The sequence below is a fragment of the Amycolatopsis sp. NPDC089917 genome (assembly GCF_040684635.1).
Taxonomy (GTDB): Bacteria; Actinomycetota; Actinomycetes; order Mycobacteriales; family Pseudonocardiaceae; genus Amycolatopsis.
The window spans coordinates 1-104,373 of the sequence record NZ_JBFBGL010000030.1 but is presented as its reverse complement, the minus strand read 5'-3'; the positions used below and the strand labels follow the sequence as shown (position 1 = coordinate 104,373).

General features: G+C 67.8%; 108 protein-coding genes and 1 tRNA gene. 57 read left to right on the top strand and 52 right to left on the bottom strand.

What is annotated here, in order from left to right:
• Window positions 1-172: 172 nt before the first annotated feature.
• Window positions 173-1,789: an alpha/beta hydrolase gene (locus AB0N89_RS22630; RefSeq protein ID WP_364207414.1), complete on the bottom strand. Its 1,617-nt coding sequence runs from the start codon at window positions 1,787-1,789 to the stop codon at window positions 173-175.
• A 203-nt stretch (window positions 1,790-1,992) separates the two neighbouring features.
• On the opposite strand from AB0N89_RS22630, the gene AB0N89_RS22625 reads away from it, so the two are divergent.
• A complete protein-coding gene (locus tag AB0N89_RS22625; protein WP_364207412.1) occupies window positions 1,993-2,271 on the top strand; it encodes a DUF3311 domain-containing protein in 279 nt (92 codons plus the stop codon).
• Window positions 2,268-3,911, top strand: a complete 1,644-nt coding sequence (gene mctP, locus AB0N89_RS22620) for a monocarboxylate uptake permease MctP (RefSeq protein WP_364207410.1) — start codon at window positions 2,268-2,270, stop codon at window positions 3,909-3,911. The genes AB0N89_RS22625 and mctP overlap by 4 nt, the downstream gene beginning before the upstream one ends.
• Before the next feature lie 81 nt (window positions 3,912-3,992).
• Here the strand turns inward: mctP and AB0N89_RS22615 are convergent, their stop codons facing one another.
• The 4 genes from AB0N89_RS22615 to AB0N89_RS22600 form a co-directional block, all read right to left on the bottom strand.
• Window positions 3,993-4,916: a helix-turn-helix domain-containing GNAT family N-acetyltransferase gene (locus AB0N89_RS22615; protein WP_364207409.1), complete on the bottom strand. Its 924-nt coding sequence runs from the start codon at window positions 4,914-4,916 to the stop codon at window positions 3,993-3,995.
• Between the two features lie 237 nt (window positions 4,917-5,153).
• Window positions 5,154-5,303: a hypothetical protein gene (locus tag AB0N89_RS22610; protein ID WP_005155873.1), complete on the bottom strand. Its 150-nt coding sequence runs from the start codon at window positions 5,301-5,303 to the stop codon at window positions 5,154-5,156.
• Between the two features lie 358 nt (window positions 5,304-5,661).
• The gene (locus AB0N89_RS22605) at window positions 5,662-6,852 is read right to left on the bottom strand and encodes an ATP-binding protein (RefSeq protein WP_364207407.1); all 1,191 of its coding nucleotides are present in this window, start codon (window positions 6,850-6,852) and stop codon (window positions 5,662-5,664) included.
• A gap of 103 nt (window positions 6,853-6,955) precedes the next feature.
• On the bottom strand, window positions 6,956-7,717 hold the full coding sequence (locus AB0N89_RS22600; RefSeq protein WP_364207405.1) for a MerR family transcriptional regulator: 762 nt from the start codon (window positions 7,715-7,717) through the stop codon (window positions 6,956-6,958).
• A 71-nt stretch (window positions 7,718-7,788) separates the two neighbouring features.
• On the opposite strand from AB0N89_RS22600, the gene AB0N89_RS22595 reads away from it, so the two are divergent.
• Window positions 7,789-8,820 carry a glycerophosphodiester phosphodiesterase family protein gene (locus AB0N89_RS22595; RefSeq protein WP_364207403.1) on the top strand — a complete coding sequence of 344 codons (1,032 nt, stop codon included), beginning with the start codon at window positions 7,789-7,791 and terminating at the stop codon, window positions 8,818-8,820.
• Window positions 8,821-8,950: 130 nt separating this feature from the next.
• Window positions 8,951-9,457, top strand: a complete 507-nt coding sequence (locus tag AB0N89_RS22590) for a DoxX family membrane protein (RefSeq protein ID WP_364207402.1) — start codon at window positions 8,951-8,953, stop codon at window positions 9,455-9,457.
• 90 nt (window positions 9,458-9,547) lie between these two features.
• Here AB0N89_RS22590 and AB0N89_RS22585 read toward each other — a convergent pair whose 3' ends face one another.
• The 4 genes from AB0N89_RS22585 to AB0N89_RS22570 all read right to left on the bottom strand — a co-directional run bounded on the left by AB0N89_RS22585 (window position 9,548) and on the right by AB0N89_RS22570 (window position 13,131).
• A complete protein-coding gene (locus AB0N89_RS22585) occupies window positions 9,548-9,919 on the bottom strand; it encodes a YciI family protein (RefSeq protein ID WP_364207401.1) in 372 nt (123 codons plus the stop codon).
• 98 nt (window positions 9,920-10,017) lie between these two features.
• Window positions 10,018-10,821 (bottom strand): ABC transporter permease, encoded by an 804-nt coding sequence (locus AB0N89_RS22580; RefSeq protein ID WP_093935018.1) that lies wholly within the window; start codon window positions 10,819-10,821, stop codon window positions 10,018-10,020.
• Window positions 10,818-11,771, bottom strand: a complete 954-nt coding sequence (locus tag AB0N89_RS22575; protein WP_364207398.1) for an ATP-binding cassette domain-containing protein — start codon at window positions 11,769-11,771, stop codon at window positions 10,818-10,820. The genes AB0N89_RS22580 and AB0N89_RS22575 overlap by 4 nt, the downstream gene beginning before the upstream one ends.
• 70 nt (window positions 11,772-11,841) lie before the next feature.
• Window positions 11,842-13,131, bottom strand: a complete 1,290-nt coding sequence (locus AB0N89_RS22570; protein ID WP_364207396.1) for an acetyl-CoA C-acetyltransferase — start codon at window positions 13,129-13,131, stop codon at window positions 11,842-11,844.
• A gap of 92 nt (window positions 13,132-13,223) precedes the next feature.
• Here AB0N89_RS22570 and AB0N89_RS22565 point away from each other — a divergent pair, with 92 nt between their 5' ends.
• Complete coding sequence (locus AB0N89_RS22565; protein ID WP_364207394.1) at window positions 13,224-14,558, top strand: 3-oxoacyl-ACP reductase; 1,335 nt, start codon at window positions 13,224-13,226, stop codon at window positions 14,556-14,558.
• Between the two features lie 2 nt (window positions 14,559-14,560).
• Entirely contained in the window at window positions 14,561-15,406 is an 846-nt protein-coding gene (locus tag AB0N89_RS22560; protein ID WP_364207392.1) for a MaoC/PaaZ C-terminal domain-containing protein, read from the top strand.
• On the opposite strand, the gene AB0N89_RS22555 is transcribed toward AB0N89_RS22560, so the two are convergent.
• The gene (locus AB0N89_RS22555; RefSeq protein ID WP_005155885.1) at window positions 15,389-16,054 is read right to left on the bottom strand and encodes a TetR/AcrR family transcriptional regulator; all 666 of its coding nucleotides are present in this window, start codon (window positions 16,052-16,054) and stop codon (window positions 15,389-15,391) included. The genes AB0N89_RS22560 and AB0N89_RS22555 overlap by 18 nt on opposite strands.
• A gap of 127 nt (window positions 16,055-16,181) precedes the next feature.
• Between AB0N89_RS22555 and AB0N89_RS22550 the strand changes: the two genes are divergently transcribed.
• Both AB0N89_RS22550 and AB0N89_RS22545 read left to right on the top strand, forming a co-directional pair.
• On the top strand, window positions 16,182-16,826 hold the full coding sequence (locus AB0N89_RS22550; RefSeq protein WP_364207389.1) for an SCP2 sterol-binding domain-containing protein: 645 nt from the start codon (window positions 16,182-16,184) through the stop codon (window positions 16,824-16,826).
• Window positions 16,827-16,912: 86 nt separating this feature from the next.
• Window positions 16,913-17,503, top strand: coding sequence for an SCP2 sterol-binding domain-containing protein (locus AB0N89_RS22545; protein WP_364207433.1), 591 nt, complete (start codon window positions 16,913-16,915; stop codon window positions 17,501-17,503).
• Here AB0N89_RS22545 and AB0N89_RS22540 read toward each other — a convergent pair.
• From AB0N89_RS22540 to pdhA, 8 genes are all read right to left on the bottom strand, one after another.
• A complete protein-coding gene (locus AB0N89_RS22540; protein ID WP_364207387.1) occupies window positions 17,500-19,233 on the bottom strand; it encodes an ATP-binding protein in 1,734 nt (577 codons plus the stop codon). The two genes, AB0N89_RS22545 and AB0N89_RS22540, sit on opposite strands and share 4 nt — an antisense overlap.
• A gap of 88 nt (window positions 19,234-19,321) precedes the next feature.
• Window positions 19,322-19,804, bottom strand: coding sequence for an FxsA family protein (locus AB0N89_RS22535; protein WP_364207385.1), 483 nt, complete (start codon window positions 19,802-19,804; stop codon window positions 19,322-19,324).
• 59 nt (window positions 19,805-19,863) lie between these two features.
• Complete coding sequence (locus AB0N89_RS22530) at window positions 19,864-20,364, bottom strand: DNA topology modulation protein FlaR (protein ID WP_364207383.1); 501 nt, start codon at window positions 20,362-20,364, stop codon at window positions 19,864-19,866.
• A gap of 2 nt (window positions 20,365-20,366) precedes the next feature.
• Window positions 20,367-22,316, bottom strand: coding sequence for an ABC transporter ATP-binding protein (locus tag AB0N89_RS22525; protein ID WP_364207381.1), 1,950 nt, complete (start codon window positions 22,314-22,316; stop codon window positions 20,367-20,369).
• 26 nt (window positions 22,317-22,342) lie between these two features.
• Window positions 22,343-22,918, bottom strand: a complete 576-nt coding sequence (locus AB0N89_RS22520) for a TetR/AcrR family transcriptional regulator (RefSeq protein WP_364207432.1) — start codon at window positions 22,916-22,918, stop codon at window positions 22,343-22,345.
• A 149-nt stretch (window positions 22,919-23,067) separates the two neighbouring features.
• Window positions 23,068-24,408, bottom strand: a complete 1,341-nt coding sequence (locus AB0N89_RS22515; RefSeq protein WP_364207379.1) for a dihydrolipoamide acetyltransferase family protein — start codon at window positions 24,406-24,408, stop codon at window positions 23,068-23,070.
• Between the two features lie 16 nt (window positions 24,409-24,424).
• Complete coding sequence (locus tag AB0N89_RS22510) at window positions 24,425-25,417, bottom strand: alpha-ketoacid dehydrogenase subunit beta (protein ID WP_364207430.1); 993 nt, start codon at window positions 25,415-25,417, stop codon at window positions 24,425-24,427.
• Between the two features lies 1 nt (window position 25,418).
• Complete coding sequence (pdhA, locus tag AB0N89_RS22505) at window positions 25,419-26,624, bottom strand: pyruvate dehydrogenase (acetyl-transferring) E1 component subunit alpha (protein WP_364207377.1); 1,206 nt, start codon at window positions 26,622-26,624, stop codon at window positions 25,419-25,421.
• A 373-nt stretch (window positions 26,625-26,997) separates the two neighbouring features.
• On the opposite strand from pdhA, the gene AB0N89_RS22500 reads away from it, so the two are divergent.
• Window positions 26,998-28,410, top strand: coding sequence for a M20/M25/M40 family metallo-hydrolase (locus AB0N89_RS22500; protein WP_364207375.1), 1,413 nt, complete (start codon window positions 26,998-27,000; stop codon window positions 28,408-28,410).
• 57 nt (window positions 28,411-28,467) lie between these two features.
• Here the strand turns inward: AB0N89_RS22500 and AB0N89_RS22495 are convergent, their stop codons facing one another.
• Window positions 28,468-29,466, bottom strand: a complete 999-nt coding sequence (locus AB0N89_RS22495; protein ID WP_364207373.1) for an ABC transporter substrate-binding protein — start codon at window positions 29,464-29,466, stop codon at window positions 28,468-28,470.
• A gap of 115 nt (window positions 29,467-29,581) precedes the next feature.
• Between AB0N89_RS22495 and AB0N89_RS22490 the strand changes: the two genes are divergently transcribed.
• Complete coding sequence (locus AB0N89_RS22490) at window positions 29,582-30,565, top strand: iron ABC transporter permease (RefSeq protein WP_364207371.1); 984 nt, start codon at window positions 29,582-29,584, stop codon at window positions 30,563-30,565.
• Window positions 30,562-31,566 carry an iron chelate uptake ABC transporter family permease subunit gene (locus AB0N89_RS22485; protein ID WP_364207369.1) on the top strand — a complete coding sequence of 335 codons (1,005 nt, stop codon included), beginning with the start codon at window positions 30,562-30,564 and terminating at the stop codon, window positions 31,564-31,566. The genes AB0N89_RS22490 and AB0N89_RS22485 overlap by 4 nt, the downstream gene beginning before the upstream one ends.
• Here AB0N89_RS22485 and AB0N89_RS22480 read toward each other — a convergent pair.
• Genes AB0N89_RS22480 through AB0N89_RS22470 form a run of 3 tightly spaced genes read right to left on the bottom strand, consistent with a single transcriptional unit; the run spans window position 31,563 to window position 35,021 of the window.
• Window positions 31,563-32,405 (bottom strand): transglutaminase family protein, encoded by an 843-nt coding sequence (locus AB0N89_RS22480; RefSeq protein ID WP_364207367.1) that lies wholly within the window; start codon window positions 32,403-32,405, stop codon window positions 31,563-31,565. The two genes, AB0N89_RS22485 and AB0N89_RS22480, sit on opposite strands and share 4 nt — an antisense overlap.
• Window positions 32,402-33,349, bottom strand: a complete 948-nt coding sequence (locus AB0N89_RS22475; RefSeq protein WP_005160255.1) for an alpha-E domain-containing protein — start codon at window positions 33,347-33,349, stop codon at window positions 32,402-32,404. Before AB0N89_RS22475 ends, AB0N89_RS22480 begins: the two co-directional genes overlap by 4 nt.
• Before the next feature lie 10 nt (window positions 33,350-33,359).
• The gene (locus tag AB0N89_RS22470; RefSeq protein ID WP_364207364.1) at window positions 33,360-35,021 is read right to left on the bottom strand and encodes a circularly permuted type 2 ATP-grasp protein; all 1,662 of its coding nucleotides are present in this window, start codon (window positions 35,019-35,021) and stop codon (window positions 33,360-33,362) included.
• Between the two features lie 148 nt (window positions 35,022-35,169).
• On the opposite strand from AB0N89_RS22470, the gene AB0N89_RS22465 reads away from it, so the two are divergent.
• The 3 genes from AB0N89_RS22465 (at window position 35,170) to AB0N89_RS22455 (ending at window position 37,607) form a co-directional block, all read left to right on the top strand.
• A complete protein-coding gene (locus AB0N89_RS22465) occupies window positions 35,170-35,982 on the top strand; it encodes a basic amino acid ABC transporter substrate-binding protein (RefSeq protein WP_364207362.1) in 813 nt (270 codons plus the stop codon).
• A gap of 69 nt (window positions 35,983-36,051) precedes the next feature.
• The gene (locus tag AB0N89_RS22460) at window positions 36,052-36,855 is read left to right on the top strand and encodes an amino acid ABC transporter permease (protein WP_364207360.1); all 804 of its coding nucleotides are present in this window, start codon (window positions 36,052-36,054) and stop codon (window positions 36,853-36,855) included.
• Window positions 36,852-37,607 (top strand): amino acid ABC transporter ATP-binding protein, encoded by a 756-nt coding sequence (locus tag AB0N89_RS22455; protein ID WP_364207358.1) that lies wholly within the window; start codon window positions 36,852-36,854, stop codon window positions 37,605-37,607. The genes AB0N89_RS22460 and AB0N89_RS22455 overlap by 4 nt, the downstream gene beginning before the upstream one ends.
• Here AB0N89_RS22455 and AB0N89_RS22450 read toward each other — a convergent pair.
• The 4 genes from AB0N89_RS22450 to AB0N89_RS22435 are packed head-to-tail and all read right to left on the bottom strand — an operon-like array spanning window position 37,604 to window position 40,696.
• A complete protein-coding gene (locus AB0N89_RS22450) occupies window positions 37,604-38,347 on the bottom strand; it encodes an ESX secretion-associated protein EspG (RefSeq protein ID WP_364207356.1) in 744 nt (247 codons plus the stop codon). The genes AB0N89_RS22455 and AB0N89_RS22450 overlap by 4 nt on opposite strands.
• Window position 38,348: 1 nt before the next feature.
• Entirely contained in the window at window positions 38,349-39,575 is a 1,227-nt protein-coding gene (locus tag AB0N89_RS22445; RefSeq protein WP_364207354.1) for a hypothetical protein, read from the bottom strand.
• Window positions 39,576-39,578: 3 nt separating this feature from the next.
• Window positions 39,579-40,190: a DUF3558 domain-containing protein gene (locus AB0N89_RS22440; protein WP_364207352.1), complete on the bottom strand. Its 612-nt coding sequence runs from the start codon at window positions 40,188-40,190 to the stop codon at window positions 39,579-39,581.
• The gene (locus tag AB0N89_RS22435; protein WP_364207351.1) at window positions 40,190-40,696 is read right to left on the bottom strand and encodes a hypothetical protein; all 507 of its coding nucleotides are present in this window, start codon (window positions 40,694-40,696) and stop codon (window positions 40,190-40,192) included. Before AB0N89_RS22435 ends, AB0N89_RS22440 begins: the two co-directional genes overlap by 1 nt.
• Before the next feature lie 710 nt (window positions 40,697-41,406).
• Here AB0N89_RS22435 and AB0N89_RS22430 point away from each other — a divergent pair.
• Together AB0N89_RS22430 and AB0N89_RS22425 are read left to right on the top strand one after the other, a co-directional pair.
• A complete protein-coding gene (locus tag AB0N89_RS22430) occupies window positions 41,407-43,752 on the top strand; it encodes an oxidoreductase (protein ID WP_364207349.1) in 2,346 nt (781 codons plus the stop codon).
• A 35-nt stretch (window positions 43,753-43,787) separates the two neighbouring features.
• Complete coding sequence (locus AB0N89_RS22425) at window positions 43,788-44,252, top strand: SRPBCC family protein (protein ID WP_364207347.1); 465 nt, start codon at window positions 43,788-43,790, stop codon at window positions 44,250-44,252.
• A 139-nt stretch (window positions 44,253-44,391) separates the two neighbouring features.
• On the opposite strand, the gene AB0N89_RS22420 is transcribed toward AB0N89_RS22425, so the two are convergent.
• Window positions 44,392-44,961, bottom strand: a complete 570-nt coding sequence (locus tag AB0N89_RS22420; protein ID WP_364207345.1) for a hypothetical protein — start codon at window positions 44,959-44,961, stop codon at window positions 44,392-44,394.
• 113 nt (window positions 44,962-45,074) lie between these two features.
• Here AB0N89_RS22420 and AB0N89_RS22415 point away from each other — a divergent pair, with 113 nt between their 5' ends.
• The 4 genes from AB0N89_RS22415 to AB0N89_RS22400 all read left to right on the top strand — a co-directional run bounded on the left by AB0N89_RS22415 (window position 45,075) and on the right by AB0N89_RS22400 (window position 49,979).
• Window positions 45,075-45,857 (top strand): class I SAM-dependent methyltransferase, encoded by a 783-nt coding sequence (locus AB0N89_RS22415; RefSeq protein WP_364207343.1) that lies wholly within the window; start codon window positions 45,075-45,077, stop codon window positions 45,855-45,857.
• A gap of 89 nt (window positions 45,858-45,946) precedes the next feature.
• A complete protein-coding gene (locus tag AB0N89_RS22410; protein ID WP_364207428.1) occupies window positions 45,947-47,755 on the top strand; it encodes an NHL domain-containing thioredoxin family protein in 1,809 nt (602 codons plus the stop codon).
• A 40-nt stretch (window positions 47,756-47,795) separates the two neighbouring features.
• The gene (locus tag AB0N89_RS22405; RefSeq protein ID WP_364207426.1) at window positions 47,796-48,089 is read left to right on the top strand and encodes a co-chaperone GroES; all 294 of its coding nucleotides are present in this window, start codon (window positions 47,796-47,798) and stop codon (window positions 48,087-48,089) included.
• A gap of 30 nt (window positions 48,090-48,119) precedes the next feature.
• Complete coding sequence (locus AB0N89_RS22400) at window positions 48,120-49,979, top strand: VanW family protein (protein ID WP_364207341.1); 1,860 nt, start codon at window positions 48,120-48,122, stop codon at window positions 49,977-49,979.
• A gap of 3 nt (window positions 49,980-49,982) precedes the next feature.
• Here the strand turns inward: AB0N89_RS22400 and AB0N89_RS22395 are convergent, their stop codons facing one another.
• From AB0N89_RS22395 to mug, 6 genes are all read right to left on the bottom strand, one after another.
• Window positions 49,983-50,699: a leucine-rich repeat domain-containing protein gene (locus tag AB0N89_RS22395; protein WP_364207339.1), complete on the bottom strand. Its 717-nt coding sequence runs from the start codon at window positions 50,697-50,699 to the stop codon at window positions 49,983-49,985.
• A 23-nt stretch (window positions 50,700-50,722) separates the two neighbouring features.
• Entirely contained in the window at window positions 50,723-51,016 is a 294-nt protein-coding gene (locus AB0N89_RS22390; RefSeq protein WP_364207337.1) for a GlsB/YeaQ/YmgE family stress response membrane protein, read from the bottom strand.
• 74 nt (window positions 51,017-51,090) lie between these two features.
• A complete protein-coding gene (locus AB0N89_RS22385; protein WP_364207335.1) occupies window positions 51,091-51,366 on the bottom strand; it encodes a GlsB/YeaQ/YmgE family stress response membrane protein in 276 nt (91 codons plus the stop codon).
• A gap of 126 nt (window positions 51,367-51,492) precedes the next feature.
• Complete coding sequence (locus tag AB0N89_RS22380; RefSeq protein ID WP_364207333.1) at window positions 51,493-53,337, bottom strand: acyl-CoA dehydrogenase; 1,845 nt, start codon at window positions 53,335-53,337, stop codon at window positions 51,493-51,495.
• 149 nt (window positions 53,338-53,486) lie between these two features.
• Window positions 53,487-54,287 carry a response regulator transcription factor gene (locus AB0N89_RS22375; RefSeq protein WP_364207424.1) on the bottom strand — a complete coding sequence of 267 codons (801 nt, stop codon included), beginning with the start codon at window positions 54,285-54,287 and terminating at the stop codon, window positions 53,487-53,489.
• A 281-nt stretch (window positions 54,288-54,568) separates the two neighbouring features.
• Window positions 54,569-55,120, bottom strand: coding sequence for a G/U mismatch-specific DNA glycosylase (mug, locus tag AB0N89_RS22370; RefSeq protein WP_364207331.1), 552 nt, complete (start codon window positions 55,118-55,120; stop codon window positions 54,569-54,571).
• A gap of 28 nt (window positions 55,121-55,148) precedes the next feature.
• Between mug and AB0N89_RS22365 the strand changes: the two genes are divergently transcribed.
• Together AB0N89_RS22365 and AB0N89_RS22360 are read left to right on the top strand one after the other, a co-directional pair.
• Window positions 55,149-55,802, top strand: coding sequence for a class I SAM-dependent methyltransferase (locus tag AB0N89_RS22365; protein WP_364207329.1), 654 nt, complete (start codon window positions 55,149-55,151; stop codon window positions 55,800-55,802).
• A 97-nt stretch (window positions 55,803-55,899) separates the two neighbouring features.
• Window positions 55,900-56,076, top strand: a complete 177-nt coding sequence (locus tag AB0N89_RS22360; protein WP_364207327.1) for a hypothetical protein — start codon at window positions 55,900-55,902, stop codon at window positions 56,074-56,076.
• Here the strand turns inward: AB0N89_RS22360 and AB0N89_RS22355 are convergent.
• Window positions 56,017-56,664 (bottom strand): VanZ family protein, encoded by a 648-nt coding sequence (locus tag AB0N89_RS22355; RefSeq protein ID WP_364207325.1) that lies wholly within the window; start codon window positions 56,662-56,664, stop codon window positions 56,017-56,019. The genes AB0N89_RS22360 and AB0N89_RS22355 overlap by 60 nt on opposite strands.
• Before the next feature lie 150 nt (window positions 56,665-56,814).
• Here AB0N89_RS22355 and AB0N89_RS22350 point away from each other — a divergent pair, with 150 nt between their 5' ends.
• The 3 genes from AB0N89_RS22350 (at window position 56,815) to AB0N89_RS22340 (ending at window position 59,564) form a co-directional block, all read left to right on the top strand.
• Complete coding sequence (locus AB0N89_RS22350) at window positions 56,815-57,300, top strand: GNAT family N-acetyltransferase (RefSeq protein WP_364207323.1); 486 nt, start codon at window positions 56,815-56,817, stop codon at window positions 57,298-57,300.
• Window positions 57,301-57,429: 129 nt separating this feature from the next.
• Window positions 57,430-59,115: a bifunctional metallophosphatase/5'-nucleotidase gene (locus AB0N89_RS22345; protein WP_364207321.1), complete on the top strand. Its 1,686-nt coding sequence runs from the start codon at window positions 57,430-57,432 to the stop codon at window positions 59,113-59,115.
• Window positions 59,116-59,225: 110 nt separating this feature from the next.
• Entirely contained in the window at window positions 59,226-59,564 is a 339-nt protein-coding gene (locus AB0N89_RS22340) for an MmcQ/YjbR family DNA-binding protein (RefSeq protein ID WP_364207319.1), read from the top strand.
• Here the strand turns inward: AB0N89_RS22340 and AB0N89_RS22335 are convergent.
• Together AB0N89_RS22335 and AB0N89_RS22330 are read right to left on the bottom strand one after the other, a co-directional pair.
• The gene (locus AB0N89_RS22335; RefSeq protein WP_364207317.1) at window positions 59,561-60,088 is read right to left on the bottom strand and encodes a GNAT family N-acetyltransferase; all 528 of its coding nucleotides are present in this window, start codon (window positions 60,086-60,088) and stop codon (window positions 59,561-59,563) included. The genes AB0N89_RS22340 and AB0N89_RS22335 overlap by 4 nt on opposite strands.
• Before the next feature lie 34 nt (window positions 60,089-60,122).
• Window positions 60,123-60,515 carry a pyridoxamine 5'-phosphate oxidase family protein gene (locus AB0N89_RS22330; RefSeq protein ID WP_364207315.1) on the bottom strand — a complete coding sequence of 131 codons (393 nt, stop codon included), beginning with the start codon at window positions 60,513-60,515 and terminating at the stop codon, window positions 60,123-60,125.
• Window positions 60,516-60,551: 36 nt separating this feature from the next.
• On the opposite strand from AB0N89_RS22330, the gene AB0N89_RS22325 reads away from it, so the two are divergent.
• Both AB0N89_RS22325 and AB0N89_RS22320 read left to right on the top strand, forming a co-directional pair.
• Complete coding sequence (locus AB0N89_RS22325; RefSeq protein ID WP_364207313.1) at window positions 60,552-60,953, top strand: DUF4279 domain-containing protein; 402 nt, start codon at window positions 60,552-60,554, stop codon at window positions 60,951-60,953.
• An 86-nt stretch (window positions 60,954-61,039) separates the two neighbouring features.
• Entirely contained in the window at window positions 61,040-61,693 is a 654-nt protein-coding gene (locus AB0N89_RS22320) for a hypothetical protein (RefSeq protein WP_364207311.1), read from the top strand.
• A gap of 3 nt (window positions 61,694-61,696) precedes the next feature.
• On the opposite strand, the gene AB0N89_RS22315 is transcribed toward AB0N89_RS22320, so the two are convergent.
• The 3 genes from AB0N89_RS22315 to AB0N89_RS22305 form a co-directional block, all read right to left on the bottom strand.
• Window positions 61,697-62,191 (bottom strand): GNAT family N-acetyltransferase, encoded by a 495-nt coding sequence (locus AB0N89_RS22315; protein ID WP_364207309.1) that lies wholly within the window; start codon window positions 62,189-62,191, stop codon window positions 61,697-61,699.
• 27 nt (window positions 62,192-62,218) lie between these two features.
• A complete protein-coding gene (locus AB0N89_RS22310; protein ID WP_364207307.1) occupies window positions 62,219-62,743 on the bottom strand; it encodes a hypothetical protein in 525 nt (174 codons plus the stop codon).
• Between the two features lie 61 nt (window positions 62,744-62,804).
• Entirely contained in the window at window positions 62,805-63,455 is a 651-nt protein-coding gene (locus tag AB0N89_RS22305; protein ID WP_364207305.1) for a YdcF family protein, read from the bottom strand.
• Between the two features lie 897 nt (window positions 63,456-64,352).
• On the opposite strand from AB0N89_RS22305, the gene AB0N89_RS22300 reads away from it, so the two are divergent.
• The 3 genes from AB0N89_RS22300 to AB0N89_RS22290 all read left to right on the top strand — a co-directional run bounded on the left by AB0N89_RS22300 (window position 64,353) and on the right by AB0N89_RS22290 (window position 65,387).
• Entirely contained in the window at window positions 64,353-64,700 is a 348-nt protein-coding gene (locus tag AB0N89_RS22300) for a hypothetical protein (RefSeq protein ID WP_364207303.1), read from the top strand.
• A 125-nt stretch (window positions 64,701-64,825) separates the two neighbouring features.
• Complete coding sequence (locus AB0N89_RS22295) at window positions 64,826-65,026, top strand: hypothetical protein (RefSeq protein WP_364207435.1); 201 nt, start codon at window positions 64,826-64,828, stop codon at window positions 65,024-65,026.
• Window positions 64,941-65,387 carry a type II toxin-antitoxin system PemK/MazF family toxin gene (locus tag AB0N89_RS22290; RefSeq protein ID WP_364207301.1) on the top strand — a complete coding sequence of 149 codons (447 nt, stop codon included), beginning with the start codon at window positions 64,941-64,943 and terminating at the stop codon, window positions 65,385-65,387. The genes AB0N89_RS22295 and AB0N89_RS22290 overlap by 86 nt, the downstream gene beginning before the upstream one ends.
• Before the next feature lie 59 nt (window positions 65,388-65,446).
• On the opposite strand, the gene AB0N89_RS22285 is transcribed toward AB0N89_RS22290, so the two are convergent.
• The gene (locus AB0N89_RS22285; RefSeq protein ID WP_364207299.1) at window positions 65,447-66,109 is read right to left on the bottom strand and encodes a YdcF family protein; all 663 of its coding nucleotides are present in this window, start codon (window positions 66,107-66,109) and stop codon (window positions 65,447-65,449) included.
• A gap of 13 nt (window positions 66,110-66,122) precedes the next feature.
• Window positions 66,123-66,890, bottom strand: coding sequence for a GntR family transcriptional regulator (locus AB0N89_RS22280; RefSeq protein ID WP_364207297.1), 768 nt, complete (start codon window positions 66,888-66,890; stop codon window positions 66,123-66,125).
• A gap of 168 nt (window positions 66,891-67,058) precedes the next feature.
• On the opposite strand from AB0N89_RS22280, the gene AB0N89_RS22275 reads away from it, so the two are divergent.
• The 8 genes from AB0N89_RS22275 (at window position 67,059) to AB0N89_RS22240 (ending at window position 73,609) form a co-directional block, all read left to right on the top strand.
• A complete protein-coding gene (locus AB0N89_RS22275; protein ID WP_101611406.1) occupies window positions 67,059-67,520 on the top strand; it encodes a hypothetical protein in 462 nt (153 codons plus the stop codon).
• Between the two features lie 303 nt (window positions 67,521-67,823).
• A complete protein-coding gene (locus AB0N89_RS22270) occupies window positions 67,824-68,072 on the top strand; it encodes a hypothetical protein (RefSeq protein ID WP_364207295.1) in 249 nt (82 codons plus the stop codon).
• Window positions 68,050-68,304: an AMED_5909 family protein gene (locus AB0N89_RS22265; RefSeq protein WP_364207293.1), complete on the top strand. Its 255-nt coding sequence runs from the start codon at window positions 68,050-68,052 to the stop codon at window positions 68,302-68,304. The genes AB0N89_RS22270 and AB0N89_RS22265 overlap by 23 nt, the downstream gene beginning before the upstream one ends.
• Before the next feature lie 309 nt (window positions 68,305-68,613).
• Entirely contained in the window at window positions 68,614-70,191 is a 1,578-nt protein-coding gene (locus AB0N89_RS22260) for an FtsK/SpoIIIE domain-containing protein (RefSeq protein ID WP_364207291.1), read from the top strand.
• Window positions 70,188-70,574, top strand: coding sequence for a hypothetical protein (locus AB0N89_RS22255; RefSeq protein WP_364207289.1), 387 nt, complete (start codon window positions 70,188-70,190; stop codon window positions 70,572-70,574). The genes AB0N89_RS22260 and AB0N89_RS22255 overlap by 4 nt, the downstream gene beginning before the upstream one ends.
• A 53-nt stretch (window positions 70,575-70,627) precedes the next feature.
• Complete coding sequence (locus AB0N89_RS22250) at window positions 70,628-72,193, top strand: replication initiator (RefSeq protein ID WP_364207422.1); 1,566 nt, start codon at window positions 70,628-70,630, stop codon at window positions 72,191-72,193.
• 17 nt (window positions 72,194-72,210) lie between these two features.
• Window positions 72,211-72,429, top strand: a complete 219-nt coding sequence (locus AB0N89_RS22245; RefSeq protein ID WP_364207287.1) for a helix-turn-helix domain-containing protein — start codon at window positions 72,211-72,213, stop codon at window positions 72,427-72,429.
• A gap of 94 nt (window positions 72,430-72,523) precedes the next feature.
• The gene (locus AB0N89_RS22240; protein ID WP_364207285.1) at window positions 72,524-73,609 is read left to right on the top strand and encodes a tyrosine-type recombinase/integrase; all 1,086 of its coding nucleotides are present in this window, start codon (window positions 72,524-72,526) and stop codon (window positions 73,607-73,609) included.
• Window positions 73,610-73,703: 94 nt separating this feature from the next.
• Here AB0N89_RS22240 and AB0N89_RS22235 read toward each other — a convergent pair.
• Window positions 73,704-73,774, bottom strand: a tRNA-Gly gene (locus AB0N89_RS22235).
• Between the two features lie 110 nt (window positions 73,775-73,884).
• Here AB0N89_RS22235 and AB0N89_RS22230 point away from each other — a divergent pair.
• Window positions 73,885-75,090, top strand: coding sequence for an oxygenase MpaB family protein (locus AB0N89_RS22230; RefSeq protein ID WP_364207283.1), 1,206 nt, complete (start codon window positions 73,885-73,887; stop codon window positions 75,088-75,090).
• A gap of 13 nt (window positions 75,091-75,103) precedes the next feature.
• Window positions 75,104-75,685, top strand: coding sequence for a dCTP deaminase (gene dcd / locus AB0N89_RS22225; RefSeq protein WP_016338162.1), 582 nt, complete (start codon window positions 75,104-75,106; stop codon window positions 75,683-75,685).
• Between the two features lie 109 nt (window positions 75,686-75,794).
• Here dcd and AB0N89_RS22220 read toward each other — a convergent pair whose 3' ends face one another.
• Window positions 75,795-76,985 carry an NAD(P)/FAD-dependent oxidoreductase gene (locus AB0N89_RS22220; RefSeq protein ID WP_364207281.1) on the bottom strand — a complete coding sequence of 397 codons (1,191 nt, stop codon included), beginning with the start codon at window positions 76,983-76,985 and terminating at the stop codon, window positions 75,795-75,797.
• A 73-nt stretch (window positions 76,986-77,058) separates the two neighbouring features.
• Between AB0N89_RS22220 and AB0N89_RS22215 the strand changes: the two genes are divergently transcribed.
• Window positions 77,059-77,526 carry a MarR family transcriptional regulator gene (locus AB0N89_RS22215; protein WP_364207279.1) on the top strand — a complete coding sequence of 156 codons (468 nt, stop codon included), beginning with the start codon at window positions 77,059-77,061 and terminating at the stop codon, window positions 77,524-77,526.
• A 121-nt stretch (window positions 77,527-77,647) separates the two neighbouring features.
• Complete coding sequence (locus tag AB0N89_RS22210) at window positions 77,648-78,340, top strand: CAP domain-containing protein (protein ID WP_364207420.1); 693 nt, start codon at window positions 77,648-77,650, stop codon at window positions 78,338-78,340.
• Here AB0N89_RS22210 and AB0N89_RS22205 read toward each other — a convergent pair.
• The 3 genes from AB0N89_RS22205 to AB0N89_RS22195 form a co-directional block, all read right to left on the bottom strand.
• Complete coding sequence (locus tag AB0N89_RS22205; RefSeq protein ID WP_364207277.1) at window positions 78,334-79,329, bottom strand: cation diffusion facilitator family transporter; 996 nt, start codon at window positions 79,327-79,329, stop codon at window positions 78,334-78,336. The two genes, AB0N89_RS22210 and AB0N89_RS22205, sit on opposite strands and share 7 nt — an antisense overlap.
• 30 nt (window positions 79,330-79,359) lie before the next feature.
• On the bottom strand, window positions 79,360-79,761 hold the full coding sequence (locus AB0N89_RS22200) for a DUF742 domain-containing protein (protein WP_364207275.1): 402 nt from the start codon (window positions 79,759-79,761) through the stop codon (window positions 79,360-79,362).
• A gap of 270 nt (window positions 79,762-80,031) precedes the next feature.
• Window positions 80,032-82,326, bottom strand: a complete 2,295-nt coding sequence (locus AB0N89_RS22195) for a (Fe-S)-binding protein (RefSeq protein ID WP_364207273.1) — start codon at window positions 82,324-82,326, stop codon at window positions 80,032-80,034.
• A 153-nt stretch (window positions 82,327-82,479) separates the two neighbouring features.
• On the opposite strand from AB0N89_RS22195, the gene AB0N89_RS22190 reads away from it, so the two are divergent.
• From AB0N89_RS22190 to AB0N89_RS22180, 3 genes are read left to right on the top strand one after another with little or no spacing between them, the layout of a single operon-like run.
• Complete coding sequence (locus AB0N89_RS22190; RefSeq protein ID WP_364207271.1) at window positions 82,480-82,806, top strand: SMR family transporter; 327 nt, start codon at window positions 82,480-82,482, stop codon at window positions 82,804-82,806.
• Window positions 82,807-83,367 (top strand): TetR family transcriptional regulator, encoded by a 561-nt coding sequence (locus tag AB0N89_RS22185; protein ID WP_020632424.1) that lies wholly within the window; start codon window positions 82,807-82,809, stop codon window positions 83,365-83,367.
• 22 nt (window positions 83,368-83,389) lie between these two features.
• Window positions 83,390-83,824 carry a GNAT family N-acetyltransferase gene (locus AB0N89_RS22180; protein ID WP_364207269.1) on the top strand — a complete coding sequence of 145 codons (435 nt, stop codon included), beginning with the start codon at window positions 83,390-83,392 and terminating at the stop codon, window positions 83,822-83,824.
• A gap of 425 nt (window positions 83,825-84,249) precedes the next feature.
• On the opposite strand, the gene AB0N89_RS22175 is transcribed toward AB0N89_RS22180, so the two are convergent.
• A complete protein-coding gene (locus AB0N89_RS22175; RefSeq protein WP_364207267.1) occupies window positions 84,250-84,789 on the bottom strand; it encodes a YbhB/YbcL family Raf kinase inhibitor-like protein in 540 nt (179 codons plus the stop codon).
• Window positions 84,790-84,949: 160 nt separating this feature from the next.
• On the opposite strand from AB0N89_RS22175, the gene AB0N89_RS22170 reads away from it, so the two are divergent.
• From AB0N89_RS22170 to AB0N89_RS22140, 7 genes are all read left to right on the top strand, one after another.
• Entirely contained in the window at window positions 84,950-85,717 is a 768-nt protein-coding gene (locus AB0N89_RS22170; RefSeq protein ID WP_364207265.1) for a DUF4097 family beta strand repeat-containing protein, read from the top strand.
• 26 nt (window positions 85,718-85,743) lie between these two features.
• The gene (locus AB0N89_RS22165; protein WP_364207263.1) at window positions 85,744-86,415 is read left to right on the top strand and encodes a DUF4097 family beta strand repeat-containing protein; all 672 of its coding nucleotides are present in this window, start codon (window positions 85,744-85,746) and stop codon (window positions 86,413-86,415) included.
• Window positions 86,412-87,818: an alpha/beta hydrolase gene (locus AB0N89_RS22160; RefSeq protein ID WP_364207261.1), complete on the top strand. Its 1,407-nt coding sequence runs from the start codon at window positions 86,412-86,414 to the stop codon at window positions 87,816-87,818. The genes AB0N89_RS22165 and AB0N89_RS22160 overlap by 4 nt, the downstream gene beginning before the upstream one ends.
• A gap of 166 nt (window positions 87,819-87,984) precedes the next feature.
• Complete coding sequence (dnaK, locus tag AB0N89_RS22155) at window positions 87,985-89,856, top strand: molecular chaperone DnaK (protein WP_364207259.1); 1,872 nt, start codon at window positions 87,985-87,987, stop codon at window positions 89,854-89,856.
• Window positions 89,853-90,626, top strand: a complete 774-nt coding sequence (grpE, locus tag AB0N89_RS22150) for a nucleotide exchange factor GrpE (protein ID WP_364207257.1) — start codon at window positions 89,853-89,855, stop codon at window positions 90,624-90,626. Before dnaK ends, grpE begins: the two co-directional genes overlap by 4 nt.
• A 33-nt stretch (window positions 90,627-90,659) precedes the next feature.
• A complete protein-coding gene (gene dnaJ, locus AB0N89_RS22145; RefSeq protein WP_364207255.1) occupies window positions 90,660-91,835 on the top strand; it encodes a molecular chaperone DnaJ in 1,176 nt (391 codons plus the stop codon).
• A gap of 5 nt (window positions 91,836-91,840) precedes the next feature.
• Window positions 91,841-92,275 (top strand): helix-turn-helix transcriptional regulator, encoded by a 435-nt coding sequence (locus AB0N89_RS22140; RefSeq protein ID WP_364207418.1) that lies wholly within the window; start codon window positions 91,841-91,843, stop codon window positions 92,273-92,275.
• Between the two features lie 75 nt (window positions 92,276-92,350).
• On the opposite strand, the gene AB0N89_RS22135 is transcribed toward AB0N89_RS22140, so the two are convergent.
• The 4 genes from AB0N89_RS22135 to AB0N89_RS22120 form a co-directional block, all read right to left on the bottom strand.
• Window positions 92,351-92,950, bottom strand: a complete 600-nt coding sequence (locus tag AB0N89_RS22135) for a DUF305 domain-containing protein (protein ID WP_364207253.1) — start codon at window positions 92,948-92,950, stop codon at window positions 92,351-92,353.
• A complete protein-coding gene (locus AB0N89_RS22130) occupies window positions 92,947-93,696 on the bottom strand; it encodes a lytic polysaccharide monooxygenase (RefSeq protein WP_364207251.1) in 750 nt (249 codons plus the stop codon). The genes AB0N89_RS22135 and AB0N89_RS22130 overlap by 4 nt, the downstream gene beginning before the upstream one ends.
• 161 nt (window positions 93,697-93,857) lie before the next feature.
• On the bottom strand, window positions 93,858-94,958 hold the full coding sequence (locus AB0N89_RS22125) for a globin domain-containing protein (protein WP_364207416.1): 1,101 nt from the start codon (window positions 94,956-94,958) through the stop codon (window positions 93,858-93,860).
• A 462-nt stretch (window positions 94,959-95,420) separates the two neighbouring features.
• The gene (locus AB0N89_RS22120; protein ID WP_364207249.1) at window positions 95,421-96,626 is read right to left on the bottom strand and encodes a globin domain-containing protein; all 1,206 of its coding nucleotides are present in this window, start codon (window positions 96,624-96,626) and stop codon (window positions 95,421-95,423) included.
• Window positions 96,627-96,896: 270 nt separating this feature from the next.
• On the opposite strand from AB0N89_RS22120, the gene AB0N89_RS22115 reads away from it, so the two are divergent.
• The 4 genes from AB0N89_RS22115 (at window position 96,897) to AB0N89_RS22100 (ending at window position 102,226) form a co-directional block, all read left to right on the top strand.
• On the top strand, window positions 96,897-97,361 hold the full coding sequence (locus AB0N89_RS22115; RefSeq protein ID WP_364207247.1) for a MarR family winged helix-turn-helix transcriptional regulator: 465 nt from the start codon (window positions 96,897-96,899) through the stop codon (window positions 97,359-97,361).
• Between the two features lie 75 nt (window positions 97,362-97,436).
• Window positions 97,437-98,621, top strand: a complete 1,185-nt coding sequence (locus AB0N89_RS22110; RefSeq protein ID WP_364207245.1) for an MFS transporter — start codon at window positions 97,437-97,439, stop codon at window positions 98,619-98,621.
• Between the two features lie 88 nt (window positions 98,622-98,709).
• Complete coding sequence (gene clpB, locus AB0N89_RS22105; protein WP_364207243.1) at window positions 98,710-101,307, top strand: ATP-dependent chaperone ClpB; 2,598 nt, start codon at window positions 98,710-98,712, stop codon at window positions 101,305-101,307.
• A 208-nt stretch (window positions 101,308-101,515) separates the two neighbouring features.
• On the top strand, window positions 101,516-102,226 hold the full coding sequence (locus AB0N89_RS22100; protein ID WP_364207241.1) for a hypothetical protein: 711 nt from the start codon (window positions 101,516-101,518) through the stop codon (window positions 102,224-102,226).
• Here the strand turns inward: AB0N89_RS22100 and AB0N89_RS22095 are convergent.
• The gene (locus AB0N89_RS22095; RefSeq protein ID WP_364207239.1) at window positions 102,223-103,344 is read right to left on the bottom strand and encodes a hypothetical protein; all 1,122 of its coding nucleotides are present in this window, start codon (window positions 103,342-103,344) and stop codon (window positions 102,223-102,225) included. The two genes, AB0N89_RS22100 and AB0N89_RS22095, sit on opposite strands and share 4 nt — an antisense overlap.
• Window positions 103,345-103,462: 118 nt before the next feature.
• On the opposite strand from AB0N89_RS22095, the gene AB0N89_RS22090 reads away from it, so the two are divergent.
• The gene (locus AB0N89_RS22090; protein WP_364207237.1) at window positions 103,463-104,230 is read left to right on the top strand and encodes an SDR family oxidoreductase; all 768 of its coding nucleotides are present in this window, start codon (window positions 103,463-103,465) and stop codon (window positions 104,228-104,230) included.
• Window positions 104,231-104,373 lie beyond the last annotated feature (143 nt).

Genomic DNA, 104,373 nt, shown 5'->3' with positions numbered 1-104,373 from the left:
GGTTTGGTTTTTTTTTTTTTTTTCCTTGACACCCTAGACCTCCGCCCCACCACCCACCAGCCCCACCGAGTTACCCCCAGCCTGTGGACAACTCTGTGCACAGGTCTGTGGACCGTTCAAAAGAAGGGCCCCGCCGAGCCGAAACTCGACGGGGCCACAATCCCTAGGGGCTTCAGCCGCCCGCGGGCACCGGAAGTGGGAGTCCGGGGAGGCTCTGGTCGTTCGGCACCTTGCCGTCGACGAGGTAGTCCTCCACGACCTTGTCCACACCCGTGTTGCCGCCGGCGTAGATGCCGTGGTCACCCTCGCCGGTCACGGTGATCATCCGCGAGTTGGCGAACGCGCGGTGCGCACGGGTCGCGCCCTCGATCGGGGTCGCCGGGTCGTGCACCGACTGGACGATCAGCACCGGCGGGACGCCGCGGCCGTCGAGCTTCGGCAGGTCGACCGGCTTGTTCTTCCAGAAGATGCACGGCTGGATCAGCCAGCCGGCGCCGAGCAGCGGCAGATCGCGGTCGATCAGCTTCTGCGACTGACGGATGACGCTCTGCCGGTTGCCGGTCCACGGGCCCTCGTTGCAGGGGATGGACCAGAAGCTGGCGTTGTAGGCGTCGCCGTCGCTCGGGACGAACAGCGGCTGCGGGCCGATGACGCCGTCGGCGTCCACGGTCTCCGCCTTGACCTTCTGCGCGGCCGTGGCCTTCTGCTGCTGCGAGCCGGAGCCCTCGGTCAGCGTCTTCAGGTTGACCAGGTAGTCGGCCAGCGCGGTGAAGTTGCGCTTCGAGTACAGGTACGAGGCGATGGTCGAGTCGAGCGCGTTGGCTGACACCGGGACGCCGTCCACCTCGACCGGGTTCTGGGTCAGCGCGAAGCGGACCTTCTCGTAGCTCTGGCGCGCGGCTTCACCGTTCTTGCCGAAGCCGTAGACCTTGTCGTACTTGCCCATCCACGGCAGGAAGTCCTGACGCCAGCGGCGCTCGAAGCCGAGCGGCTGCCCGTCGAACGAGTTCTGCCAGGTCGTGGTGAACTCGGTCGACGAGTCCAGCAGGAAGCGGCCGGTGCGGGTGGGGAACTGCTGCGCGTAGTGCGCGCCCAGCCAGGTGCCCGCCGAGTAGCCGACCCAGTTGATCTTGTCGCGGCCCAGGAGGGCGCGCAGCAGGTCGATGTCGCGGACGGTCTGGGCGGTGTTGATGAGCGGGCCCAGCTCGCCGGACTTCACCTGGCACGAGTCCGCCGCGTACTTGGTGGCGTCCAGGATCAGGTTGAGGTTCGCCCGGCTGCGGTCACGCGGGTCCAGGTCGGAGCCGGTGCCGATCGCGTTGCCGCAGGTGATGTTGGTGCTCTTGCCGGTGCCGCGCGGGTCGAGACCGATGATCTCCTGGTTCGCGCGGAGCTTCGTCTGGTTACGCAGACGGGCCGGGAAGTTACGGCCCGGAGCGCCGGGCCCACCCGGGTTCGTGATGACGCTGGCCGTCGCGGTGCCGCTGGTGGCGGCGAGGCGGCTGACGGCGATCGTCAGGTCGATGCCCTCGTTCGTCTTGTACCAGTTGCGCGGCGAGCGGTAGGTCGCGCATTCGATGTTCTCGGCCCCGGGAGGCGGCGCGGACGGCAGCTCGTTCGCCGTGCACTTGTGCCAGTCAAGCTTCTGGTTCGCGTACTGCGCCGGAATGTTGGTGGAGTTCAGAGGCTGCTGTTTGGCAGCCTCCGGTCCTGCGAACGCAGGAGTGAACCCGGCCAGCATGGTGCCGGCGACAGCCGGGATCACCACCGCATAGCGGAGTTTCTTCATCCGATGCCCCTTTGATCTTGCGTGCGAAGTTCCTGTTCGCGACTGCGGCTATTGATATCCGGCGAGGAGCGGGACGGCAACCGCCCTTCGTCGGATGGGGCGTCGCTGATCAAATCGATATCCGGCAGACGTGACCCAGGTGGGCGGGAGGTTCTAGGGTCATCGGGTCCATCCGGGGTTACGGGAATGTTAGGTGAGGGCCGATGGCGTCAGGTAAGGCAGACGGGAAGGTGAGGGGCTTTCAGTTCAGCCCCTGGAACCTCCTGCTGATCATCCCGTTGCTGGTGCTGATCACGTCGCTGTTCAATTCGGACGGCCCTCGGCTGTTCGGGATGCCGTTCTTCTACTGGTTCCAATTCGTGTTCGTGGCGGTCGGCGTCCTGTGCACGTGGATCGTCTTCGTGATGACGAAGGACAAGCCGACCAGTGACCGTCCCGACCGGCTGTCCGTGGACAAGCTCGACGAAGGGGACGTCAAGTGACCAACATCCAGTGGCCCGAGCTGATCATCTTCACGGTCCTCTTCGCGGTGGTCACCGTGCTCGGCTTCGTCGCGTCACGCTGGAAGGCCGGCAACACCCTCGACCACCTGGACGAATGGGGTCTCGGCGGCCGCAAGTTCGGCTCGTGGATCACGTGGTTCCTGCTCGGCGGTGACCTCTACACGGCGTACACGTTCGTCGCCGTCCCGGCGCTGATGTTCAGCGCCGGCGCGATGGGCATGTTCGCGCTGCCGTACACGATCATCGTCTACCCGATCGTGTTGATGCCGGCGCTGCGCATGTGGTCGGTCTCGCGGGTCCGCGGGTACGTCACGCCCGCCGACTTCGTCCGCGGCCGGTTCGGTTCGCCGACGCTGGCGCTGCTGGTCGCGATCACCGGCATCATCGCGACGATGCCGTACATCGCGCTGCAGCTGGTCGGCCTCGAAGCGGTGCTGCGGACCATGGGCATCAACGGTTCCGGCATCGTCGGTCACCTGCCGCTGCTGGTCGCCTTCATCATCCTGGCGGTCTACACCTACCAGTCCGGGCTGCGCGCGCCCGCGCTGATCGCGTTCGTCAAGGACATCCTGATCTACATCGTGATCCTCGTGGCGATCATCTACCTGCCCTCGAAACTCGGCGGGTGGTCGGCGATCTTCGACTCGGCGCAGGCGAAGTTCGACAAGACGCCGTCGAAGGCGGACGGAATCCTGCTCAACGCGAACAACCAGTTGCAGTACGCGACGTTGGCGCTCGGTTCGGCGCTCGCGCTGTTCCTGTACCCGCACTCGCTCACCAGCGTGCTCGCCTCACGCGGCCGCAGCGTGATCAAGCGGAACATGGTCGCGCTCCCGGCGTATTCGCTGGTGCTGGGTCTGCTGGCGCTGCTCGGCTACGTCGCGATCAGCGCGTCGGTCTCGCCGATCACCAACAACGCCACCGGCAAGCCCGACACGAACACCGTCGTCCCGGTGCTGTTCGACTCGCAGTTCTCGTCGTGGTTCGCCGGGATCGCGTTCGCCGCGATCGGCATCGGCGCCCTGGTGCCCGCGGCGATCATGTCGATCGCGGCGGCCAACCTGTGGACGCGCAACATCTACAAGGAGTACATCAAGAAGAACGCGACGCCGGGCCAGGAGGCGAAGCAGGCCAAGCTCGCCTCGCTGATCGTGAAGTTCGGCGCGGTGGCGTTCATCCTGTTCATCGACCCGCAGTTCTCGATCGACCTGCAGCTCATCGGCGGTGTGCTGATCCTGCAGACGCTGCCCGCGGTCGCGATCTCGCTCTACACGCGGTGGTTCCACCGCTGGGGCCTGATCGCCGGCTGGGTGGTCGGCATCGGCTGGGGCCTGATCATGCTTTACAACATCCCGAACCTGGCCACCAAGAAGGCGCATTTCGGTGGCTCCGCGTTGGCGCTGGACCAGCTGTCGATCTTCGGCTGGCATCCGTTCAGCGGTTCGCAGCTGCAGATCTACGTCGGGTTCGTGGCGTTGGTGGCGAACCTGCTGATCGCCGTGATCTTCACGGTGATCGCGCGGCAGCTGAAGGTCTTCAACGGCACGGACGACACCGCGCCCGAGGACTACCACGCCGACGAGCACGACAAGGATCTCCGCGAGATCGGCGTCCACTAGCCGGCTCCGGGAAGAGGCCGCGTCCTGCCGGGACGCGGCCCCTAGCTGCCGGACGAAGTCCGTCCCGGCGGTGAAGGACGGTCAGAATTCCAGTCGCCAGGTCTCCCCGGTCAGCTCGTGACCGAAGCCCGGGATCGTCTCTTCGCTCACCAGCCGGAAGCCGGCCTTCTGGTAGATCGACCTCGCCGCGTCCAGCATCGAGACCGTCCAGAGCTCCATCGCCGGGTAACCCGACGCCTTCGCGAACTCGACACACTCGGTGACCAGGCGTTTCCCGACGCCGCGTCCCCGCGCGGCCGGTTCGAGGAGCAGCATCCGCAACTTCGCGGTGACACCGTCCTCGGCGGGCATGCAGAAGACGCTGCCGACGCGCTCCCCGTCGAGTTCGGCGATCCAGCCCGCCTGCCGGGGCTCGTCGCGCTTGTCGACGTATTCCGCGACGACCCGGGCGACGAGGGCTTCGAAGCGCTCGTCCCAGCCGTACTCGCGGGAGTACAGGGCGCCGTGCCGGTGGACCACCCACCCGAAGTCGCCCGGCCGGGGCGGACGCAGGACCAGCGTGGGATCCGAAGCGCGCTCGCCGACCAGCGACGTGATCGTGTCCATCGCGCCGAGCAGCCGCTTCTGCTCGTCGTCGCCGAACCGGCCGAGCAACGAGCCGATCCGGCCCACCGACCGCGCGTCGAGGACGGCGAAGGCCTGGTGACCGTTCTCGGTCAGCCTGACGACCTGACGGCGAGCGTCCTCGTCGCTGCGTTCCCGCGTGAGAAGACCGCGGTCTTCGAGCCTCGCGAGCAGCCTGCTCGCGTACCCGGCGTCGAGGTCGAGACGTTTGCGCAGGTCGGTGACCTGGGTCGGATCCTGCTGCGCGAGTTCGAAGAGGACCCGGGCCTCGCTCAGGGAGTACTCGGCGTCGGCCGGTCCTTCGTCGAGGATGCCGATCACGCCGGTGTACAGGCGGTTGAAGGCCCGGACGGTCGCGACCCGATCCGCGGTGCGATTCATTTGACCACCTCAACAGATTCGTTGACTGAGTCAAACATTACCCCGCGAAGCGGTGAAGGCAAGAAATTTCCGAAGGGGTCCGGACATATGGAAACCCCGTGATGCTGCCAGGTCGGGGGTCCGCCAGCATCACGGGGTCGTAGTGGGTATCGACGCCGCGTTCCACGGCGTTACACTTCACGCACTATGTGTCGTAGGTCACTCGAATGGGCGACACCTACAACGGTTGTTGTCGGGTCAGCGCATGTGCGTGTGATGCGCCTGGGAGATAGCGATGAGCTCCTGACGAACGGTCGCGGTGGCCGCGGTGTCGATCGCCCGGTTCAGGGCCCGGCGAGTGCGAGCCTCGGCGCGACGGGCACGGAGCTTGGCGGCGATGTTGTTCATCGGTTTAAGTCATCCCCTTGAGGGTCTTGTGTCTCGGTGGCTGTGCTTCTAGTATGCACCCTTTTTCACAAGGAAGCCAACGATTATCCGGTGATGTGGCACACCTGCCGATGAATCATCGGTGACAAGAGCTCAAATCCGGAGAGATTTGGTGTTGCCGGTCACTTCTTGATAACGCTGAGCGTCTTTGGTGGCGTCCCTGGAGGGCTTCGTACACCCGTATGGAGCAGCTCAGGGCTGTCGGCCGAAGGTTTGGAGCACTCCAGACTCGCGCGCCGACGTTTCATCGGCGCGCGAAAAGGCCGCGTAGCACTCTCTATGGCTTTCTAGGTTTGACGCTATAAATCTTGAGAGAGGCTTAGTCCCGGCCGAGCAAGTAGTGGCCGAAATGCGGCACGGTGAAGGCGATGTGCCCGCGCTCGGCGGAGTAGACCAGGCCCTTCTTCATCAGGCTGTCCCGCGCCGGCGAGAGCGACGAAGGCTTCCGCCCCAGGTAGACGGCCACATCGGCGGTGCCGGCGGACTCGTCCCGGCCCTGGGTCAGCTCGGCCATCGCGATCAGGTACTCGCGTTCGGCGGGCGTCGCGCGCTCGTAACGGGAGCCGAAGAAGCCGACCGCGAGCTCCGATTCGGCCTCCGGGGCGGCGACCTGGACGTCCTTCACGGTGATCGGATCCGCGGGCGCGGCGTCCCAGGCGGCCTTGCCGTACGCCTGGATGAAGTACGGATAGCCGCCGGACGCGTCGAACAGGGCGTCCAATGCCTCCGGTTCGATACCGGCGTCCTCGCGTTCGATGGGCGCCATCACCGCGAGATCGGCGTCTTCGCGTTCGAGCCTGTCGATGCGCGCGTAGCGGAAGAGGCGCTCCGAGTACGACTTCGACGCCGAAAGGACCGCGGGCACGTGCGGCAGTCCCGCGCCGACCACGACCAGTGGCGCCCCGGACTGCGAGAGTTCGTGGCAGGCGGCGCAGAGCGCGGAAACGTCCTCGGGCAGCAGATCCTGGATCTCGTCGATCAGCAGCGCGACCCCGGTGCCGACGTCGGCGGCCAGTTCCGCGACCTCGGTGAACAGTTCGACCAGGTCGATCTCGATGTCGCCCGAATCGGCGCGGCCCTGCGCGGCGGGCACGTCGATGCCGGGCTGCCAGCGGTCACGGAGCTTGGCGTCCGGTTTGTTGGCGCGCAGCGCGAACGCCTTGAGCACGCCGAGCACCTGCTCGACGCGATCCGGCGCACGATGGCGCACGGCGAGGTCGCGGATCGCGCGATGCAACGCGGCCGAGAGCGGCCGCCTGAGTTCGGTGTCCGGGCGGGCTTCGATCTTGCCCGCGCCCCAGCCGTGCTTGATCGCCTTCGAGCGCAGTTCACCCAGCAGCACGGTCTTCCCCACGCCGCGCAGGCCGGTCAGCATCAGGCTGCGTTCCGGTCTTCCGCGCGCGACCCGTTCGAGCACGACCTCGAAGGCCTGGAGTTCGCGTACGCGACCTGCCAGCTCGGGCGGCCGTTGACCGGCGCCCGGGGCGAAGGGGTTGCGGATGGGATCCACTCTCACACGCTATCGGCGTTTCTAGCGTGGACCCGATATTCCGCCATAGAACGATAGGCGTGTCGCGCTGACGGAAAGACGGGTCTGCAGCCCCGTCTTCCGTTTACTCGCTCAGGTTGCGCTCGGCGTAGACCGCCATCGCGTCACGGATGTACTCCGCGGTGCCGGCGCCGTGCTTCTCGTCGTACTGCCCGTAGCGCGGGTCGTCGACGTACAGCTGTCCGAGACCGGCGAAGTAACCCTTCGAGACAGCCCGCACGGCCGGCCGGAGCCACTCGTACAGCCGTCGCGTGATCGCTTGAGCCTCATCGCCGTCGGCGGGCAGGCCCTGAGCGCGGGCCTCGCCGAACGCGGCCGCGATGTCCTGCTGCTCCTGCTGGTGCGCCTTCTTGTCCTCGGCGCTCAGCGACTTCCACCACCGGTCGCCCTGCTTGTAGGCGTCGGCGCCCCAGCGTTCGGTGACCTCCTTCTCGTACTTCGTGTGGTCGAAGCCGTCGAACACTTCCGTTGCCATCAGTCGTTCACCTCTCTCCGTCTTCTCCAAGGTCGTCCTGACCGATTCGATCTGCCGTCCGAGCCGCTGTCGCTCCTGCTCCAGCCACTTCAGGTGCGTGCGCAGCGCCGCCGTCGTGTCCTGCTCCCCTTCGAGGACTTCGCCGATCGCGGGCAGGCTCAGCCCGAGTTCGCGAAGCAGCAGGATCCGTTGCAGCCGCACCAGCGCGTCCTGGTCGTAGTAGCGGTATCCGTTGTTCCCCACCCGGCTCGGTTCGAGCAGCCCGATGTCGCCGTAGTGGCGCAGCGTGCGGCTCGTGGTCCCGGCCGAGCGGGCGATGTCCTGGATCGACCACTCCTTCTCGTTCGGCATGTCCACGAAGGTAGAGGTTGACGTTGCGTCAAAGTCAATCGAAGTTCACCCGTCCGTGGGATGGTGCCCGGATGAAGACATTCGCGCTGGTCATGGCCGCTGCGCTGACCCTCGGCACGGCCGGGGTCGCCGACGCGCATCCGCGTCGCTCCTTCGACATCCAGGCCCACCGCGGCGGGCTCGGCCTCACGGTCGAGAGCACGCTCGCGTCGTTCGGCAAGGCGATGGAGCTGGGGGTGACCACGCTCGAACTCGACCTCCAGATCACCAAGGACGGTCGCGAGGTGATCACCCACGACCGCAAGACGACACCCGCGAAGTGCCGCGACACCGCGCCCGCGACGCCCGGCGACCCGGCGTACCCGTATGTCGGCAAATACGTGAAGGACCTGACGTTCGCGCAGGTCCGCACGCTGGACTGCGGTTCGATCCGGCAACCCGCCCACCCCGGCCAGACACTCTCCCCCGGCGCCAAGATGCCGACGCTCGCCGAGCTGTTCCAGCTCGCGCGCGACCACCGCGCCTGGGGCATCAGGTTCAACATCGAGACCAAGGTCGAGGCCGCCGCTCCGCAGGAGACCGCGCCGCGTGAGCAGTTCGTCCAGCGGGCGGTGCGCGAGATCCAGCGCGGCGGTTTCGCGCACAACGTCACCGTCCAGAGCTTCGACTGGGGCTCGCTGATGCTCCTGCGGAAGGTCGCACCGTGGATCCCGACGGTCGCGCTGACCCAGCCGGAGTTCCTGCAGGCCGGGCAGCCGGGCAAGTCGCCGTGGCTCGGCGGGCTCGACATCGACGACTTCGGCGGCAGCCCCGTCCGCGCGGTGAAGTCGTTCGGCGCGAGCGCCCTTTCGCCGGTGCACGGCAACCCGCAGGGCGGGAAGGTCGGCGACCCCGATTACCGGCCGTTCACGACGAAGGCGCTGGTCACCGAGGCGCACCGCGCCGGGATCAAGGTCGTGCCGTGGACGATCGACGACCCGGCGACCATGAACAAGCTCGTCGACGACGGCGTCGACGGGATCATCACCGACTATCCGGACCGGTTGCGGCAGGTCGCGGCCGACCGCGGCTTCAAACTGCCGAGGGCGTATCCGGCCCGCTAGCGGAATCTAGCGCTGTCTAGTGCCAGAGAAATATTTCGGGATACTTCGTTAGCGCGGTTCGGCGGCGTGGCGGGCGGGAAGACTGGGGTTAGGTTTGTTTCCCGGGCCCGGATCCAGAAAGGTTACGACCGTGATTCTCCGTCGCGTCGCACGTCCGCTCCTCGCCGCGATCTTCATCACCGGCGGGATCGGCGCGCTGAGGGATACCCAGGGGCACGCCAAGGCCGTGGAGCCGTTCCTCACCGAGTCCTTCGACAAGCTGGAGGGCGTGGTGCCGGAATCGGTGCCGCGAGACCCCGCCACCCTCGTCCGGATCGACGCCGCGGTGAAGGTCGGCGCCGGGGTCGCGCTCGCCGCGGGCAAGGCGCCGCGCCTGGCCTCGCTGCTGCTGCTCGGCAGCCTCGTCCCGACGACGCTGGCCGCGCACCGGTTCTGGGAGATCAAGGAACCGGCCGAACGTCAGCAGCAGCAGATCCAATTCGTCAAGAACGCCGGTCTCGCCGGTGGCCTGCTGCTGGCAGCCGCCGACACCGCCGGCAAGCCTTCGCTCGGCTGGCGCGCCAAGCGGGCCGCGTCGAAGACGGAGAAGCGCGCCGAGAAGCTGGCGAAGAAGGCTGAGAAGGCCATCACGAAGTAGCTCGGCTCCCAGCGGAAATGTCATGAACGACCCTTTCCTGACGAAAAACGTCAGGAAAGGGTCGTTCATGACATTCGCGGGACCGCGGCGTCACTCGGTGAAAGCGGCGATGTCCTCCGCCTCGACGACCGTGCGGACCTCGACCTCGATCTCGTCGAACAGCGCCGCGTAGGTCTCCGCGAAGGCGACGGCCTCCGCCAGGTCCTTGGCGTTGATCAGCGCGAACCCGCCGATGACCTCCTTGGTCTCGGTGAAGGGGCCGTCGGTCGCGGTGATCTTGCCGCCGCGTCCCTTGCGGACCTTCGCGCCCCGCTCCGACGGGTGCACGCCCTCCGCCGTGATGAGGATGCCCTTCTTGAACGAGTCCTCGATGAAGGCGCCCATCGTCTCGATGAACTCCTTGCTGGGGTTCCAGGCTTCCGGGGCGCTCTCGTCCAGCCGGTGCATCATCAGAAACCGCATCGCTGCTCCTCAGTGTCTTGGCGAGGCTGTTTCTACCTCGCCTTCACCGACGCGTCGAGCGGCTCGACGGCGCTTCGACATTTCGTTCAAAAGTTTTTCTAGCGGCTCGCGACCTTCTTGTACTGGGCCGTCGCGAGCGGCGCGAAGATCGCGATGATGGCGATGCAGCACAGGATCGCGTACAGCGAAGCGTGCTCGGCCGGCCAGCCCGTCGGCGCCACTCCGAAGCGGTTCCCGAACAGGTCACGCGCCGAGTTGATCACCGCGGTGAACGGGTTCCAGTCGGCGATCGCCTTCAGCACGCCCGGCAGCTTGTCCGCCGGGACGAACGCCGTCGAGATGAAGCTCAGCGGGAACATCCACATCAACCCGGCGCTCTGCGCCACCTCGACACTGCGCGCGACGAGCCCGATCCAGGCGCCGACCCAGGACAGCGCCCAGGCGAACATCAGCATCACCAGGTAACCGAGCACCGCGTCGAGGAAACTGCCGCGGATCCGCCAGCCGACGAGCAGCCCGCACAGCGACATGACGACCAGCGCCACGACGCTGATCACCAGGTCGGACGTCGTCCGCCCGAAGATCACCGCGAGACGGGAGATCGGCAGCGACCGGAACCTGTCGATGATGCCCTTCTGCAGGTCGTTCGCGAACCCGATCACGGTGAACGCCGAGTTGAACGCGACCGTCTGCGCGAAGATGCCGGCGATCAGGAACTCGCGATACGCCAGGCCGCCCGCTTCCCCGCCGATCGCGTCGCCGAAGACGTACGCGAACAACAGCACGAACATGATCGGCTGCAGCGTCGCCGCCATCAGCCAGTCCGGGTTGCGCTGGACGTTCTTCAGGTTCCGCCAGGTGATCACGCCACCGTCGGAAAAGGCCTTCGCGACCGCGCTCACTTCTTGTCCCCCTCGTCCGTGGCGTGCCCTGTCAGCGAAAGGAAGACGTCGTCGAGCGTCGGCCGGTGCAGCGCGACGTCCTGGACGGCGACGCCCTGCGCGTCCAGCCGCCGCAGCGCCTCGATCAGCGCCTTCGGCCCGCCCTCGACCAGGACGTCGACCTTGCGGGTGTGCTCGTCGACCGACGGTGTCCCCGAGCCGACCTCGGCGAGCACCTGGGTGGTCGTCGCGAGGTCGTCGGCGGAGGCCACGACCAGTTCCAGCCGTTCGCCGCCGATCTCCTGCTTGAGCTCGTCGGCCGTGCCGCGCGCGATGACCTTCCCCTTGTCGATCACGACGATCGAGTCGGCGAGCTGATCGGCCTCTTCCAGGTATTGCGTGGTCAACAGGACCGTGGTGCCGTCGGCGACGAGCTCCTTGATGACCTCCCAGGTGTCGATCCGGCCGCGTGGGTCGAGCCCGGTGGTCGGTTCGTCGAGGATCACCACGGTCGGCTCGGCGACCAGCGCCCCCGCGAGGTCGAGCCGTCGCCGCATCCCGCCGGAATACGTCTTGGCGGGCCGATCCGCCGCGTCCTCCAGGCGAAACCGCGCGAGCAGCTCACGCGCCCGGGACTTCGCCGCGGCCTTCTTGCTGCCGTACAGCCTGCCGACCATGTACAGGTTCTCGAACCCGGTGAGGTTCTCGTCCACGGCCGCGTACTGCCCGGACAGCCCGATCGACCGCCGGACGGCGTCGGGCTGGGCCAGCACGTCGTGCCCGGCCACCTCCGCCTCGCCCGAATCCGGGCGGAGCAGCGTGGTCAGGATGCGGACGGTCGTCGTCTTGCCGGCGCCGTTCGGCCCCAGCAGGCCCAGCACCTTGCCCGTCGGGATCGACAGATCGACCCCGTCGAGGGCCCGGGTGGAGCCGTAGGTCTTGACCAGGGCTTTCGCCTGAACTGCGAACATGCGGACAAAATAGACCCCGGCACCGACAAAGGCACCGGGGTTTTCCCCGGATCCGCTCCGGGCGAACGGTCTACTTCTCGAGGATCGCGGTGACGCCCTGGCCGCCCGCCGCGCAGATCGAGATGAGTCCGCGGCCGGATCCCTTCTCGTTCACCAGCTTCGCGAGGGTGGCGACGATACGGCCGCCGGTCGCGGCGAACGGGTGCCCGGCCGCCAGCGACGAACCGTTGACGTTCAGTTTCGCCCGATCGATGGAGCCGAGCGGCTCGTCGAGACCCAGCTTCTCCTTGGCGAACGCCGGGTCCTCCCACGCCTTGAGGGTGGCGAGCACCTGCGAAGCGAAGGCCTCGTGGATCTCGTAGAAGTCGAAGTCCTGCAGGGTGAGCCCGGCGCGCGTGAGCATCTGCGGGACGGCGTACGCGGGCGCCATCAGCAGGCCCTCGTCACCGTGGACGTAGTCGACGGCCGCGGTCTGCGAGAACGTCAGGTACGCCAGCACGGGCAGCTTCCGCGCCTTCGCCCACTGCTCGGTCGCGAGGAGGACCGTCGACGCGCCGTCGGACAGCGGCGTCGAGTTGCCCGCGGTCATCGTGCCCTCGGGGCCACCGAAGGCGGGCTTCAGCTTCGCGAGCTTCTCGACGCTGGAGTCCGGGCGCAGGTTCTGGTCGCGCGCCAGCTTGAGGTACGGCGTGACCAGGTCGTCGAAGAAGCCCTTGTCGTACGCGGCGCCGAGACGCTGGTGGCTGGTGGCGGCGAGTTCGTCCTGCGCCTCGCGCGTGATCTCCCAGACCTTCGCGGTCAGCGCGGCGTGCTCGCCCATGGACAGGCCGGTGCGCGGCTCGGAGTTGCGCGGGATCTCGGGGACGATGTGGCCGGGACGCAGCTTCGCGGCGAGCTTCAGCCGTTCGGGGAGCGTCTTCGCGGCGTTGAGCTGCACGAGGATCTGGCGCAGGTCGTCGTTGACCGCCAGCGGCGCGTCGGACGTGGTGTCGACGCCACCCGCGATGGCCGAGTCGATCTGGCCGAGGGCGATCTTGTTGGCGACGTTGACGATCGCCTGGAGGCCGGTGCCGCAGGCCATCTGCACGTCGGAGGCGGGGGTGGCGGGGTTCAGTCTGCTGCCGAGGACGCTTTCGCGGGCGAGGTTGAAGTCGCGGGCGTGCTTGAGCACGGCGCCGGCGGCGACCTCGCCGATCACCTCGTCCTGCAGGGAGAAGCGGCTGACCAGGCCGTCGAGGGCGGCGGTGAACATGTCCTGGTTCGACGCCTTCGAGTACGGACCGTTCGAACGGGCGAAGGGGATCCGGTTGCCGCCGATGATCGCGACCTTGCGCACGGGTGCCGTCCTTTTCGTGGCCATTTTTTCCACTCCTCCGTAGGCTCTCTCACACTGTAACCTACTAGCGAGTAGGTTAGAATGCGACGTGACGCAAACTGCACGGGAGGCACGTAATGGCTGACAGGTACCAGCAGTTCACGAAATCCCCGGTGGGGAAATTCGTGGTGCCGAAGCTCGGCCTGCCGAACCCCGCGACGCTCCGCCGGTACAAGCCCGGCCAGCCCGCTCTGGAGGGTCCCGCACTTCTCGGCGCCGCGCCGGGCGGTCGCCTCGAAAAGGTGATCGAGGCTCAGCTGCACCGCGCGGGCATCGAGGTCATCTCGGCGTCGACCGACAGGCACGCCGCGCTCGTCTTCGACGCGACAGGCGTGAAGGACCCGAAGCAGCTTCGCGAGGTCTACGACTTCTTCCACCCGGTGATCCGGAGCGTCGGGCCGTCGGGCCGCGTCGTCATCCTCGGAACGCCGCCGGAGCTGGCCGAAGGGCACGAGCGGATCGCTCAGCGCGCGCTCGAAGGCTTCGTCCGTTCCGTCGGTAAGGAACTGAAGCGCGGCGCGACCGCTCAGCTCGTGTACGTCGCCGAAGGCGCCGAAGAGGCCACCGAGTCCACACTCCGCTTCCTGCTGTCGTCGAAGTCCGCCTTCGTCGACGCCCAGGTCATCCGCGTCGGCACCGAGACCAAGACCGCCTCCGCGCCCGCCGACTGGGCAAAGCCTCTGGACGGCAAGGTCGCCCTGGTCACCGGCGCCTCCCGCGGTATCGGCGCCGCCATCGCCGAGGTGCTGGGCCGCGACGGCGCCCACGTCGTCGCCCTCGACATCCCCGCCCAGGGCGCGGACCTGTCGAAGGTGGCCAACAAGGTCGGCGGTTCGGCGCTGCAGCTGGACATCACCGCCGCCGACGCGCCGGAGAAGCTCGCCGAGTACCTGACCACGCGCCACGGCGGCGTCGACGTCGTCGTGCACAACGCGGGCATCACACGGGACAAGACGCTGGGCAACATGACCGAAGGCGGCTGGGACTCGGTCATCTCGGTCAACCTCGCGTCGCAGCTCGCGGTGAACGAGAAGCTGCTGTCGGACAAGGTGCTGCACGACAACGGCCGGATCATCGGCGTCTCCTCGATCGCCGGGATCGCGGGCAACGTCGGCCAGACCAACTACGCCACCAGCAAGGCGGGCGTCATCGGCATGGTGAACGTCGGCGCGCCGACGCTGGCCGAGTACGGCGGCACGATCAACGCCGTCGCGCCCGGGTTCATCGAGACCAAGATGACCGCCGCGGTGCCGCTGTTCATCCGCGAGGCCGGACGGCGGCTGTCCAGCCTCGGCCAGGGCGGGCTCCCGGTCGACGTCGCCGAGACGATCGCCTGGTACGCGAACCCCGCTTCGGCCGCGGTCAACGGCAACGTGGTCCGCGTCTGCGGCCAGGCACTGCTGGGGGCGTGAGCATGGCCGTCAAGGAACTCCACGCGTCGCCGAGCCTGTCTTCGTTGTATCCCAAGGCGTTGCTCGGTTCGCTGTGCAAGGGCGGCGGGAGCACGCTGCCGTCGACCGAGTTCGTCCGCGAGGGCGTCGTCGTCGACCCGGCGCACCTCGCCGCGTACAACCAGGTGTGCGGGTTCCGGCTGGACGACGTGCTGCCGGCGACGTATCCGCACATCCTCGCGTTCCCGCTGCAGATGGCGCTGATGACCGAGGCCGACTTCCCGTTCCCGTTGCTGGGCATGGTGCACGTCGCCAACCGGATCACCCAGCACCGTCAGCTGCGGCTCGACGAGTCGTTCACCCTGCGCGTGCGCGCGGAGGACCTGCGCCCGCACGAAAAGGGCAAGCAGTTCGACGTCGTCAGCGAATTGCTCGTCAACGACAGTCCCGTGTGGACGGACATCAGCACGTACCTGCGGCGCGGTGGCGGCAGCGGCGAGAAGACCTCGCGAGGTCAGCTCTCGCAGCCGTCGCCCAACGCGATCTGGCACGTGCCCGGCGACATCGGCCGTCGCTACGCCGAGGTCTCCGGCGACCGCAACCCGATCCACCTGCACCCGGTCACCGCGAAGGCGTTCGGGTTCCCGGCCGCGATCGCGCACGGCATGTGGACGAAGGCGCACGCGCTCGCGGCTTTCGAGGGCAGGCTTCCGGAGGCCTTCACCGTCGACGTCAAGTTCAAGCAGCCGGTGCTGCTGCCCGCCAAGGCGGCTTTCACCTCGTGGAGCGAGGGTGACGGCTGGGCTTTCGAGCTGTGGAACGCGCGCAAGCCGAAGCCGCATTTGGAGGGCTCAGTCGTCGCTCTCTGACGGCTTCCAGATCTCGCCCTCGACGAGGTCGTTGAACCCGAGCCAGACCAGGTTCATCAGCCACGAGGCGAGCACGCCGTCGGAGACATCGGGGTGGTCGAGCGCCCAGTCAGCCAGCGACTCGGCCGCCCCGACCAGGGCGGCGGACAGCCCGGCGCCGGAGAACTCGGCCTGCTCGCCGAGGCCCTTGCGGGTGCCGGCGGAGACGACCAGCGCGGCGACCAGCTCGATCGCGCGGGTGCGCATGTCGGTGATCTCCGCGGCGAAGGCGCCGCCGACGGTCATGGCCTGGCGGTGCAGCACCGTCCAGGACTCGCGGTACTCGGCGACGAACCGGTAGAACGCGCGGAGCCCGTGCCAAAGCTGCATGTCAGGCGGCAGATCGGGTTTGATCCCGTCCTGCACCGCCTCCAGCAGGCGGGTGGCTTCGCGGCGGATGCACGCGCCGAAGAGGTCTTCCTTGGAGCCGAGGTAGGTGTAGATCATCGGCTTCGAGACGCCGGCGACCTCGGAGATCTCGTCCATCGACGCGGAGTGATAGCCGTAGCGCGAGAACACCGAGACCGCTGCGTCCAGGATCTGGCGTTCCCGCACCGCTCTCGGCAGCCTTTTGGCGCGTTCGGCGGGACGCGGTACTTCCTCGGACAACTCAGGACCTCCCATTAGTCGCGTGAGACGCTACCGGGCCCCTTCGGGCAAAGGTGCTTTCGGCACGCTTGCCCGCCTACCTACTGGCGGGTAGCCTTACGCCTTGGTAGCTGGAGCTGGAGGGAAAATGACCGAGATCGTGGGGCTGACCGGCCGCGCGCTGGTCGACGCGCTGGAACGGATCGAGCCGGATTCGGCCGAGGCGCACTCTCTCGACGTCAACGAGGTCGCGGGCGCCATCGACCCGAAGGACCTCGGCAAGGACGACGTCCGGCGGCTGCTGACCGCGCTGGGACGGCTCGCGGAATCCGCGCCCGCGTTCGACCTCCGCAAGGTCGACCCGGTCCGGTTCGCGAACCTCGTCGCGCGCGCCTCGCGCACGCAACTCGAAAGCGTCGTCGCCGAACGGCCGCTCCGCGATTGGGTGCTGCGCGAGATCTTCGACCGCATGGGCGCCCACATCCGCCAGGACCGGGCGAAGTCGCTGCACGCCGTCGTCCACTGGCGGCTCTCCGGCGGCGTCGGTGCCGGCGGCTACGACCGCTACGAGACGGTGATCTCGCACGGCGAGTGCACGGTCGACCGGGACATGCGGGAGAAGTCGAGGGTGACGATCACGATCGCGCCCGTCGATTTCTTCCGGCTCATCACCCATCAGGCGACCCCGGCTGTGCTATTCGTCACCGGAAAGATCAAAGTAAAAGGTGACCTGGCATTCGCGGCGGGCCTGATCGGTTTCTTCGACCTTCCGAGAACGCACGAGCCGTCCTGAACCCGGCCGAGCAGATACACTTCCGTGCCGTGCCCCGAAATTCTCCGAACCGGCGCTGGCGGGACAAGGTGCGCCTTTCCCGCCCGTTGCGGCTGCACAAGACACGCACCGCGGGCGAGCACGTCATCAACGCTTTCGCGGAGAAGCTCGAACTCGCCAAACTGACCCCGGAGCAGTTCACGCAGGTGCTGGAAACCCTGCACATGCTGGGCGAAACCGGTGCGGGCATCGAGCTGAGCTCACTGGAGACCGAGGTGCTCGTCGACGTCGTGCAACGCGCGTCGCGAGAACAACTCAAGGCGATCGCGGATCACCGGGAACTGCGTTCTGCGTTCCTCGACGAGATTTTCCGCAGAATGTCGGACCATTTCGCTCCCGAACGTGCACGGCATGTCGACTTCGTCGTCGCCTGGCGTTTCACCGATGGTGACGGGGAAGACGGTTTCGATCGTTTTCAGACGGTCATCGAAGACGGCGTCTGCGTTTCGAGTACCGATCTCGCGCGCACTCCGGACACCACCATCACCTTGTCCGTCGACGACTTCATCCGGATGGCGACCGGCAACGCGGCGGTGGCGGCGATGTTCGTGACCGGCAAGGTGAAGGTCAAGGGCGAGTACGCGCCGGCGGTGCGGTTCAGCGGGTACTTCGACATTCCGAAGCCGAGCGTGGGCTAGCCACCTGGCTCGTCGAGCGTTCGCTTGGACGTACGGCGATAACGGACGTTGGGGCTCCGCAGATTCCGCTCGGTCGCTTCGATCAGCCCTTGCCGGAGCAGGACGGTCAGCCATCGCGTCATCGTGCGGTCGTGCAGTCCGGTCGCCGCCACCAGGTCGGCGCGTGTCGCCTCGTCGTCGCCTAGCGCGTCGAGGATCTCTTCACGCCGGTCGGCACGACGTTTCGGAGGTGTCGGACCGTCCGTGGGAGCGGGAGCCGCGTCTTCGGCGAGGGAGTAGTGCGCGTACCGGCGACCGCCGGCCGGGACCAGAAGTCCCCGTGCGACAAGATCACCGAGTTCTTCGGTCGCCACCCGCGAATCGAGGTCGTTGGCGTTTCGATAGGCCTGGTTGTTGAGCGTCTCCCCGTGGAACAGCATCGCGAGGCCGTGGCATTGGCTGTCGGTGAGGCCGTGCTCGTCCAGTGAAGCGATCCAACGGACCGCGTCATCGCCCATCAATGTGTGGTTCGGGAAGGTCGCCGTGAAGGTGGAAATGTCATCGGCGAACCGAGGCGGACTGAGCTTGGCGTCGCGCATCGCGGCCAGCATCGCCGGGATCCCGGAGCCGCGGTTTTCGCAGATAGGACGATCCGAACCGGGCAACGGGGTGTCTTCGAGGATCTTCAGCAGCGTCGCGTTGCGCGCCGAGGAGGTGCCTTCGACGCCGAGGTTCTCTTCGCGGACCGACCCGTAGAGGCCGCCGGGGTTACGGATGAGCAGGCGATCGGGGTACATCTCGACCTGCACCTGTGTCCCGTGGGAAGGGCCCGAGTAGTCGCGGTGCACCAGCGCGTTCACGACTGCTTCTCGTAGCGCGGTCTCGGGGTACTCGTACGTTTCGGCCCGTCCGGCGCCGCGAACGGTGGAACGCCGTTTCATGTTGCGACGGAGAGCGATGAGCGCTTCGTCCACCATCGCCGGAATCGGCCCCTCGGCCGCGACGTTGTCGATGAACCGCGTCCCGTTTCGTGGATCAGGTCCCGATTTCGTCGGGTAGTGCACGAAAGTCAGCATGAGCTGCGGGAAGAATTCCTGAGGGTAGGCGCCCAGTGCCAGCAGCCCCGCGAGGGAAAGCTCGGTGCCGACGAGAACCTTCGCGCGCCGCAGTGCCGCGGTGGTGTCCAAGTTCGCGAATGCCCTGCTCCGGTGGCGGCGGAGGCGGCTCAGAAAAGTTTCGACCAGCGCGTCGTCGAGGTTCGCGATGCTCGTACCCGCGACGGGTTGCTCGTCATCCCGCGGTTGACCGCGGTTCGCCATCATCAGTTGTACTTCGTACGGGCTCAGCTTCCGATCCCCGTCGGCGACCCTGACGAAGCTCATGCCTGTGCCGCGGTTGTACGAAGGTTTGCTTCCCGGCGGTAGTTCAGGGATCTCCGCGACCACCAGGGCCGCGCCTTCGAAACGGTGAGTCCCGATGAGCGGGCGTAGCGGCGGCTCCAGGTTTTCCGAGCACAACGCCGCCAGATCGGCTTCCATCTTCGCCGGGTCGCGAACTCCGGTCGCCTCGAACCCTTGGGATTCGTCGAGGCCCAGGATCAGGACTCCGCCGGTGGTGTTGGCGAAAGCCGAGAGCGTTTCGCGGACGCTCCTCGGAAGCTTGGATTCGGCTCGTTTGGCCTCGACAAAGGCATGGTCACCGCCGAGGTCGCGAAGGCTCGCGATGATCTCGGCGAGTTCGTCGTAGAGCATGCCGCCATCCCAGCTTAGACACTAGCTTAGACACTAGCTTAGACATTGGGGTTTAGTGGCGAAGCTAGTGTCTAAGCTGGGATTGCGCCTAGCCCTCGACGATGCGGCCCTCGATCACCGGCGGCTGCTTCCTGGCGGCCTCGGCGGGCGGCGTGTCCGTGACGACCTCGCTGTCCACCACCATCACCGGCCCGCGGGCGCGGTTGGCGAACTTGACCGCCCGGCGCTGCATCCGCTTCTGCCAGACCTTGCGCGCGACACTGCGGGTCGGCGGGAGGATGAACAGCAGGCCGATGACGTCGCTGACGAAACCGGGCAGCAGGATCAGCAGGCCGCCGAGCCCGATCAGCATGCCGTCGGTGAGTTCCTTCTCCGCGTCGGCGGGGCGGCCGAGCCGCGCGGACTCGGCGAACGCCCGGAAGGCACGGCCGCCTTCGCGGCGCGCGAGCCAGGACCCGATGAACGCACCGGCGAAGAGCAGCGCGATCGTGCCGAGCACACCGATGGCCGAGCCCACCGCCCACACGGCGGCGATCTCGGCGACGACATAGAGCAGGAACGCGACAGCCATACCCGGACAACGTACGGCTTGCCCGTTTTGCTCCCGAACCCCCGATACGGTGACCTGGGTCAACCGAATCGGCGCAGGAACTCCTCCGCCTCGCCCGGCCTGGTCAGCACGATCCGCCGTGCGTGCGCCCCTTGTTCCGCGAGTCGCCGCACCGTCCGCTCCCGGTGGTGCTTCGGCCAGCGCCAGACGTAGAGGCCGAACTCCGGATCCAGTCTTTCGGGGCAGCCGGGCGCCTGGTTGTCCTGGCCGAATTCGCGCAGGGTCCGCATCAGCACCCGCCGGAGGCAGACGCGGCGCGGGTAGTCGAGGAAGACGATCGTGTCCGCTCGCGGGAGCCGGAGATGCATCGACGACCCGTAGTTCCCGTCGATCACCCAGGAATCGGACGCGACGATCTCCTGTTGCGCGGCGTGGAACTCGGCGTCCGGCGCCGGCGTCCACCCCGGTCGCCAGTAGAGCCGGTCGAGATGGGTGACGGGGAGGCCGAGCGCGGCGCCGAGTCGTCGCGAGAACGTCGACTTCCCGGCGCCACTGCAGCCGACGACCATGACCCGCCGCATCGTCAGCCGACGGCTTCGTCGAGGTACGCGGCGGCCTGCAGGGTGAACAGGTCGGCGTAGCCCGCCTTCGCCGCCATCAGCTCGTCGTGCGTCCCGTATTCGGCGACCTTTCCGTGCTCCAGCAACAAGATCCGCTCCGCTTGCCGGACGGTGGAGAACCGGTGCGAGATGTACAGCGTCGTCCGTCCCTCCGAAAGCTCCCGCAGGCGCGAGAAGAGGTCGTGCTCGGCCTGGGCGTCCAGCGCGGACGTCGGTTCGTCGAGGATCAGGATCGGCGCCTCCCGCAGGAACGCCCTCGCGAGTGCGATCTTCTGCCATTCGCCGCCGGAGAGACTCACACCCTGGTCGAACCATCGGCCGAGGGGGCTGTCGTATCCGCTGGGCAGGCGCTCGATCCGCTCGTCGGCGCCGGCCCGCTTCGCCGACGCCTCGATCCGTTTGCGGTCGACGAGGTGCGTGAGGTCGCCGAGCCCGATGTTCTCGGCCGCGGTGCCCTGGTAGGTGACGTAGTCCTGGAACATCGCGCTGATCTGCCGTCGCAGAGCCACCGGGTCGTACTCGCGGATGTCGACGTCGTCGAGCAGGATCCGCCCGCCGGTCGGGTCGTACAGCCGGCAGAGCAGTTTGAACAGCGTCGACTTCCCGGCGCCGTTCCGGCCGACGACGGCGACCGTCTCACCGGGCCGGATCTCGAAACTCACACCGTCGAGCGCGGGTTCGGCCGCCCCGGGATAGGTGAAGGACACTTCCTCGAACCTGATGTGTCCCTCCACAGTGGACGGAAGAGGGCGCGGTTCCGGCGGCGCGACTATCTCCGGTTTCGTGCCGAGGAAGCGATACAGCGTGTCGAGGTAGAGATTGTTCTCGTACATCCCGGAAAACGCGGTGAACAGACCCTGGACGGACGTCTGCACCGAAGCCGCGGCGGCCGTATACAGCGCGAGATCGCCGAGGGTGAGCCTGCCGCCGACGGCCTCCAGCGCGATGTACAGCGCGATCGCGGATCCGGCGGCGGTGCTCAGCAGTCCCCACGACGTCGAGCTGACGCTGCGCTTGCGGGTCAGTTTCCGCTGACGGTCGTAGGAGACCTGGCCGAGCCGCTGGAATCGGTCGACGAAGTACGGGCCGAGCCCGAAGAGCTTGGTCTCCTTGGCATAGGTGTCCGTGGTGACCAAAGAGGACAGATAGTCCATCCGCCGTTTCAGCGGCGACATCATCAAGTTCAGCCAGAAAGCGCGGGCGCCGTACTTCGACTGCGAGATGAACGCGGGGATCGGGGCCAGCAGCGCGACGAGCGCCAGCAGCGGGCTGATCGAGACGAGCAGCGCGATCATGCTGCCGAAGGTGATCGCCGTCCGGACCAGGCCCAGCGCCGAGTTCATCATCGACAGCGGCCGGGTCGGCGCCTCCTGCGCGGCCTGGCGCAGCATGTCGTAGGACGCGGATCCTTCGAAGTACGACAGGTGCAGCTTGCTCGAATGCTCCATCACCTGGTGGCGGATGGTCAGTGTCATGCGTTCCTGCAGCAGGGACTGGCCGTAGGTGGTCAGCGCCTGGGAGAGCGCGGTGAGCACGAGGACACCGAACTGGAACAGCGCGACCCCCACGATCGCGCCCTTGGTGCCGTGGCCCTGGATCGCCGCGACCACCGAGTCGATCAGCAGTTTCGCGACGTACGCGGTCGCCGTCGGCAACAGCCCGGAAAGCAGCGTCACCAAGGTGATCGTGATGGTCAGGAACGGGCTCGCCTGCCAGGTCAGTTTCGCGACCTTGGGCAGGCCGCGGACCGTGCCCGCGACGTTGACCCACATGCGGCCGAGCCGGGACTTCAGGTCCTTCGGAACGGCTTCGGGCTCGGGTTCCGGGATGTCGACGGGGCCGGTCAGCCCGCTGTCGGGCACCGTCGACGGCGGACGGCGTCGCCTGCCACCCCTGGCCAGCAGCAGTTCCATGCCGCCGCCCCCACCGGGCGGGCCGATCACGTGGCCGCCAAAGCGCCGTTGAGGAACACGTCGACGAGTTCCATCGTGGTGGGCTCGTCGCCGTTGGCGTCGAACCGCATCCGGCCGCTGAACAGCAGCGAAAGGAAGAGCGCGGCCAACTGGGTCGCGGGCAGCCGGAGGCGGTCCTTCTCCGGTTCGAACAGCTCGGCCATGGCGTCGCGCATCGCGGTCATCGACTCCTTGCGCCGGTCCCGGCCGTCGCCGGGACCGTGGCGATGCTCGGGCCGCCTGCCGGAGCCGTGCATGACCGCCATCAGCGCGCCCATCCGCTGGAGATGCGCGCTGAGCGCGTCAGCCGCCTCGACGAGCCTGTCGTCGAGGGGCTGTTCGAGGTCGATCACCGCGATGGCGTCGAGTACCTGGTCGGGCTTCAGCGCTTCGGCGAAGCAGGTGGCGAAGAGCTCGTCCTTGTCCTTGAAGACCCGGAAGACCGTGCCCTCGCCGATGCCGGCCGCGCGGGCGATCTGGCTGGTGGTGACGCCGGCGCCGTGCTCCACCATCAGGGGCAGCACGGACTGGACGATCATCCTCCGTCGCTCTTCGGGGCTCATTCCCGGCGCTCTCCGCCGGGTCGGGGTTTCCGTCATGCCGTCTAGTGTGCGGAGTGAGTGCTCACTCCGTCAACCGATTAAGGCTGAAGTCCGTGAAGGCCTCCTTCACTACCCTCAAGGTAGTGAAGGAGGCCTTCACGGACTTTGGGTCAGTAGGTGATCGCGACCGCGGGGTCGGCCAGCAGGGCGCCGACGTCGGCCAGGAACTCCGAACCCTGCTGCCCGTCGACCACGCGGTGGTCGAAGCTCAGCGAAAGCTGGAGCACCTTGCGCACCTTGATCTCGCCGTCGACCACCCACGGGGTGTCCTTGATCGCGCCGAGGCACAGGATCGCGGACTCGCCGGGGTTGATGATCGGCGTACCGGTGTCGACGCCGAAGACGCCGACGTTGGTGATGGTGATCGTGCCGCCGAGCATGGCCGCCGGGGTGGTCTTGCCCTCGCGGGCGACGTCGGTCAGCTCGGTGAGCGCGATCGCGAGTTCCTTGAGGGACATCGCGTCCGCGTCGCGGACCTTGGGCACGACGAGCCCGCGCGGAGTGGCCGCGGCGATCCCGAGGTGCACGTAGTCCTTGTAGACGATCTCCTGCGCCGCCTCGTCCCACACCGCGTTGACGTCCGGAGTGCGCTTGGCCGCCAGGCAGACCGCCTTCGCCGCGAAGGTCAGCGGGGTGACCTTGACCCCGGCGAACTCGCGCGACTTCTTGAGCTTCTCCCGGAATTCCATCATCGGCGTGACGTCGATGGTGAGGAACTCCGTGACGTGCGGGGCGGTGTAGGCGCTCTGCACCATCGCGGCGGCGGTGGCCTTGCGGACGCCCTTGATCGGCACGCGGCGTTCCCGCGTCGCCGGGTCGTAGCCGCTGTCCACAGTGGACGGCGAAACCGCGGGTGCGGCGGAACCGTTGGCGGCCGCGTGGACGTCGTCACGGGTGATGACGCCGCCGTCGGCGGTGCCGGTGAGCGCGTGCAGGTCGACGCCGAGATCCTTGGCGAGCTTCCGCACCGGCGGCTTCGCGAGCGGGACGTACCCGCCCTTCGGCTTGGCGGGCGCGGGCGCCACAGCCACCGGAGCAGGAGCGGCGGCCACGGGAGCAGGAGCGGCAGCGCCCTTGCGTGCCCGCCGCTGCGTGACGACGGCCTTGGAGCCGTAGCCGACCAGCGGCTTCATCTCCTCTTCCGCCGGCTCTTCCGCGGCCGGGGCGGTAGTGGCGGTAGTGGGTGCCGGGGCCGCCTTGCCGCCCGGGTCGACGTCGATGGTGAGGATCGGCGCGCCGACCTCCACCGTCTGACCCGGTTCGACGAGCAGTTCGGTGACCACACCCGCCCACGGGATGGGCAGTTCGACGGCGGCCTTCGCGGTCTCGACCTCGACGACGATCTGGTTCACCGTCACGGTGTCACCCGGCTTGACCTGCCAGGCGATGATGTCGGCCTCGGTCAGCCCCTCCGCCGTGTCGGCGAGGGGGAAGTGTTTGTACTCGGGCATTTCAGGAACTTCCCCCTTACCAGGCGAGCGAACGGTCGACGGTGTGCAGCACCCGGTCCAGGTCGGGGAGGTAGTGCTCCTCGAGCTTGGCAGGCGGGTACGGCGTGTCGAATCCGGTCACCCGCAGCACGGGGGCTTCCAGCGAGTAGAAGCATTCCTGCTGCACGCGCGCGGCGATCTCCGAGGTCAGCGACGACTCCGACGGCGCCTCGCTCAGCGCGATGAGCCGTCCGGTCTTGCGCACCGACTCGAACACCGGCTCCAGGTCGAGCGGGGACAGCGTCCGCAGGTCGATGACCTCCAGCGACTTGCCCTCGTCCTCGGCGGCGGCCGCCGCGTCGAGCGCGACCTTCACCGAAGGGCCGTACGCGACGACGGTGGCCGTCGTGCCTTCGCGGACGACGCGGGACTTGAACAGCTGGTCCGGCGTGGCCTCGACGTCGACCTCGGACTTCATCGCGCCCGAGTGGTACAGCTTCTTGGGCTCGAAGAACAGGATCGGGTCGTCGGACTTGATCGCCTGCTGGATGCCCCAGTAGGCGTCGACGGCGTTCGAAACCGACACGACCTTGAGACCGGGGATGTGCGCGAACAGCGATTCCGGCGACTCCGAGTGGTGCTCGACCGCGCCGATGCCGCCGCCGAACGGCACCCGGATGACGATGGGCATCTTGATCTTGCCCTGCGTCCGGTAGTGCAGCTTCGCGACCTGGCTGGAGATCTGGTCGAAGCCCGGGAAGATGAAGCCCTCGAACTGGATCTCGCACACCGGGCGGAATCCGCGGACGGCCAGGCCGACCGCGGTGCCGATGATGCCCGATTCCGCGAGCGGCGTGTCCAGGACGCGTTGCTCGCCGAAGTCCTTCTGGAGGCCGTCGGTGATGCGGAAGACGCCGCCGAGCTTGCCGACGTCCTCACCCATGATCAGGACCTTCGGGTCCTCTTCCATGGCGCGCCGGAGGCCGAGGTTGAGGGCCTTGCCGATGGTGAGTTTCTGGAGATCCGCCATTTCAGTGCTCACCCGCCCCGACGAAACCGTCCATGTAGGACAGGAACTCTTCGCGCTGCGCGTCCAGCAGCGGCGTGGACTCCGCGTACACGTTGGAGAAGATCCGGTCCGGCGGCGGTTCGGGCATGTTGAAGCAGTACTCGCGCAGCTCGGCCGCGAAGGCGTCCGAATCGGCCTGCACCTGGTCGAAGAACGCCTGGTCGGCGCCGCCACCGCGGGCGAGGTACGCCCGGACGCGCTCGATCGGGTCCTTCAGCTTCCACTCCTCCAGCTCGTCCGAGAGCCGGTAGCGGGTGGGGTCGTCGGTGGTGGTGTGCGCGTCCATCCGGTAGGTGAACGCCTCGATCAGCACCGGGCCGTTGCCGTGACGGCACTCCTCCAGCGCCCAGCGGGAGACCGCGAGGCAGGCGAGGACGTCGTTGCCGTCCACGCGGATGCCGGGGAAGCCGTAGCCGCGGGCGCGCTGGTACAGCGGCAGCCGGGACTGGCGTTCGGTGGGCTCCGAGATCGCCCACTGGTTGTTCTGGCAGAAGAACACGAGCGGCGCGTCGTAGACGGCGGCCCAGACGAAGCCTTCGTGCACGTCGCCCTGCGAAGTCGCTCCGTCACCGAAGTAACAAATGGTCGCTTCGCTGTCGTCGTCGCCGACCTTGCCTTCGAACTTCTGGCCCATCGCGTACCCGGCGGCGTTGAGCACCTGGTTGCCGATCACGATGGTGTACGGGTGGAAGCCGTGGGCCTTGTAGTCCCAGCCGCTGTGGTCGGTGCAGCGGAAGATGCCGAGCACCTCTTTGAGGTCGACGCCGCGGGCGTACGCGACACCGTGCTCGCGGTAGCTGGGGAACGCCATGTCCCCCTTCCGCAGCGCGCGGCCGGAGCCGATCTGCGCGGCTTCCTGCCCGAGCAGCGGCACCCAGATGCCGAGCTGGCCCTGGCGCTGCATCGCGTTGGCCTCACGGTCCGCGCGGCGGACCAGGACCATGTCGCGGTACAGGCCCTTGAGGGCTTCGGCGTCGATGTCGTCGACGTAGCGGTCGAATTGCGGCGAGGAGACCCGTTCGCCTTCGGGGGTGAGCAGCTGAGTCAGCTCAGCGCCACCTTCGCTCGTTGCTCGCAAACCGGCGATCACCTGTTCGGGAGAAGGTTGCGCCGCTACGGCGGCGGGACCGTCTCCAGGTTCCGGGTGCGTCCAGTGTTCGGACGGCATGCGCTGCTCTCCTTGATGTCGGCGCCTCTGGCGGCCACTTGTGGCGGCCACAGTGACTGCGCCGGCGGGGACCAGCGCGTCGGATCTGAAGCGCTGGGTCACCATCGGCGTTGACGGTTCGTGCGCACATCCTGGCATGCCGGACGCCGTTTTGGTCAGGGCAGGATGCTGATTTGTTGCTGAGAAACGGTGTCTGATCAGGGAAAATGCTAGGAAGCCCGAGTGTGGGGCCGCCGAAAGTAGGGGTTTCACTCGCGGGCCGACCAGCGGACGGCGGACCCGGACGGGTGTCCTGTCCGGCTTGATCGATGACGATCCGTGCCCGCCGTTGTGATCCATCACACGCCGCCGGCGTCGTGGCAGGATGGCGGACGTGGAGCAGAAATCCGTACGCGAAACCGTGGTTTCGAACTGGACCGACGAAGTCCTTCCCAGCCTGTCCGGCCTGGTGGCGATCCCCGCCTTGTCGCCGGCGTTCGACCCCGAGTGGGCGAAGACCGGGCACCTGGCCGCCGCCGTCGAGCACGTCCGCTCCTGGATCGCCGCCCGGGAGATCCCCGGCGCGACGCTCGAGGTCGTGGAACTCGAAGGCCGCAGCCCGCTGCTGGTCGTCGACATCCCGGCGACATCCGAAGCGGCCGAGAAGGGCACCGTGCTGATGTACGGGCACCTCGACAAGCAGCCTCCGGTCGGTGGCTGGTCCGAGGGGCTCGACCCGTGGATGCCGGTGATCCGCGACGGCAGGCTGTACGGCCGCGGCGCGGTCGACGACGGCTACTCGGGTTACGCGGCGACGACGGCGATCGAGGCCGTGCGCGCCTCCGGTGGCGAGCACTCCCGCGCGGTCGTGCTGCTGGAGACCGGTGAGGAGTCCGGCAGCCCGGACCTTCCCGCTTACGTCGAGCACTTGAAGGAGAAGCTCGGCGAGGTCACGCTGGTCGTCTGCCTCGACGCAGGCGGCACCGACTACAAGCGCCTGTGGCTGACCACCAGCCTGCGCGGCATGTTGCACGTCAACGTCACCGTGAAGGTGCTCGAATCCGCGCAGCACTCCGGTATGGCCAGCGGCATCGTGGCGAGTTCGTTCCGCGTCCTGCGCGCGCTGATCGACCGGATCGAGAACGCCGAGACCGGCGAGATCAAGCTCGCCGAGCTGAGCGTCGACATCCCGGAGAACCGCGTCGACGAGGCCCGCGGTGTCGTCGAGATCGCGCCCGGCGCGGCGAAGACGCTGTTCCCGGTGGTCGGCCGGCCGGTGTCCGACGACGACCTCGAACTGCTGCTCAACAACTCGTGGCGGCCGACGCTTTCGGTGATCGGCGCGGAGGGCTTCCCGCTCCCGGCCGACGCGGGCAACGTGCTGCGCGACAGCACCACGCTCACCCTGAGCTTCCGTCTCCCGCCGACCGCGAACGCGAAGGCCGCGATGGAGGCCGTCCGCCGCGTGCTCACCACCGACGTGCCTTACGACGCTTCGGTCGAGCTCGGCGGGTTCCAGGCCGAGAACGGCTGGAACGCCCCGGACACCGCGCCGTGGCTCGACGAGGTCCTGCACCACGTGAGCGGCGAGGTCTTCGGTGAGCCGCACAAGAGCTTCGGCATGGGCGGGTCGATCCCGTTCATGGGGCTGCTCGGCGAGAAGTACCCGGACGCGCAGTTCGTGGTCACCGGCGCCTGCGGGCCGGACTCGAACATCCACGTGCCGGACGAGTGGCTGAACATCGACTTCGCGCAGCGGGTCACCGAGGCGGTCGCGCACATCCTGGACGCGCACGCCCGGAGCTGACGACCGGAGCTGAAGGGGACTTTCCCCGCATCGCATGCGGAAAAGTCCCCTTCAGCCTCACGCGAACTTGTTCAGCGCCGCGGTCAGCTCGGTCAGCTGCGGCGTGAAGCGCTGATACGAGAACGGCGTCTCGTTGTTCCAGGGGATCAGCTTCCCGGCCTTCACCGCCGGCAGCTGGGCCCAGGTCGGCACGCCGCCGAGCCCGTCCGGGCCGAGCGAAAGTGAACCGCCGCGGTTGTCGTACATGATCACGTCGGCGGGGTACTTGCCGATGTTCTCCCAGCTGATCTGCTGGTAGTAGCCGCCCTGGCTCTCGTCCGGCGCCTCCGGCGTGACGAAGTTCAGCCCCTTGCTCTGGTAGTGCTTCGAGGTCGCGAACTTCGGCGCGTTCGAGACGTAGACGGCGTCCTTCTGCGCGGACACCAGGAGGATCTTCAGCCCGGCAGCCTTCTTGGCCGCTTCGCCGAGCGCGGCGTCGGCCTTCTCGTATTCCTCCTTCGCCGCCTTGATCGCCGGAGTCTCGGTGTCGGCGCCGAGCGCCTTCGCGAGCGAGATGAACTTCGCGATCCCCTCGGGCATCGAGATGTCCTGCAGCCGGATCCCGACGCTCGGCGCGGCCTTGTCAATCTTCTCCGTCTGCGTGTCCGGGACGTACCACATCTGTTCCTTGAGGTACATCACGCTGATCAGCAGCTGCGGGTTCAGTGAGACGAACTTGTCGAAGTTGAACTCGTTCCACACGTTCCCGAGCGAGGTCACCGTGTTCAGGTCGACGCCGCCCGCCTGCGGGTCCGGCTTGCCGTCGGCGAACTTCGACGGCCCGAAGATCCCGACCGACTTCACGCCGAGGTCCCACAACGCCGCCGCGGCGGTCACCTGCGCGACGATCCGGGTCGGCCGCTCGCCTTCGAGTTTGCGGCCGCGGTCGTCGGTGAAGGACCAGGTCGCGCCCGCTCCCTGCGTGGGCGCTTCGTCCTGGTAGCCGCAGGCCGTCAGGAGGCCGGTGGCGCCGAGCGCCGCGGTGCCGGCGAGGAAGCCGCGTCGGGAGAGGTGCATCGGTGATCTTCTTTCGCCGTCGAACCGGATTTCGTCGTTAGGCTAGCCTTCGCTTACTGTGAAGGCCATGGTCCAGGTCACGGAGCGCGTCAGATCACCCCGGGCCAGCGTCTCCGTGAGAACGCTGGTCCTGGCCGGGGCGCTCATCGCGCTCGTCGCGGTCATCCTGCTTTCGATCGGCTTCGGGTCGAACAAGCTCTCCCTCGGCGAAGTCCTCCACGCCCTCTTCGCGTACGACGGCAGCTACAACGACGTCGTCGTCCGTGACGACCGGCTGCCGCGCACGGTGCTCGGCGTCCTGGTCGGGATGGCGCTCGCGCTGGCGGGCTCGCTGATGCAGGCGATCACCCGCAACCCCGTCGCGGAACCCGGTCTGCTCGGCATCAACCACGGCGCCGCCGTCGCGATCGTGCTCGGTTCCACGCTGTTCTCGGTGACTTCGCCCGGCGAGTACGTCTGGTTCGCCTTCGCCGGAGCGCTTGCGGGAACCGCGCTGGTCTCGGTGATCGGCGGGACGCGGGGCGTCACGAGCCCGCTGAGGCTGGTGCTGGCCGGCGTCGCGGTCCAGGCGGTGTTCGTCGGGATCAACCAGGGCATGCAGATGATCAACACGCACAACCTGCAGGCGATGCGGTTCTGGCTGGTCGGCTCGCTGGTCAACCGGAGCCTGGACCAGCTTTCCGTGCTGCTGCCGTTCTTCGTCGCGGGCGTGGTGATCGCGATCGTGCTGGCCCGCGCGCTGAACGCGCTGGCGCTGGGCGAGGACACCGCCCGCGGGCTCGGCGCGAATCCGGCGCTCGTCCGCGTCGCCGGGATGGTCGCCGTCGGGCTGCTGTCGGCGTCGGCGACCGCGGCCTGCGGGCCGATCGCCTTCGTCGGCCTGACGATCCCGCACGTCGTCCGGTCCCTGATCGGCCAGGACGAGCGCTGGGTGATGCTGATTTCGGCGCTGCTCGGACCGGTGCTGCTGCTCGGCTGCGACGTCCTCGGCCGTCTGCTCGGCTCGCCGGGCGAGATCCAGGTCGGCGTGATGACCGACGTCGTCGGAGGCATCGCGTTCGTGATCGTGGCCCGCCGCCTGAAGGCGGTGCGCCGATGACCGCGTCCGTTCGTCGTGAGTCCGGTTTGGACAGACGATCCGCCGTTGTCGTCGCCGCGCTGGCCTTGGTGACGCTGGCCCTCGTAGTGCTCTCGGTCGGCACGGGCGACTACGAGATGAGCCCCGGCGAAGTGCTCACGACGCTGGCCGGTTCGGGCACGAAGGCGCAGTACCTGGTCGTCATGGGACGGCTGCCGCGCGTGCTGGTCGCGATCCTCGTCGGCGCCGCGCTGGCACTGGCCGGGACGATCTTCCAGACGATCACCCGGAATCCGCTGGGCAGCCCGGACATCATCGGGTTCACCACCGGTTCGGCGACCGGCGGGATCCTCGCCCTGCTGTTCGTCGGCTCCGCTCCCGGTGTCGTCTCGCTCGGCGCGCTGGCGGGCGGCCTGTTGACGGCGCTGCTCGTGATGGCGTTGTGCGCGCCGCACGGTCTCCTGAGTTCACGGCTGGTGCTGCTCGGAATCGCGGTCAGCGCGGTGCTGGCGGGCGTGAACTCGTACCTGCTGGTCAAGGCGAACCTCGAAGCCGCCGCGCAGGCGGTCGGCTGGCTGGTCGGCGACCTTTCCGGCCGTGACTGGACCTTCTTCGTGCCGCTGGCGATCGCGATGGCGGTGTTCGTGCCGATCGTGTTCGCGAACGGCCGCGCGCTGCGCATGCTGGAAATGGGCGACGACACCGCGACCGGCATCGGCGTCGACGTCCCCCGCGTGCGGCTGACCCTGGTGCTGGTCGCCGTCGCGCTGGTCGCCGCCGCCACCGCGGCGACCGGGCCGCTCCCGTTCATCGCCCTCGCCGCCCCGCAGCTGGCCCGCCGGATGACGCGCCTGCCGGGACCCAACCTGGTGGCGTCGGCCTTCGTCGGGGCGACCCTGGTCGTCGCGGCCGACTACCTCGGCCAGCGGCTGCTGGAGTCTTCGCTGCTCCCGGCGGGCGTCGTCGCGGCGGCCCTCGGCGGCGCGTACCTGCTCTGGCTGTTGCTGCGGCGCCGGGCCTAGGTCAGCCGGGTCAGCTGCACCGAGACGTCCAAAGTGGACTGACCGCCGCCGGTGAAGATGCCCTTGAGCGGCGGCACGTCCGCGTAGTCGCGGCCGTACGCGACCCAGACGTGCCGCGGTCCGACCGGGATCGCGTTCGTCGGGTCGTAGGCCCACCAGCCGCCGGTCCAGACGTCGACCCAGGCGTGGCTTTCGCCTTCGACCGTCTCGCCGAGCTTCGCCTCCGGTTTCGTGTGCAGGTAGCCGGAGACGTACCGCGCCGGGACGCCGATCGCGCGCAGCATCACCAGCGTCACATGGGCGAAGTCCTGGCAAACCCCTTCGCGCGCCTGCCAGGCGTCGGTCGCCGTGCTGTGCACGCCGGTGGTTCCCGGCTGGTACTTGAGCTGCTGGTTGACCCATTCGCAGACCGCCAGCACGGCCTCCGCCGGGTCGAGCCCCTTCCGCAGTTCCCGCGCGACCTTCGTCAGCTCGGGATCGCGCGGCGTGTACGGCGTCGGTGTCAGGTACTCGGTGCGGTGGTCGACCACGGTGTCGCCGCGCAGGTCCTTCCACGACGCGGACCGGATCGGCTCGCCTTCGTCGGCGGTCTCGACCACCGACGTCGCGAGCACGGTGAACTCGGTGTGCGGCGCGTGAAGGTCGAACGAGGTCACGACGGTGCCCCAGTAATCGGTGTACCGGTACGCACGGGTCGCCGGTGTCGTCTCGACGCGGTTCACGACCGTGGTCTGCCGCCGGTCCGAACGCGGGGTCAGCCGCGCCTCGTTGTACGACTGCGTGGCCGGCGTCGCGTACCGGTATCCGGTGCGGTGAGCCACCCGAAGCTGCCAGGTCACAGCGAAACCTCCGCACCGCTCCAGGCCACCCACGGCGACGAATGGAAGTACTGCACCGAAACCGCGTCGCCGATGTCCTTGATCGACGTCTGCAGGGTGACGAGCCGTTTCGGCAGGTCCTCCAGCAGATCCGACTGCCGCAGGAACTCCAGTTCACTGCGGGCGCGGCCGAGTTGCCGCAGCGCCTCGGACTTCTCGTTGGCCCGCGAGTTGACGCCGGGGTCCAGTCGCTCCAGGCACTCCTCGGCTTGGCGCAGCGCGTGGAACACCGATCGCGGGAAGAGCGTGTCCCGCATCAGGAACTGCACGACCCGGGCCGCGTCGAGCGCGCCGCGATAGGTCCGCAGGTAGGTGTCCTGCGCGCCCGCCGAGCGGAGCACGGTGATCCAGCCGGGTGAGGACGCGCTGTCCTGGACCCGCGAAAGCAGCAGGCGCACTACCATGTCCGCGCGTTCGACCGAGCGGCCGAGCACCATGAACAGCCAGCCGTCGTCGCGGCTCATCGTCGAATCGGCGAGCCCGGCGAACATCGCCGCGCGTTCCTCGACGAAGGAAAGGAAGGCGTGCGGCCCGGCACGGCGCGCGTACCGCTGCCTGTCCGGTACCGCGTTCCAGGTCGCGTTCAGGCATTCCCACAGCTCGGTCGAGACGACCTCGCGGGCGCCGCGGGTGTTCTCGCGGGCGGAGTTGATCGAACCGACGATCGACGCCGGGTTGTCCTTGGCGTAGGCGACCAGTTCCGTCAGCTTCCACACGTCGAGCGAGTCCATGCCCTCCGGCGAGATGCCGAGGACGGCGAGCAGCTGGCGGCTCGCGTGGTCCGGGTCGACGCTGGCGTCTTCGAGCAGTTGGTGCACGGAGACGTTGAGAATGCGGGAGGTGTCGTCGGCACGTTCGACGTACCGGCCGATCCAGTACAGCGATTCCGCGTTACGGGCTAGCACGTGACCTCCCTTATGCCTGTTGTTGCTGTTGCTGCTGGGTGGTGGTCAGCTCGGGACCCTGTTCGGCGATCAGACCGTCTACATGGGACAGTGCGCCGAGCGCGGGCCGCTCCAGCTCCCGTTCCGCCGTGGAGGATCGTGGTGCCAGCACCCACGTGTCCTTCGAACCGCCGCCCTGCGACGAGTTGACCACCAGGCTGCCCTCCGGGAGCGCGACCCTGGTCAGCCCGCCCGGCAGGACGAAGATGTCCTTGCCGTCGTTGACCGCGAACGGCCGGAGGTCGACGTGCCGTGGCGCCAGTCGTTCGTCCACTTTGGACGGGACGGTGGAGAGCTGGACGACGGGCTGCGCGATCCAGCCGCGTTTGTTCGCCCGGACCTTGCGTTTGAGCGCGGTCAGCTCGGCAGGCGTCGCCTCGGGCCCGAACACGATGCCGTAGCCGCCGGAGCCCTCGACCGGTTTGATCACCAGCTCGTCCATATGCTGCATGACGTGGTCGAACTCGTCCGGCAGCCAGCACCGGAAGGTGTCCACGTTGGGCAGCAGCGGCTTCTCGTCGAGGTAGTACTTCACCATCTCGGGCACGTAGGTGTAGACGAGTTTGTCGTCGCCGACGCCGTTGCCGACCGCGTTCGCGATCACCACGTTGCCCGCGCGGGCCGCGTTGAGGACCCCGGCGACGCCGAGCACGGAGTCCGGCCGGTAGTGCACCGGATCGAGGAACTCGTCGTCGATCCGCCGGTAGATGACGTCGACCTGTCGTTCGCCCTCGGTGGTGCGCAGGTAGACGACGTTGTCCCGGCAGAACATGTCGCGGCCTTCGACCAGTTCGACGCCCATCAGCCGGGCCAGCAGCGAATGCTCGAAGTACGCGGAGTTGTGCACGCCGGGGGTGAGCACGACGACCATCGGATCGGCGACGTTCGCCGCGGCCGCCGCCCGCAGCGCGCGCAGCAGATGTGAGGCGTAGTCGCCGACCGGGCGCACCCGGTGCTGGGCGAACAGGTCCGGGAACACGCGCGCCATCGTGCGGCGGTTCTCCATCACGTACGAAACACCCGAGGGGTTGCGAAGATTGTCCTCCAGTACCCGGAACGTGCCCTCTTCGTCGCGCACCAGGTCCACACCGGACACGTGGATGCGGACGCCGTTGGGCGGGTTGATCCCGAACGCCTCGCGCTGGAAATGCTCGCACGAAGTGATCAGCCGTCGCGGGAGAACGCCTTCGCGCAGGATCTGCCGATCGCCGTACACGTCGGCGAGGAAGGCTTCGAGCGCGCGGACCCGTTGGGCCACACCACGTTCGAGTTTGCTCCATTCGGCCGAAGTGATCACCCTCGGTACGAGATCGAGCGGGAACGGGCGTTCCTGGCCGGACAGCGAGAACGTGATTCCCTGATCCACCATGGCCCGGTCGATCGCCGCCGATCGGGACGTCAGGTCCGTCGAGGTCAGCGCGGAAATCGATTCGTAGAGCGCGCGGTACGGCTGGCGGACGGTGCCGTCGGCGGTGAACATCTCGTCGTACGCGCCCGCATGCGGCCTGGACGGCGAAAGATAGCCGTCGAACTGCGCTCCCGGTTTCGCCGCGCGCCTCGCCGAAGTGGTCACGCGAGGGCGGCGGCCCGCAGGTGGGAGCCGCGGCGCCGAGTTGTTGTTCATGGTCGCCATACTCGCTCACCCTGCCATGTCGGCGCGATACTTCATGCAACGCCCGTGACGGCCGAAACGTCGCTGTAACGTCGTAGTGCTGTGCTTGCCGCCGGATGAGTGGCAATATGCGTGCTCTCGACACATGGGAACTACAAGGAGTGACGACGTGGCCCGATTCAAAGCGCTCGCCCTGATTCCGGCGCTCGCCCTAGCCGCGGGCGCGCTGTCCGCGTGCGGTGAGGAAGGCGGAACCGCGGCCGGTGGCGTCCAGCTCGTCGCTTCCGGCAAGGTCACCACCTGCACGCACCTGCCCTACCAGCCGTTCCAGGTCAAGCAGGGCGACAAGATCGTCGGCTTCGACGTCGACCTGGTCGACCTGGTCGGCAAGAAGCTGGGTGTCGAGCAGAGCATCGTCGACATCGCCTTCGAGAACATCGAGTCCGGCGAAGCGATGAACAGCGGCCAGTGCGACCTCGCCGCCGCCGGGATGACGATCACCGACAAGCGCAAGGAGAAGTTCGACTTCTCCGACCCGTACTTCGAGGCGACCCAGGCACTGCTGGTCAAGGCCGGTTCGCCGATCAAGGACCTCTCCAACGTCGCGGGCAAGAAGATCGGTGTCCAGTCGGCCACCACCGGCGCCGAGTACACGCAGAAGGAAGCCAAGGGCGCGGAGATCGTCACCTTCGACGACCTCGCGCTGCTGGAGCAGGCCGTCAAGAACGGCACGGTCGACGCGGGCGTCAACGACAACGGCGTGCTCTACGACTTCGCGAAGACGAACCCGGACACGACGGTCGTCACCGAATTCAAGACCAACGAGTTCTACGGAATCGGCGTGAAGAAGGGCAGCACCGCCCTCCTCGGCCAGATCAACGAGGTGCTCAAGGCGTCCGTGGCGGACGGTTCCTACGCGAAGATCTACGAGAAGTGGTTCGGCAAGGCGCCGACCTGGCAGCCTGGATCCGCAACGAACTAGTCAAGCCGCCTTGTGGCCGGTGCCCAGCGCACCGGCCACAGGTTTGTCGCCACCTGTTTGAGGAGAGAAATGGCTTTGAGCCGCCGCCAGCGACGTTCGGCGTTCCGGACCGGGCAATACGTCCTGCTGCTGGTGATCGTCATCGTGCTCGCGCTGCTGGCCGACTGGAGCAAGATCGGCAAGGCGTTCTTCGATCTCGACGTCGCCGCCAAGCAGTTCCCGGACGTGATCACGGTCGCGCTGAAGAACACCGTCATCTTCACCGCGCTGGGCTTCGCGCTCGGCCTGGGGCTGGGCCTCCTGCTCGCCCTGATGAGACTGTCCTCGGTCGGCCCGTACCGCTGGTTCGCGCGCGGGTACATCGAGTTCTTCCGCGGCCTGCCCGCGCTGCTGATCTTCCTCGCCGTCGGCATCGGCGTGCCCACGGCGTTCAACACCCAGCTGCCGCGCAACGTCGCGATCATGCTGGCGCTGGGCATCGTGTCCTCGGCCTACATGGCGGAGACCATCCGCGCCGGCATCCAGGCGGTGCCGCGCGGGCAGATCGAGGCCGCGCGTTCGCTCGGCATGTCGCCCGCCCGCACGATGATCACCGTCGTGATCCCGCAGGCGTTCCGGATCATCCTGCCGCCGCTGGCCAACGAACTGATCATGCTGACGAAGGATTCTTCGCTGGCGTTCCTGCTCGGCACCACACCCGCGCAGCAGGAACTGGCGCAGTTCAGCCGTCAGGCGCTGCTGGAGGCCAAGGGCCTGACGCCGATCGTCGTCGCCGGTCTCTGCTACCTGGTCATCACCATCCCGCTGTCGATCCTGCAGCAGCGGCTAGAGAAGAAATACGGGGCCGGAGTGCCCGGCGGAGGAACGGTATGAGCACCCAGACGATCGTCGAGGTTTCGGGACTCCACAAGGCGTTCGGCGAACTCGAAGTGCTCAAGGGCATCGACCTGGAGGTCCAGCGCGGCCAGGTCGTCTGCATCATCGGTCCGTCGGGTTCGGGCAAGTCGACGCTGCTGCGCTGCGTCAACCTCCTCGAAGAACCGCAGCAGGGCAAGATCGTCGTCAACGGCAGCGAGATCACCGACCCGGACGTCGACATCGACGGCGCCCGCACGAAGATCGGCATGGTCTTCCAGTCGTTCAACCTCTTCTCGCACCTGAGCGTGCTCGACAACCTCACCGTCGCGCAGCGCAAGGTGCTCAAGCGCGACAAGGACGAGGCTGAGCGCATCGCGCGGGAGAACCTCGCGAAGGTCGGCCTTGCGGAGAAGGAGTCTTCGCTGCCGACACAGCTGTCCGGTGGACAGCAGCAGCGTGTCGCGATCGCCAGGGCGCTGTCGATGAACCCGGACGTCATGCTGTTCGACGAACCGACGTCGGCGCTCGACCCGGAACTCGTCGGTGACGTGCTCGCGGTCATGCGGCAGCTCGCGCAGGAGGGCATGACGATGCTCGTCGTCACGCACGAGATGCAGTTCGCCCGCGAGGTGGCCGACATCGTGCTGTTCATGGACGGCGGCGTCGTCGTCGAACAGGGCGCGCCGGACCAGGTCATCGGCGACCCGCAAGAGGAACGCACGAAGACGTTCCTCTCACGGGTGCTCAACCCGAACCACCAGGACTAACGTCCCCGGAGCTGCGACTCCAGCTGGACCACCTTCGAAGCGATTTCGTGCGGCCCGGCGCCCATGAGGCTCACCCAGCCCTTGGCGTCCGGGCCGAACACGACGCGGCCCTGCTCGGTGTCCATCCAGCCCGGCGGCCGCTCGACGCGTTTCCGGTTGCCGCCGCCGTCACGGATGGCGACGTACAGCCTGCCGAAGAAGGTGTGCGGCGACCGGATCCACTGGAGGACCTTCTTGGCGTCACGGATGCTGGGGCCGGCGCCCGTCAGCATTTCGCCCTTCATGAGGATTTGCAGGTCGGCTTCCGAGCAGTTCAACGACGGCGTGCGCGCGCCGGGAGCCTCGGGGAGCAGACCGGTGAAATCCTGCGGGAGCGTGTCCGGCCGGGTCGGCTTCAGGTAGACGACCTGGTCGACCAGGACGACAGTGAGCGCCTCGCGGCCACTGCCCGCGGCGCGAACGGTCCGCTCGCGCCCCTCCGACTTCACCCACGAGTAGTACTCGACCGCCGGCCGCTGCAGAAAGCGCAGGGTGTCGAGGAATTCGTCGTCGATCCGGCCGCGCCTGAGCAGTCCTTGTCTGTCCAATTCGGACTGAGCGGTGGCGGCCAGCGCGCGACGTTCCTCGGGCAGGTACCACTGCGCGCCCCGGACGAGCGTCGGGTGGATGTCGCCGAGATTATGGTGGTCCAGAAGGGTTTCGTAGGTCTGGAGCGTCAGTTCGACGGGTTTCTGGAGCACGTCACGCGCCGATCACCGGCGGAACCGGCTTGTCGCCGTCGTAGCCGCCGAAAATCGAGTCGCCGTCCTCTTCCTGGAGCAGGATCTTGCGCTTGTGCTCCTCGTCCTCGCCACCCTTGCCGCCTTTGCCTCCGCCCATGCCGCCGCCACCCATGCCGGGCGAGCCGGGACGTCCCGCCGCCGCACCGCCTGCCGGCGTCCCACCGGGACCGCGCATCGCGCCCTCGCCGGTCATCCCGCCGGCGCCGACGCCGCGACCGGGTCCCATGCTGTTGCCCGGCCCGCCCGTCGACCCACCCGGCCCGAAGCCGCCACCAGGCCCGAATCCGCCGCTGAACCCGCCCGTACCCGGGCCGAATCCACCGCCGCCTCCGCCACCCGGACCCCCTCCGGGGCCGCCGCTTCCGGGGCCGAACGCGGGCGGCCGGAAGTCGCCCGGCCGCATCCCGGGCGGGGTCTTCACCGAGGAGAGATCGGTCCCGTCATTCGGTCGCCGGACCGGTTGCTGCGGGGGTTGCGGCATCCTCGGCGGCTGCGGCGGCATTTGCGGCGGTCGCGGCGCCTGGTAGCCCTCGGCCCCCGGAGGCGCCGTGTACGAACTCGGCCCGCCGGTGTAGCCACCGGGCCCACCGTGCCGCCCGCCGGAGTCGCCGTGCCCGCCGCTGAACCCGCTGACCTTCGTCCCGGGATCGATCGGATCCGCCGTGATCGGCCCCGACGAGACGTTCGGATCGTGCGCGGCCGGGTAGGCCGGCGCGAGCGACTGCTGCCGCGGCTGGGTGCTCTGGTAGTACGGCTCGTAGATCTCGACGTTGTGCTTGGTGTCCGAATCGAACTTCGCGGCCGCGATCTCGTCGTCACTCGCGCCGATGGACAGGATGTCCTCGGGCCCGCTGTCCCCCGCGCGCTCCTTCTCGACCGGGCGGACGTTTCCGCGCGTGTAGTGGAAGGAGGCGTTCTGGTCGTACATCGACTGACGGGCGCGGTCCATGTTCTCGCCCGCGATCTTGGAGGTCGCGATGAGCGGGGCGAGACCTGCTGCTCCGCTGTCGGCGGCTTTGCCCTTCCAGAACGAACTGAGCGCGGTCTGGCTGTTCTCCATCGCGGTGCTGATGTCCCCGTGGATCACCAGCAGCTTGTGGGATGACACCTGGGCCCTGTCGAGGGTCTCCGTCGTCGCGGGATTGGCGTTGAGCTTGGTGAAGATCTCCCAACCGCTGTAGGTCATCGGCTACGCCCCCTTGAGATGCTTGATCGCCGCAGCCGCGACCTTCGTCGCCATACCGCACGGGTCGGAGAACGACGGATGGTTGGTGACCAGACGGGGAATCACGGTGTAGACGAGGTCGTTGCGAACGCCCACAGCCAGAGTGCAGGTACCTTGCCCTTCGCCACCGTTGGCGTAGACCACGGCGGGATATCCGCCGACAGGGTCCACCGGTTTGAAGGTGGTCAGCCCGCCCGTCGCGTGTTGCGAGTACAGAGAGCTCAGGCCCTCCTTGTTGCCGGTGACCAGCCCTGCGTTGACGTTGCTGGGGCCGTCCGCGAACGACCAGGTGCAACTGTTTCCCGCGCTCATCGGGTCGAGTCGCGAGCCGTCGGTCTTTCCGCCGATCGTCTCGATCTGCGCGACGGGCACGGCACTGCAAGGGTCGCTCTCGACCGCCGAGGTGTTGGTGATCGGGTCCGAGACCGCGGGAGCTCCATCAGACGGGAGGGCCGCCGACGACGAGGCGGGTTTCTCCGTCGGAACGGGATTTCCGTTCTTCTGATCACTGCAACCGGCGCACAAGGCCAGCGTGCTCACGATCGCGACGGTCGCGAACTTGGCTGTGTGTCGCATCAGGCGGTCTTTCCAATCTGGCGGAGTGCGTCCAGTGCTGCTTGGTCTTGCTCTTGGTAAGCCTTGCGGATCGCTATCAGCGTCTCGAGATAGGACCACGTGTATTCCCGGGCGCCTTGCAGGAATGCCTGGTAAGCCGCTCCGGAGGAGTTTGCGGCAGCCGCGTATCCCTCACTGCCGACTTCGGTGCCGGGCGGCTTGATCTGATTCAACCAGGTGGCCTCGTTCTGGGCGCGGCTGAAGTCCTTGTCGATGCAGGCCTCAAGAGACTTGATCACTTTGTCCATGGCTTCGGGGTCGAACTCCCAGCCACCGTTCGCCGAGGCCGCCGCGAAGTCGGCCTTCGCCTGCCCCTTGCCCAGTTCGCCGTAGTTCGGCGGCGGCCCCGGCGGGGGCGGTGCCGAGGTGGCCCCCTGGATCAACCCCGAGCCCGGGGGCGGTGCCTGCGGCGGCGTCGTGTTCAGCTGGTTGTAGATCCCCTGAAGGCCGCTTCCCGGTCCTGTCATGTCGTGCCTCCCCGCACGGGCCGCGATGGGGCACGGCCTACCCGTAGTTCACTACTGACTCCGACCGGTGACGATAGCAGCAGGAAGATCGCTGATCAGCCCTTTCGCCGAAGATCACCATCGAAAGGTAGGACCGCCCTGCCTGATCGGGTGCACTTCGTCCTTGGTAGCCCTTTTGTACTACCCAGGGCGCCGGTGGATCGACCGAACGGCGTAGTGGCGTGCACGCACGTCCTTGAGACTTTCGGGGTGCTGGATCATCCAGCGCGGCGGTCTTGAGGAGAAGTGAGAAGGACGCGCGCCGAAGACGCCATTCCGGAAAAGAAACACTGCGTTACCTGTTTCTCGGAAACGGGGCGTCGACGGCTTACTCGCTCTTGAGTTGCTTTGTCGCAATTCCGGAGGGGCCGGGAAAAGAACGTGGTCGCTGGGTCGATCGCCTCGGTTCGTGCCTCCCCGCACGGGCCGCGAAGGGTGCTGCCTACCCGTAGTCCACATCCGATTCCGCTGCGTGACCGCAGCAGCGGTCAGGCGCCCAGGCGGCGAGTTCGGTCAAGATCACCGAAGCGGACGTGAACGTCCTGGTCCGGAACCCGAGGTGGTCGCGGTCCGGTGGCAGGTTCCGGTCTGCCGCCCCGGGCCACTTGCGGATCCCGTGGGTGATCGGCTTCGCTGGTGGCCGGGGAACGACGGGGGAGGGAAGCGAGACGATGCCGGGCTTTCGGCGCAACAACGGGCCGCGCGATCCGGGGGAAGGCGAAACGAACGGCGACGCGTCCTTGCCGCCCCTCGACCCGTTCGACCCGAATCCCGACAAGCGGTACGAGGTCCCGGCGTCGGAGTTGATGAAGCCGGGGACGACCGGGCTGCTGCGGTGGCGCCGCCAGGCGACCAACGCGCCGATCGTGCAGGTCGAGGACGCCTACATCACCGGCACGCTCGATCTGCGCGCGGCCGACATCAAGTATCTGTTCCGGTTCGAGCGGTGCCGGTTCGAGCATCCGCCGGACGTCCGCGAGGCGCATCTGCTCGGGCTCGTGTTCCGCAAGTGCTGGCTGCCCGGGCTCAAGGCGCGCAACCTCCGCACCCGCAACGACGTCCGCCTCATCCGCAGCGTCGTGCACGTCGACGGCGAGCACGAGATCGAGGAGACCACGGTCCAGCGCGGCGACGATCGCGAGCGCGGGATGCCGAACGCGGCGGTCAACCTCACCGACGCGGTCATCGAGGGCTCGGTCGTGCTGACCCGCACGGTGATCACCCATCCGCGCGGCAAGGCGATCCAGGCCGACCGGGTCAACATCGTCGGCGCGCTGCTGGCGTATCGGCTGGTGGCCAACGGAGAAGTCCGCATCCCGGGGATGCGGGCCGGCGGTAACGTCAACTTCTCCGGCGCGACGCTGAACAACCGGGACGGCTTCGCGCTCAACGGGAACGGGATCCACATCGGCGGCAGCCTGCTGTGCGAAGTGGACAACTACGGGCCCGCCTCACAACGGAAACGCTTCTCCGCCAGCGGGATCATGTTCCTGCCGAGCGCCACTGTGGACAGTGACGTCATTTTCCGCGAGGCCAAGCTGTCGGTGAACCAGGCCGGGCCGATCGTCGTCGACGCGTGGAAATCGAACGATCCGTACATCGACCCGCGGCCGGCGCTCGTCGCTGATCGTTCGACGGTCAACGGGAACCTCGAACTGTGCGACGGCATGCAGGCGACCGGGACGCTGCGGATGGTCAACGCCCAGATCGGCGGTTCGCTGCGGCTGGCGGGCGCCGAGGTCCAGGTCGCCCGCGGGCAGAGCATTCCCTACTACGACCGCGCGATCCATCTCGACGGGACGACGATCGGCGGCGACCTGGAGGCGACGAGCCTGCGGGTGCCGTCCGGGCAGTTGCGCATGGCCGACATCACCGTCGGCGGCAACGTGCTCGCGTGGAACTCGATGTTCCTGCACCCGCGCCGCGACGTCTTTTCCGCGCGGCGCGCGAAGATCGCGGGCAACTTCCAGCTCACCGACGCGACCGTCCAAGGCACCCTGCGATTGCAGGGCGCCGAGGTCGGCGGCAGCGTGAACCTCTTCGGCACGAGCCTGACCGAGCCCGGCACGCGCACGCGCACCAGCTACTCGCTGGACGTCCGCACCGCGCGGATCGGCCGGGACCTGATCCTCACCGAGAACAAGGAACGGCCATTCGTCGCCCAAGGCGGGGTCAACCTCGACGGCGCCCAGGTCGCGCGGCGCGTCGACTTCCGCGGCGCACGGCTCGGTTCCTTGCCGCAGCACGGGATCGCGCTCGACGGCAGCGACGTCACGGCCGACGAATTCCTGCTCACACCCGCCGGTCCCCCGGACGGCCGGATCGTCCTGCGGCGCGCGCATTGCGGGACGCTGGGCGACAACGAGGCGTTCTGGGCGTCGACGACGGGGATCGAGCTGGAGGATTTCCGGTACGACGCGCTGCAAGAGGACATCGCGCTCGACGACGACCGGGCGATCGACCATCGGATCGTGTTGCTGCGCAAGGCGATGGACGGCTATCGCCCGGGACCTTACGACCAGCTGGCTGCGACGCTGCGCGCGTCCGGTAATGAAGAGCACGCGTCCACGGTGCTGCTGAAGAAACAGCAATTCCGGTACGTGGCGCTCGCGAAGGGCTTCAAGTTCTTCGGGCCCGGCGTGCACGTGTGGAGCTGGTTGCAGCGGTCGATGGTCGGCTACGGGTTCCGTCCGGTGCGCGCGCTCGGCTGGCTGCTGACCTTGCTCGTGCTGGGCAGCCTGTGGTTCGGGCTCGGTGTCGACGACTGCGTCACCAACCCGAACCTCACGGTGAGCGGGCCGCGGTGCCTGGTCAACCAGGACGACACCGGCCTGCAGTGGAACCCGGTGCTGTACACGATCGACCTCCTGGTCCCGATCGTCGACTTCGGCAACAAGTCGCGCTGGTACATGCACGGCATGGACAACTGGGTGGCGGCCGGGTTCACCGCGTCGGGCTGGGTGCTGGCGACGACGGTGGCGGCCGGGATAAGCCGCATGCTCCGGCGGGACAACTAGGGGTATTTCACATACCCTCAGTACGGAGGTATGCCATGACTCAGCCCAGCGCCACCGGTAAGATCGCGATCGCCGCCCCGCCCGAGAAGGTGTACGCCCTGGTCAGCGACCCGGGAGAGCTCGCGGGCATGGCCGAGGAGTACGAGGGGCACCGCTGGGTCGGCGCCGCGAAGAGCCCCGCTGTCGGCGCCAAGTTCCGCGGCCGCAACCGCAACGGGATCCGGCGCTGGAGCACCCTTTCGACGATCACCGACGCCGACGAGGGCAGGCGGTTCGCGTTCGAGGTGACCACGGTCGCCGGGTTGCCCGTCGCGCGCTGGCAGTACGACATCGAGGCGTCCGGTGACGGGTGTGTGGCCGTGGAGAGCACGTGGGACCGGCGGCCGGGCTGGCTGCGCGGGCCGACGTCGCTGTTCACCGGGATCTGGAAGCGGGACGACGCCAACCGGGCGAACATCGCCGCGACGCTGGCCCGGCTGAAGGCCGCCGCCGAATCCTGACCCTTACCACCACTTTCCCGGATCGCGAAAAGAGCAAGGGACCTTTGCTCTCGCCGGGGGCGCATTTGGTGACGCCCGATGCGCAAATCGGCCATATGTAGTGGCACCGAACCGCGAACTCAAGGCATGAACGGTCCGTTCATTCCACGAACCGCGACCAGAACCCGACCTGCCGCGGCCCGCCTGCCGGTGGCGGGCCGAGCGGCTCGTCGCAGAAGTCGTGCCGCAGGTAGCCGCGCAGGTCGTAGCCGTAATAGACGATGTCGGTCTGGTACACCGAAAGCACCGGATATCCCGAGCTCCCGGCGATCCCGGGCAGATACCGATGTCCGCAGACGGGAACCAGCTGAGGCGCGAGCGCCAGCTGTGAGCGGGCCCGCGAAAGCGCGTCGGCGAGGTCGATCGGGCGCAGGCCCCAGTCCGGCAGCCAGAAACCGTTGTGTTCGACGTCGTAAAGCACCCCGTCGACCGGCCAATCCAGCCGTTTCCGCAGCTGGTCGGGGTTGCCGCAGCGCCAGTCCGGCCAGCGGTCGCCGATCGGCACCCCGGCGGACAGGAAGGTCCGGTGGTCGGCGGCGAACCGGAAGCCGAAGCGTGCTTCGACGTCGTCGAGCTCGGCCTCGCTCAACCCGGGACGCACGGGTTCGGCCAAGCTCGCCTGGAGGTCGTGTGCCTCCTCGATGGTGAAGGCGTGCTCAACAGTGGACATGTGTTCGAGCCTAAATTGCACAACGCGAAGGCGCCTTCTCTTTTAACGCCGGTTGAGCGCCACCGCGAAAACGGGATGAGAAGCGCCCGGGCCCGGCGGTAACGTCCGCGATCGTGAGCTTCGAAGACGACCCGGCGGACGGCTGGTTCCCCGAGAGCGTGGCCACGGACTACGACGACCCGGGCGGTGCGAACGCGCCGGAACTGGTGACGTCCGTCGTGGACATCCTCGAAGACCTGGCCGACGGCCCGGTGCTCGAGTTCGCCGTCGGGACCGGGCGGATCGCCGCGCCGCTGGCCGCGCGCGGAGTGCCTGTCAGCGGCATCGAGCTGAGCCGGGCGATGGCGGCGCGGATCGCGGACAAGCCGGGCGGCGAAGCGGTCGAAGTCACGATCGGCGACATGACGAGCACGCGGGTGGCAGGCGAGTTTTCGCTGGTCTACCTGGTGTTCAACACGATCGGCAACGTGACCGCCCAGGACGGCCAGGTCGACGTCTTCCGCAACGCGGCGGCGCATCTGCGGCCGGGCGGGCTGTTCGTCGTCGAGGTGGGCCTGCCGGACCTGCGCCGCATGCCACCGGGGCAGGACGTCGTCCCGTTCGCGATGGACCACGACGCCGGCTACGTCGGGTTCGACCAGTACGACGTGGTCACGCAGCGGTTCACGTCGAACCACGTGACCGTGTCACCGGACGGGACGGGGCGGTTCCGCCGCATCCCGTTCCGCTACGTCTGGCCCGCCGAGCTGGACCTCATGGCACGCATCGCCGGGATGCGCCCGAAGCACCGCTGGGCGGATTGGGACCGTTCGGAACTCACCGCCGCGAGCACCGGGCACGTGTCGGTCTGGGAGAAGGCCCCTCATCACCCACATGAGGCTCCTCCCCCGGGGTGAGCTCGCCCTCTCAACGCCTGGACGTCGGAACAGAGCGGCGACACGTGTAGTTCACTCTTGGCGTGACTTCTCCACGAACGCAGTCCCGCGTGCGGGCGCCCGAGCTCGCCGGTGACGGGTGGCTCAACACCGGCGGCGAGCGGCTCACGCTCGCCGGGTTGCGCGGCCGTATCGTCCTGCTGGACTTCTGGACCAGCGGCTGCGTCAACTGCCTGCACGTGCTCGACGAGCTGCGCCCGCTGGAGGCCGAGTTCGCCGACGTCCTGGTGACCATCGGCGTGCATTCGCCCAAGTTCCTGCACGAGGGCGAGGCGGCCGCGATCGAGGCGGCCGTGCGGCGGTACGAGGTGCACCACCCTGTCCTCAACGACCCGAAGATGACCACCTGGTCGCAGTACGCGGTCAAGGCGTGGCCGACGCTGGTCGTCGTCGACCCCGAGGGGTACGTCGTCCACGTCGCCGCGGGTGAGGGGCACGCCGAGGCACTGCGCCGGGTGATCGCCGACCTCGTCGCGACCCACGAGGCCAAGGGCACGCTCCGCCGCGGCGGCAGCCCGTACGTCCCGGCCGAGGAGCAGCGAGCCGAACTGCGGTTCCCGAGCAAGGCCGTCACCACCGCCGAAGGCCGGATCCTGGTCGCCGACACCGGCAACCACTCCATCGTCGAGTTCGCGTCCGACGGCGAGACGATCATCCGCCGCTTCGGCAGCGGCGCCCGCGGCGCGCAGGACGGGCCGTTCGACCTGGCGAGCTTCACCGAGCCGTCCGGGATCACCCTGTTGCCGTACGAGGTCGCGGAGCGCGCGGGCTACCACGCCGTCGTCGCCGACACCGCCGGTCACCGGCTGCGCGGCATCGACCTGATCACCGGCGAGGTCTCCACGGTCGCCGGCACCGGCCGCCAGTGGCGCGACGGCGTCGACACCGGCAAGGCGCTCGACATCGACCTCACGAGCCCCTGGGACGTCGCCTGGTGGGGTCCCGCGGGCGGCGTCGTGGTCGCCATGGCGGGCAACCACACGCTGAGCGTGTTCGAGCCGGTCTCGGGCACCATCCGCCGCTTCGCCGGCACAACGGTCGAAGGCCTGCGAGACGGCGACGTCCACGAAGCGTTCTTCGCGCAGACATCGGGTCTCACGCCCGACGGACGACGCCTGTGGCTCGCGGACGCCGAGACGTCGGCGCTGCGCTGGATCCAGCCCGAGGGCGAGACGTTCACCGTGCACACCGCGGTCGGCGTCGACCTGTTCTCCTTCGGCCACGTCGACGGCCCGGCCGATCAGGCGCTCCTGCAGCATCCGCTCGGCCTCGCCGTGCTGCCCGGCGAGACCATCGCGATCGCCGACACCTACAACGGCGCCGTCCGCCGCTACGACCCGCTCACCCGCCGGGTGACCACGCTCGCGACCGGTCTCGCGGAGCCATCCGGCCTGCTGGTGCACGACGGCGAACTGCTGGTCGTCGAGTCGGCGGGCAACCGGATCGGGCCGGTGCCGCTCGGCGAGCAGGCCGTGGCCGGGGACGCGCACGCGGTCCGCCGCCCGCCGACCGTGCTGGCGCCGGGCGAGCTGGAGTTCTCCGTCGTCTTCACCCCGCCGCCCGGCGAGAAGCTCGACGACCGATACGGCCCGTCGACGCGGCTGGAAATCAGCGCCTCGCCGCCGGAACTCCTCGCCGAGGGCGCGGGGGTCGGCACGGACCTGTTCCGCAAGCTCCGCTTCGCCGAGGGAGTCACCGGAGGTGTCCTGCAGGTCGTCGCGCAGGCCGCGAGCTGTGACGACGGGGGCGAGCACCCCGCGTGCCGCATCACCCGGCAGGACTGGGGCGTGCCGTTGCGGTTCGAAAACGGTGGAGAAAGCGCGCTGAGCCTGGTCATGGCGGGGGACCCGGGAAAGTAGAGTCTCACCTGTGTCAGACCGGCCGAAACTCGAAATTCAGATGCTGCAGGACAGGGTGCTCGTGAAGCTGTCCCCCGAGGACGGGGAGCGCCGGAGCACCGGCGGCATCGTCATCCCCGCCACCGCGCAAGTGGCGCGGCGGCTCGCGTGGGGTGATGTACTGGGTGTGGGCAACAGTGTGCGGAACGTCAAGACCGGCGACCGCGTGCTGTTCAACCCGGAGGACCAGCACGAGGTCGAGATCCAGGGTGAGGGGCACCTGGTCATGCGGGAGCGGGACATCCACGCCGTGGCGACCGAGCGGACCGAACACGGCACGGGGCTGTACCTGTAGCTCGGTGCCCGTGACGAGGGGTGGTGAGAGTTGGTACGCGATGACCACGACGAACCGGGTACCGATCTGTTCACCGACGAACTCCTCCCGGACCCGGACGACGAACCGGAAAACGACGAAGGCCTGGTAGACGAGCTCTTCCAGGGCGACAGGGTGGTGCATCCACCGCCGACGCCCGCGTCGAAGTTCCGCAAGGGGCTCGGCAAGGCCCTCATGGCCGCCGGGGTGCTCATGGGTCTCTTCGTGCTCGCGTACGCGGTCGACCTGATCGTCAGCGCCGGGGACGTCCCGCGCGGCGTCACCGTCGCGGGGATCGACGTCGGCGGCCTCACGCACAAGGAGGCCGAGTCGAAGCTTCGCCGTGAGCTGGAACCGAGGCTGATCGAGCCGGTGCGCGTCCGGGCGGGAGACGTCCACACCGTCCTGTACCCGACGTCGTCCGGCCTCGGCCTCGACTGGCCGCAGACGCTGGGCCGCGCCGGGCATCAGCCGCTGAGCCCGTACACGCGCCTGATGTCGTTCTTCACCAGCCGCGAGGTCGGCGTCGTCACCTGGACGGACGTGCCGAAGCTCGAAAAGGCCGTGTCCGACCTCGCCGCCGGGCAGCTGAACCGGCCGCCGATCGAAGGGAACATCACCTTCCGGCCCGTCGCGGGCGGCGACGGCGCGGTCGCCGCGGCCGCGGTCGAACCGCGGGCGGGCCAGACGCTCGCCGACGTCAAGGCCGCGGTCACCACGGTCACCGACGGCTGGCTGAGCGACGGCGGTGTCGAGCTGAAGGTGAACGTCGCGCCGGTGAAGGCGAACTCGCAAGGCGTGCACGCGGCGCTCGACAAGATCGTCACCCCGGCGGTCGCGAAGCCGCTCGTCATCCGAGGCGAGGGCAAGGACGCGACGCTGAAACCGGACACGATCGCGGGCTCCTTCCAGTTCGCCGCGCGCGACGACGGCAACCTCGAAGTCCGTATCGACCAGGGCAAACTCCGGGCCGCGGCGCAGCCGCAGCTCAAGGAGACCGAGACCGACGGCGCGGACGCGCAGATCGTCTTCGTCGGCGACAGGCCGGCGGTGCAGCCGTCGAAGGACGCGAGGAAGGTCAACTGGGACATCACGTTCTCCGCGCTGACCACGACACTCGCCAAGAGCGAGGACCGGGAGCTGAAGGCGGTCTACGACGCCAGCAGCCCGGCCGTCAGCACCGAGGCGGCGAACGTCCTCGGCATCAACGAGGTCATCGGCGAGTTCACCACCTCCGGTCTGAGCGGCCCGGCGATGACCAACGCGCAGGCGCTGGCCACCCGCGTCTCGGGCGCGATCGTGAAGCCGAACGAGACGTTCAGCCTCGGCGCGCGGTCCGGGGCGCGGACGGCGGACGCGGGCTACGTCCCCGCGCCCGCGAACGAGGACGGCACCGGGCCGGTCGTGGTCGGCGGCGGCGTCTCGCAGCTCGCGACGACGCTCTACAACGCCGCGTACCTGGCCGGGCTGGCCGACGGCGGACACCTGGAGCACGACCACTACCTGGACCGCTATCCGGTCGCGCGCGACGTGAAGGCGATCAACGACGACGGTTCGCCCGTCGAGATGCAGATCGTCAACGACGCCCCGACCGGCATCGCGATCCAGGTGATCCCCGCCAACGGCTCGGTGACCGTGCGGATCTGGGGCACGAAACGCTTTTCGGTCCAGAGCGTCGGCGGGGACAGGCATTCCTACGTCGCCCAGCCGGTGCGGATCGGTTCGGGGCCCGGCTGCGTGCCGGATCCGGGCGCGGCCGGGTTCAGCACCTCGGACACCCGCGTGCTCGTCGACGTCGTCACCGGCACGGAGGTCCGCCGGGAAACCCGCAACGCGACCTACTCGCCGCGTACCGCGGTCATCTGCGCCTGAGCTTCACCGCAGCACCATGCAGCCTCGGGCCTCGAAGTCCGCGAGCCACGACGGCTCCCGGAAGTCCTTGTTCCACCGCAGATCCAGCTTGTCCAATTTGGACAGCCGGGCGAGGGAGGACGGCAGCGAGGTGAGCCGGTTCTCGCGCAGGTCCAGCTGGCGTAGTTCGCTCAAGTCACCGAGTGAGGACGGCAAGGACGTCAGCCGGTTCTTCCGCAAATGCAGCTCGCGCAGCGTGGAAAGCGTCCCGAGCGATTCCGGGATTTCGGTCAACCCGTTGCCGTACAGGCGAAGTTCGCGCAGGGAGGCCAGCCCGGAAAGGTCGTCCGGCAGGATGGAGATGCGATTGTCCGTACATCCCAGGTACTTCAGCCGTCCGAGTGAGCACAGCGCGACCGGGAACTCGGTCAGCCTGTTGTCGCTCACGTAGAGGTATTCCGTCAGGCCGGAGAGCTCGCCGAGCTCGTCCGGGAGAGTCTCGAACTCGTTGTGCCCCAGGTCCAGCGTGTGCAGCCTCCGCAGCGCGCCGATCGAAGGAGAGAGGGAGGCCAGCCGGTTGGTGGCCAGGTTCAGCACCCGGAGCCCCGAAAGCGACCAGAGGTCGTCGGGAACGGAAGTCAACCGGTTGTCGTACAGGTCCAGATGTTCGAGCGACGCCGGAAGGGCGACGCCGGACAGGGAAGTCAGCCCCTGGCCACTGAGTTCGAGTCGAGTGGTCACAGGGGCCGACCGTAGCCCTGTCCTCAGGTGGCGGCGTGGTGCCCGCCCTTGACCTTCGCGTAGATCGCGGACGCGGCGATCACGCCGACGACCGCCGCGCCGACCTGGAAAGCGTGCCGGATCCAGTCGATGCCCGGGGTGTCGCGGACGCCGAACACGCCTGCCAGCCAGTTGCCGATGAAGGCGGCGACGATGCCGACGACGATCGTCAGCCACATCGGGATCTTCTGATCGCCGGACGCGAGCATCCGGCCGATGACACCGAGGATCAGGCCCACCACGATCGTGGTGATGATGCCCCAAAGGCCACCCAGCATGGTTCCTCCTTCGCTGGAGAATCAGTTGGTTCCCACGGTGACACCGAAAGCGGTTAGTCGCGCTTCAAGACCCCTTACCGGGTGACACCACGCCGTCCGTAGAGGTTCGCGGCCAGGGTGACCCCGATGGCGGCGATGACGATCTGGGTGATCAGTTCGAGCCAGTCGAAGCCGTCGGTGTCCGCGTAGCCGAGTCCGCGGGCGATCGCCGTGCCGATGAAGGCGGCGATGACGCCGACGACGATGGTCAGCCAAATCGGGATGGACTGCTTGCCGGGGGCGAAGAACCTGCCGAGTACCCCGAGGATCAGCCCGACCACGATCGCCATGATGATGCCGGTGACTGTCATTGAAGAACTCCTTTGCCGAGGTGTCCGCCGACGGGCGGACTCAGCACGGAAATGCCCCCGGCAAACACCCTCGAAACCACGAAGAGCCCTCTCCGCATCGGAGAGGGCTCTTCGTCACTAAACCGTTTAGAACGCGGCCTCGGGGATGTCCATGAGGCTGTTGTCCGCGGCCTCGACGATCGCGCGGCGCGACGTCAGCTCCGGCAGCACGCTCTTCGCGAAGAACGACGCCACGGCGAGCTTGCCCTCGTAGAACGGGGTGTCCTTCGCCGACGCGCCCGCGTCGAGCTTGCCGATGGCGACCTCGGCGTGCTTGATGAGCTGCCAGCCGATGAGCAGGTCGCCGACCGACATCAGCAGGCGGACCGTGTGCTGGCCGACCTTGTTGATGTTCTGCGGGTCTTCCTGCGACGAGGTCAGGTAGCCGATCAGCGAGCCGAGCATGCCCTGGGTGTCTTCGAGCGCCTGCTTGAGCAGTCCGCGCTCGTTCTTGAGCCGCCCGTTGCCGATCTCCGACTCGATGGTCTTCGTGATCTCGCCGGCGACGTAGGCCAGCGAAGCGCCCTTGTCGCGGACGATCTTGCGGAAGAAGAAGTCCAGCGACTGGATGGCCGTGGTGCCTTCGTACAGCGAGTCGATCTTCGCGTCACGGATGTACTGCTCGATCGGGTAGTCCTGCAGGAAGCCCGACCCGCCGAGAGTCTGCAGCGACTGCACGAGCTGCTCGGTCGCGCGCTCGGAGCCGACGCCCTTGACGATCGGCAGCAGCAGGTCGTTGACGCCGTGCGCGACCTTCTGCGAAGCCTCGTCGCCCTCGCCGGTCCACACCTGGTCCTGGAAGGTCGCGGTGTAGAGGTACACCGCGCGGAGGCCCTCGGCGTACGCCTTCTGCAGCATCAGCGAGCGGCGGACGTCCGGGTGGTGGGTGATCGTGACGCGCGGCGCCGCCTTGTTCAGCATGTTCGGCAGGTCGGAACCCTGGACGCGCTCCTTGGCGTACTCGAGCGCGTTGAGGTAACCGGTCGACAGCGTCGCGATGGCCTTCGTGCCGACCATCATGCGGGCGTACTCGATGACCTGGAACATCTGCGCGATGCCGTCGTGCACCTCGCCCAGCAGCCAGCCCTTGGCGGGGGTGCCGTGCTGGCCGAAGGTCAGCTCGCAGGTGGTGGAGGCCTTGATGCCCATCTTGTGCTCGACGTTGGTGACGAAGGCGCCGTTGCGCTCGCCCAGCTCACCGGTCTCGCCGTCGAAGTGGAACTTCGGCACGAGGAAGAGCGAAAGGCCCTTGGTGCCGGGCTTGGTCTCGACGCCGGGGCCCTCGGGACGGGCCAGCACCAGGTGCATGATGTTCTCGACCATGTCGTTCTCGGCCGAGGTGATGAACCGCTTCACGCCGTCGATGTGCCAGGAGCCGTCCTCCTGCTTGACGGCCTTGGCGCGACCGGCGCCGACGTCGGAACCGGCGTCGGGCTCGGTGAGCACCATGGTGGCGCCCCAGCCGCGGTCGATCATGACCTGCGCCCAGCGCTTCTGCTCGTCGGTGCCGTTCTTGTCGACGATGCCGGCGAAGTTCGGGCCCGCCATGTACATGAACAGCGGCGCGTTGGCGCCGAGGATCAGCTCGGCCGCGGCCCACTGCACGGTCGGGGGCAGGCCGAAGCCGCCCAGCTCGTTCGGCAGGCCCAGCCGCCACCATTCGCCGTCCATCAGCGCCTGGTAGCTCTTCTTGAACGACTCGGGGATCTTCACCGAGAAGGTCTTCGGGTCGTACACCGGCGGGTTGCGGTCCGCGTCGGCGTACGAGTCGGCGAGGGGACCGGAAGCGAGCTTGTTCAGCTCCGTCAGCACGCCGCGGGCGGTCTCCTCGTCGGATTCCGCGAGGACGCCCTTGCCGAGGCGGTCCTGCACGCCGAGGACCTCGAAGAGGTTGAACTCCAGGTCTCGGACGTTGCTCTTGTAGTGGCCCATTTCGTCACTCCAATGTGTTCGGCTCCCCGGCCGGGCACACGTCCCCTACTCGCCGGTAACTTCAGGATATTACCTGTGGGTAACCGGCGGCAAGTGAATGGCCACTGTTGTGATGTGTAAATCAGCAATACGGGGGTCCCGGTGCCGGTTCAGCGGGGTGACGGCGCGATCGAAGAGGCCGAAGGCGCCTCGGCCGGGCTGTGCGCGTCGTCGGGGTTCGTGACCAGTATCCCGGAGCGGAACGCGATGGTCACCGCGTGTGTCCGGTCGCGGGCCGAAAGCTTGCGCAAGATGCTTTTGACGTGGGTCCGCACGGTTTCGACGGACAGGAACAGGATCTTCGCGATCCCGGAGTTCTCCAGCCCCTCGGCGACCAGTTGCAGGACCTGGTACTCGCGGCGGGACAGCGGCATCAGGCCGCGCGCGGTCGCCGGCTTGGGGGCGTCGCCCGGCTTCGGGAGCACGGGCTGGCGCTTCGGCCTCGCCGTGAGCGCCGCCAGCGTCGGGTCGATGTAGCGGCGGTCGCTGTGCGCGCGCCGGATCGCCTCGGTGAGATGACGGCCGTCCGTCGCCCGCGGCACGATCGCGTGCACGCCCGCCGCGATGGCCGCGGCGAGGTACTGCTGCGTGCGGTTGGTGTCCCGGATCATCGTGATGATGACCAGCGCCGGGTCGCCGCCGCTGAGCAACCGGGACAGATGGCAGTTCGGGTCCAGCGCCGAATCCAGCACGATCACGTCCGGTTTGAGCTGTTCGCACAGCTGGAGCGCGGCGTGATGGCTCGCCGCGTGCCCGAGCCAGTGCAGTCCCGGCGTGCGATGGACCAGTGAGCTCAGGCCCTCGCAGAAGATCGGGATCGGATCGACGGCGGCCACTCCGAGGCCGCGGCCGCCAGGTGACAGTCCGCCAGGCCTGCCGGCCTGCGTTCGGTTCGGCTCGATCCCTCGCATCACGGACCCCTCCGTTTTGTTGCCCGTCATCTCCGGACGAGAGGACAGAAGTCCATTCGGCGACCACGGCCCCTCCGGCGTGGTCGCCCTCGTCAACCGGTCCCCCCTGCGGGACCGGACAGAGATGACACCTCGTAACTATTACGAGTCAGTAGGTCGGCAGGCGTGACGCGATATCCCCCTCATAGATGTATCGCATCGTCGCAGCAAACTCTGCGTATCGACTGGTTGTGGATCACTGGCTCTATCGAGCGCGCCAACGGGAGATCTTGGCGCGTTCGCTACTCAGAGTGGACCTCGGCGCGGAAGCGGCCGAATTCGTCCCCGAGCGCCGCGGGCGTCCAATGCGCGTTCAACCCGCTCGGATTCGGCAGGACCCAGACACGCGCGTGGGCGATCTCGCCGTCCTGCGGGCCGATCTTCGCCTTCGGCAGGCCGAACGCGGTCCGGAACGCCGTGATCCCGACGACGGCGAGCCAGCGCGGCCGGTACTCGGCGACCCTCGCCGTGAGAAGCCGTCCGCCCTCGCGGAACTCGTCCGGCGTCAGCTCGTCGGCCCGCGCCGTCGTCCGCGCGACGACGTTGGTGATGCCGAGGCCGAGTCCGGGCAGCTCGTCCTGCTCGCTCGGGTCGAACAGGCGCGGGGTGAAGCCGCCGCGATGCAGCGCGGGCCAGAACCGGTTCCCCGGCCTGGCGAAGTGCAGGCCGAGGGCGCCGGAGTAGAGACCGGGGTTGATCCCGCAGAACAGCACGTCCAGGCCAGGCGCGATGACGTCGGGGATGGTCTTTCCGTACGCGGCGGCCAGCTCGTCCTTGGTCGGTTTCGTCCTCACCGGTTCAGTTTCCGGCACGCTGGCGGGTATGGATCAGGGGGCGTTCACGGCCGACGGCTGTCCGGTGGAGGTGTACCGGCTGCTGCCGCCCGACGGCGAGGCCGGGATCGTGCACGCCGCGGTCCCGGAGGGCGCGTCGATCCTGGAGCTCGGCAGCGGCGTCGGCCGGGTCACCCACGCGCTGCTGGCCCTGGGGCATCCCGTGGTCGCCGTGGACGATTCGCCGGAGATGCTCGCCCACGTCCGCGCCGAGAAGGTGTGCTCGAAGATCGAGGAGCTGCGGCTCGGCCGGGTCTTCGACGCGGTGCTGCTCGGCAGCCACCTGATCAACACCACTCTCGACGCCGACCGGGCGGCCTTCCTGGCCACCGCCCGCGCGCATGTGGCGCCCGGTGGGCGCGTGCTCGTCGAATGGCATCCGCCCGAGTGGTTCGAGTCGGTCCAGGACGGCCAAGGCGGCCGGATCGGCGAGGTCGACGTCCGGCTCGGCCAGGTCGTCCGACACGGGGAACTGCTGTCGGCCGTCGTCCGCTACTCGGCGGACGACCGAAGGTGGACCCAGGCGTTCACCTGCCGCCGGCTGGGTTCGGCGGCGCTCGACACCGCTCTGACCAGGGCGGGGCTGGTCTTCGAACGCTGGTGCGCAGACGACCGGACGTGGTTCTCGGCGAACCCCGCGTGACCTGCGACACCCACTTTCGTCTCAAGGGGTGGTCAATTCACCACGATTTGCGTACTGTTTGTGATCTCGCACACAAGGTCGTATTCGAGGAGGCGTTTTGCAGCTCTCGCTCATCCTCGGCCTGGTCGCGTTGATCTTCGTCGTGGCCACCGTGCTGGTGATCGCGGAAGACCGGCGGGCCGCGCGGCGCGCGGCCCAGCGGCGGCGGGCGCGGCTAGCGGACCTGGGCGAGGTCGATCCGCTCGCGGCGCAGCGGCTGCATCTCGACCGTTGAAGGAACGGGCTTCCGGACGAGGCTGAGCAGCAGGGCTCCGGCGATCCAGCCGAGCATCGCGCCGCCGGTGTTGTTGAGCAGGTCGTCGACGTCGAAGATCCGGTAGACGTAGGGCGCGGTGCCGAAGTTCGCGGTCAGCTGCGTGATCTCGATCAGCAGCGAAGCGGTGAAACCGATCAGCGTCGTGCCGATGAGGCCGCGCTTCCAGAGCGTCCTGGCGAAGAAACCGAGCGGGACGAACAGCAGCACGTTCATGGTGGCCTGCTGGAAGGTCTGGGTGGTGAACCAGTCGGCCATCGGCAGCCCGTGCTTGAGCAGTTCGGTGTGGATGTCGGTGATCCACTGGAACGGGTGCAGCTGCACCGTCTGGCTCAGCCGTTCGACGCCGGGCCCGGGCAGCGGCAGGAAGGTCACCGCCAGGGTCATGGTGGCGTAGAGCAGCACGGCGGCCATGGTCAGGACGGGACGGAGACGCACCCGGCCGTGCCGCGCGTGCAGGACGATCAGCTGCGGGATCAGCACCGTCGCCCACAGCGCGAAGAAGCCGATCAAGCCGTACTGCAGGGCGGTGACCTGTGCGTTCGTCATGACAAGGACGTTATGGATCCCGGGGGGCCCGCCACTTCGGTCGAAGGGCCGCGGCGGACGGGGCCGGATCGGCCAAGTGGCTGATCCCGATCTTGGCCGATCGGCGATATTCGCTCCCACGTCCACCGGCGGACGTGGGATTCTGCCCCGATGCTGATCGTGCGACGGCTGGCCCCCGAAGACCTCGACGCCTTCCGTGACGTCCGCTTGCGTGCCCTGACGGACACCCCCGAGAACTACGGCTCGATCGCGGCCGCCGAACGGGCTCAGTCCGACGAGGAGTGGCTCGCGAAACTGGCCGGGGACGCCTGGTTCGCCGCCTTCGACGACGGCCGCGCGGTGGGCCTCGTCGCCGGCCGGGCCCGCGACGGCGACTGGATCCTGTACTCGATGTGGGTCGCGGCCGAAGCCCGCGGCCAGGGGCTGGGCGCGAAGTTGGTGGGCGAGGTGCGGTCGGCCGCCGAGGCCGACGGCGCGCGTGAGGTGTGGCTGCACGTCGCGGAGGACAACGACCGGGCGCGGCGGCTGTACCTGAGGCTCGGGTTCATCGCGACGGGTGACCTGGAGCCGATGCCGAACGACGTCACCCGGCGGCGTGAGCGTCTTCATCTCCCCGTCGCCGCCGGCGGTGCCTAGACCGCAGCTCACATGCCATGTGACGTTTGCCTATCGTCCTGCTTTTTCCTCTGGTGAAGGTCAATTCCGCCAGGCAGACTCCTCCGCCGTGCACCCGATGGGGACTCCCGCGTGCGAATCGGAGGAAGAATGAAGCTCTCTACCCGGCTGGCCGTCGCCGTCGGCGCCGCGCTGACCGCGCTGGGTGCCGTGGCCGTGCCCGCGTCCGCCGCGCCGGCCACCACCGACGTCCGGATCATCACGTTCAACGACCTGCACGGCAACCTCGAACCGCCGTCCGGTTCGAGCGGCCGTGTCACGCTGCCCGGCGGCGGGACGGTCAACGCGGGTGGTGCCGCGTACCTCGCGACGCATCTGAAGAAGCTCCGGAGTGAAGCGCGCAACTCGGTCGTCTTGTCGGCCGGTGACAGCATCGGCGCGTCGCCTGTGATCTCGGCGCTGTTCCACGACGAGCCCACCGTCGAGCTGCTGAACCAGCTCGGCGTCCGGGCTTCCGTGGTGGGCAACCACGAATTCGACGAGGGCCTCAAGGAACTCCGCCGGATCCAGAACGGCGGCTGCCACCCGACCGACGGCTGCCAGTTCCGGAAGTCCTTCAAGGGCGCGAACTTCCCGTTCCTCGGGTCCAACGTGTACTACGAGAACGGCTTCCCGGCGTTGCTGCCGTTCAGCATCGAGTTCTCCGGCGGCGTCCCCATCGGCGTCATCGGCGCGACGCTGAAGGACCTGCCGCAGGTCGTCACCCCGGAGGCGATCAAGGGCCTGAAGTTCGGCGATGAGGTCCAGGCGATCGACCGCACCGCCAAGCTGCTCGACCTCTTCGGCGTCAAGGCGCAGGTCGTGCTGCTGCACCAGGGCGACAACTCCGAGACCGCCGGTCCGGACGAATGCAAGGTCAAGCCGGGCGCGGCGACCGCCATCGCGCAGAAGGTGACGTCCAAAGTGGACGCGATCTTCACCGGGCACAGCCACCAGCAGTACAACTGTGTGATCAACGACCCGGACGGCAAGCCGCGTCCGGTGATCCAGGGCGCGTCGTTCGGCCGTCTGCTGTCGGTCGTCGACCTGAAGATCGACCGCCGGACGCGCGACGTCGTGCGCGGTGAGACCAAGGCGCACAACGAGATCGTCACGCGCGACGTCGAGCCGGACCGCGGCGTGCAGGACCTGATCGACGAGGCCAAGACCAAGGCCGCGCCGATCGCGAACAAGGCCGTCGGCACCATCACCGCCGACCTGGTCGCCAAGGGCGCGGCCTCCGGCGAGTCCCCGCTGGGCGACGTCATCGCCGATGCCCAGTTGGAGGCCACGAGGTCGAATGGCGCACAGATCGCCATGACGAACCCGGGCGGCATCCGCACGGACTTCACCTACGCGTCCTCGCCCGCCGGTGAAGGCGACGGCGTCGTGACCTACGGCGAAGCGTTCGCCGTGCAGCCGTTCGCGAACATCATGCAGACGATCACGCTCACCGGGGCGAACCTGAAGAACGTGCTCGAACAGCAGTGGCAGGCCAACGGGATCGTGCGCACGCTGCAGATCTCGAAGTCGCTGAAGTACTCGTACTCGGCGTCGGCGGCCCAGGGTTCGCGCATCTCGAACCTGACGCTCGACGGCGCGCCGATCGACCCGGCGGCGTCGTACCGCGTGTCGGTGAACAACTTCCTCGCCGCCGGCGGGGACGGCTTCACCGAGTTCACCAAGGGGACCAACCTGTCCGGTGGTCCGGTGGACCTGGACGCGCTGATCGCGTACTTCGGGGCGCACCCGGGCATCGCTCCGCCGGCCGCGGACCGGATCACCGTCCTGCCGTAGCCGCTCGCGAGTGTCATGAAAGGGTCGTTCAGGACGTTTTTCGTCCTGAACGACCCTTTCATGACGTTCATGGGGCGGTTTTGTCAGTGACCCAGGGCACAATGTCCGCCATGACCACCTGGGAAGAAGTCGTGGACCTGGCGGGCAGGCTGCCGGAGGTCGAGGAGTCCACTTCGTACCGCACACCGTCGCTCAAGGTCGCGGGCAAGAACTTCGCCCGCCTGCGCACCGAGGCCGAGGGCGGGCTGATGCTGCTGTGCGAGCACGCGGAGAAGGAGGCCCTGCTGGCCTCCGGCGACCCCGCGTACTTCATCACCCCGCACTACGACGGCTACGGCGCGATCCTCGTCGACCTGGCGAAGGTCGAGACGGCGCAGTTGAGTGAGCTCATCGAGGAAGCCTGGCGGATGAAGGCACCCGCCAGGCTCACGAAAGGCCTCGACGGTTAGAGGAGTTCCCCTTCGAGCATGCTCATCAGGTATTCGTCGTGCCACTCGCCGTTCTGGCCGCGGAACGACTGCCGATGCCTGCCGTCGATCTGGAACCCGAGCTTCTTGTAGACGTGGATCGCGGCCTCGTTGTCGACCACGACCCACAGCGCGATCATGTGCAGCCGCATCATTTCGAAGCCGTAGCGGCAGAGCGTGCGCATGGCGTCGGTGCCGTAGCCGCCGCCCCAGTGATCCTTCTCGCCGAGGTAGATGTCGAGTTCGGCACGGCCCTGTTCCGGAGTGGCGTCGCGCAGCGTGCAGGTGCCGATCAGCGTGCCGACGGCGAGGCTCTCGATCGCGAAGTTCGCCCTTTCGTAGCTGTTGGGCTCCCGTTTGGCGAAGCGTTCGCGGATCTGAGCAAGGGATTCCGGATGGTCCGCGGTCAGCCAGCGTGTGACCTCCGGGTCGTTGTGCCAGCGCCACAGCGTGTCCGCGTCCTCGGGTTCCAGCGGCCGTAAGCGAATCAGTTCACCGGTCAGCATCGTCCATCCCAAGATCGGTATCGGACTTTCCAGACTATTGGGCGGCACCCCGGAGCAGCCACCGCTTAACGGGCACTTCCAGGAGCACCCTGGCGCCGAACGGCTCGACCTCCTCGCCCGCCGCCCAGCCGTCGTACTTCGCCGCCAGCGCGGCGAGAACGTCTTCGCGCAGAGCCCCGCGGTGGACTTGTGCCAGGCCTTCGGCGACCGCGGGCGCGTCGCCGTCTTCCAGCGCGAGGCTGACGCGCGGATCGCCGTCGACGTTGCGCACCTTGACGTTCCGCTCGCCGCTGCCGATCCAGAAGACGTCGTCGAGGTACACGAACCACACCGGCGTGACATGCGGCGAGCCGTCCGCGCGGAGCGTGCACAACCAGACGTTGCGCTCCCGCGCGAGACGTTCGATAAGCGATTGATCACGTTTCACCTGGTCAGCCTGCCTGAAAGCTAGGGTGCCGGGCGTATGAAGGTCCACCAGTACTGCTACTTCGCCTTGAAGAGCGAAACCGTGTCCGCCGGGGAGATCACCGCGCGGCTCGGCATGGCGCCCGACGAGGCCCAGGTACTGGGGTCGAGGTCCGCCCAGCACCGGCTGCCGAGGATGCACGCCTGGAAGGTGACGCATCGCGGTCCGGGTCCGGTCGACGACCAGATCGAGGGCCTGATCGGCAGGCTCGCCCCGGTGCGCCCGGGGATCCGGAAGCTGGTGGACGAAGGCGCGAGCGCGGTGCTGCAGGTGGTGCGCTACTTCCACCACCGCGACGGCGCCGAGGAATTCGGCTGGCATCTGTCACCGGCCGTGATCGCGTTCCTCACCGAAGCCGCCGCCGCGCTGGACGTCGACGAGTACGACCTCAGCGAATAGCCCTTCCGGCGGTCCGGTTCACGGCGAGGGCGCCGGAGATGGTGGGATGGTGCCCCACAGCCGGACAACCCCGTTGGGAGCCCAGCATGTCGAGCGAGAACTGGCCGTTGCGTCAGGATCCGGAATCGCCGGTCATCATCTCGCGGTCGCTCGTGGAGGACCCGTCGAATCTCGCGTTCGTCGTGCTGGACGACGACGGTGACTGGTTCATCAGCGACGGCAACGAGTTCTCCGAGGACATGGACCTCAACCGCGACGCTTTCGGCGCGCTGCCGCTGCGGGACGCGGTGGAGCTCATCCCCGCACTCACCGCGCTCGCCGGCCTCCCCACCGGCATGGCCGCCGACTGGGACTCCGAGCGGCGCGCGTGGCTGCTGAGCTCGGTCGCCGACTCGGACGACGACGAAGAAGACCTCCTGGTGCGCGCCGCCCGCCTCGCCGCGTGGACGCATCCGGGCTCGCCGCTGGAAGAAGTCCAGGTGAGCACCGAACTCGCCGAGATCTCCACCGACCCCGCCGCCCCGGCCCGCGCCGTGCGCCAGGTCGTCCGCGAGGCCGACGGCAGCTGGCTGCTCGTCGGTTTCCAGGTACCGGAGAACGAGGACTTCGAGGTCGAAGCGCTCGAAATGGAGCACGCCGTCACGCTGTACCCGGACGTCGCGCTGGTGCTGAGCGCCGCGCCCGGCCAGGTGTACGACCGGCCGAGCGCCGGCGCCCCTTGGGAACTCGTCGAAGGCTGAGCCTCAGCCTCGTCCGAAGTCGCAGTACAGGACGTGCAACCCGATGCGCCCCAGCGTCGGGTGCTCGAACGCGCCCGGCACCGTCCCGACGATCTCGAACCCGAGCCGTTCGTAGATCCGGAGCCCGGCGACGTTCGACTCGACGACCGCGTTGAACTGCATACCCGCGAAACCCTGTGCCCTGGCCCAATCCAGGACGTGCGCGCACAGGGCGCCGCCGACGCCCTTGCCGCGGACTTCCTTGTCCACCATGAAACTGGCCGTCGACACATGCGCCCCGGGCCCGCCGCGGTTCGGCCCGGTCTTGGCCGTGCCGAGCACGCGGCCGTCCTCGACCGCGACCAGCGTCAGGCTCGGCGGCTTCTCGACCCATGTCGCGCGGGCGTCGTCCTCGGTGAGGTTCGGGTCGTAGGTGTATGTGTCCGCCGCCTGCACGACTTCGCGCACGATCGGCCAGACCTGCGCCCAGTCCTCGTCGCGGAACTCCCGGATCTCCATGCCCTGCACCGTAACAACGGCGGGAAATCAATAACCGGTCCGACGGTTCGCGCGCCACCGCCAGGCGAAACCGGAAACCAGCGCCAGCCCGGCGGCCGTCAAAGCCGTGCCGATCCGAATCTTCGTCGCCCCGGACTCCGGCTCGACGCGCGCCCCCGGCGGCAAACCGGCCGCGATCCCGTCGATCTTCGCCTGGACCGACCGGTGATCGAAGACGCTCAGCTCGCCATCGTCCGCCAACGTCGTCAGCCAGCGGCGGACTTCGTCGTTCTGCGCTCGGGAGAAACCCGGGAAGTCGAGCGAAGCCGTCCGAAACCCTCCAGGCCCCATGCATTGCAAGGGCGCGCCGGTGGACGCGTCGAGGTACTGCCCCTTCGCGCCGCATTCGTCACCCGCCTTGGCGAAAACGACCGTGTACGGCCCTGGGTCGCTGCCCGCGTTCAGGCCGATGATGAGGAAGACGCCGCCGAACAGCAACAGCGGGAGTATCAGTGATCCCGCCAGGACGGTCAGCAAGACACCCGCCGTGCTGTCGCTCGTCTTCCCTCTCACGCTCTGGAAGCTAACCCCGGCGTGCGGGGAGGGGTCCCGAACGCCAGGATTACCTTATCCCTCAATAGATTAGGCGTTTTCTGAATCCCGCCTGGGCCAAGCGGTCGTAGGCTGCTACGACGTCGCGCGGGATCTCTTGCGGGACGGCGAAACCGCGTTCCGCGTAGACGGTGATCCGTTGTGTGTAACCGACAAGCATGTTGATGACCCGATCCAGGTCCCCGATGCCCTCGATGTAGTCATCCAGCGGCAACGGCCGCGAAGCGCAGATGACGTCGATCTCGGGCCAGAGCTTCTTGCACGTCGCATAAGCGCGCCGCTGTTGATACGGCCGCGAGATGAGAACGACCGATCCGACCTCACGAGATCCCAGCAGCCGTCGAGTGAACGTGACGTTCTCCCCGGTGTTCCGTGCCTCCGGCTCAACCAGGATCGCGTCATCCGGAACGCCCAACTCGAGCGCGTGCTCGCGGTAGTGCACCGCCTCCCCGCGCGGGAAGCGCTCAACGGTGGTCGGCGCGTTCGCCCCGGTGAAGACGACGAGCGGGAACATCCCGGCATGGAACAGTTCCGCGGTGTGGGTCGCGACGCCGAGGTCATGACTGCCGAGGCCGATGCCGACGTCGGCGGGCCGGAGTTCGTGGCGCAGGTCGTGGTAGTCCCAGAGCGTCCGGACGTCGGCGCGGAGATCGCCCGGGAGGGACTCAGCCATCAAGGACTCCAAAGCGAAAGCCCCAAGTCTAAAGTGGACATCCACTGACCTGGGGCTTTCGCAAGAGAGCGGATGACGGGAATCGAACCCGCGTATTCAGCTTGGGAAGCAGGGTGATCATGCTGGAAAGTGCCCCTGACCTGCGGGCGGCGCTTGCTCGGGGTGGCCGCAATTGACCGTGGTTGACCCCTCTGAATGGCCCGTTAATGGCCCAACGCGCAGTGTCTCTACCTGCGTCTTTGTGCCTGTTCGCTCCGCTTCCCTCGCCCCTGCCGTCTCTAGCGCCGGGTCGGTCGTGTCAAGGCACGCTTTCCCGCCTTGATGCGATCGGCACGGTGTTAGACGCTGAGCAGCGAGGGATACCGGTGACCACTGCCACGCGGTCAGGTGCGTCGGGTGATCTGACGTCGTGCTCCATGGGGCTCCCGGTGGCGGCGCGCTGTGCGGTGCTGCCTCGTCGGCGGGCTCGCCCGGCGGCGCCGGCCGGAGCGGAGCGGGAGGCCGGCGTCCGCCATGGGGCGAAGCCCGCCGTACGGTCGGTGACGTGCGCGCCGCCGCTGGCGGCGCCTTGATCCCATAGAGCCAAGTTCGGCAGGCAGCGTGTCGTTGAAGGGGCCTGGTGGCCGCTTTCGCTGGCGATCAGGCCAGAGCCGACCACTCGATGTGTCGATTCGATGTCTTTGCAAGGAGGCCTGCCCCTTCGGGTGACTGATGGTGCCTATTGGCTACTCAGCGTGGTATCCGAAAGGCGCTATAGTGAACGACCCACCTGCCGTAGCCTGGTCGCAAGTAGGTGCGTCGGGCTGATTGCGAACAGTGAGGGTGCTTGTGGTCTCGTCAGGTCGCTATGGCCTTCTTGGGGGTGGCACACTGGAAGGCGTGACGGGAGTGAGGGGCATGCAGCCTGACGAGGGTGTACCTGCTGAAGTGCAGGTGCGGACCAACTGGGGGCAGGCTGCCGACGTGCCAGTGCAGGTTGCCAACCAGTTTATCGCGCAGATCGGCGCACCGGTCAACGGCAGGCCGGATGGCGTGCATCTACTGATCGGACATATCTCTCCGCCCTTGCTTATCGGTGGAGATGCGCAAGACACAAGGCGTCAGATTGAAGAGTTGGGTGGTCAGATTCCGGTAACGGTCCATGATCACCTTTTCCTGACACGTGAACGCCTAGGCGAACTGGTGGGCGTTCTGCAAGATATCGAGCGACGATACGACGAAATTCTGGGAAAGGCGACGGAATGAGTGCAAATGTTGCATCAAGTCCACAGTCGCTTTTCTATACGGCAGTTTCGTCAAACTCTGCGAGCGTGCTTGGTAAGGTTGCAGGTCGCAAGCCGCGAGTGCGGAAGAAGCCTCGGTCGACCCGAATGGGTTACGCTATTCTTGCAGATTTTGTTCGGATTCCCGTGCGCGATGCCGTCACTTCAAACGTGATTGGCCCTGTGGCAACGGTGACCCCAATTTTAGATCGAGAACTTATGGATGAGTTCTCGCTTTTTGCGGATGAAGCCTTCCTTATGGCCGAGTCTGACCTTGGAGCTGGAGCCGAGATTTGGCCTGAATACTGATAGGTTGGATGTGCCGTACCCCACTGACCCTCCTCGTAGGGGCGAGATCTATAACGTTGATTTTAGTCCTGGGCGGGGATCTGAGCAGCTGGGGGTGCGCCCGGCTGTAGTTATATCACTGGACTCTTTCAATAAGTCTATGCCTGTTGTCTGTGTTGCTGCGATCACGAGCAAGATTAAGCCAGCTCTTCGGGTGACGACGCTCCTTCCTCAGGGGGACCCGCTGCGTCTCGAAAGTCAAATTCTTGCTTTTCAGTTAATGACAATCGATAAAGGGCGGCTGAAAAACTACCTTGGTAGTTTGCGCGCTTCGCAGTTGGAGGACCTTAAGGGCAAGCTTCGTACCTCATGGGGTCTTTAATGAAGTTGACGTACCTGTGTTTTGCTTTGATTAACAAGAAAACCATGAATTAAGCGTAGTCAAAGAAGGCGCTTTCTAAAACCTGCTTTAACCAAGCCTTCATAGGCGTCTATGACGTTATTTGGTAGCGCCTGCTGAATGGCGAAACCGCGTTCGGCGTAGACGGTGATGCGCTGCGTGTCACCGACCAGCATGTTGATGACGCGGTCCACGTCGCCGATACTCTCGATGTACTCATCCACAGGCAGCGGCCGCGAGGCGCAGATGACGTCGACCTCGGGCCAGAGCTTCTTGCAGGTCGCGTAAGCGCGTCGCTGCTGGTACGGCCGAGAGATGAGCACGGCTGACCCGACCTCGATGCCGCGAGACTCCAGCAGCTTACGGGTGAGCGTGATGTTGTCCCCGGTGTTCCGTGCCTCGGGCTCGACCAGGATGGCGTCATCCGGTACGCCCAGCTCAAGCGCATGTTCGCGGTAGTGCACCGCCTCGCCGCGCGGAAACCGTTCGACGGTGGTCGGCGCGTTGGCTCCGGTGAAGACGATGAGCGGGAACATTCCGGCGTGGAACAGTTCCGCGGTGAAGGTCGCGACTCCGAGGTCGTGGCTGCCGAGTCCGATCCCCACGTCGGCGGGCCGGAGTTCGTGGTGCATGTCGTGGTAGTCCCAGAGCGTCTGGACGTCGGCGCGGAGGTCCTCCGGCAGGGTGGTCGAGCGCTCGGGCATGGGGTCTCCGGGGTCAGTCGGGGATCTTGAAAGTGTAGGTCCAGGAGAAGCGGCTTGCGGCGTGTACGCCTCGTGCGAATTCGACCACGCGGCCGTCTTCGGTGCACGTGCGGCGTTGCAGGACCATGACGGGTTCGCCTGCGGGGAGTTCGAGCTGTTCGGCCTCGTCAGGCGTCGGCATCCGCGCGTAGAAGGTCTCGGTCATGGTGTCCGGCTCAAGACCTTGCAGGGTGAGGACCAGAAACCCGCCGCCTCGCCCGGCTGGGCCGGGAGTTGGGTCGACGATGGGTGTGCCTTCGACGTCGGCGGGCCGGTAGTAGCTGGTGAGTACGTGGGTGGGCTGGCCGGCGTCCTTGACCAGTCGTGCCCGCTCGTAGACCGGTGATCCGACGATGACACCGAGGGCGTCGGCGACCTCTCGGTCAGCTTCGATCTTGGCGACGGTCTGCGTCTGGTCGGTAGGCTTCCAGTCTCGGCCGGAGGCTTCGCGGTCTGCGACGAACGCGACGGTGTCACCGTACTTCCACTTGCTCTTGGCGTACCGGTCCTTGCCCAGGCGCTTCATGGGCGGGCGTGCGCGAACGACTGTCCCGCGTCGTCTGATCGGCGTGACCAGTCCTTCGGCTTCGAGGACCCCAACGGCCTTGCGAACGGTGTTGACGTTGACGTCGTACTCGTCGGCCAGCTCGTCTTGCTTGGGCAGCGTGGTATCCGGGGCGTAGTCGCCCCGCTGGATCGCGTCTCGCAGGATCGCGGCCAGCTCGCGGTAGCCAGTGCCCACCTGGTCCTCCTTCGTCGGTCGATAACGCTAGCGGTATCACCCCATCATGGTCTACGGGGCCTGATAGAGATAGTTCTATTGACAACTCGCGCGGCGAAGCGCTTAATAGAACTACCTCTAATAAGGTGTAAGCCCGGTAGGGCTCCAGAGACGACAGGAGACAGACACATGGCGATCGCCAAGGGACACCGTTTCGAGATCGACTTTGATGCCGCGTTCCCGCTGGGGCTGGTGATGGTCGGGGAGGTCGCGCCGGACAACGAGTACCAGTCGCGGGAGGACAGGTCTGCTGGCCGACCTGTTCGTCAGCGGGTCGATGAAGTGACGGGCAAGCGTCAGTGGAAGGCGACGGTCACCGACCCAAGCGAGACCAACTCCAAGCGCGCGTCTTACGACGTCACGTTCCTGGCAGATGTGCAGCCGGTGCCGACGACGTCGGAGGTGCTGCCGGGGATGCGGCCGATCGAGCTGGAGGGCCTGACGGCTGAGCCTAAGGTGGCTGGCCAGGGCGAGTTCAAGTACCAGTCCTACGTCTTCCGCGCGACCGGTTTCAAGGCTGCCGCATCGGGTGGCGCATCCAAGTCGGGCCGTGCCTCCAACACTGCCGAGTCCACGCCCAAGGCGGCGTGATGACGGGCCGGGTGCCTGGCAGTCAGGGCGTGGCCGTGGTTCCACCGCACCTGGTCCAGAGCTGGGAGGCGGCGTATCGCCACTACAGCGCGATGACGCAGCGGAGCGCGCAAGGTGGGGATGCCCTGGCAGCACATGACACGGCCGTCGCTTCCTTTGCGGTGGCGTCGGCATGGCGGGATCTGGCAACGCAGGGCCAGATGCCGTGGTGGGTACTGGCGGCGGTGACGGCGGCGGCCGAGGGGTTCGAGGAGAACGCGCGGTCGTGGGAGATGCGCGCTTATGGCGAGGAAGGGCAGGTCCGTGGCGTTCAACGCGATGTGGAAGCCGGGGCCGCAGGCGATCGCGGGGATGCAGGGCAATGGTTCGGCGAACCCGGCCTTGGTGATCTACCTCGACCCGGACAGCCTGGCGATCCTGCCGCCGTCCGACCCGGTCGAGTGGCCGGAGTTCGTCCGGCTCCTTCGCCAAATCCGCGACAGCGCGGACGAACTGGCAGTGTTCCTCGACAAGCACAAGGCGGTGCGTGATGACGACGCCGGGCCGGAATGAGCCGCAGACGCTGAAGGACGCGCACGCGGTCGCATCGGCCCGCAGGCCGAAGCCGGGGTCGAACCTGGAGACGTGGCTGAAGTTTCATCAGGCCAACGCGCGCATGTACCGCGCTGTGTCCGATGTGGACCGAGGGCACCACCATGAACTTCGTTACTGGGTGGGTTATGAGGAGCGGAAGGCGGAGGAGGTGGCCGCGCAGATCCAGAAGAACAAGTCGCAAGCTAGCTGAGAACTGAATAGCTGTAGGAAAACGTGCGTGGGGACGTGCGGCGTACAAACACGTCCTCACGCGCTTCCCTCGTCTCGTAAGGCGCAGAACCGGTAACTGGCCTAGGAAACCTCGCCGGTCCTGCGCTGTCCACGACCTCTGGAAGTGAACAATGACAACGCTAAACGATGGCAACAAGCGGCCGCTAGACGGGGTCACCCGAACGCGCTGCACCGTCTGTAAGCGGTTCGCCAAGCTCCTGCCCGGTGAGGCGGAATGCGCTCCTTGCCGGGGCATGCTTCCGCTGGATCTGACCGGTGGTGGTCGCCGATGAACGCGAACGGGATCGGTCTTCTTCTCGTCGGCGGCGGTGTTCTCGGTGTGGTGGTGTGGCTGCTGCACAAGCTCGGCCGCGCGTTCGCCACGATCGCGGAAGTCCTCGCCGCCGCTGCGGTGGTCTTCATCGCCTTGTGGTCGGCCGTGAAGTTGTTGGTGTGGCTGGGAAAGCAAGTCTTCACGCACTGGCGGACCAGCCTCGGTGTGATCGCGGTGGCGGTCTGGTGGCAGTGGCTTGGCTGGCCGTCGCTGGCTATCACGGCGGGTTCGGTCGGTGTGGTGCTGGTGGTGTGGCGGCTGGTCGACGTGGTGTCGTTCGATCGGTGCTGTGGCCGGTTCCTGCGGGCGTGGTGGCTGCGCTGGTTCACCTACGCCCGGAAACTGCCGGGTTGGCTGCACGCCTGCGGCCTGTCCATCTCCGACGGCACCGTGCCCGTGGAAGTCACCGTGAACCTTGTCGGCCGTCGCCGGAAGGCGGTCTCTCGTACTGCGGGCGGTGGTGCTGCGGTTCAGGTGCCGAAGGTGCTGGGGGTGAAGTCGGGGCCGTCGTGGGATGAGGTCCGGGTCCGGCTCGTGCCGGGTCAAAAGCCGGAGGACTTCGACGACGCCGCCCGCGCGTTGGCCGTTGCTCGCAAGGTCACGCGGTGCCAGGTGCGGGAGCTGGAACCCAACGTCGTCTCGCTCGACTTCCAGCGTCGCGACCTCCTCCAAGCCTCGGTGGATTGTGCGGAGCTGCCTGAGCTGGCGGCCGTCGACGGCGTGGATCTGCGGCGGGTGTTCGCCGGACGCACCGAGTACGGCAAGGACTGGCGGCTGCCGCTGACCGGTCCGGGCGCGCACATGCTCGTCGCGGGGGCGACAGGGGCCGGGAAGAACTCCGTCATGTGGTCCCCGCTTGTGTCGGCTGCCTCGGCGATCCGGGCCGGAACGGTACGCGTCTCGGGGATCGACCCGAAGGGGATGGAACTCGCCTACGGGCGTGGGATCTTCGCCCGCTACGGGGTTGCGGGCAAGGAAGCCATCGCAGTCCTGGACGACCTGCTCGACGGCCTGGAGTCCCGCAAGCGCGAGTTCGCCGGGCATACCCGTGAAGTCCCGATTTCCACCGAACATCCCCTAGAGGTTCTGGAGTTCGACGAGATCGGCGCACTCACCAAGTACACCGATCGCAAGACCCGCGAAGCCATCGTGGAACGGGTGGCGATCCTGACGACTCAAGGTCGGGCGCTCGGCTACACGGTGCGCGGATATGTGCAGGAACCGACCAAGGACACCGTTCCGGTTCGGGAGCTGTTCCCCCGGCGGGTGTGCCTGCGCGTCACCTCGAAGACCCATGTCGGGATGGTCCTCGGCGACGGCGCTTACGAACGGGGCGCGTGGGCAAATCGCATCGACGAGTCGGCTGCGGGCGTCGGCTACATCTGGGGGGAAGGCATCCGCGAACCGCTGCGGGTCCGCGCGGGCTGGGTCCCGGATGAGACGGTCAAGACGCTGGAGAACTACGTCACCAACGGCGGCGCCCACGTGATCGACCTTCCTGTCCGTCGAGGTGGAGAGGAGGTGGCGGCGTGAACCGCATTCTGGTGTTCCTCGATGCGATCCGCGATCACCTCGACTCCTACGCTTTCCCACCGGTTGCGTCCGTGCGGGTCGGGTTCGGCCCGGACCCGGTGTCTGTCCAGCTCGATACCGATGGTCTGACGGACGTGGCACGGAGCCTGGTCGTCTGGGCGGATTCCCTGGAGAACGTGACCGCCTCGATCTGGCGGGTGCCCCACGGCGGGAGCGTGCACTTGGAAGTTCAGGGCCGGACTCCCTGTGGCATCCCGGTCGTGGTCTACGGCGGAGTCCGGTTCGACGAAGTGACCTTCCCGGACCTGCCTGCGGGGATGCGGCAGGAGATGCCGGTGTTCGTGCTGCGGCAGTGGAACAGCGCCGGGGAGGTGGCAGCGTGACAGGAACCAAGGAAGCTGCGGTGACACCGCCGGCCAACTCACGGGCCGCCCGGATGCGCGAGCCCCTTGCGTCGGACGTGGTGAAGGCGACCGCTGAGAAGCACGGCGTCTGTGTCCGGCCGTTCACGATGGAGGTTGGGGACACCGAGACCGGCGAACTTCGCTACGTCCCCGTTCCCTGCGGCTCGACGGTCGAATCGGTCTGCCTGCCGTGCGCTCGGAAAGCGAAGGCGCTGCGACAGGTCCAGTGCCGTGAAGGCTGGCACATGACCGAAGAACCCGACATCACCTCAGAGTCGCCGACTGAGGCGCAGACGGAACTGTTGGCGTTTCGGGCTGACCTCGTCGCGGCCTACCGCGAAGTGAGCGACCATGCAGAGGCAGACGAGCTGCGGGAAGAGATCCAGGGAGTCGATGACGAACTTCGGCAACTCGGGATGCGAGGCCGCCTCCCCTCGATCGACCTGCCCACGAAAAATGCGGTGAAGCGCTCGACGAAACGGCGGCAGGACGCGCCGAACCTCCCTCGTCGCAAGGTTGCCAAGACGACGGTCGGGCGGGAGTACGCGGGACGGTTCCGGCCGTCGATGTTCGTCACGCTCACCTGCGACACCTACGGCCCGGTCCGGTCGGATGGCTCGCCGGTCGATCCATCGGCTTATGACTATCGGCGAGCGGCTCGGGACGCGGTCCACTTCTCCGCACTAGTGGATCGGTGGTGGCAGAACCTCCGGCGCGTGGTCGGCTGGGACGCGCAGTACTTCGCGACCGTGGAACCGCAGCGGCGGGCGGCTCCTCACCTGCACGCGGCGATTCGGGGTTCGGTGCCGCACGATGTGATTCGGCAGGTCACCGAAGCGACCTATCACCAGGTCTGGTGGCCCAGCCATGACCACGTCGTCTACGTCGACCGGATGCCGCTCTGGGACGGCGACCGCAGAGTGTTCGTCGACCCGGACACGCGAGAGCCGCTGACCGACTGGGACGACGCAGTAGAGGCCGTGGAAGACCCGGCGCACGTGGTCACCTTCGGCCGCCAGGTGCACTCCAAAGGCATCCTCGGCGGCTCCGAAGAGGCCGGGCGACACATCGGCTACCTGACCAAGTACCTCACCAAGTCCACGGGCGAGGTCGTGGAAGCCGACACGGCGCGGCAGAGGGATCACCACGACCGGTTGCACGCTGAGCTGTCGGTGACACCCTGCTCGCCTCGCTGCGCGGTGTGGCTGCTCTACGGCATCAACCCCAAGGGCGCCAACGGAAAGAGCACACCAGGGCACTGCAAAGGACGGGCTCACCGACGGACCACGCTCGGCCTGCCGGGGCGCCGGGTCCTGGTGTCGCGCAAGTGGTCCGGGAAGACGCTCGTCGACCACAAGGCCGATCGGAAGGCGTTTGTCCTGGAGGCATTGGCGGCGGTCGGGATCGAGAAACCGGCACCCGATCCGGCTCGACTGGTCTGGCGCAAGGTCGACTCGGGCGACGCGAATGTGCCACCTCGGGACCACCTGGTGATGCACGCGATCTCGGAACGGATCACGTGGAAAGCCGAGTACGACAAGGCATTGCTCGCCGCGCAGAGTCCGCCGGATCTTTCGGCAACTCCGCTGGCGGCTTAGGAACTGGGGAGGCGAACGTGGGAAAGAACTATCTGACAGTCGAAGAAGCAGCCGAGTACCTGAACACGCGCGTCCGGTTCGTGCGGCGGTTGATCGCGGAGCGGCGCGTGGCGTTCCACAAGGTCGGCGTACACGTGCGGTTCGCCGTCGCTGATCTTGAGGAGTTCATCCAGGCCGGTCGGGTCGAGCCGATCACGCGGTCTTCGGTGATCCGGGACCTCGGAAGGGCGGCCTGACATGGCGAGTAAGCGAGGGCGTCGGGGTTTCGGCAATGTCCGGCAACGAGCATCGGGGAAGTGGCAGGCGCGTTATCCGGGACCGGACGGTCAGATGCGGAACGCTCCGATGATGTTCGCCAGCAAGCGCACGGCCGAACAGTGGTTGTCCGTAACCGAAACGCAGATCATCAAAGGGGAGTGGATCGACCCTGAGAAGGCGAAGGTCACGCTCGGGAACTACGCGGACCAGTGGATTACACAGCGACCTGGCCTGCGTCCGCGCACTGTCGAGCTGTACCGGTGGCTTCTGCGGAAGCACATCGAAGCAGATCTCGGTGGCGTCGAGCTGGGCAAGTTGTCGACGGCGATCGTTCGGCAGTGGCGCGCGGATCGGTTGACGGCAGGAGTGTCCGAGTCGGTCACTGCCAAGGCATACAGACTGCTCCGGGCGATCCTGACGACGGCGGTCGACGAAGACAAGATCTTGCAGCGGAACCCTTGTCGGGTGCGGGGCGCCGACAAGGAGAATCCGGCGGAGCGGCCGATTCTGACCGTCCCGCAGGTGTTCGATCTGGCTGGGCGGATGCCGGAGCGGTTTCGAGCGCTCGTGCTGCTGGCCGCGTTCGCGTCGCTCCGTTGGGGTGAGGTGTCGGCGCTTCGGCGGTGCGACGTCGCGGAGGATGGGAGTTGGGTCCGGATCTCGCGGGCGTTGGTCGAGGTTCCGGGTCGCGGGCTGATCGTCGGTCCGCCTAAGTCGCGGGCAGGAGTGCGGACGCTGATCGTTCCGGCGGCGATTCGGCGGGATGTGGTGAAGCATCTCGCCGCGTTCGTGAAGCCGGATCACGACGCGCTGCTGTTCACCGGTGAGCGCGCGGGCAACCCGGTGCGTCGGCCGAACTTCAGTCAGCGGACGAAGTGGACGGAGGTCGTGGCGAAGATGGGGCTCAAGGGCCTGCACTTCCATGACCTCCGGCACGCGGGGAACATCTGGGCGTCGAAGGCGGGCACGTCGACCAAAGACCTCATGGCGCGGATGGGGCATGACGACATGCGGGCGGCGCTGATCTACCAGCGGGCGACCAGCGACGCCGACGAACGGATCGCCGACCGGCTCTCGAAGCTCGTCGACCAGCACCGGGCGGGCAAGGCGGATGACGATGACGATGGCCTGAGCGGTCAGCCGGTACCCGTCGGCTAATGGCCCATTAATGGCCCAGCCGGAAGATCGGCCGGACAAAGCGAAAGCCCCAGGTCTAAAGTGGACATCCACTGACCTGGGGCTTTCGCGTGAGAGCGGATGACGGGAATCGAACCCGCGTATTCAGCTTGGGAAGCTGATGTTCTACCATTGAACTACATCCGCAGTGCTCGGCCAGCATACATGGTCCGGATCTCCCCTTGCCAAGACCCACCCCACCTTGACGTCGCCGCCGAAAGTGACAACACTTGTTGTCTATATCGGAGGTGATCCGGATGGGCGAGAGGCTTCCTGACCCCGAGCTGTTCCGTCAAGGCGGGTTCCGGGTCGCGTCGAGGCTGTTCATCGAGGGCGACATCAGGGGCGACGAGCGCCAGGTGGCCCGGCTGAGGGAGTTCGCGCAGCGCGAGGACCCGGCGGCGGACGTGCTGGTGCCGCTCTTGCGCAGCGACGCCGACAAAGCCTTCGAACAGGCGCTGCGGCAAGGCATCGACAGCGTCGAGGATCCGCCGGAGGAGCTCGCAGCGTTCTTCCGTGACGTCGAGGCGACGCCGTACTGGGTCGATCCGGACCGCCTCGACCGCGGGGCGCGGGCGATCACGCGTGCCGGGTTGCTCGGCCTTTTCCCGCTCGGTGACGTTTCGCTGATGGGCGGCTATCTCGCGTCGCGCGCTACGAAGTCGCTCGTCGGGACCGGCGAGATCGAGTACAAGGCGTCGCGACGTCTTGTCGAGACAGCGACGTGGTGGATCCACGTGACGACGCCGGGCGCGCTGGTGCTCGGCGGGCGCGGGTATGAGTCGGCGTTGCGGGTGCGGATCGTGCACGCTCACGTCCGCGCGGCCATGAACCGCCGCAAGGACTGGGATTACGCCGCTTGGGACAGGCCGGTCAACCAGGTCCAGACCGCGGGCACGCTCCTGCTCTTCTCCCTCGTCTACGTCTTCGGCACGCAGCTGCTCGGGCTCCGCTACAGCCCCCGCGAGCGCGCCGACATCCTGCACCTCTGGCGTTACGTCGGCTGGCTGATGGGCGTCGACGAGGAGCTCCTGCCCGCCGACGAAGAGGACGCCTGGCGGCTGCTGTGGCTGCTCGCCACCACCGAGTTCATCCCCGACGACGACTCCAAACGGCTCGCGGCGGCGCTCATGAAGTCCCACGCCGGCATCGGCGAGGGCCGCGGCGCGCTCGGCAAGGTCCTCGCGCACGTGTCGGTCGCGGGGCACGGGGCGATCAGCAGGCTCCTCCTCGGCAAGACCAACGCCGACTTCCTCGAACTGCCCGACGACCCGATCGCGCAGGCGGCCGTGGTCGCGGTGGCGGGGGTCAACTTCGCCGCCGAGACCGTCCGGCGCGTGGTGCCCGGGGCGACGGCGCTCCAGGAGCTGATCGGGGCCGCCGGACGGCGCCACTACCTCCGGCAGGTCACCAAGGTGTTCCGGCCCGACACCACCTACGGCAGGCACATGAAGGCCGCTTGACTACGCTGAGCACGTGCTCCTCAGCGACCGTGACCTCCGTAAAGAGCTCGACGCCGGCCGTCTCGGCGTCGACCCGTTCGACCCGACGATGGTCCAGCCGTCGAGCATCGACGTGCGACTCGACCGCTTCTTCCGCGTGTTCGACAACAGCAAGTACACGCATATCGACCCGCAGCTCCAGCAGGACGAGCTGACCTCACTGGTCGAGAAGGAGGGCGAAGACCCCTTCGTCCTCCACCCGGGCGAGTTCGTGCTGGGTTCGACGTACGAGACCGTCACGCTCGCCGACGACCTCGCCGGCCGCCTGGAGGGCAAGTCCTCCCTCGGCCGCCTCGGCCTGCTCACCCACTCCACCGCGGGCTTCATCGACCCCGGCTTCTCCGGCCACATCACCCTCGAACTGTCGAACGTGGCCAACCTGCCGATCACGCTCTGGCCCGGGATGAAGATCGGCCAGCTCTGCATCTTCCGCCTGTCCAGCGCGGCGGAGTTCCCGTACGGCTCGAACGAGGCCGGCTCGCGCTACCAGGGGCAGCGGGGACCGACCCCGAGCCGCGCGTACAAGAACTTCCACCGCGTCGACACCTGGCGGTGATTTCTGTCGAGCGCTGACGGAAACCCGCCGAAGGGGCGACATGGCGTACCCGCGTCATGTCGGGAGTGAAGTCTCCGCCGGGCGCTGAGCGCCCTTGGGGAGACGCCGGTCAGCTCACCGGGGCTTCCCAGTCGATCCGGTGCCGCCACATGAAGGCGTTCGGGTCCTCCGCGGGCGGGTTCTTGAACGCCCGCGAGATGAAGAAGTCCCGGATCACCCGTCCGACGGGTCCGACCGCCTTCGCGTCGCCGTTGCGCTTCCCGCGTTCGACGACGGCCTCGACGCGCTCGCGTCGCAGTCCTTCGTAGGCGGCGAGCGCCTTCGGGATCGAGGACACGTCGCGCAGGCATCGCGCCAGCGTGACGGCGTCCTCGATGGCCATCGCGGCCCCCTGACCCGCCGCCGGTGAGGTCGCGTGGGCGGCGTCGCCGATGATGACCATCCGGTCCGTCCGCCAGGCTGGCACGCTCGGGAAGTCGTAAGTCGCCCACGGCCGGTAGACCTCCCGCGTCGCGCGCACGATCTCGACGGCCGGGGTGCGGTCCACCGCCAGCTGCCGGATCAGGTGCTCACGCCAGGCGTCGCCGGTCATCGCGGCGAGCTCGGCCTGCGACGGATCCTGCTTGCGGGGCACGTTCGCGAACCACCAGACGCCACCGTCCGGGTGGACGACGTGCGCGAAGAACAGCCGCTTGCCGAAGGTCATGTGCATGACGCCGGGTTCGTCGTCCAGCCGCAGGCCCTCGGCCAGCCCGCCCGTGTTCAGCAGCGGCACGTAGCGCGGTGACGGCGCCCGCGGATCGATGATCTCCCGTACCCGCGACCGGAGCCCGTCCGCGCCGATCAGCAGGTCGCCTTCGGACGACGAGCCGTCCTCGAACGTCGCGAGCACGCCGCCGCTGGTGTCGCGCGCGTCGGCCAGACGTTTGCCGTAGCGGACCTCGATGCCGCGTCTGACCGCTTCGTCGCGAAGGGCGACGTACAGGTCGGAGCGCAGCACGGTCTGGCTCACGGTGCCGTCCTCCAGCTGCCCGCCGAGCGCGAAATCCGCCAGCTCGCGCCCGTTCCCCAGGTGCATCTTGATCCGTGGCGTGTCGAATCCCAAGTCTTTGACCAGGTCTTTCAGGCCCAGCGGCGCCAGTGCGTCGAGCCCGTTCACCGCGAGGGTCAGGAACGCGCCGACCCCTTCGGCGGTCCGGTCGTACGCCTCGTGGATCACCGGCTCGTGGCCGGTCTCGTGCAGCGCGATCGCCGTGATCGTGCCCGCGATGCCCCCGCCGGCGATCAGTGCCTTGGCCATGTAGTTCACCCCATCGAATCTCTTAGAAACTAATTCGTTCTGTCGAACTAAAGACTCCGCTAAGCTGGCTGGCGTGTCAAGCGAGCGGGCGGAACTGGTCGAGCGGATCCTCGGTGGATCGCGGGCGCTCTCGACGGAGACGGTCATGTTCCACGCGGCCATCGCTGAGCGGAGCGGCCTTTCGGCGGTCGAAAGCAAGGTGGCCGACTACCTCGCCCGCTTCGGTCCGCAGACGCCGAAGGCGCTTTCGCAGCTCTCGGGGCTGGCGCCGGCGTCGATCACCGCGCTCATCGACAGGCTCGAAGGCAAGCGGATCGTCGCGCGGAAGCCGCATCCCGAAGACCGGCGGAAGGTGCTCATCGAGATCGACGCGGCGATGATGGCCTCCGCCGCGCCGATGTGGGATCACCTGGTGAAGCGGGTCCGCGAGGTCTGCGAGGGGTACACGGACGGTGAGCTGGAGACGGTTCTCCGCTTCTTGGTCGACGCGACGGCGATCACTCATGAGTCCACGGAAGTGATCACTCAACGCGACCGCTGACCGGTATTACTACTTTCGGGGGTATTGCCGTAACCAGTTCGTGATAGTTTTCGGCCCCGTGTCCCCCAATAGAACAAGAAGCCGGTTACTGCTGGTCACGCTCAGCGTCCTGTTGGGCGGGGTGATCGCGAGCGCGAGCTACCTGATGGTGACCGACCGGTTCCAGGGCACCGCGTTGAGCAACCTGTCGCTGAGCGTCCCCGACACCAAGGGCAGACCCGGCGACGCCCTCGCGAAGCCTCCCGCCTACTTCGGTCAGACGTCCACTCCGGCCCCGGACAGCTCCACGCCCGGTTCCGCCGCTCCGACGTCGTCCTCGGCGGCTCCCACGTCTTCTTCCGCGCCGCCCAGCTCTTCCTCCGCCGCGGCCGAGCCGCCGGCTCAGCCTTCCGAGGCCCCCAAGTCCACTCCGAGCAAGGCCCAGGACCCGCCGCGCTCCCAGGACAGCTCGCTCGCCGGTCAGGTCATCGAGCTCGTCAACTCCGAGCGCGCCGACGCCGGCTGCTCGCCGGTGGCCAACGAATCGCATCTCGCGGCCGCCGCGCAGGGCCACAGCGACGACATGTCGGCCCGCAACTACTTCTCCCACACCACGCCGGAAGGCACGACGTTCGACCAGCGCATCCGCGCCGCCGGCTACGACAAGCCCGGCGCCGAGAACATCGCGAAGGGGCAGTCGAACGCCGCCAAGGTGATGGACGCCTGGATGAACTCCGAGGGCCACCGCGCGAACATCCTGAACTGCAAGCTGAAGAAGATCGGCGTCGGCGTCAACACCAAGGGCATGTACTGGACGCAGAACTTCGGCTACTGACCCTTCTGCCACCGTTCGGCGATGTCGCCGTAGCGGGCCAGCACGGTCGCGCGCAGCTCGGGATCCGTCCGCGGGACCGGTTCGATGAACACCTCCGTCACGTCGCCGAACTCCCGCGTCAGCTCGGCCGCCATCCGGACGCAGGCGCGTTCGACGTCCGCCGCGCCCAGTGCGTCGTCGAAGTCGACGCGGGCGCAGACGAGCACCTGATCGGTGCCCATCAGCATGGTCTGGAGGTCGACGACGGCCTCGATCTCGGGCGCGCCCATCAGGTGGTCCCGCACCCCGCGCACCAGCCTCGGATCCGCCTGCCTGCCGATCAGCAGACCGCGGTTGGTGCGTCCGAGCACGTAGGCGACCAGTGCCAGCAGCACCCCGATCGCGATCGACGCCGCGCCGTCCCAGACGTGCGAGCCGGTGAGCTGGTGCAGGCCGATCCCGGCGAACGCGAGCAGCAGGCCGATCAGCGCGGCCGAATCCTCGAACAGGACGGTCTTCGGCGCCGGGTCGTCGATCAGCCGCAGGTAGAGCGACACCTTCTGGCCCGCGTCGGCGGCGTCGCGCCGCACCTGCCGCACGGCCTGGAACCACGAGACGGACTCGAGGACGAAGGCGATCCCGAGGACGACGTAGCCGACGATCGGATCGGTCTGCTCGGTCCCCTCGCCGAACACCGTCGAGAAACCCTCGTAGAGCGCGAACATCGCGCCGGAGGCGAAGATCGACACCGCCGCGAGCAGCGACCAGAAGTACCGCTCCTTGCCGTAGCCGAAGGGATGCACGCGGTCGGCGGGCCGGTCCGAGCGTTTCAACGCCGTCAGCAGGAGGACCTCGGTGATCGTGTCGGCCACCGAGTGCGCGGCTTCCGAAAGCATCGCGCCGGAGCCGGTGATGATCCCGGCGATCAGTTTCAGCACGGCGATGGCGAGGTTGACCCCGCCCGCCAGCACCACGGTCAGGGTGCTTTCACCACCGGATTCTTCACTCACCTCGCGTAGCGTAGTGCGAGTTCGCCGATCTCACAGGCGACGCAAACCCTGCAGCACGCGTTCCATCAAGGCGAGTGCCGGATGACCGTCGAATTCAGCCTGCGTTTCATGAACGGTGACCAGACCGAGCTCGGCCATATCACCCAAAAGGACCTTTGCGACGCCGAGTGGAACGCTTAGTGACGCCGCCACTTCCGCGACGGAAGTCGGACGGCGGCACAGTGATCGGACCGAATGGAATTCGACACTGAACCCCGGCGCGGTCCAGGGAGCGTCGTTCCGGACCGAGATCATCGCTTCGATGGCGAAGTTCCGCTTGGACTGCGTACGGCCGCCCGTGCGGACGTACGGGCGGACGCGCGTGCGTTGCGCTTCCCGGCGCGGCGGCCGCCGGGCGGCCGGGATGCTGGGGATGGTCGCTTCCTGGGCCATCCTGGCGAGTGCCGCGGCGGAGGGCAGACGGGCGGGCGGGCGGAGTGTCGACGATCCCGGCATCGCGAGGCGGTGTCCCTTGCCCGGACGGAGTTCGTGACGATTGCCCATTGATTTTCCTCGCCCCTTTTTCTCGGATCCGCTGCAGCCTATCGCCACGGTGTACCGCCGAACGGGTAATGGGAACGGAATAATCGCGTCAGGGATAAAACAAGAGGGAACATTCCCTCGCATTATGTGCGAGAGAATGTTCCCTCCGACCTCGACGTTCTACTTGTCTTCCTCCGGAACCGGCGTCCCGGTGTCCGATTCGTCGGCGGGCGCGTCGGCCTTCCCGTCGAGTTCAGCATCCGAGACGGCGTCCAAGGACGGCGCTCCCGCCGGGACCAGCTGCGGTTCCGGCTTGCGCTTGACGGCGTTCAGCAGCAGCTGCGCGACGTCGACGATCTCGACCTTCTCGCTCGCCTGCCCGTCGCTCTGGCGCGCGGTGAGGCCGTCGTTGAGCATCACCTTGCAGAACGGGCAGCCGGTCGCGATCTTCGACGGCGCGGTGCCGAGCGCCTCGTCCACGCGCTCGACGTTGATCCGCTTGCCGATCTTCTCTTCCATCCACATCCGCGCGCCGCCGGCGCCACAGCACATCGAGCGGTCGCCGTGCCGCGGCATCTCCCGCAACGTCGCGCCGGTCGCGCCGACGAGCTCACGCGGAGCGTCGTAGACCTTGTTGTGGCGGCCCAGGTAGCACGGGTCGTGGTAGGTGACGTCCTCGGCGACCGGGGCCACCGGGGTCAGGTGCTTCTCCCGCACCAGGCGGTTGAGCAGCTGCGTGTGGTGCACGACGTCGAACTGGCCGCCCAGTTCCGGGTACTCGTTCGCGAGGGTGTTGAAGCAGTGGGCACAGGTGACGACCACCTTGCGCGCCTTGCGTTCGCGGCCCTCGAACACCGAGTTCAGGATCTCGACGTTCTGCTGCGCCAGCATCTGGAACAGGAACTCGTTGCCCGCGCGGCGGGCCGGGTCACCGGTGCAGGACTCCTCCGAGCCGAGCACGGTGTACTTCACGCCCGCGATGTGCAGCAGTTCCGCGACGGCGCGCGTGGTCTTCTTCGCGCGGTCCTCGAACGCGCCGGCGCAGCCGACCCAGAAGAGGTACTCGGTGTCGCCGAGGTCGCCGTCGAACACCGGCACCTCGAAGTCCAGGTCCTCGGTCCAGGCGAGCCGGTCCTTGGCGTTCTGGCCCCACGGGTTGCCCTTGTTCTCCAGGTTCTTGAACATCCCGTTGAGCTCGCTGGGGAACGCGGACTCGATCATCACCTGGTAGCGGCGCATGTCGACGATGTGGTCGACGTGCTCGATGTCCACCGGGCACTGCTCGACGCAGGCGCCGCAGGAGGTGCAGGACCACAGCACGTCGGGGTCGATGATGCCGCCGTCGTCGCCGACGAGCGCCTTCTGCGACTCCGCGATCGCGAGGACGTCGATACCCGCGTACATGTTGTCGCCGGACAAGCCGACTTCGTCGCCCGCCATGTCGCGCTTGCCGCCCGCGAGCAGGTACGGCGCCTTCGCGTAGGCGTGGTCGCGAAGCTGCGTGATGAGCAGCTTCGGCGAAAGCGGCTTGCCGGTGTTCCACGCGGGGCACTGCGACTGGCAGCGGCCGCATTCGGTGCAGGTGGAGAAGTCCAGCCAGCCCTTCCAGCTGAAGTCTTCGACCTTGCCGACGCCGAAGGTGTCCTCGTCCGGGTCCGCCTCTTCGAGGTCGAGCACCTTGCCGTTGCTCATCATCGGCTTGAGCGCGCCCAGCGCGACGCCGCCGTCGGCCTCGCGCTTGAAGTAGATGTTGAAGAAGGCGCTGAACCGGTGCCAGGCGATGCCCATGGTCATCGTGCGCGCGACGACGATCAGCCAGATCGTGGCGCTCATCAGCTTGACGAAGGCGAACACCGTGACCAGGTTCGGGCTGGACGGCAGCAGCAGGCCGAGCGGATGCGAGACGAACGCGGCCCAGACCGGGGTGTCGTGGACGCCCAGCGCGGACTTCGCGGCGCGGACGCCGATGATGCCGATGCCCTCGATGAGCACGACGGCCTCGATGAAGTACGCCCACTTGAAGTTGGAGCCCTGGAAGCGGGACTGCCGGTCCGCGCGGCGCGGGTGGTTCTTCTGGCGGATCCCCATCAGGATCAGGATGCCGACGATGGTGCCGACCCCGAGCAGCTCCATGAGCAGCTGGAACAGCGACCAGTCGTCGAGGATCGGCCAGCCCCACGTCGGGACGAAGACCTCTCCGTACGCCTCGAACAGGGCGAGCGACCCGAGCAGGAAGCCCCACATGACCAGCCAGTGCGCCGGGCCGACGCTCTTGACCTTGTTCATCCGGGTGTGCGCGGCGAATTCCTTGATCAGGGTCTTCATGCGCGGCACGAACGGGCCGTTGCGGGTCGAGTCCGGCTGACCGAGGCGGATCACCCGCACGAAGCGGGCGATGGTCGCGAAGAACATTCCCCAGGCGACGACGCCGAGCAGGACCGCGATCCCGCCGAGCGTCAGCTGTACAGCGCCCATCGTCGGGTGCCTTTCGTCCGAGTGAAGCGTGTGGTGGTTCGGGCAGACTAATGCTTCTTACTGATGGGTAACCCACTGACCGCGCCCAAGTCCCACCGATGTGGTGTACGCCTCTCTTTGTTTTAAGACGATCGTCCAGGTAGTTTTTGTGCCATGGGTGCGTACCTTCTCCTCGCTTTTGCCATCGCCGCCGAGGTGACCGCCACGGTCTCGTTGAAACTTTCCGAGGGGTTCTCCAAGGTGGGACCGTCGATCGTCGTCGTGGTCGGATACGCCTTCGCGTTCGTCGCGCTCGCGTACGTTCTGAAGGCGGGCCTGCCGGTGAGCGTCGCCTACGCGATCTGGGCCGCGGCCGGCGTCGCGCTGGTGGCGGCCGTCGGCATGGTGTTCTTCAAAGAGCCGGTCAACCTCCCCGTGATCGCCGGGCTGGTCCTGGTCGTCGGCGGGGTCGTGCTGATCGAGGCAGGGAGCGCGCACTAAGTGAAGATCCAGGTCGACGGCCGGAAGGCCAGGGGTGAGAAGCGGCGCGAGGAGATCATCGCGGCCGCGCTGCGGGTGATCGAGCGGGACGGCGTCGCCGGTGTCACCCATCGGACGGTCGCCACCGAGGCGGGCGTGCCGACGGCGTCGACGACCTATCACTTCTCCAGCCTCGACGACCTGCTGATCGCGACCCTCATCTCGTGCGCGCGGGACATGGCGACCGAGGTGTACTGGATGATCGACCGCGCCCGGTCGCGCGGCAGCCGCGGCGCGGAAGAGGTCGCCGGGCTGCTCGCGGAGGCGCTGGGCCCGCGGCGCGGGCGGACGATGGCGGAGTACGAGCTGTACCTGCTGGCCGCGCGCAAACCCGAGCTGCGGCCCGCCGCGCGGCGCTGGCTGGACGTGCTGACCTCGATGGTCCGGCACGACGACGAGGTCGCGTTCCGGGTGTTCCTCGCCGGGATCGACGGACTCCTGATCCAAGGCCTCATCGACGACGAACCGCCGTCCGCCGACGAGCTGCGGCCCGTGGTGGACTACCTGCTGAAACCTCGTTGACCTGCTGGGTAGCGTTCGGATCATGAGGACTGTCGGCGCATACGAAGTGGATGACGACCCGGCACGGGTGGACCTCGACGTGGTGTGGAAGTGCCTGTCCACCGACGTCTACTGGGGCAAGTGGCGAGACCGCGAACTGGTCGAGAAGGTCTTCAGGAACGCTTGGCGCGTCGTGGGCGCGTATGAGACTTCGAGCGGACGTCTGGTCGGCTTCGCGCGGGCGTTTTCCGACACCATCGGCAGCGCGTACCTCGCGGACGTCTTCGTCGTCGACGACGCGCGCGGCGCGGGGCTCGGCAAGGAACTGGTGCGGGAGATGATCGACAACGGGCCGGGCGCGGAGTTCCGGTGGATGCTGCACACCGCGGACGCGCACGGGCTGTACCGGCAGTTCGGCTTCGGGGACCCGCCCGAGGGGCAGTACATGGAGCGGAGTCGGGCGAACGGGCAGGCTTGAGCGCCCGTCTGTGCTCCGGCTGAGGGGCTTCCGGCCGCCGGATGTCGTGAGTGATCCGGCTCGCCGGTGTCGGTAGGGGTGTCATGTTCGCTCGCCGGTGTGCTGGCTTTCGCAACGTTGCCCTCATCAGGCCGCCCCGGCCTGCGTCTCCTGGCGTGCTGAGGGTTCAACGTGCCGCGAAAGCCACTTTCGGGACATCAGACGTCCCCAAAGTGGCTTTCGCGACACCGGAGACCTGCACGCGGGGCGACCCAGACAACAAGACGCCTATGCCTATCCCTCAACGACGGCCCGGATCACTCACGACGCCCCTGCGCCGGCTGAGGATCTCCGGCTCGCCGGTGTCGGTCAAGTCCGTGAAGGCCTCCTTCCCTACCTTGAGAGTAGGAAAGGAGGCATTCACGGCACGCGCGCGGAAAGAACCCTCAGCCCTTGTTCTCGTGCAGGGCCGTCAGCGTCGCCCGGCCGATGGCGTGGCTGAAGAGGTTGAAGCCCAGCAGCGCGGGCGTAGCGTCCTCGCCGACGTCCAGCTTTTCGACGTCCACGGCGTGCACCGCGAAGATGTACCGGTGCGGCCCGTGTCCGGGCGGCGGGGCGGCACCGAGGAACTGCTTCACGCCACCGTCACCCTTCAGGGTCACAGCGCCCTTCGGCAGACCGGAGCCCGCTTCGTCGCCCGCGTTGGCGGCCAGCGCGGTCACCGAAACGGGGATGTCGAACACCGCCCAGTGCCAGAACCCGCTCGCCGTCGGGGCGTCGGGGTCGTAGCAGGTCACGGCGAAGCTCTTGGTGCCCTCGGGGAAGCCCTCCCAGGACAGCTGCGGCGAGCGATCTTCGCCGCCCGCGCCGAAGATCCCGGAAAGCTGGGGTGTCGGCAGGAAGCCGCCTTCTTCGATGTCGATGCTGCTCAAGCTGAAGGCAGGCAGATCGGGCAGGAAGTCGTACGGATCGGGTGCCTGCGGCATGCGTCCTCCTGATCGTGGAACAGATGACGGAGCCAGGTTATGACCCCGAGGACCCCGGTGCGGGTTCAGGGACGAATCCGGGGGTTACCCCTATGTCCAACCCGCCGCGCTGCCCTTAGCGTCGAGCTACACGAAACCTGCTCTGGAGGGACTCAAGACCATGGCGCGCCCACTCCTCGCACTCGGAGGCATCGCGTTGATCGGCGTCGGTGTGCTCACCGGTCTCGGCTGGTGGTGGCCGTCCGACGCGGAGGCGACCGCCGAGCTCACCCAGCAGATCAAGAACGTTCGCGTCGACAACGAAGACGGCGCCGTCAAGATCCGCACGGGCAGCGGCCCGGCGAAGGTCCAGCAGAAGTTCGAGTACCGCTGGAACAAGCCGGGCGACGCGTACCGCGTGGAGGGCGACACCCTGGTCCTCGCCGGCTGCGGGGCCGGCTGCGAGGTCGCCTACGACGTGACCGTCCCGGCGGGGATCCCGGTCTCGGGCAAGGTCGACTCCGGCGCGGTGGAGATCGCGGGGGTGCCCACTGTGGACATCACGGTCGACTCCGGCCGGGTCGACGTGAACGACGTGCCGGGCACGGTGAAGGTCAAGGCCGACTCCGGCCGCGTCGAGCTGAAGAACATCGGGCAGGACGTCGACGTCCACGCGGGTTCCGGCGCGATCACGGGCGAGCGGCTCGGCGGGAACGTCGAGGCGCGCGCCGACAGCGGCCGCATCGACCTCGAACTGGTCAAGGCCGCGAACGTCACGGCCAAGAGCGACAGCGGCTCGATCGAGGTCACCGTTCCCGCCGGCGACTACGACGTCACCGGCACCACCGACAGCGGCCACCGCGACATCGGCGTCAACCAGTCCGGTTCGGCCCAGCACAAGCTCGATCTCAACACCGACAGCGGAAGCGTCAAGGTCAAAGCGGCCTGACGGACTTATCGGGGGAAATCTTTCTCATGGGGAACAAGGAGAAGCGCGTCCTGGGCGCGGTCGCTCTGGGCGCGCTGACGGCCTTCGGCATCGTCGGCTGCACGGCCGAAAGCCGCGAGACGCTGAGCGACGGCACGCCCGTCACCGAGCAGATCACCGCGATCCGGGTGGACGTCCCGGTTGGCGGGCTCACGCTCCGCGTCGAGGACGGCGCGCCGGTCTCGCTGCGCCGCGAAGTGACTTACACCGGGAAGAATCCCGGCAAGACGCACAGCGTCGAGAACGGCACGCTGGTCCTCGGCGGATGCAGCCAGTGCGGCGTGGACTACGAGGTCGTGGTCCCGCGCGAGCTCGCGATCACCGGCGGCATCGGCACCGGCAAGATCTCCCTCACCCGCGTGGCCTCGGTCGATCTGCACGGCGACGTCGGGGATCTGAAGGTCGAGACCTCGTCGGGCCCGGTGCGGCTGACCACCGGCACCGGCGACATCGAGGTCGGTCTCGCGAAACCCGGCGCCGTGACCGCGAAAGCCAACGTCGGCAAGGTCGTCGTCTCCGTGCCGGACGGCGCGTATCAGGTCCGCGCGAAGTCGGAGGTCGGCTCGGTCGAGACCGCCGGGGTGCGCCAGGACCAGGCGTCGGCGAACGTCCTGGACCTCAGCTCCGGCACCGGCTCGGTCACGGTGAAGCCCGCATGAAGGCTCTCGCGATCGTCACCGCGCTGGCCCTCCTGCCGCTTTCCGCGCTGCCCGCCTCCGCCGCGCCCCGGCTCGACTGGAAACCCTGCGCGACCGAGTACGCGCCGACGCTGGAATGCGCGAACCTCCAGGTGAGCGGGACCGTGTCGATCGCGCTCGCGAAACTGCCCGCGACCGATCCCGCGCGCCGTGTCGGCTCACTGCTGACGAATCCGGGCGGGCCCGGCGGCGCCGGGGTCACCGTGCTCAAGTACGGCGGCCGCGGATTCGCGCTGGACAAACCGGAAATGGCCGAAGTGCGGCAGCGTTTCGACGTCATCGGGTTCGACCCGCGCGGCGTCGGCGACAGCAGGCCCGCGATCACCTGCGGGCCGGAGCTGCACGATCCCGCGATCAGCCGGTTCCCGAAGAGCCGCGCGGACTACGACAAGCTCATCGCGCACAACCGTTCCTCGGGCGCGGAATGTCTCAAGAGGACCGGACCGGAGTTGTCCTCTGTGGACACTTGGCACGCCGCGGACGACGTCGAAGCGATCCGGGTCGCGTTGGGCGAGCAGAAGGTCAACTGGCTCGGCGTCTCCTACGGTTCCGAACTCGGCGCCGTGTACGCGGAGAAGTACCCGAAGCGCGTCCGGGTGATGGTGCTCGACGGCGCCGTCGACCATTCGCGGCCGACACGGCAGGCCGTGCTCGACGAGGCCATCGCGACCGAAAGCGCGCTCAAGGATTTCGCGAAATGGTGCACGACGTCGGCGGACTGCGTGCTTCGCGGCAAGGACGTCCTCGCCACCTACGACGCGCTGATGGCCAAGCCCGGCGGCGTTCCGTCGAAACAGCTCGGCCGGAACGTGACCGCCGAGGAGATGGCGTCCGGGCTCTACGGCTCGCTCATCCTTCCCCTGTTCTGGCCGGAGATCGCGAAGGGGATCGCCGACGCGACGGCGGGGAACGCGGACGGGCTGCTGCCGTACTCGCAGCTGGACCCGTCCTACGGCGCGTATCGCTCGATCGGCTGCCACGACTTCGGCTCGCCGTTCACCTCCTACGCCGACATGCGGGTGATGCAGGGCCTGGTGAAGACCCTCGCGCCGCACAGCTGGCGGTATTCGGAGTTCTGGGACATGGCGAGCGGCTGCGCGGGCTGGCCCGTGCCGCCGTCGTACCTCCCTCGACCGCAGAAGGTGAAGGGCGCGGCGCCGATCCTCGTGGTCGGCGGCGAACACGATCCGGCGACGCCGCTGGTGTGGGCGAAGGGGCTCGCGCGGAACATCGAGAACTCGACGTTGCTGGTCGACGCCGGGTACGGGCACACCGGGCTGCTCAACTCGGCCTGCGTGCGCACCGAAGAGGTGAAGTACCTGGTGAGCGGGCTCACACCCGCTCCGGGCACGGTCTGCCGGTAGCCCGGGAACAAGACGCCCGGGTCGCACGTTGAGCCGGGTACAAGGTTGAGTGCAGTCGGCTCAAGTCCGGCTTGACGGAGACCGCATCATCCCGATAGAACTTGCGTTGCACCCACTCAAGGTGGGAGTGAACGTGCAGGTCACGAACTAGCAGGAGGATCACACCATGGCGCGAGCGGTCGGCATCGACCTCGGCACGACCAACTCGGTCGTCGCTGTCCTTGAGGGCGGCGAGCCGACGGTCATCGCCAACTCGGAAGGTTCACGCACCACCCCGTCGATCGTCGCCTTCGCCAAGAACGGCGAAGTGCTGACCGGTCAGCCGGCGAAGAACCAGGCCGTGACGAACGTCGACCGGACCATCCGGTCGGTCAAGCGGCACATCGGTACCGACTGGAAGACCGAGATCGACGGCAAGGCCTACACCTCGCAGGAGATCAGCGCCCGCGTGCTGATGAAGCTCAAGCGCGACGCCGAGGCGTACCTGGGCGAGACCATCACCGACGCGGTCATCACCGTCCCCGCCTACTTCGAGGACGCGCAGCGGCAGGCCACCAAGGAGGCCGGGCAGATCGCCGGCCTGAACGTGCTCCGCATCGTCAACGAGCCCACCGCGGCGGCGCTGGCGTACGGCCTCGACAAGGGCGAGAAGGAACAGACCATCCTGGTCTTCGACCTCGGTGGCGGTACGTTCGACGTCTCGCTGCTGGAGATCGGTGAAGGCGTCGTCGAGGTCCGCGCGACCTCCGGTGACAACCACCTCGGCGGTGACGACTGGGACGAGCGGATCGTCACCTGGCTGGTCGACAAGTTCAAGTCGTCCAGCGGCATCGACCTCACCAAGGACAAGATGGCGCTCCAGCGCATCCGTGAGGCCGCCGAGAAGGCGAAGATCGAGCTCTCCAGCTCCAACTCGGCCAGCATCAACCTGCCGTACATCACCGTGGACTCGGACAAGAACCCGCTGTTCCTCGACGAGCAGCTCTCCCGCGCCGAGTTCCAGAAGATCACCTCGGATCTGCTGGAGCGCACCCGCAAGCCGTTCAACAACGTCATCCGTGACGCGGGTGTCGCCGTCGGCGACATCGACCACGTCGTGCTCGTGGGTGGTTCCACCCGCATGCCGGCCGTGTCGGACCTGGTCAAGGAGCTGACCGGCGGCCGCGAGCCGAACAAGGGCGTGAACCCGGACGAGGTCGTCGCCGTCGGCGCCGCGCTGCAGGCCGGTGTGCTCAAGGGCGAGGTCAAGGACGTCCTGCTGCTCGACGTGACCCCGCTTTCGCTGGGCATCGAGACCAAGGGCGGCGTGTTCACCAAGCTCATCGAGCGCAACACCACGATCCCGACCAAGCGTTCGGAGATCTTCTCCACCGCGGACGACAACCAGCCGTCGGTGCAGATCCAGGTGTTCCAGGGTGAGCGCGAGATCGCCGCGCACAACAAGAAGCTCGGCATGTTCGAGCTGACCGGTCTCCCGCCCGCGCCGCGTGGCGTGCCGCAGATCGAGGTCACCTTCGACATCGACGCCAACGGCATCGTGCACGTCCTCGCGAAGGACCTCGGCACGAACAAGGAGCAGTCGATGACGATCACCGGTGGCTCCGCGCTGCCGAAGGACGACATCGAGCGCATGGTCAAGGACGCCGAGGCGCACGCCGAGGAGGACAAGCAGCGCCGCGAGGAGGCGGAGACCCGCAACCAGGCGGAGACGCTCGTCTACCAGACCGAGAAGTTCGTCAAGGACAACGAGGACAAGCTGCCCGACGAGCTCAAGGGCAAGGTGAAGTCCGCGATCGACGAGGCCAACGAGTCGCTCAAGGGCACCGACTCGGCGAAGATCCGCGAGTCCATCGAGAAGCTGAACACCGCTTCGCAGGAACTGGGCACCGCGCTCTACGCCAACGCCACCCCGGGCGCCGAAGGTGCCGCCGGTGAAGGCGCGACCGGTTCCGCCGGCGCGGGCACCGGTTCGCAGGCCAAGGCGGACGACGTCGTCGACGCCGAGATCGTCGAAGAGGACGAGAAGGACAAGAAGTGACCGGACGCTACGACGAAACCGAGGGCCGGGGCCCGGAGGAACCGGTGGTCGTGCGGGACCGCAGGCGGATCGATCCGCTGACCGGTGAAGTCCGCCCGGCCGCCCCGGCCGCCGAACCCCAGGACGGTCCGAAGCACGCCGCGCCCGCCGACGAACCGGTGGCGCCGGTGGAAGCCGCCGAGCCAGGGCCCGTGACTCACGCGGGCCCCGGCCTCGGGGACTCCATCATGGACGAATCGGTGACGGTGTCCACCGATCTGGAGAAGGAGCTGGCGGAACGCACCGCCGACCTCCAGCGTCTCCAGGCGGAGTACGCCAACTACCGCAAGCGCGTGGACCGCGACCGCGAACAGGTCGTCGCCGGCGCCAAGGCGTCGGTCGTCAACGACCTGCTCCCGCTGCTCGACGACCTCGAGCGCGCGGAGCAGCATGGCGATCTGACGGGCGCCTTCAAGTCGGTCGGCGAGAAGCTGGTCGGGAGCCTGCAGCGATCGGGGCTCGAACCGTTCGGCACCGAGGGCGAAGCCTTCGACCCGAGCGTCCACGAAGCCGTCCAGCACAGCACTTCGCCGGACGTCGCGGGCCCGACGGTCACCACGGTCATGCGCCGCGGTTACCGCTTCGGCGAGCGCGTGCTGCGCGCGGCGCTGGTCGGGGTCACCGACCACGAGCCGGGCGCGGCGCCGGTGGCGCAGGACGCCCCGGTGGACCCGCCCGTGGGTGGCGAGTTGCCGCTCGAGGGCGAACTTTTCGATGAGAACAACCGCTGATCGGCGATACGGCGTGAAAGGAGGAGACGTTCGGTGAGCGCACGGGAATGGATCGGTAAGGATTTCTACCGTGAACTGGGCGTCTCCTCCGACGCCACCGCGGACGAGATCAAGAAGGCCTACCGGAAGCTGGCCAAGGAGAACCACCCCGACGCCAACGCGGGCAACGCGGAGGCGGAGAAGAAGTTCAAGGCGGTTTCCGAGGCGTACGGCGTTCTCTCCGACGCGTCCAAGCGCAAGGAGTACGACGAGGCTCGCCGCCTCTTCGGCTCCGGTGGTCCCGGCGGCTTCGGCTTCCCGGGCGGCGGTGGCGGGAGCGGCGGCTTCGACGTCGGCGACATCTTCGGCCAGGCGGGCCAGCAACAGGGCGGCTTCGGCGGTCTCGGCGACATCCTCGGCGGTCTGTTCGGCCGCCGCGGCGCCGCGGCCGGTGCCACGGCGAACCGGCCGCAGCGCGGCGCGGACGTGGAGACCGACGTCCGGATCGACTTCACCGAGGCGGTCAAGGGCGCGACCCTGCCGCTGAGGCTGTCGAGCCCGGCGACCTGCTCCACCTGCGGCGGGAACGGCGCGAAGCCGGGGACCTCCCCGAGGACGTGTTCGACCTGTCAGGGCAGCGGGCTGGTCAGCCGGAGCCAGGGCGCGTTCGCGTTCTCCGAGCCGTGCCGTGATTGCCGCGGCCGCGGCACGATCATCGACGACCCCTGCCCGGAATGCGCGGGCGAGGGCGTCAGCACCCGCACCCGCACGCTGACCGTGCGGATCCCGCCGGGCGTCGCCGACGACCAGCGGATCCGGCTGGCGGGCCAGGGCGAACCGGGCCGGGGCGGCGCGCAGCCGGGCGATCTGTACGTCCGCGTGCACGTCGCGCCGCACAAGGTGTTCGGGCGCCAGGACCTCGACCTGACGATCACCGTGCCGGTGTCCTTCGCGGAACTGGCCCTCGGCGGCACGATCACCGTGCCGACGCTGGAGGGCAAGGTCTCGCTGAAGGTGCCGCAGGGTACGGCGAGCGGTCGCGTGCTTCGTGTGCGCGGCAAGGGAATCGCGAAGCGGGACGGCTCGCAGGGCGACCTGCTGGTCACCCTGCAGGCGTCCATTCCGTCCACAATGGACGACAAGGCCCGTGAAGCGCTGGTGGCGTACGCGGAGGCCATGTCCGGCCACGATCCGCGACCGGAGATCACCGAACTTCTCGAAGGCAGGTGAGCACGATGTTCGGCGGGCTGCCGCACGGTGCGGACGAGGACACCCCGGTGTTCGTCATCTCGGTGGCGGCACAGCTGTCCGGCCTGCACGCGCAGACCCTGCGGTCCTACGACCGCCAGGGTCTCGTGTCGCCGGGCCGGACTTCCGGGGGTGGCCGCCGGTACTCCATGCGGGACATCGCGCTGCTCCGAGAGGTGCAGCGACTGTCCCAAGAGGACGGTGTCAACCTCGCGGGCATCAAGCGGATCATCGAGCTGGAGAACCAGGTCGACGCGCTCCGCGCCCGGATCGCCGAACTGACCGAGGAGCTCACGGCGGCGTACGTCGCCGCCGAACAGACGGCCGCGGCCGTCCACGCCTCCTACCGCAAGGATCTCGTTCCCCTGCGGCAGCAGACCGCCCTGGTCGTCTGGAAGCCCAAGGGACCCAAGCACCGCTGAACCTCGCGAATGCCATGAGGGGTCCCCATGAGACAGATTTCGTCTCATGGGGACCCCTCATGACATCTCGTGCCGCTACTGGCCGGGGACCAGCGCCCGGATCTGCTGGACCTCGCCGGTACGCGAGTCCATGATCCGCTGTGCCAGTGCCTTCGCCCCGGCGTTCTTGCCGTCCTTCAGCTCGGTCCTTGCCAGCGCGACCCCGTTGTGCTGGTGCGCGACGAAGATGTCGGCGAAGTCGAGGGTGAAATCCGGACCATCCTTTTTGGACAGTGCGTCGAGCAGGCCCTTGTCCGTGAGCCCGTCGCCACCGTGATGGTGGTGCGCGTTCGGGTCCATGGAGCCCTGCTCGGGCTTGCCCCAGTTCTTCAGCCAGTTCCGCATGTCGGTGTTCTCGGTCTGCTGCGTCGCCTCGATGGCCGCCGCGAGATCCTTGAGCTCCTGTTTCTGTCCCTGCTTGGTCTTCACCAGCTTGGCGATCTCCACGCCCTGGTCGTTGTGGGCGAGCATCATCTGCAGGAACATCACGTCGGCGTCGTTGTACTCGGCGGACGCCGGCGCGGCCGATTGGGGGACCGGGGAGATCGGCGCGCCGGCGTTGGGAGGTGAGCCATCACCGGCCCCGCAGCCCGCGAGGGCCACGAGACCGGCGACGAGAACGAGGGCCAGTTTCACTGCCGCGTCCAGAGAGCGGGGGTGTTGGGCGGTTCCCAACCCTGGATCGCCGTATGCGCCAGCTGGCAGCGGTAGGTCACACCGTCGTAGGTCACCGTGCTGCCGACCGCGTAGGCCGTCCCGGCCGCCCACGTTCCGCCTGCCGGCGGGTTGGTGGTGCTGCTCGGCGGGTTCGACGTCGAGGGCGGGTTGCTGGTGGTCGGCGGGTTGCTGGTGGGCGGGGCGCCGCCGCCGATCTGCAGGTCGATGCAGCTGTAGAAGGCCATCGGCGTGTCCGCGATGTTCCAGATGGCGAGGACCTTCTGCCGTCCGCTGAAGCCGTTCAGGCTGACCGTGTGGGACGTCGGGTCCTTCGGCGCGGAGTTGTTCCCGCTGATGTCGGCGATCTTGGTGCCGCCGATGTAGTACTCGTAGTTCGTGGTCCGGTGGTAGGCGGTGAACTTCCAGTTGAAGGTCACGCTGTTGCCGACCGAGGCGGCGGGCCAGGACTTCGACTCGTCGTTGAGCTCGGCGAATCCCGGGAGACCGCCGTTGCAGCTGCGGAGCCCCTTGGGGCCTTCGACGCTCTGCGGTTCGTAGACGATGGCACCGCAGCCGGAAACCTTGCCTTGGGCGCAGTTGGCCTGACGGCTGGGCGGGGACAGCACGTAGCCGTGGGCGCTGGCCACCTGGGGGATGGCCACGACGGCGATCGGGGCGAGGATCGCACCGGCGGCGGCTGCCACGAGCTTGCGTTTGACGGTCATGCCGGCTCCTGGGGGGATGGAACGACGGTGTTCCCGTTGAGGGGAGCAATGTGGTCTAGACCATAAATCCGCCGGTGACCGCGGTCAATGATTCGCAGACCTACTGCTGCGTCGAGCCCAGGTAGAACAGCCGATCGGCCTAATACGAACGAAGCATGGGGTCAGTCCAGGGTGAAGGGGTCGTATTTGATCCTGGCCAGATCCGTTCCGGCGGCGAGGAGTTTCGCGATGGTCGCGCGGATCATCGACGGCGAACCGGCGACGAACACGTCGCGCTCCTTCCAAGCGCCGCGCTGCGTGACGGCGGTGGCCAGCGTGCCGCGGTCGCCGCCGGCGATGGTGCCTTCCTCGGTCACCGGGGTCACCGTGAGCCAAGGACAGGTGACGGTCAGCCCGCGCAGGTGGTCGAGCGCGTAGAGATCGTCCGGGCGATGCCCGCCGAAGAACAGGTGGACCGGCGGGTTGTTCCTCCAGCGTGACATGTCGTCGAGCATGGCCAGCATCGGCGCGATCCCGGTGCCGCCGCCGATCATCAGCAGCGGACGGCTTTCGGTGTGGTGCACCGAAAGCGCGCCGAGTGACGGGCCGAGGCGCCAGACGTCGCCGAACCGGGTGTGGTGGACGATCGTGCGCGAGACCCAGCCGCCGCGCACGGCGTGCACGTGGAACTCCAGCAGGCCGTTGTCGTGCGGCGCGGTCGCGGGCGAGAGGTACCGCCACATCCGGGGCCGCTGCGGGACTTCGACGCTGACGTAGCCGCCGGCCCGGTACGGGAGCGGCTGGTCGGTGCGCACCTTGACGATCGCGACGTCGGGCGACACCAGCCGGTGCTCGACGACGGGCGCCTTCCACCACGCGGGCCCGATCTCCTTGTTCGCGGCTTCGCGCATGGTCTTGGAAATGACGCCGTAGGCGGTGACCCAGGCGTCCTCCACTTCGGGTGTCCAGTCTTCTTTCAGGAACCTTTTCAACGTGGCGATCAGCGCGACGCCGACCGCGTCGTAATGCCTGCTGAGGACGTCGAACTTCCGGTGATCCCGGCCGAGCTGGCTCAGGAAGGTGGTGAGTTCTTCGGGCCGGTCCACCATCTGCACGACGTAGACGAGCGCCCTCAGTAAACGATTTCGTTGCGTGGCCATGTTGATCGGGAACAACGTCCTGGTGTCCGGCGAAACGGAGAAAAGCGCCCCGTAGAAGTACTGGGACAGCTCTTCGGCCTTCGTTTCGACAGCGGCGAAACTCGTGCGTACGAGCTTCGCCATCTGGACGGTCTTGTCCACCGTCGGCGTTTCGATCAAGGGTGGAACGGGAATCGGTGAAGATCTGGACGAACGGGGCGGATGCTCGTACTTCACGGTTTCGGCAGTCATGGGTGAATGATTTTCTCCAGGTGGATCGGGCATATTCTCCAGACCCGACGTCGTGGTGCTTGTTTTCCCCGAGGGGTCTCGACTGTAGGCCCGAAAGTCGCAAAAGGATCCACGAATGGTTGTTTCCCGCTCGAACGGAGCAAACGATATACGCCCCGTCAGCACCGCCTGTCCCTCAGTGAAGGTGATCACGCAGGACGGTTTTTCCCTTGTTCACCAGTGGTTTTCGTCAGCGTTCGGAGAAAGTGTGATCCCCCGATCGGGTGGCGTTTTCTCCGTGATTACGGTGTCGCGTAACGGTGTGCGGCCGCCGGCTGATCACCATTGCGGAATCGAATTCGGGTGGCGAGCGACCTAGTCGATGGTGAACGGGTCGTACGCGATCTGGTCGAGCGCGCTGCCGGCGACCAGCATCCGGGACACCGTCGCCCGGATCATCGCGGGCGAACCGGCGACGAGGATCCGGTGGCCCGGCCAGGATCCTTGCTGTGTAACGGCTTCCGCGAGCGTGCCCTGAACGCAGCCGGGTGCTTCCTCACCGTGCTCGACCACGGGTGTGACGGTGAGCCACGGGTTCGTGGCCGCGAGGGCGCGCAACTCGTCGAGGTCGTAAAGGTCCTCACGCGACGGTCCGCCGTAGAACAGCTGGACCTTCGGGTTCTCGCCCCATTGCGCGAGGTCGTCCAGAATGGCGCGCAGTGGCGCGACGCCGGTGCCGCCCGCGATCATCAGCACGTCGCGGCCGTCGGCGCGATCCACGGCGAGCCTGCCGAGCGGCGGTCCCAGCCGCCAGACGTCGCCCGGTTGCGTGTGGCTGACGATGGCGCGGGAAACCCAGCCGCCGTCGACGGCGCGCACGTGGAACTCGATGCCGCCGTCCTCGCGCGGCGCGTTCGCCGGGGACAGATAGCGCCAGAGCCTGGGCCGCTGCGGGACTTCGACGCTCATGTACTGACCGGGCTGATACGGCACCGGGAATTCGGGCTGGACGCGGACCAGGGCGAGATCCCAGGTGAGCCGCCGGTGTTCGAGCACGGTGGCCGACCACGACGCCGGGTTGACGTCGGCCGCGGCGGCCTCCTGCATCGCGCGGGCGACGATGGTGAACGCCTCCGCCCAGGCCCGTTCGACCTCGGGTGTCCATTCGGGTCCGAGGTGGTTCTTGAGCGAGGCGAGCAACGCGGTGCCGACGGCCTCGTAATGCCGCGGGATGACGCCGAACTTGCGGTGGTCGCGGCCGAGCTGGGTCAGGAACGGCACGAGGTCGTCCGGCCGGTCGACCATCTGCACGATGTGGACCAGGGCGCGCACCAGCCTGCCGCGCTGGACCTCCATGTTGATGGGGAAGAAGTCGCGGGTGGCCGGCGCGAGGGTGAACAGCATCCCGTAGAAGAACTGCGAGATCTCCGGGATGAAGGGTTCGGACTTCGCCCAGGTGTCACGGATGAGCCGCACCATCGCGGTGACCGCGGGCGGGGCTTCGCGTGGCGCCGACGACCGGGGTACCGGGCTGACCGCGTCGGCCGTCACGGGCTGGGAGTCGCTGATCGGGGAGCGCATACCGGAAGAGAGTTTCCCAGGTTCACGAACGAGGGACCACTGGAGAAGAATTCACGGACCATTCACCTCTCCGGTCAGTGGCTGTCGGCCGGTCGGCTGGTTCCGGCTTCGCTCGCGAGACTAGCTGCCGAGGGCCCTTTTGCCCGCATCGTTGCTCCGGACGGGTGTACTCGGCTCTGCCCGGCAGTGGGCGATCTCACGAGGTAAATAGTTGTCTTACGCAAGTGTCGCCGAATAAAGTTGTACTGTACAAGTAGCAGGGAGGCACCGATGAGCTCCGCCGACGACGCCAGGGTCGAACTGATGCGTGAGCTGAAGGCCGCCTCCCAGCTGCAGCACGCCTGGATCATGCAGGCCTGGCAGGACGATCCCGGCCTGCATCCGGCCGCCGCGATGCTGCTCTCCGATCTGGCGAAACACGGCGAGGCGCGCCCCTCGGAACTCGCCAAACGGCGCTTCGTGGATCTCTCGGTCGTCAGCCGTCAGATCTCCCAGCTGTCCGCGGCGGGAATGGTCGACCGCCGTCCCGCGCCCGAGGACGGCCGCGCGTCGATCATCAGCATCTCCGAGCGCGGCCGTGAGGAACTGGGCCGCCGTCGCGCCGGTTATCTGAAGTTCATGGAGCGCGCGCTCGGCGATTGGGACGACGAAAAGGTCCTCGAATTGACCACGCGCCTGGCGGAGATGAACGCCGACGTCCGCGCGGTCCTCGGCGGCCGCACCTGCCCCGTCTGAGGGGTTTTCTTGCTACCCGCCGGTCTTGACTGAACGGACCTTTCGTAGCGCTGTCGCGCCGGTAGCGTCGAAGTCGTGCGGAGCCGGGTCGCGTTGCTGGTCGCGTTGGGAATCGACAACTTCGGCTCGGGACTCTTTCTCCCGCTGGGTCTCGTCTTCGTCATCCGGGTGGTGGGTCTCCCGCTCGCCCAGGCGGGCACCGCGGTCACACTCGGTGCGCTGGCAGGCCTGCTCGTCCCCGCGTTCGCCGGACGGCTCGTCGATCTGATCGGCCCGCGGACGGTGATGATCTGCGCCCACGTCCTGCAAGCCGCCGGAGTGGGCGCTTTCCTGCTCGCGAGCGACTTCGCCGGCGTCGTCGGCGCGTCCGTCATGCTCGCGTCCGGGCAGCAGCTCTTCTACAGCTCGCAGTTCTCGCTCATCGCCGACGTCGCGGGCGAAGGGCCGAAGGACCGGCCGTTCGCCGAAGCCGCGATGGTCCGCTCCGCGGGCTTCGGGCTGGGCGGGCTCGCGGCGGCCGGGCTGCTGGTGTGGATCGGGCGCGAGGGCCTGTACGTCGCCGTGATGGTCGACGTCGCCACGTTCGTCGTCGCCGCGGCCATCCTCTCGACGCTGGTGCCGCCGGTCCCGCGACGTCCGAGGCGGCTTTCGAAACCCGCGCGGGTCTGGCGGAACCGCCCGTACCTGGCGCTGATCGTGTTCAGCGGGCTCTTCGCGCTCACGATGGACTTCTTCCTCATCGGGATGCCGGTGTACGTCTTCAACGCCTTGCAGGGGCCGCGGTGGCTGCCCGGCGCGATCATCGCCCTGCTCACCGTCGTCACCAGTCTGGGTGGAGTCGCCGGGCTGCGGCTCACCCGGAAGCTGACCCGGATCTCCGCGATGCGCGCGGGCTCGGCGTTGTTCGCGGTGTGGTGCCTGGCGTGCCTCGTGGTGGTGTTCGTGCCGAAGGTGTTCCAGCCGGTCTACCTGCTCGGCGCGACCCTCGTGCTCGCCGCGGGCGATCTCGCGTTCGGTCCGCGGTCCGGGGCGCTGGCCGAAGCGGCGGCTCCGCCGGAGGCGCGAGGCCGCTATCTGGCGGCCTTCCAATACGCGTTCACACTCGCCGCCGTGATCGCTCCGGCCGTCGTGGCGCTGTTCTCCGTGGCAGTGTGGATCCCGTGGGTGCTCGTGGCCGCGTGCGCCTGCGCGGCCGTCGTCGGGCTCGGCCGGGTGGGCCCCCGCCTGCCCGCGGAGGCCGTCTCGCCGACGGGAAGCTGAACTTTTCAGGGTTGAGCGGAACAGACTCAACTTTTCTGACGTTGTACGTGTCGACAAGAACTTCGCAGGACCTAGTACGAGGTGAGGGATGGACGCTTTCAACCCGACCACGAAGACCCAGCAGGCGATCTCGTCGGCGGCGCAGGCGGCCACGATGGCGGGCAATCCGCACGTGGCGGCCGCGCACCTGCTCGGCGCCCTGCTGGCGCAGGGTGAGGGGCTCACCGCACCGCTGCTGACCGCGGTCGGGGCCGATCCGGAGCAGGTGCACAAGGAGCTGGAGCCGCTGATCGCGGCGCTGCCGTCGGCGACCGGGGCCACCGTGTCGAGCCCGCAGTTCGACACGAACGCGGTCAAGGCGCTGACGCACGCGCAGAAGCTCGCGACCGAACTCGGCGACGAGTACGTCTCGACGGAGCACCTCCTCGTCGGCCTCGCCACCGAGGGCGGCCCGGTGGCCGACCTGCTCAAACGGCACGGCGCCACCCCGGACGCGCTGCGCGAGGCGTTCGCCAAGGTGCGCGGCTCCGCGCGGATCACCAGCGCGGACCCGGAAAGCACGTTCAAGGCGCTGGAGAAGTACGGCGTCGACCTGACCGCGCGCGCCCGCAACGGCGAGCTGGACCCGGTGATCGGCCGCGACACCGAGATCCGCCGCGTGGTGCAGGTGCTCTCGCGCCGCACCAAGAACAACCCGGTCCTCATCGGCGAGCCCGGCGTCGGCAAGACGGCCATCGTCGAGGGGCTCGCCCAGCGGATCATCGCCGGTGACGTGCCGGAATCGCTGCGCGGCAAGCGCGTCGTGGCGCTCGACCTCGGCTCGATGGTCGCGGGCGCCAAGTTCCGCGGCGAGTTCGAAGAGCGGCTGAAGGCCGTGCTCAAGGAGATCACCGACTCCGCGGGCGAGGTCGTCACCTTCATCGACGAGCTGCACACCATCGTCGGCGCGGGCGCGACCGGCGAGGGCGCGATGGACGCGGGCAACATGATCAAACCGATGCTCGCCCGCGGTGAGCTGCGGATGGTCGGCGCGACCACGCTCGACGAGTACCGCCAGCACATCGAGAAGGACGCCGCGCTGGAGCGGCGCTTCCAGCAGGTGCTGGTCGGCGAACCGTCCACTGAGGACACGATCGGCATCCTGCGCGGGCTCAAGGAGCGGTACGAGGTGCACCACGGTGTGCGCATCACCGACGCCGCGCTGGTCGCCGCCGCGACGCTGTCCGACCGCTACATCACCGCCCGGTTCCTGCCGGACAAGGCGATCGACCTGGTCGACGAGGCCGCGTCGAAGCTCCGCATGGAGATCGACTCCCGGCCGGTCGAGATCGACGAGGTCGAACGCGCCGTGCGGCGCATGGAGATCGAAGAGATGGCGCTGTCCAAAGAGGACGACGCCGCCTCGAAGGAGCGCCTCGCCGCGCTGCGGGCGGAGCTGGCCGAGAAGCGGGAGACGCTGACGGCGCTGACCGCGCGCTGGCAGAACGAGAAGGGCTCGATCGAGCGCGTCCGTGAACTCAAGGAGCAGCTGGAGCAGCTGCGCGGCGAGTCCGAGCGCGCCGAACGCGACGGCGACCTCGGCAAGGCCGCCGAACTCCGCTACGGCCGGATTCCCGCGCTGGAGAAGGAGTTCGAGGCCGCGACGGCCGCCAGCGAGGTCAGCCAGCAGAACGTCATGCTCAAGGAGGAGGTCAGCGCCGACGACGTCGCCGACGTGGTCAGCGCGTGGACCGGCATCCCGGCGGGACGGCTGCTGGAGGGCGAGACGGGCAAGCTGCTCCGGATGGAGGACGAGCTCGGCAGGCGCGTCATCGGGCAGAAGGAGGCCGTGCAGGTCGTCTCGGACGCGGTGCGCCGCACCCGGGCCGGCGTCGCGGACCCCGACCGGCCGACCGGTTCGTTCCTGTTCCTCGGCCCGACCGGTGTCGGCAAGACCGAGCTGGCGAAGGCGCTGGCGGAGTTCCTGTTCGACGACGAGCGCGCGATGCTGCGGATCGACATGAGCGAGTACGCCGAGAAGCATTCGGTGGCGCGCCTGGTCGGGGCGCCGCCGGGTTACGTCGGCTACGACCAGGGCGGTCAGCTGACCGAGTCGGTGCGCAGGCGGCCGTACTCGGTGGTGCTGCTCGACGAGGTCGAGAAGGCGCACCCGGACGTGTTCGACGTGCTGCTGCAGGTGCTCGACGACGGACGGCTCACCGACGGCCAGGGCCGGACGGTGGACTTCCGCAACACCATCCTGGTGCTGACGTCTAACCTCGGCTCGCAGGCCATCGCCGACCCGGCGCTCGACGAGCGCCAGCGCAACGACGCGGTGATGTCCGTGGTGCAGCGGCAGTTCAAACCGGAGTTCCTGAACCGGCTGGACGACATCGTGGTCTTCCACGCGCTCGGCACCGACGAGCTGACGTCCATTGTGGACATCCAGATCGAGCGGCTCGCCTCGCGCCTGTCGCGGCGCCGCCTGACGCTGGAGGTCACCGACGGGGCCCGCGAGTGGCTCGCGCTGAACGGCTTCGACCCGATCTACGGCGCGCGGCCGCTGCGGCGGCTGGTGCAGTCCTCGATCGGCGACAAGCTGGCGAAACAGCTGCTGGCCGGAGAGGTCCGGGACGGCGACACGGTCCGGGTCGACATCCCGGGCCAGGAGGCGTCGGATTCCCTGACCGTCACCCGGGTGGAGTGACGCGAGTCGTTCACCCGCTGAACGCCATGAACGGTCCGTTCCTCGCGAAATTCGCCAGGAACGGACCGTTCCTAGCGTTGGCGACACGGCGATTTGTCGACCTTTCGCCGCGTCTTTCGTGGTCTTTCCCGGGTGCCGCACCGAAAGGGGCGCGCGACACGGCGCACGGCGATCACCTCCGGTGAGGGCAGGGGATACCCTGACCGGCGTGGGTATTCCGGCGTGGATCTGGTTCGTCATCGCCGCCGTCGCCTTGGTGGCGGGGCTGGCGCTGCTCGCGGCCGACCGGGCGAAGGAGGGCTCGCGCAATCGCGAGCGAATGCGCTGGGCCGAGCTGCGCGGCTGGCAGTTCGTCGAAGAGGACGAACGGTTGCCGAAGCAGTGGTCCAACGGCGCCATCGGGTACTTCGGCGCCCAGATGGCGGTCAACGTCGTGGCAGGCTCCACCTTCACCTCCGACGGGCGGCGCCCCGTCTTCATCTTCGACATCGAGTCCGAGGGGCAGATCCCGGCGGTCGTCGTCGCCGTGCGCTGCAACCGCGTGCACGAGACGCCGCTGGAGATGTGGCTGTCCAGCGTGCCGTTCCAGCGCCAGGACATGCCCGAGATGCTCGGCCCGATCGGCCAGCGCTACGCCTTCGCGGACGACTCCGAGGGCGCCCGCAAGGTGATCACGCAGGAACTCGTCGACGCGGCCGACTCGCTCGGCGGCGACGTCGGCGTGGCGTGGCTGGAGAGCGAGTGGGTGCTCGCGAGCGTCGCCCCGAACGCCGGGCCGTCGCGGCTCGAACGGCTGCTGCGCGACCTCGGCGAGATCGCCGACATCGTGGACCCGTTCGACGAGGAGTACGACAACGCCTCGACCCCGGGCCGCCACTGGCAGGCCGATGCCCCTGAGGACATCGAGCCCCAGGGTTAGGACCGCTTGAGTTCCAGCGGGAGCGCGCCGGCGGTGAAACCGGTGTGCGACGGCTGACCGAGCAGCGTCAGGTCGAGCGTCCCGGACTGCGTCAGGTGCCCGGCTCGCGCCGGATCGGTCGTCGGCAGCACCCCGCGCACGGACGTCGAAGTGCCGCCGCGGACGGACGCCACCTCGCCGACGCCGAGATCGCCGCTGATCTTGTTCGAGCCGGATCCGGTGAGTCCGGCGCCGGGCTGTCCCAGGTCCACGTCCTGCGCGGTGGTCACCAGCCCGATCGTGCCGCCGAAGGCGTGCTCCTGGCCGTAGCCGATGCCCGAACCGACGTCCACCGGCAGGACACCCTTGAACCGGCCGACGCCGTGCTGCGCCGACGTCGCCCCGATGGCGGCGAAGTCGCCGACGTCGACGCCGTGCCCGGAAGACCGGCCCGCCTCCAGCGCGCCGCCGAGGACACCGGTGAAACCGCCGTCGAGCCGCAGGGCCCGGTCGAGTTCGCCACCGGTGTGCTGCTGGGTCTCGTTGATCACGCCGACGCCGGGCAACGGGCGGACGGCGTGATAGGTCCCCTCGGACGCGCGGAGCCCGCGGCTGTCCTCGGAGACGAAGGTGGGGACGCCGGTGCGCGGGTCGAGCGCCGCTTCGGTCAGCCGTGCGCCGGTCGTGTCGAGTTTGGTCTCGTTCCCGGCCACGACACTGCCGTAGGGGTCGAGCTTCACCGTTTCCCGCTGGCCCTGCATGGCGGCTTCGGCGGTCTTCGCCGCGGCGAGCACGCCGACCTTGTCCGGGCGGGCCGTGACGCCGTCGCGGGTCTCGACGGTCTCGCTCACCGAGCGGCGGACGTCCGCGACGACCTTCGCGTCGCCGAGGTCCTTGCTGTAGACGTTCCGCTCGGTGCTGGTCAGGAAGCCGCGGAGGACGGATGTGTCGCCTTCGCTGCTGAAACCGACACCGCGATCGAGTGTGCCTTCGCGCTGGTGGTCGAGAGGGAGCGGGATCGCCGGATCCGTCTGAGCGGCGAGCGCGGTGGCCGGACCGGCGAGCAGCAACGCCAGCGGCGCCGCGCCGGCCGCGACTTTGGGCAGGTAGCTCGGCTTGCGCCTGCTGTGCTTCCCCATGGGGCGGGACGATACTTCCCGACTTTCCCCATTGCACGTCAAATCCCCACGGTGGGTGACCCTCACACCTGCACCTTGAGCCCCGCTCCGGCACCCGACCGAGGAGTAGGTTCCCGGCATGACACAAACCGCCCTGATCACCGGCGCCACCGCCGGCATCGGCGCGCAGTTCGCGCGCAGGCTCGCCGCCGAGGCGTACGACCTCGTGCTCGTCGCCCGCGACGTCGACCGGCTGGAGGGCTTCGCCGCGGAACTGGTCGAGGCGCACGGCGTCGACGTCGTCGTCCTTCCCGCCGACCTGTCCGAAGTGGACGGACGCGCGCTGGTCGAGGACCGCCTGGCCGGAGCGCCGGTGGACCTCCTGGTGAACAACGCGGGCTTCGGCCTGAACGGCGATTTCTGGACCATCCCGCCGGACGCGCTCCAGCGTCAGCTCGACGTCAACGTCACCGCGGTCCTGCGGCTGACCCGCGCCGCGCTGCCGGGGATGATCGACCGCGGCGAGGGCGCGATCATCAACGTCAGCTCGGTCGCCGGGTTCTTCAGCGGCCGCGGTTCGACGTACACGGCCAGCAAGAACTGGGTCACCTCGTTCACCGAGGGCATCGCCGCCTCGCTGCCGAAGAACATCCGCATGATGGCGCTCTGCCCCGGCTTCACCACCACGGAGTTCCACGAGCGGGCCGGGCTGGACAAACCCGGTCCGAAGGCGTTCTGGCTCGGCGTCGACCAGGTCGTCGACGAGGCGCTCGCGGATCTGCGCCGCGGCAAGGTGATCTCGGTGCCGAGCCTGCAGTACAAGGCGATCGTCGCGGTCGGCGGCCTGCTGCCGCGCGCGGTGCTGCGCAAACTCGGTGGCGGGTTCGGCGGCAAGGGCCGCACCTGAGCTTTGAGGAGGTAAGGCGAAGGTGTCGCGAAAGCCACTTTCGGGACATCAGACGTCTCGAAAGTGGGGTCGTCGGCGCGTTTGAGCAGCGGCATCAGGGCTTTGAGCGCTTTGACCAGTTTCTTGGTGAGACCGGCGATCTT

What these genes read in the sequence shown, in the direction of transcription:
- clpB (WP_364207243.1), top strand. Translation starts at nt 98,710, where the DNA reads ATGGACGCTTTCAACCCGACCACGAAGACCCAGCAGGCGATCTCGTCG.
- AB0N89_RS22125 (WP_364207416.1), bottom strand. Translation starts at nt 94,958, where the DNA reads ATGGCGAAGCTCGTACGCACGAGTTTCGCCGCTGTCGAAACGAAGGCC.
- AB0N89_RS22340 (WP_364207319.1), top strand. Translation starts at nt 59,226, where the DNA reads ATGACCACCTGGGAAGAAGTCGTGGACCTGGCGGGCAGGCTGCCGGAG.
- AB0N89_RS22140 (WP_364207418.1), top strand. Translation starts at nt 91,841, where the DNA reads ATGTTCGGCGGGCTGCCGCACGGTGCGGACGAGGACACCCCGGTGTTC.
- AB0N89_RS22510 (WP_364207430.1), bottom strand. Translation starts at nt 25,417, where the DNA reads ATGGCGGATCTCCAGAAACTCACCATCGGCAAGGCCCTCAACCTCGGC.
- AB0N89_RS22565 (WP_364207394.1), top strand. Translation starts at nt 13,224, where the DNA reads ATGGCTGACAGGTACCAGCAGTTCACGAAATCCCCGGTGGGGAAATTC.
- AB0N89_RS22390 (WP_364207337.1), bottom strand. Translation starts at nt 51,016, where the DNA reads ATGCTGGGTGGCCTTTGGGGCATCATCACCACGATCGTGGTGGGCCTG.
- AB0N89_RS22520 (WP_364207432.1), bottom strand. Translation starts at nt 22,918, where the DNA reads ATGAGCCCCGAAGAGCGACGGAGGATGATCGTCCAGTCCGTGCTGCCC.
- AB0N89_RS22380 (WP_364207333.1), bottom strand. Translation starts at nt 53,337, where the DNA reads ATGGGCCACTACAAGAGCAACGTCCGAGACCTGGAGTTCAACCTCTTC.
- AB0N89_RS22355 (WP_364207325.1), bottom strand. Translation starts at nt 56,664, where the DNA reads ATGACGAACGCACAGGTCACCGCCCTGCAGTACGGCTTGATCGGCTTC.
- AB0N89_RS22295 (WP_364207435.1), top strand. Translation starts at nt 64,826, where the DNA reads ATGGGTTACGCTATTCTTGCAGATTTTGTTCGGATTCCCGTGCGCGAT.
- AB0N89_RS22165 (WP_364207263.1), top strand. Translation starts at nt 85,744, where the DNA reads ATGGGGAACAAGGAGAAGCGCGTCCTGGGCGCGGTCGCTCTGGGCGCG.
- AB0N89_RS22405 (WP_364207426.1), top strand. Translation starts at nt 47,796, where the DNA reads ATGCTGCAGGACAGGGTGCTCGTGAAGCTGTCCCCCGAGGACGGGGAG.
- AB0N89_RS22445 (WP_364207354.1), bottom strand. Translation starts at nt 39,575, where the DNA reads ATGACCTACAGCGGTTGGGAGATCTTCACCAAGCTCAACGCCAATCCC.
- AB0N89_RS22495 (WP_364207373.1), bottom strand. Translation starts at nt 29,466, where the DNA reads ATGCACCTCTCCCGACGCGGCTTCCTCGCCGGCACCGCGGCGCTCGGC.
- AB0N89_RS22560 (WP_364207392.1), top strand. Translation starts at nt 14,561, where the DNA reads ATGGCCGTCAAGGAACTCCACGCGTCGCCGAGCCTGTCTTCGTTGTAT.
- AB0N89_RS22260 (WP_364207291.1), top strand. Translation starts at nt 68,614, where the DNA reads ATGAACGCGAACGGGATCGGTCTTCTTCTCGTCGGCGGCGGTGTTCTC.
- AB0N89_RS22300 (WP_364207303.1), top strand. Translation starts at nt 64,353, where the DNA reads ATGCAGCCTGACGAGGGTGTACCTGCTGAAGTGCAGGTGCGGACCAAC.
- AB0N89_RS22345 (WP_364207321.1), top strand. Translation starts at nt 57,430, where the DNA reads ATGAAGCTCTCTACCCGGCTGGCCGTCGCCGTCGGCGCCGCGCTGACC.
- AB0N89_RS22195 (WP_364207273.1), bottom strand. Translation starts at nt 82,326, where the DNA reads ATGGGCGCTGTACAGCTGACGCTCGGCGGGATCGCGGTCCTGCTCGGC.
- AB0N89_RS22615 (WP_364207409.1), bottom strand. Translation starts at nt 4,916, where the DNA reads ATGAATCGCACCGCGGATCGGGTCGCGACCGTCCGGGCCTTCAACCGC.
- AB0N89_RS22530 (WP_364207383.1), bottom strand. Translation starts at nt 20,364, where the DNA reads ATGCGGCGGGTCATGGTCGTCGGCTGCAGTGGCGCCGGGAAGTCGACG.
- AB0N89_RS22315 (WP_364207309.1), bottom strand. Translation starts at nt 62,191, where the DNA reads ATGGAGATCCGGGAGTTCCGCGACGAGGACTGGGCGCAGGTCTGGCCG.
- AB0N89_RS22440 (WP_364207352.1), bottom strand. Translation starts at nt 40,190, where the DNA reads ATGCGACACACAGCCAAGTTCGCGACCGTCGCGATCGTGAGCACGCTG.
- AB0N89_RS22425 (WP_364207347.1), top strand. Translation starts at nt 43,788, where the DNA reads ATGACTCAGCCCAGCGCCACCGGTAAGATCGCGATCGCCGCCCCGCCC.
- AB0N89_RS22265 (WP_364207293.1), top strand. Translation starts at nt 68,050, where the DNA reads ATGACGACGCCGGGCCGGAATGAGCCGCAGACGCTGAAGGACGCGCAC.
- AB0N89_RS22535 (WP_364207385.1), bottom strand. Translation starts at nt 19,804, where the DNA reads ATGGCTGTCGCGTTCCTGCTCTATGTCGTCGCCGAGATCGCCGCCGTG.
- AB0N89_RS22115 (WP_364207247.1), top strand. Translation starts at nt 96,897, where the DNA reads ATGAGCTCCGCCGACGACGCCAGGGTCGAACTGATGCGTGAGCTGAAG.
- AB0N89_RS22335 (WP_364207317.1), bottom strand. Translation starts at nt 60,088, where the DNA reads ATGCTGACCGGTGAACTGATTCGCTTACGGCCGCTGGAACCCGAGGAC.
- AB0N89_RS22160 (WP_364207261.1), top strand. Translation starts at nt 86,412, where the DNA reads ATGAAGGCTCTCGCGATCGTCACCGCGCTGGCCCTCCTGCCGCTTTCC.
- AB0N89_RS22325 (WP_364207313.1), top strand. Translation starts at nt 60,552, where the DNA reads ATGAAGGTCCACCAGTACTGCTACTTCGCCTTGAAGAGCGAAACCGTG.
- AB0N89_RS22470 (WP_364207364.1), bottom strand. Translation starts at nt 35,021, where the DNA reads ATGGCGACCATGAACAACAACTCGGCGCCGCGGCTCCCACCTGCGGGC.
- AB0N89_RS22600 (WP_364207405.1), bottom strand. Translation starts at nt 7,717, where the DNA reads ATGCCGAACGAGAAGGAGTGGTCGATCCAGGACATCGCCCGCTCGGCC.
- AB0N89_RS22585 (WP_364207401.1), bottom strand. Translation starts at nt 9,919, where the DNA reads ATGCGGTTTCTGATGATGCACCGGCTGGACGAGAGCGCCCCGGAAGCC.
- AB0N89_RS22120 (WP_364207249.1), bottom strand. Translation starts at nt 96,626, where the DNA reads ATGCGCTCCCCGATCAGCGACTCCCAGCCCGTGACGGCCGACGCGGTC.
- AB0N89_RS22485 (WP_364207369.1), top strand. Translation starts at nt 30,562, where the DNA reads ATGACCGCGTCCGTTCGTCGTGAGTCCGGTTTGGACAGACGATCCGCC.
- AB0N89_RS22420 (WP_364207345.1), bottom strand. Translation starts at nt 44,961, where the DNA reads ATGTCCACTGTTGAGCACGCCTTCACCATCGAGGAGGCACACGACCTC.
- AB0N89_RS22290 (WP_364207301.1), top strand. Translation starts at nt 64,941, where the DNA reads ATGAGTTCTCGCTTTTTGCGGATGAAGCCTTCCTTATGGCCGAGTCTG.
- AB0N89_RS22610 (WP_005155873.1), bottom strand. Translation starts at nt 5,303, where the DNA reads ATGAACAACATCGCCGCCAAGCTCCGTGCCCGTCGCGCCGAGGCTCGC.
- AB0N89_RS22625 (WP_364207412.1), top strand. Translation starts at nt 1,993, where the DNA reads ATGGCGTCAGGTAAGGCAGACGGGAAGGTGAGGGGCTTTCAGTTCAGC.
- AB0N89_RS22170 (WP_364207265.1), top strand. Translation starts at nt 84,950, where the DNA reads ATGGCGCGCCCACTCCTCGCACTCGGAGGCATCGCGTTGATCGGCGTC.
- AB0N89_RS22525 (WP_364207381.1), bottom strand. Translation starts at nt 22,316, where the DNA reads ATGGAACTGCTGCTGGCCAGGGGTGGCAGGCGACGCCGTCCGCCGTCG.
- AB0N89_RS22220 (WP_364207281.1), bottom strand. Translation starts at nt 76,985, where the DNA reads ATGGCCAAGGCACTGATCGCCGGCGGGGGCATCGCGGGCACGATCACG.
- AB0N89_RS22200 (WP_364207275.1), bottom strand. Translation starts at nt 79,761, where the DNA reads ATGGCCCAGGAAGCGACCATCCCCAGCATCCCGGCCGCCCGGCGGCCG.
- AB0N89_RS22240 (WP_364207285.1), top strand. Translation starts at nt 72,524, where the DNA reads ATGCGGAACGCTCCGATGATGTTCGCCAGCAAGCGCACGGCCGAACAG.
- AB0N89_RS22130 (WP_364207251.1), bottom strand. Translation starts at nt 93,696, where the DNA reads ATGACCGTCAAACGCAAGCTCGTGGCAGCCGCCGCCGGTGCGATCCTC.
- AB0N89_RS22455 (WP_364207358.1), top strand. Translation starts at nt 36,852, where the DNA reads ATGAGCACCCAGACGATCGTCGAGGTTTCGGGACTCCACAAGGCGTTC.
- AB0N89_RS22630 (WP_364207414.1), bottom strand. Translation starts at nt 1,789, where the DNA reads ATGAAGAAACTCCGCTATGCGGTGGTGATCCCGGCTGTCGCCGGCACC.
- AB0N89_RS22435 (WP_364207351.1), bottom strand. Translation starts at nt 40,696, where the DNA reads ATGACAGGACCGGGAAGCGGCCTTCAGGGGATCTACAACCAGCTGAAC.
- dnaK (WP_364207259.1), top strand. Translation starts at nt 87,985, where the DNA reads ATGGCGCGAGCGGTCGGCATCGACCTCGGCACGACCAACTCGGTCGTC.
- AB0N89_RS22090 (WP_364207237.1), top strand. Translation starts at nt 103,463, where the DNA reads ATGACACAAACCGCCCTGATCACCGGCGCCACCGCCGGCATCGGCGCG.
- AB0N89_RS22250 (WP_364207422.1), top strand. Translation starts at nt 70,628, where the DNA reads ATGCGCGAGCCCCTTGCGTCGGACGTGGTGAAGGCGACCGCTGAGAAG.
- AB0N89_RS22595 (WP_364207403.1), top strand. Translation starts at nt 7,789, where the DNA reads ATGAAGACATTCGCGCTGGTCATGGCCGCTGCGCTGACCCTCGGCACG.
- AB0N89_RS22365 (WP_364207329.1), top strand. Translation starts at nt 55,149, where the DNA reads ATGGATCAGGGGGCGTTCACGGCCGACGGCTGTCCGGTGGAGGTGTAC.
- AB0N89_RS22180 (WP_364207269.1), top strand. Translation starts at nt 83,390, where the DNA reads ATGAGGACTGTCGGCGCATACGAAGTGGATGACGACCCGGCACGGGTG.
- pdhA (WP_364207377.1), bottom strand. Translation starts at nt 26,624, where the DNA reads ATGCCGTCCGAACACTGGACGCACCCGGAACCTGGAGACGGTCCCGCC.
- AB0N89_RS22285 (WP_364207299.1), bottom strand. Translation starts at nt 66,109, where the DNA reads ATGCCCGAGCGCTCGACCACCCTGCCGGAGGACCTCCGCGCCGACGTC.
- AB0N89_RS22095 (WP_364207239.1), bottom strand. Translation starts at nt 103,344, where the DNA reads ATGGGGAAGCACAGCAGGCGCAAGCCGAGCTACCTGCCCAAAGTCGCG.
- AB0N89_RS22575 (WP_364207398.1), bottom strand. Translation starts at nt 11,771, where the DNA reads ATGTTCGCAGTTCAGGCGAAAGCCCTGGTCAAGACCTACGGCTCCACC.
- AB0N89_RS22350 (WP_364207323.1), top strand. Translation starts at nt 56,815, where the DNA reads ATGCTGATCGTGCGACGGCTGGCCCCCGAAGACCTCGACGCCTTCCGT.
- AB0N89_RS22190 (WP_364207271.1), top strand. Translation starts at nt 82,480, where the DNA reads ATGGGTGCGTACCTTCTCCTCGCTTTTGCCATCGCCGCCGAGGTGACC.
- AB0N89_RS22385 (WP_364207335.1), bottom strand. Translation starts at nt 51,366, where the DNA reads ATGACAGTCACCGGCATCATCATGGCGATCGTGGTCGGGCTGATCCTC.
- AB0N89_RS22305 (WP_364207305.1), bottom strand. Translation starts at nt 63,455, where the DNA reads ATGGCTGAGTCCCTCCCGGGCGATCTCCGCGCCGACGTCCGGACGCTC.
- AB0N89_RS22460 (WP_364207360.1), top strand. Translation starts at nt 36,052, where the DNA reads ATGGCTTTGAGCCGCCGCCAGCGACGTTCGGCGTTCCGGACCGGGCAA.
- AB0N89_RS22550 (WP_364207389.1), top strand. Translation starts at nt 16,182, where the DNA reads ATGACCGAGATCGTGGGGCTGACCGGCCGCGCGCTGGTCGACGCGCTG.
- AB0N89_RS22570 (WP_364207396.1), bottom strand. Translation starts at nt 13,131, where the DNA reads ATGGCCACGAAAAGGACGGCACCCGTGCGCAAGGTCGCGATCATCGGC.
- AB0N89_RS22540 (WP_364207387.1), bottom strand. Translation starts at nt 19,233, where the DNA reads ATGCTCTACGACGAACTCGCCGAGATCATCGCGAGCCTTCGCGACCTC.
- AB0N89_RS22430 (WP_364207349.1), top strand. Translation starts at nt 41,407, where the DNA reads ATGCCGGGCTTTCGGCGCAACAACGGGCCGCGCGATCCGGGGGAAGGC.
- AB0N89_RS22275 (WP_101611406.1), top strand. Translation starts at nt 67,059, where the DNA reads ATGGCGATCGCCAAGGGACACCGTTTCGAGATCGACTTTGATGCCGCG.
- AB0N89_RS22515 (WP_364207379.1), bottom strand. Translation starts at nt 24,408, where the DNA reads ATGCCCGAGTACAAACACTTCCCCCTCGCCGACACGGCGGAGGGGCTG.
- AB0N89_RS22230 (WP_364207283.1), top strand. Translation starts at nt 73,885, where the DNA reads ATGGGCGAGAGGCTTCCTGACCCCGAGCTGTTCCGTCAAGGCGGGTTC.
- AB0N89_RS22320 (WP_364207311.1), top strand. Translation starts at nt 61,040, where the DNA reads ATGTCGAGCGAGAACTGGCCGTTGCGTCAGGATCCGGAATCGCCGGTC.
- AB0N89_RS22375 (WP_364207424.1), bottom strand. Translation starts at nt 54,287, where the DNA reads ATGCGAGGGATCGAGCCGAACCGAACGCAGGCCGGCAGGCCTGGCGGA.
- AB0N89_RS22175 (WP_364207267.1), bottom strand. Translation starts at nt 84,789, where the DNA reads ATGCCGCAGGCACCCGATCCGTACGACTTCCTGCCCGATCTGCCTGCC.